The organism is Micromonospora sp. KLBMP9576 (assembly GCF_050941805.1).
Classification (GTDB): Bacteria; Actinomycetota; Actinomycetes; order Mycobacteriales; family Micromonosporaceae; genus Micromonospora.
This window is the reverse complement of record NZ_CP194567.1, coordinates 2,301,531-2,415,630: the sequence shown is the minus strand read 5'-3', so window position 1 is coordinate 2,415,630 and position 114,100 is coordinate 2,301,531. Positions and strand designations below refer to the sequence as shown.

108 protein-coding genes (2 of these 108 only partly in view) are annotated in these 114,100 nt (G+C 73.6%); 23 read left to right on the top strand and 85 right to left on the bottom strand.

Going from position 1 to position 114,100, the window contains the following annotated elements:
• The 5 genes in view from carB to pyrR are tightly spaced (at most 58 nt apart) and all read right to left on the bottom strand, a layout consistent with a single transcriptional unit that may run on beyond the window.
• On the bottom strand, positions 1–2,533 hold the 5' portion of the coding sequence (gene carB / locus ACQ452_RS10810; protein WP_433392781.1) for a carbamoyl-phosphate synthase large subunit. It extends 875 nt beyond the left edge of the window; only the first 2,533 of its 3,408 coding nucleotides appear in the window; the start codon lies at positions 2,531–2,533; its stop codon lies off the left edge, out of view.
• The gene (carA, locus tag ACQ452_RS10805) at positions 2,526–3,689 is read right to left on the bottom strand and encodes a glutamine-hydrolyzing carbamoyl-phosphate synthase small subunit (protein ID WP_433392779.1); all 1,164 of its coding nucleotides are present in this window, start codon (positions 3,687–3,689) and stop codon (positions 2,526–2,528) included. The genes carB and carA overlap by 8 nt, the downstream gene beginning before the upstream one ends.
• A gap of 58 nt (positions 3,690–3,747) precedes the next feature.
• Complete coding sequence (locus tag ACQ452_RS10800) at positions 3,748–5,079, bottom strand: dihydroorotase (protein ID WP_433392777.1); 1,332 nt, start codon at positions 5,077–5,079, stop codon at positions 3,748–3,750.
• Positions 5,076–6,002, bottom strand: coding sequence for an aspartate carbamoyltransferase catalytic subunit (locus tag ACQ452_RS10795; RefSeq protein WP_433392775.1), 927 nt, complete (start codon positions 6,000–6,002; stop codon positions 5,076–5,078). Before ACQ452_RS10795 ends, ACQ452_RS10800 begins: the two co-directional genes overlap by 4 nt.
• Before the next feature lie 58 nt (positions 6,003–6,060).
• Positions 6,061–6,642 carry a bifunctional pyr operon transcriptional regulator/uracil phosphoribosyltransferase PyrR gene (gene pyrR, locus ACQ452_RS10790; protein ID WP_433392773.1) on the bottom strand — a complete coding sequence of 194 codons (582 nt, stop codon included), beginning with the start codon at positions 6,640–6,642 and terminating at the stop codon, positions 6,061–6,063.
• A 282-nt stretch (positions 6,643–6,924) separates the two neighbouring features.
• Here pyrR and bldD point away from each other — a divergent pair, with 282 nt between their 5' ends.
• Positions 6,925–7,413, top strand: coding sequence for a transcriptional regulator BldD (gene bldD / locus ACQ452_RS10785; protein WP_013285505.1), 489 nt, complete (start codon positions 6,925–6,927; stop codon positions 7,411–7,413).
• Positions 7,414–7,550: 137 nt separating this feature from the next.
• Here the strand turns inward: bldD and nusB are convergent, their stop codons facing one another.
• The 35 genes from nusB to ACQ452_RS10610 form a co-directional block, all read right to left on the bottom strand.
• Complete coding sequence (gene nusB / locus ACQ452_RS10780) at positions 7,551–7,961, bottom strand: transcription antitermination factor NusB (protein WP_433394089.1); 411 nt, start codon at positions 7,959–7,961, stop codon at positions 7,551–7,553.
• A gap of 23 nt (positions 7,962–7,984) precedes the next feature.
• Positions 7,985–8,542, bottom strand: a complete 558-nt coding sequence (gene efp, locus ACQ452_RS10775; protein WP_433392771.1) for an elongation factor P — start codon at positions 8,540–8,542, stop codon at positions 7,985–7,987.
• Between the two features lie 587 nt (positions 8,543–9,129).
• Positions 9,130–9,615: a type II 3-dehydroquinate dehydratase gene (gene aroQ, locus ACQ452_RS10770; RefSeq protein WP_433392769.1), complete on the bottom strand. Its 486-nt coding sequence runs from the start codon at positions 9,613–9,615 to the stop codon at positions 9,130–9,132.
• Positions 9,612–10,688 carry a 3-dehydroquinate synthase gene (aroB, locus tag ACQ452_RS10765; protein ID WP_433392767.1) on the bottom strand — a complete coding sequence of 359 codons (1,077 nt, stop codon included), beginning with the start codon at positions 10,686–10,688 and terminating at the stop codon, positions 9,612–9,614. Before aroB ends, aroQ begins: the two co-directional genes overlap by 4 nt.
• 10 nt (positions 10,689–10,698) lie before the next feature.
• Positions 10,699–11,199, bottom strand: a complete 501-nt coding sequence (locus ACQ452_RS10760; protein ID WP_433392766.1) for a shikimate kinase — start codon at positions 11,197–11,199, stop codon at positions 10,699–10,701.
• 46 nt (positions 11,200–11,245) lie between these two features.
• On the bottom strand, positions 11,246–12,424 hold the full coding sequence (gene aroC, locus ACQ452_RS10755) for a chorismate synthase (protein ID WP_433392764.1): 1,179 nt from the start codon (positions 12,422–12,424) through the stop codon (positions 11,246–11,248).
• 78 nt (positions 12,425–12,502) lie between these two features.
• Positions 12,503–13,423: a glycosyltransferase family 2 protein gene (locus ACQ452_RS10750; RefSeq protein WP_433392762.1), complete on the bottom strand. Its 921-nt coding sequence runs from the start codon at positions 13,421–13,423 to the stop codon at positions 12,503–12,505.
• Entirely contained in the window at positions 13,420–14,034 is a 615-nt protein-coding gene (locus ACQ452_RS10745) for a glycosyltransferase (RefSeq protein WP_433394087.1), read from the bottom strand. Before ACQ452_RS10745 ends, ACQ452_RS10750 begins: the two co-directional genes overlap by 4 nt.
• Before the next feature lie 74 nt (positions 14,035–14,108).
• Positions 14,109–14,591 carry a UDP-N-acetylglucosamine--LPS N-acetylglucosamine transferase gene (locus tag ACQ452_RS10740; RefSeq protein WP_433392760.1) on the bottom strand — a complete coding sequence of 161 codons (483 nt, stop codon included), beginning with the start codon at positions 14,589–14,591 and terminating at the stop codon, positions 14,109–14,111.
• Between the two features lie 102 nt (positions 14,592–14,693).
• Positions 14,694–15,956, bottom strand: coding sequence for a hypothetical protein (locus ACQ452_RS10735; RefSeq protein WP_433392758.1), 1,263 nt, complete (start codon positions 15,954–15,956; stop codon positions 14,694–14,696).
• Entirely contained in the window at positions 15,953–16,855 is a 903-nt protein-coding gene (locus ACQ452_RS10730) for a sulfotransferase domain-containing protein (protein ID WP_433392756.1), read from the bottom strand. Before ACQ452_RS10730 ends, ACQ452_RS10735 begins: the two co-directional genes overlap by 4 nt.
• A gap of 8 nt (positions 16,856–16,863) precedes the next feature.
• Complete coding sequence (locus ACQ452_RS10725; protein WP_433392755.1) at positions 16,864–18,483, bottom strand: lipopolysaccharide biosynthesis protein; 1,620 nt, start codon at positions 18,481–18,483, stop codon at positions 16,864–16,866.
• Positions 18,480–19,742 carry an O-antigen ligase family protein gene (locus ACQ452_RS10720; RefSeq protein WP_433394086.1) on the bottom strand — a complete coding sequence of 421 codons (1,263 nt, stop codon included), beginning with the start codon at positions 19,740–19,742 and terminating at the stop codon, positions 18,480–18,482. The genes ACQ452_RS10725 and ACQ452_RS10720 overlap by 4 nt, the downstream gene beginning before the upstream one ends.
• 95 nt (positions 19,743–19,837) lie before the next feature.
• Positions 19,838–21,469, bottom strand: coding sequence for a lipopolysaccharide biosynthesis protein (locus ACQ452_RS10715; RefSeq protein ID WP_433392753.1), 1,632 nt, complete (start codon positions 21,467–21,469; stop codon positions 19,838–19,840).
• Positions 21,462–22,013 (bottom strand): acyltransferase, encoded by a 552-nt coding sequence (locus ACQ452_RS10710; protein WP_433392751.1) that lies wholly within the window; start codon positions 22,011–22,013, stop codon positions 21,462–21,464. Before ACQ452_RS10710 ends, ACQ452_RS10715 begins: the two co-directional genes overlap by 8 nt.
• 95 nt (positions 22,014–22,108) lie before the next feature.
• Positions 22,109–24,037: a hypothetical protein gene (locus ACQ452_RS10705; protein ID WP_433392750.1), complete on the bottom strand. Its 1,929-nt coding sequence runs from the start codon at positions 24,035–24,037 to the stop codon at positions 22,109–22,111.
• A 222-nt stretch (positions 24,038–24,259) separates the two neighbouring features.
• Positions 24,260–25,954 (bottom strand): CBM96 family carbohydrate-binding protein, encoded by a 1,695-nt coding sequence (locus tag ACQ452_RS10700; RefSeq protein WP_433392748.1) that lies wholly within the window; start codon positions 25,952–25,954, stop codon positions 24,260–24,262.
• Between the two features lie 153 nt (positions 25,955–26,107).
• On the bottom strand, positions 26,108–26,932 hold the full coding sequence (locus tag ACQ452_RS10695; protein WP_433392746.1) for a shikimate dehydrogenase: 825 nt from the start codon (positions 26,930–26,932) through the stop codon (positions 26,108–26,110).
• A complete protein-coding gene (mltG, locus tag ACQ452_RS10690; protein WP_433392744.1) occupies positions 26,932–28,128 on the bottom strand; it encodes an endolytic transglycosylase MltG in 1,197 nt (398 codons plus the stop codon). The genes ACQ452_RS10695 and mltG overlap by 1 nt, the downstream gene beginning before the upstream one ends.
• Positions 28,125–28,628 carry a Holliday junction resolvase RuvX gene (gene ruvX, locus ACQ452_RS10685; RefSeq protein WP_433392742.1) on the bottom strand — a complete coding sequence of 168 codons (504 nt, stop codon included), beginning with the start codon at positions 28,626–28,628 and terminating at the stop codon, positions 28,125–28,127. The genes mltG and ruvX overlap by 4 nt, the downstream gene beginning before the upstream one ends.
• Positions 28,629–28,659: 31 nt before the next feature.
• Entirely contained in the window at positions 28,660–31,338 is a 2,679-nt protein-coding gene (gene alaS, locus ACQ452_RS10680) for an alanine--tRNA ligase (protein ID WP_433392740.1), read from the bottom strand.
• Complete coding sequence (locus ACQ452_RS10675) at positions 31,335–31,640, bottom strand: hypothetical protein (RefSeq protein WP_433392738.1); 306 nt, start codon at positions 31,638–31,640, stop codon at positions 31,335–31,337. Before ACQ452_RS10675 ends, alaS begins: the two co-directional genes overlap by 4 nt.
• Positions 31,641–31,666: 26 nt before the next feature.
• A complete protein-coding gene (locus ACQ452_RS10670; protein WP_433392736.1) occupies positions 31,667–32,128 on the bottom strand; it encodes a DUF948 domain-containing protein in 462 nt (153 codons plus the stop codon).
• A gap of 147 nt (positions 32,129–32,275) precedes the next feature.
• The gene (locus ACQ452_RS10665) at positions 32,276–32,899 is read right to left on the bottom strand and encodes a hypothetical protein (protein WP_433394084.1); all 624 of its coding nucleotides are present in this window, start codon (positions 32,897–32,899) and stop codon (positions 32,276–32,278) included.
• A gap of 2,315 nt (positions 32,900–35,214) precedes the next feature.
• Positions 35,215–36,720, bottom strand: a complete 1,506-nt coding sequence (locus ACQ452_RS10660) for a replication-associated recombination protein A (RefSeq protein WP_433392734.1) — start codon at positions 36,718–36,720, stop codon at positions 35,215–35,217.
• Between the two features lie 76 nt (positions 36,721–36,796).
• Positions 36,797–37,021, bottom strand: a complete 225-nt coding sequence (locus ACQ452_RS10655; RefSeq protein ID WP_433392732.1) for a hypothetical protein — start codon at positions 37,019–37,021, stop codon at positions 36,797–36,799.
• Between the two features lie 104 nt (positions 37,022–37,125).
• Positions 37,126–38,436: an MFS transporter gene (locus tag ACQ452_RS10650; protein ID WP_433392730.1), complete on the bottom strand. Its 1,311-nt coding sequence runs from the start codon at positions 38,434–38,436 to the stop codon at positions 37,126–37,128.
• The gene (locus ACQ452_RS10645; RefSeq protein ID WP_433392728.1) at positions 38,433–39,047 is read right to left on the bottom strand and encodes a helix-turn-helix domain-containing protein; all 615 of its coding nucleotides are present in this window, start codon (positions 39,045–39,047) and stop codon (positions 38,433–38,435) included. The genes ACQ452_RS10650 and ACQ452_RS10645 overlap by 4 nt, the downstream gene beginning before the upstream one ends.
• 82 nt (positions 39,048–39,129) lie before the next feature.
• Positions 39,130–39,945 (bottom strand): SDR family oxidoreductase, encoded by an 816-nt coding sequence (locus ACQ452_RS10640; protein WP_433392726.1) that lies wholly within the window; start codon positions 39,943–39,945, stop codon positions 39,130–39,132.
• Positions 39,946–40,083: 138 nt separating this feature from the next.
• A complete protein-coding gene (aspS, locus tag ACQ452_RS10635) occupies positions 40,084–41,889 on the bottom strand; it encodes an aspartate--tRNA ligase (protein ID WP_433392724.1) in 1,806 nt (601 codons plus the stop codon).
• Positions 41,890–42,003: 114 nt separating this feature from the next.
• Positions 42,004–43,611 carry an MFS transporter gene (locus ACQ452_RS10630; protein WP_433392722.1) on the bottom strand — a complete coding sequence of 536 codons (1,608 nt, stop codon included), beginning with the start codon at positions 43,609–43,611 and terminating at the stop codon, positions 42,004–42,006.
• Between the two features lie 105 nt (positions 43,612–43,716).
• Positions 43,717–44,766, bottom strand: a complete 1,050-nt coding sequence (locus ACQ452_RS10625; protein ID WP_433392720.1) for a S1 family peptidase — start codon at positions 44,764–44,766, stop codon at positions 43,717–43,719.
• 343 nt (positions 44,767–45,109) lie between these two features.
• Positions 45,110–46,042, bottom strand: a complete 933-nt coding sequence (locus tag ACQ452_RS10620) for an acyl-ACP desaturase (RefSeq protein ID WP_433392718.1) — start codon at positions 46,040–46,042, stop codon at positions 45,110–45,112.
• A 69-nt stretch (positions 46,043–46,111) separates the two neighbouring features.
• Positions 46,112–47,440: a histidine--tRNA ligase gene (hisS, locus tag ACQ452_RS10615; RefSeq protein ID WP_433392717.1), complete on the bottom strand. Its 1,329-nt coding sequence runs from the start codon at positions 47,438–47,440 to the stop codon at positions 46,112–46,114.
• Between the two features lie 125 nt (positions 47,441–47,565).
• Entirely contained in the window at positions 47,566–48,279 is a 714-nt protein-coding gene (locus ACQ452_RS10610) for an MBL fold metallo-hydrolase (RefSeq protein ID WP_433392715.1), read from the bottom strand.
• Between the two features lie 257 nt (positions 48,280–48,536).
• Between ACQ452_RS10610 and ACQ452_RS10605 the strand changes: the two genes are divergently transcribed.
• Positions 48,537–49,409: a peptidylprolyl isomerase gene (locus ACQ452_RS10605; RefSeq protein ID WP_433392713.1), complete on the top strand. Its 873-nt coding sequence runs from the start codon at positions 48,537–48,539 to the stop codon at positions 49,407–49,409.
• 63 nt (positions 49,410–49,472) lie between these two features.
• Positions 49,473–50,300 carry a peptidylprolyl isomerase gene (locus ACQ452_RS10600; RefSeq protein WP_433392712.1) on the top strand — a complete coding sequence of 276 codons (828 nt, stop codon included), beginning with the start codon at positions 49,473–49,475 and terminating at the stop codon, positions 50,298–50,300.
• Positions 50,301–50,384: 84 nt separating this feature from the next.
• Here ACQ452_RS10600 and ACQ452_RS10595 read toward each other — a convergent pair whose 3' ends face one another.
• The 11 genes from ACQ452_RS10595 to ACQ452_RS10545 all read right to left on the bottom strand — a co-directional run bounded on the left by ACQ452_RS10595 (position 50,385) and on the right by ACQ452_RS10545 (position 62,873).
• Complete coding sequence (locus ACQ452_RS10595) at positions 50,385–52,901, bottom strand: RelA/SpoT family protein (protein WP_433392710.1); 2,517 nt, start codon at positions 52,899–52,901, stop codon at positions 50,385–50,387.
• 170 nt (positions 52,902–53,071) lie between these two features.
• Positions 53,072–53,638 carry an adenine phosphoribosyltransferase gene (locus tag ACQ452_RS10590; RefSeq protein WP_433392708.1) on the bottom strand — a complete coding sequence of 189 codons (567 nt, stop codon included), beginning with the start codon at positions 53,636–53,638 and terminating at the stop codon, positions 53,072–53,074.
• A gap of 101 nt (positions 53,639–53,739) precedes the next feature.
• The gene (gene secF / locus ACQ452_RS10585) at positions 53,740–54,936 is read right to left on the bottom strand and encodes a protein translocase subunit SecF (RefSeq protein ID WP_433392706.1); all 1,197 of its coding nucleotides are present in this window, start codon (positions 54,934–54,936) and stop codon (positions 53,740–53,742) included.
• Between the two features lies 1 nt (position 54,937).
• On the bottom strand, positions 54,938–56,848 hold the full coding sequence (gene secD / locus ACQ452_RS10580) for a protein translocase subunit SecD (RefSeq protein WP_433392704.1): 1,911 nt from the start codon (positions 56,846–56,848) through the stop codon (positions 54,938–54,940).
• 259 nt (positions 56,849–57,107) lie between these two features.
• Positions 57,108–57,449, bottom strand: coding sequence for a preprotein translocase subunit YajC (gene yajC, locus ACQ452_RS10575; RefSeq protein WP_433392702.1), 342 nt, complete (start codon positions 57,447–57,449; stop codon positions 57,108–57,110).
• 138 nt (positions 57,450–57,587) lie between these two features.
• A complete protein-coding gene (gene ruvB, locus ACQ452_RS10570) occupies positions 57,588–58,658 on the bottom strand; it encodes a Holliday junction branch migration DNA helicase RuvB (protein WP_433392700.1) in 1,071 nt (356 codons plus the stop codon).
• Positions 58,655–59,257: a Holliday junction branch migration protein RuvA gene (gene ruvA, locus ACQ452_RS10565; RefSeq protein ID WP_433392698.1), complete on the bottom strand. Its 603-nt coding sequence runs from the start codon at positions 59,255–59,257 to the stop codon at positions 58,655–58,657. Before ruvA ends, ruvB begins: the two co-directional genes overlap by 4 nt.
• A complete protein-coding gene (gene ruvC / locus ACQ452_RS10560) occupies positions 59,254–59,781 on the bottom strand; it encodes a crossover junction endodeoxyribonuclease RuvC (RefSeq protein ID WP_433392696.1) in 528 nt (175 codons plus the stop codon). Before ruvC ends, ruvA begins: the two co-directional genes overlap by 4 nt.
• Positions 59,782–59,905: 124 nt before the next feature.
• Entirely contained in the window at positions 59,906–60,514 is a 609-nt protein-coding gene (locus ACQ452_RS10555; RefSeq protein ID WP_433392694.1) for a TetR/AcrR family transcriptional regulator, read from the bottom strand.
• An 11-nt stretch (positions 60,515–60,525) separates the two neighbouring features.
• A complete protein-coding gene (locus tag ACQ452_RS10550; RefSeq protein WP_433392693.1) occupies positions 60,526–62,094 on the bottom strand; it encodes an MFS transporter in 1,569 nt (522 codons plus the stop codon).
• Positions 62,095–62,225: 131 nt separating this feature from the next.
• On the bottom strand, positions 62,226–62,873 hold the full coding sequence (locus tag ACQ452_RS10545; RefSeq protein WP_433392692.1) for a transcriptional regulator: 648 nt from the start codon (positions 62,871–62,873) through the stop codon (positions 62,226–62,228).
• 189 nt (positions 62,874–63,062) lie between these two features.
• On the opposite strand from ACQ452_RS10545, the gene ACQ452_RS10540 reads away from it, so the two are divergent.
• Positions 63,063–63,923: an SPFH domain-containing protein gene (locus tag ACQ452_RS10540; protein WP_433392690.1), complete on the top strand. Its 861-nt coding sequence runs from the start codon at positions 63,063–63,065 to the stop codon at positions 63,921–63,923.
• A gap of 39 nt (positions 63,924–63,962) precedes the next feature.
• Here the strand turns inward: ACQ452_RS10540 and ACQ452_RS10535 are convergent, their stop codons facing one another.
• From ACQ452_RS10535 to ACQ452_RS10520, 4 genes are all read right to left on the bottom strand, one after another.
• Positions 63,963–65,000 (bottom strand): aminotransferase class V-fold PLP-dependent enzyme, encoded by a 1,038-nt coding sequence (locus ACQ452_RS10535; RefSeq protein ID WP_433392688.1) that lies wholly within the window; start codon positions 64,998–65,000, stop codon positions 63,963–63,965.
• Between the two features lie 66 nt (positions 65,001–65,066).
• On the bottom strand, positions 65,067–65,456 hold the full coding sequence (locus ACQ452_RS10530; protein WP_433392686.1) for a hypothetical protein: 390 nt from the start codon (positions 65,454–65,456) through the stop codon (positions 65,067–65,069).
• Positions 65,457–65,503: 47 nt separating this feature from the next.
• Positions 65,504–65,908 (bottom strand): DUF6596 domain-containing protein, encoded by a 405-nt coding sequence (locus tag ACQ452_RS10525; RefSeq protein WP_433392684.1) that lies wholly within the window; start codon positions 65,906–65,908, stop codon positions 65,504–65,506.
• Between the two features lie 57 nt (positions 65,909–65,965).
• Positions 65,966–66,226 (bottom strand): hypothetical protein, encoded by a 261-nt coding sequence (locus ACQ452_RS10520; protein WP_433394083.1) that lies wholly within the window; start codon positions 66,224–66,226, stop codon positions 65,966–65,968.
• Positions 66,227–66,304: 78 nt separating this feature from the next.
• Between ACQ452_RS10520 and ACQ452_RS10515 the strand changes: the two genes are divergently transcribed.
• Positions 66,305–66,730 (top strand): hypothetical protein, encoded by a 426-nt coding sequence (locus ACQ452_RS10515; protein WP_433392682.1) that lies wholly within the window; start codon positions 66,305–66,307, stop codon positions 66,728–66,730.
• A gap of 62 nt (positions 66,731–66,792) precedes the next feature.
• Here the strand turns inward: ACQ452_RS10515 and ACQ452_RS10510 are convergent, their stop codons facing one another.
• Positions 66,793–67,245 carry a hypothetical protein gene (locus tag ACQ452_RS10510; RefSeq protein WP_433392680.1) on the bottom strand — a complete coding sequence of 151 codons (453 nt, stop codon included), beginning with the start codon at positions 67,243–67,245 and terminating at the stop codon, positions 66,793–66,795.
• A gap of 191 nt (positions 67,246–67,436) precedes the next feature.
• Between ACQ452_RS10510 and ACQ452_RS10505 the strand changes: the two genes are divergently transcribed.
• Positions 67,437–68,411, top strand: coding sequence for a DUF5937 family protein (locus ACQ452_RS10505; protein WP_433392679.1), 975 nt, complete (start codon positions 67,437–67,439; stop codon positions 68,409–68,411).
• 74 nt (positions 68,412–68,485) lie between these two features.
• On the opposite strand, the gene dnaE is transcribed toward ACQ452_RS10505, so the two are convergent.
• Positions 68,486–72,016: a DNA polymerase III subunit alpha gene (gene dnaE, locus ACQ452_RS10500; RefSeq protein WP_433392677.1), complete on the bottom strand. Its 3,531-nt coding sequence runs from the start codon at positions 72,014–72,016 to the stop codon at positions 68,486–68,488.
• A gap of 236 nt (positions 72,017–72,252) precedes the next feature.
• On the opposite strand from dnaE, the gene ACQ452_RS10495 reads away from it, so the two are divergent.
• Both ACQ452_RS10495 and ACQ452_RS10490 read left to right on the top strand, forming a co-directional pair.
• Positions 72,253–72,813 (top strand): RNA polymerase sigma factor, encoded by a 561-nt coding sequence (locus ACQ452_RS10495; RefSeq protein ID WP_433392675.1) that lies wholly within the window; start codon positions 72,253–72,255, stop codon positions 72,811–72,813.
• Positions 72,814–72,956: 143 nt separating this feature from the next.
• Complete coding sequence (locus ACQ452_RS10490) at positions 72,957–73,484, top strand: hypothetical protein (protein ID WP_433392673.1); 528 nt, start codon at positions 72,957–72,959, stop codon at positions 73,482–73,484.
• A gap of 36 nt (positions 73,485–73,520) precedes the next feature.
• On the opposite strand, the gene ACQ452_RS10485 is transcribed toward ACQ452_RS10490, so the two are convergent.
• Together ACQ452_RS10485 and ACQ452_RS10480 are read right to left on the bottom strand one after the other, a co-directional pair.
• Positions 73,521–74,204 carry a hypothetical protein gene (locus ACQ452_RS10485; RefSeq protein ID WP_433392671.1) on the bottom strand — a complete coding sequence of 228 codons (684 nt, stop codon included), beginning with the start codon at positions 74,202–74,204 and terminating at the stop codon, positions 73,521–73,523.
• Positions 74,205–74,215: 11 nt separating this feature from the next.
• Positions 74,216–75,103, bottom strand: a complete 888-nt coding sequence (locus ACQ452_RS10480; protein ID WP_433392669.1) for a hypothetical protein — start codon at positions 75,101–75,103, stop codon at positions 74,216–74,218.
• Between the two features lie 441 nt (positions 75,104–75,544).
• On the opposite strand from ACQ452_RS10480, the gene ACQ452_RS10475 reads away from it, so the two are divergent.
• Positions 75,545–75,979 (top strand): Rv0361 family membrane protein, encoded by a 435-nt coding sequence (locus tag ACQ452_RS10475; RefSeq protein ID WP_433392667.1) that lies wholly within the window; start codon positions 75,545–75,547, stop codon positions 75,977–75,979.
• Positions 75,980–76,318: 339 nt separating this feature from the next.
• On the opposite strand, the gene ACQ452_RS10470 is transcribed toward ACQ452_RS10475, so the two are convergent.
• Complete coding sequence (locus tag ACQ452_RS10470) at positions 76,319–77,398, bottom strand: hypothetical protein (RefSeq protein ID WP_433392666.1); 1,080 nt, start codon at positions 77,396–77,398, stop codon at positions 76,319–76,321.
• Positions 77,399–77,706: 308 nt separating this feature from the next.
• Positions 77,707–79,233 carry a serine/threonine-protein kinase gene (locus ACQ452_RS10465; RefSeq protein WP_433392664.1) on the bottom strand — a complete coding sequence of 509 codons (1,527 nt, stop codon included), beginning with the start codon at positions 79,231–79,233 and terminating at the stop codon, positions 77,707–77,709.
• A 188-nt stretch (positions 79,234–79,421) separates the two neighbouring features.
• Between ACQ452_RS10465 and ACQ452_RS10460 the strand changes: the two genes are divergently transcribed.
• From ACQ452_RS10460 to ACQ452_RS10450, 3 genes are all read left to right on the top strand, one after another.
• Entirely contained in the window at positions 79,422–79,970 is a 549-nt protein-coding gene (locus ACQ452_RS10460) for a hypothetical protein (protein WP_433392662.1), read from the top strand.
• A 239-nt stretch (positions 79,971–80,209) separates the two neighbouring features.
• Positions 80,210–80,551, top strand: a complete 342-nt coding sequence (locus tag ACQ452_RS10455; RefSeq protein ID WP_433392660.1) for a PadR family transcriptional regulator — start codon at positions 80,210–80,212, stop codon at positions 80,549–80,551.
• Positions 80,548–81,498, top strand: a complete 951-nt coding sequence (locus ACQ452_RS10450; RefSeq protein ID WP_433392658.1) for a permease prefix domain 1-containing protein — start codon at positions 80,548–80,550, stop codon at positions 81,496–81,498. The genes ACQ452_RS10455 and ACQ452_RS10450 overlap by 4 nt, the downstream gene beginning before the upstream one ends.
• Before the next feature lie 82 nt (positions 81,499–81,580).
• Here ACQ452_RS10450 and ACQ452_RS10445 read toward each other — a convergent pair whose 3' ends face one another.
• Together ACQ452_RS10445 and ACQ452_RS10440 are read right to left on the bottom strand one after the other, a co-directional pair.
• Positions 81,581–81,787 (bottom strand): DUF397 domain-containing protein, encoded by a 207-nt coding sequence (locus ACQ452_RS10445; protein ID WP_433392656.1) that lies wholly within the window; start codon positions 81,785–81,787, stop codon positions 81,581–81,583.
• Positions 81,778–82,578 (bottom strand): helix-turn-helix domain-containing protein, encoded by an 801-nt coding sequence (locus tag ACQ452_RS10440; protein WP_433392654.1) that lies wholly within the window; start codon positions 82,576–82,578, stop codon positions 81,778–81,780. The genes ACQ452_RS10445 and ACQ452_RS10440 overlap by 10 nt, the downstream gene beginning before the upstream one ends.
• Positions 82,579–82,726: 148 nt before the next feature.
• Here ACQ452_RS10440 and ACQ452_RS10435 point away from each other — a divergent pair, with 148 nt between their 5' ends.
• The 5 genes from ACQ452_RS10435 (at position 82,727) to ACQ452_RS10415 (ending at position 87,176) form a co-directional block, all read left to right on the top strand.
• The gene (locus ACQ452_RS10435; protein WP_433392652.1) at positions 82,727–83,134 is read left to right on the top strand and encodes a hypothetical protein; all 408 of its coding nucleotides are present in this window, start codon (positions 82,727–82,729) and stop codon (positions 83,132–83,134) included.
• A gap of 13 nt (positions 83,135–83,147) precedes the next feature.
• Positions 83,148–84,428: a sensor histidine kinase gene (locus ACQ452_RS10430; RefSeq protein ID WP_433392650.1), complete on the top strand. Its 1,281-nt coding sequence runs from the start codon at positions 83,148–83,150 to the stop codon at positions 84,426–84,428.
• Positions 84,425–85,144: a response regulator gene (locus ACQ452_RS10425; protein ID WP_433392648.1), complete on the top strand. Its 720-nt coding sequence runs from the start codon at positions 84,425–84,427 to the stop codon at positions 85,142–85,144. Before ACQ452_RS10430 ends, ACQ452_RS10425 begins: the two co-directional genes overlap by 4 nt.
• Before the next feature lie 80 nt (positions 85,145–85,224).
• Positions 85,225–86,118, top strand: coding sequence for an ABC transporter ATP-binding protein (locus ACQ452_RS10420; RefSeq protein ID WP_433392646.1), 894 nt, complete (start codon positions 85,225–85,227; stop codon positions 86,116–86,118).
• Positions 86,115–87,176 (top strand): ABC transporter permease, encoded by a 1,062-nt coding sequence (locus tag ACQ452_RS10415; RefSeq protein WP_433392645.1) that lies wholly within the window; start codon positions 86,115–86,117, stop codon positions 87,174–87,176. Before ACQ452_RS10420 ends, ACQ452_RS10415 begins: the two co-directional genes overlap by 4 nt.
• Positions 87,177–87,229: 53 nt before the next feature.
• Here the strand turns inward: ACQ452_RS10415 and ACQ452_RS10410 are convergent, their stop codons facing one another.
• The 8 genes from ACQ452_RS10410 to pgsA all read right to left on the bottom strand — a co-directional run bounded on the left by ACQ452_RS10410 (position 87,230) and on the right by pgsA (position 94,337).
• Positions 87,230–87,889, bottom strand: a complete 660-nt coding sequence (locus tag ACQ452_RS10410; RefSeq protein ID WP_433392643.1) for a DUF402 domain-containing protein — start codon at positions 87,887–87,889, stop codon at positions 87,230–87,232.
• Between the two features lie 184 nt (positions 87,890–88,073).
• A complete protein-coding gene (locus ACQ452_RS10405; protein ID WP_433392641.1) occupies positions 88,074–88,823 on the bottom strand; it encodes a YebC/PmpR family DNA-binding transcriptional regulator in 750 nt (249 codons plus the stop codon).
• A gap of 288 nt (positions 88,824–89,111) precedes the next feature.
• A complete protein-coding gene (gene pdxT, locus ACQ452_RS10400; RefSeq protein ID WP_433392640.1) occupies positions 89,112–89,720 on the bottom strand; it encodes a pyridoxal 5'-phosphate synthase glutaminase subunit PdxT in 609 nt (202 codons plus the stop codon).
• Between the two features lie 70 nt (positions 89,721–89,790).
• Positions 89,791–90,708, bottom strand: a complete 918-nt coding sequence (gene pdxS, locus ACQ452_RS10395; RefSeq protein ID WP_433392638.1) for a pyridoxal 5'-phosphate synthase lyase subunit PdxS — start codon at positions 90,706–90,708, stop codon at positions 89,791–89,793.
• A gap of 343 nt (positions 90,709–91,051) precedes the next feature.
• On the bottom strand, positions 91,052–91,546 hold the full coding sequence (locus ACQ452_RS10390; RefSeq protein WP_433392636.1) for a hypothetical protein: 495 nt from the start codon (positions 91,544–91,546) through the stop codon (positions 91,052–91,054).
• A gap of 12 nt (positions 91,547–91,558) precedes the next feature.
• The gene (locus ACQ452_RS10385) at positions 91,559–92,719 is read right to left on the bottom strand and encodes a glycosyltransferase family 4 protein (protein ID WP_433392635.1); all 1,161 of its coding nucleotides are present in this window, start codon (positions 92,717–92,719) and stop codon (positions 91,559–91,561) included.
• A 3-nt stretch (positions 92,720–92,722) separates the two neighbouring features.
• Complete coding sequence (locus tag ACQ452_RS10380) at positions 92,723–93,667, bottom strand: phosphatidylinositol mannoside acyltransferase (RefSeq protein ID WP_433392633.1); 945 nt, start codon at positions 93,665–93,667, stop codon at positions 92,723–92,725.
• A 37-nt stretch (positions 93,668–93,704) separates the two neighbouring features.
• Positions 93,705–94,337, bottom strand: coding sequence for a phosphatidylinositol phosphate synthase (gene pgsA, locus ACQ452_RS10375; protein WP_433392631.1), 633 nt, complete (start codon positions 94,335–94,337; stop codon positions 93,705–93,707).
• Between the two features lie 251 nt (positions 94,338–94,588).
• On the opposite strand from pgsA, the gene ACQ452_RS10370 reads away from it, so the two are divergent.
• The gene (locus ACQ452_RS10370) at positions 94,589–96,748 is read left to right on the top strand and encodes an elongation factor G-like protein EF-G2 (RefSeq protein WP_433392629.1); all 2,160 of its coding nucleotides are present in this window, start codon (positions 94,589–94,591) and stop codon (positions 96,746–96,748) included.
• 16 nt (positions 96,749–96,764) lie between these two features.
• Here ACQ452_RS10370 and ACQ452_RS10365 read toward each other — a convergent pair whose 3' ends face one another.
• Both ACQ452_RS10365 and ACQ452_RS10360 read right to left on the bottom strand, forming a co-directional pair.
• The gene (locus ACQ452_RS10365) at positions 96,765–97,823 is read right to left on the bottom strand and encodes an aldo/keto reductase (protein WP_433392627.1); all 1,059 of its coding nucleotides are present in this window, start codon (positions 97,821–97,823) and stop codon (positions 96,765–96,767) included.
• A gap of 72 nt (positions 97,824–97,895) precedes the next feature.
• The gene (locus ACQ452_RS10360) at positions 97,896–98,408 is read right to left on the bottom strand and encodes an HIT family protein (RefSeq protein ID WP_433394081.1); all 513 of its coding nucleotides are present in this window, start codon (positions 98,406–98,408) and stop codon (positions 97,896–97,898) included.
• Positions 98,409–98,637: 229 nt separating this feature from the next.
• On the opposite strand from ACQ452_RS10360, the gene ACQ452_RS10355 reads away from it, so the two are divergent.
• Positions 98,638–99,375: a D-Ala-D-Ala carboxypeptidase family metallohydrolase gene (locus ACQ452_RS10355; RefSeq protein ID WP_433392625.1), complete on the top strand. Its 738-nt coding sequence runs from the start codon at positions 98,638–98,640 to the stop codon at positions 99,373–99,375.
• Positions 99,376–99,476: 101 nt separating this feature from the next.
• Here the strand turns inward: ACQ452_RS10355 and thrS are convergent, their stop codons facing one another.
• Complete coding sequence (thrS, locus tag ACQ452_RS10350) at positions 99,477–101,483, bottom strand: threonine--tRNA ligase (protein WP_433392623.1); 2,007 nt, start codon at positions 101,481–101,483, stop codon at positions 99,477–99,479.
• Positions 101,484–101,585: 102 nt separating this feature from the next.
• Positions 101,586–102,506, bottom strand: a complete 921-nt coding sequence (locus tag ACQ452_RS10345; protein WP_433392621.1) for an ADP-ribosylglycohydrolase family protein — start codon at positions 102,504–102,506, stop codon at positions 101,586–101,588.
• 73 nt (positions 102,507–102,579) lie between these two features.
• Here ACQ452_RS10345 and ACQ452_RS10340 point away from each other — a divergent pair, with 73 nt between their 5' ends.
• Both ACQ452_RS10340 and ACQ452_RS10335 read left to right on the top strand, forming a co-directional pair.
• Positions 102,580–103,269, top strand: a complete 690-nt coding sequence (locus ACQ452_RS10340) for a response regulator transcription factor (RefSeq protein WP_433392619.1) — start codon at positions 102,580–102,582, stop codon at positions 103,267–103,269.
• A 29-nt stretch (positions 103,270–103,298) separates the two neighbouring features.
• Positions 103,299–104,663, top strand: a complete 1,365-nt coding sequence (locus ACQ452_RS10335; protein WP_433392617.1) for a HAMP domain-containing sensor histidine kinase — start codon at positions 103,299–103,301, stop codon at positions 104,661–104,663.
• A 161-nt stretch (positions 104,664–104,824) separates the two neighbouring features.
• Here the strand turns inward: ACQ452_RS10335 and ACQ452_RS10330 are convergent, their stop codons facing one another.
• Complete coding sequence (locus tag ACQ452_RS10330; RefSeq protein ID WP_433392615.1) at positions 104,825–105,850, bottom strand: adenosine deaminase; 1,026 nt, start codon at positions 105,848–105,850, stop codon at positions 104,825–104,827.
• A complete protein-coding gene (locus ACQ452_RS10325) occupies positions 105,847–106,638 on the bottom strand; it encodes a trans-aconitate 2-methyltransferase (protein WP_433392613.1) in 792 nt (263 codons plus the stop codon). The genes ACQ452_RS10330 and ACQ452_RS10325 overlap by 4 nt, the downstream gene beginning before the upstream one ends.
• A 206-nt stretch (positions 106,639–106,844) precedes the next feature.
• Here ACQ452_RS10325 and ACQ452_RS10320 point away from each other — a divergent pair, with 206 nt between their 5' ends.
• Entirely contained in the window at positions 106,845–107,039 is a 195-nt protein-coding gene (locus tag ACQ452_RS10320; protein ID WP_433392611.1) for a hypothetical protein, read from the top strand.
• A gap of 156 nt (positions 107,040–107,195) precedes the next feature.
• Here the strand turns inward: ACQ452_RS10320 and ACQ452_RS10315 are convergent, their stop codons facing one another.
• From ACQ452_RS10315 to ACQ452_RS10285, 7 genes are all read right to left on the bottom strand, one after another.
• Positions 107,196–107,399 carry a cold-shock protein gene (locus ACQ452_RS10315; RefSeq protein WP_091633263.1) on the bottom strand — a complete coding sequence of 68 codons (204 nt, stop codon included), beginning with the start codon at positions 107,397–107,399 and terminating at the stop codon, positions 107,196–107,198.
• 290 nt (positions 107,400–107,689) lie between these two features.
• Positions 107,690–107,962 carry a DUF4235 domain-containing protein gene (locus ACQ452_RS10310; protein WP_433392609.1) on the bottom strand — a complete coding sequence of 91 codons (273 nt, stop codon included), beginning with the start codon at positions 107,960–107,962 and terminating at the stop codon, positions 107,690–107,692.
• On the bottom strand, positions 107,959–108,309 hold the full coding sequence (locus ACQ452_RS10305) for a DUF3618 domain-containing protein (protein ID WP_433392607.1): 351 nt from the start codon (positions 108,307–108,309) through the stop codon (positions 107,959–107,961). Before ACQ452_RS10305 ends, ACQ452_RS10310 begins: the two co-directional genes overlap by 4 nt.
• Positions 108,306–108,740, bottom strand: coding sequence for a phage holin family protein (locus ACQ452_RS10300; RefSeq protein WP_433392605.1), 435 nt, complete (start codon positions 108,738–108,740; stop codon positions 108,306–108,308). Before ACQ452_RS10300 ends, ACQ452_RS10305 begins: the two co-directional genes overlap by 4 nt.
• Before the next feature lie 323 nt (positions 108,741–109,063).
• Complete coding sequence (locus tag ACQ452_RS10295; RefSeq protein ID WP_433392603.1) at positions 109,064–110,260, bottom strand: mechanosensitive ion channel family protein; 1,197 nt, start codon at positions 110,258–110,260, stop codon at positions 109,064–109,066.
• Between the two features lie 83 nt (positions 110,261–110,343).
• Positions 110,344–111,165 carry a DUF1206 domain-containing protein gene (locus tag ACQ452_RS10290; protein WP_433392601.1) on the bottom strand — a complete coding sequence of 274 codons (822 nt, stop codon included), beginning with the start codon at positions 111,163–111,165 and terminating at the stop codon, positions 110,344–110,346.
• A gap of 60 nt (positions 111,166–111,225) precedes the next feature.
• A complete protein-coding gene (locus ACQ452_RS10285; RefSeq protein ID WP_433392599.1) occupies positions 111,226–111,591 on the bottom strand; it encodes a hypothetical protein in 366 nt (121 codons plus the stop codon).
• Between the two features lie 89 nt (positions 111,592–111,680).
• Here ACQ452_RS10285 and ACQ452_RS10280 point away from each other — a divergent pair, with 89 nt between their 5' ends.
• Entirely contained in the window at positions 111,681–112,916 is a 1,236-nt protein-coding gene (locus ACQ452_RS10280; RefSeq protein WP_433392598.1) for a cysteine desulfurase-like protein, read from the top strand.
• Positions 112,917–113,053: 137 nt separating this feature from the next.
• Here ACQ452_RS10280 and ACQ452_RS10275 read toward each other — a convergent pair whose 3' ends face one another.
• On the bottom strand, positions 113,054–114,100 hold the 3' portion of the coding sequence (locus ACQ452_RS10275; protein WP_433392596.1) for a glycoside hydrolase family 3 protein. Its footprint extends 450 nt past the window's final position; 1,047 of the gene's 1,497 nt are visible here — the last part of the coding sequence; its start codon lies off the right edge, out of view; it ends in the stop codon at positions 113,054–113,056.

The window sequence follows — 114,100 nt, the reverse complement described above, 5'->3', positions numbered from 1 at the left end:
CCACGTGCGAACCGGCCAGGGTGATCGGCGGCAACGCACACGACGAGTCGCCGGAGTGGATGCCGGCCTCCTCGATGTGCTCCATCACCCCGCCGAGGTAGACCTCGCCGTCGGCGTCGCAGAGCGCGTCCACGTCGATCTCGATGGCGTCGTCGAGGAACCGGTCCACCAGCACCGGGTGATCCGGGGAGATCTCGGTGGCCCGACCGATGTAGTCACGCAGCGTGGCATCGTCGTAGACGATCTCCATGCCCCGCCCGCCCAGCACGTACGACGGCCGGACCAGCACCGGGTAGCCGATCTCCTCGGCGATCGCCTTCGCGTCCTCGTACGAGGTGGCCATCCCGTGCGCCGGGGCGCGCAGCCCCGCCCGGGTCAGCACCGCCCCGAACGCGCCCCGCTCCTCGGCCAGGTGGATCGACTCCGGGGACGTGCCGACCACCGGCACGCCCGCGTCCTTCAACCGCTGCGCCAGGCCCAGCGGGGTCTGCCCGCCGAGCTGGACGATCACCCCGACCACGCCCGGCCCGCCGGCCGCCCGGCCCGAGGAGTCCTCGGCGTGCCAGACCTCCAGCACGTCCTCGAAGGTGAGCGGCTCGAAATAGAGCCGGTCGGCGGTGTCGTAGTCGGTGGAGACGGTCTCCGGATTGCAGTTGACCATGACGGTCTCGTAGCCGGCGTCGACACCGGCGGCACCGCCCACCGGCGCGGCACGCAACGCCATCACCGCGTGCACGCAGGAGTAGTCGAACTCGATGCCCTGGCCGATCCGGTTCGGCCCCGAGCCCAGGATCAGCACCTTCGGCCGGGCGGACGGCACGACCTCGCTCTCCTGGTCGTACGTCGAGTAGTGGTACGGCGTGCTCGCCTCGAACTCGGCGGCGCAGGTGTCCACCGTCTTGTAGACCGGGCGCACCCGCAGGCGGTGCCGCAACGTCCGTACGCCGTCCTCGCCGGCCAGCTCCGGGCGCAGCGCGGCCAGCTGCCGGTCCGACAGTCCGGCCCGCTTGGCCCGGCGCAACAGCTCCGCGTCGAGCACCGGGGCGTCCATGATCTCCGCGCGCAACTCGACCAGGGCGGCGATCTGGTCCAGGAACCAGGGGTCGATCCCACCGGACGCCGTGGTGACCTCGGCGATGGACGCGCCGAGGCGCAGCGCCCGCTCGACGGTGTAGAGGCGGCCGTCGTGCGGCGTGCCCAGCGCGGCGAGGGTGGCCTCCTTCGTCACGTCGGCCGGGTCGACACCGGTCGCGGCGGCGACGGCCGCGTCCGGCAGCGTCCAGAAGCCGGCCGCCTTCGTCTCCATCGAACGCATCGCCTTGTTCAGCGCCTCGCCGAAGTTACGGCCCAGGCTCATCGCCTCACCGACGGACTTCATCGTGGTCGTCAGCTCCGCGTCGGCGCCCGGGAACTTCTCGAACGCGAACCGGGGGATCTTCACCACCACGTAGTCCAGGGTCGGCTCGAAGGCCGCCGGGGTCTTCAGGGTGATGTCGTTGGGGATCTCGTCGAGGGTGTAACCGATGGCCAGCTTCGCGGCGATCTTCGCGATCGGGAAACCGGTCGCCTTGGACGCCAACGCCGACGACCGGGACACCCGCGGGTTCATCTCGATCACCACGATCCGCCCGTCGGCCGGGTTGACCGCGAACTGGATGTTGCAGCCGCCCGTGTCCACGCCGACCTCGCGCAGCACCGCGATGCCCAGGTCCCGCAGCCGCTGGTATTCGCGGTCGGTGAGCGTCATGGCCGGGGCGACCGTGACGCTGTCACCGGTGTGCACGCCCATCGGGTCGATGTTCTCGATCGAGCAGACCACCACCACGTTGTCGTTGCGGTCGCGCATCAGCTCGAGTTCGTACTCCTTCCAGCCGAGCACGCTCTCCTCAATGAGGACCTCGTGCACCGGGCTGGCCGACAGGCCGTCGCCCGCGATGCGGGCCAGGTCCGCCGGGGTGTGTGCCATGCCGGAGCCGAGGCCGCCCATGGTGAACGACGGCCGGATCACCACCGGCAGGCCCAGCTCGGCGGCCGTCTGCTCGACCTCCGCCATCGAGTGGCAGACCCGCGAGCGGGGCACCAGGCCCGCCGGGTCGTCGACCCCCAGGCGTACGCCGGCCTTGGCGACGATGTCCTTGAACAGCTGCCGGTCCTCGCCGCGGTTGATCGCCTCGATGTTGGCGCCGATCAGCTCCACGCCGTACTTCTCCAGCACGCCGGCCTCGTGCAGCGCGACGGCGGTGTTCAGCGCCGTCTGCCCGCCGAGGGTGGCCAGGATCGCGTCAGGACGCTCCTTGGCGATCACCAGCTCGACGAACTCCGGGGTGATCGGCTCCACGTACGTGGCGTCGGCGAACTCGGGATCCGTCATGATCGTCGCCGGGTTCGAGTTGACCAGGCTGACCCGGATCCCCTCGCTGCGCAGGACCTGGCAGGCCTGGGTGCCGGAGTAGTCGAACTCGCACGCCTGCCCGATCACGATCGGCCCCGAGCCGATCACCAGGATGTGCGTGAGATCGGTCCGTCTAGGCATGTGTGCGCCCCTCGCTCTGGGTCCGGCCCTCGATCAGCTCGGCGAAACGGTCGAAGAGGTAGTCCGCGTCGTGCGGGCCGGCCGCCGCCTCCGGGTGGTACTGGACGGTGAAGGCGGGCACGTCGCGCGCCCGCAGCCCCTCGACCACGTTGTCATTGAGGCAGACGTGACTGACCTGCACGCCACCGAACTCGGTCTCGATCACCGCATCGGGTACGACCGCGCCGTGGCCCGCGCCCGGAACCTCGACCGCGAAGCCGTGGTTGTGGCTGGTCACCTCGACCTTGCCGGTCACCCGGTCGAGCACCGGCTGGTTGATGCCCCGGTGGCCGTAGCCCAGCTTGTACGTGCCGAAGCCCAGCGCCCGCCCGAGGATCTGGCTGCCGAAGCAGATGCCGAACAGCGGGACCTCGCGGCGCAGCACCTCCCGGGCCAGGGCCACCGGAGCGTCGGCGGTGGCCGGGTCGCCCGGGCCCGGCGAGAGGAAGACCGCGTCCGCGCCGGTGGCAAGCAGGTCGTCGACGGTGGAGCCGGCCGGCAGCACGTGGGTGGTGACCCCGCGGGCGGCGAGCCGGCGCGGGACGTTGCGCTTGATACCCAGGTCCAGCGCGGCGACCGTGAACCGGTGCTCGCCGACGGCCCGCACCACGTACGGCTTGGTGGTGCTGACCTCGGCCGACAGGTCCGCCCCGACCATCTCCGGCACCTGGCGCACCCGGGCCAGCAGCGCCCGGGGGTCGACCTCGACGCTGGAGATGCCGACCCGCATCGCGCCGCGCTCACGCAGGTGCCGGGTCAGCGCCCGGGTGTCGACGCCGCTGATGCCGACCACGCCCTCGGCGGACAGCCGGTCCTCCAGCCCACCGGTGGCCCGCCAGTTCGAGCTGACCCGGGCCGGATCGCGGACCACGTATCCGGCGACCCAGAACCGGTCCGACTCGTCGTCGGCGTCGTTGACGCCGGTGTTGCCGATGTGCGGGGCGGTCTGCACCACCACCTGACGGTGGTAGGAGGGGTCGGTCAGCGTCTCCTGGTAACCGGTCATCCCGGTGTTGAAGACGGCCTCGCCGAAGGTCTCCCCGACGCTGCCGTACGCCTCCCCGTGGAAGGTGCGCCCGTCCTCGAGTACGAGGATCGCGGGTCTGCGCTTGCTCATGCTGTGTTCCCTTCGATCCGGACTGCGGGGCTCCGCTGCGCTGCGTTCCTCGCTCGGATCACTTGAGGGCCTTTCCGTCCAGGACCGTCGGCTCGCCACGCAGGAAGGTCGCCACGATGCGACCCGGCAGCGTCATGCGGGCGTACGGGGTGTTGCGGCTACGGCTGGCCAGCTCCGCGGGCTCGATGGTGCGGCGGACCGCCGGGTCGACCAGGGTCAGGTTGGCCGGCACGCCGGGCGCGGGGTCGAGCCCGTGCCCCGCCAGCCCGGCGATCCGCGCCGGAGCGCGCGACATCCGCTCGGCGATCAGGTCCCACCGCGGGCCGAGCACGTCGAGGGCGATCGACAGCGCCGTCTCCAGGCCGAGCATGCCCGGCCGGGCGTACGCCCACTCGCACTCCTTGTCCTCCACGGCGTGCGGGGCGTGGTCGGTGGCCACGATGTCGATGACGCCCTCGACCAGGGCGGCCCGCAGCGCGGCGACGTCGGTCGCGGTACGCAACGGCGGGTTGACCTTGTAGACCGGGTCGTACGCTCCGGCTGGGCTCCAGTTGTTCGCGAGTGCGGGGCTCGCAAGCTCACTCCTCCCGCTCACGACCTCGTCGGTGAGCAGCAGGTGGTGCGGGGTGACCTCGGCGGTGACCCGGACGCCCCGGGCCTTGGCCTGGCGCAGCACCTCTACGCTGCCGGCGGTGGAGACGTGGCACACGTGCAGGCGGCTGCCGACGTGCTCGGCCAGCAGCACGTCCCGGGCGATGATCGCCTCCTCGGCGACCGCCGGCCAGCCGGTCAGGCCGAGGCGGGTCGAGACCTCGCCCTCGTGCATCTGCGCGCCCTCGGTGAGCCGGGGCTCCTCGGCGTGCTGGGCGATGATCCCGTCGAACGCCTTCACGTACTCCAGTGCCCGGCGCATCAGCATCGGGTCGGCGACGCAGTGCCCGTCGTCGGAGAAGATCCGCACCCGGGCCGCCGAGTCGGCCATCGCGCCCAGCTCCGCGAGGCGCTCACCGGCCAGGCCGACGGTGACCGCCCCGATCGGCTGCACGTCCACCAGGCCGGCCTCCCGGCCGAGGCGCCAGACCTGCTCGACCACCCCGGCGGTGTCGGCCACCGGCGAGGTGTTCGCCATCGCGCAGACCGCCGTGTAGCCGCCGAGCGCCGCCGCCCGGGACCCCGACTCGACGGTCTCGGCGTCCTCGCGGCCCGGCTCGCGCAGGTGGGTGTGCAGGTCGACCAGGCCGGGCAGGGCGACCAGGCCGGTGCCGTCGACGACTGTCGCGTCCGGCGCGTCCAGCCCGGCGCCGACGGCCGCGACGACGCCGTCGCGGATCAGCACGTCGGTCGGTGCCGCGCCGACGACGCTGACGTTGGAGATCAGGTACGAGCTCACCGGTTGTTCCCCCCGAGCAGCAGGTAGAGGACGGCCATCCGCACGGAGACCCCGTTGGTGACCTGTTCGACGATCGTGGAGCGGGGCGAGTCGGCGACCTCGGGCGTGATCTCCATCCCCCGGTTCATCGGGCCGGGGTGCATGACGATCGCGTGCCCGGGCAGCCGGCGCATCCGCGGGCCGTCCAGGCCGTAGCGGCGGGCGTACTCGCGGGCCGAGGGGAAGTAGGAGTCGTTCATCCGCTCCCGCTGCACCCGCAGCATCATCACCACGTCCGATTCCGGCAGCACCGCGTCGAGGTCGTACGAGACGCCTGTGCCGGGCGCGAGCGCCTGCCCGATGTGCACGGGGATCAGCGTCGGCGGCCCGACCAGGGTCACCTTCGCGCCGAGCGTGGAGAGCAGCAGGACGTTCGAGCGGGCCACCCGGCTGTGCAGGACGTCCCCGACCACCGCGACCGACAGGCCGGCCAGCCGCCCCAGCCGGGAACGCATCGTGTACGCGTCGAGCAGCGCCTGGGTCGGGTGCTCGTGGGTGCCGTCGCCGGCGTTGACCACCGAACCGTCGACCCAGTCGGCGAGCCGGTGCGGGGCGCCGGAGGCGGGGTGCCGGACGACCACCGCGTCGGCTCCCATGGCCTGCAGGGTCAGTGCGGTGTCCTTGAGACTCTCGCCCTTGGTCACGCTGGAGCCCTTGGCCGAAAAGTTGATCACGTCGGCGCTGAGCCGCTTCGCCGCCGCCTCGAAGGAGATCCGGGTGCGGGTGGAGTCCTCGTAGAAGAGGTTGACCACGGTACGCCCGCGCAACGCGGGCAGTTTCTTGATCTCCCGGCCGGCGACGGTGGCCATCTCGGCGGCCGTGTCCAGGATCTCGGTGGCGGTGGCGGCGTCCAGGTCGCCGCCGGAGAGCAGGTGCCTGATCATGGGTGCTGTCGCCTCCCGTTCGCGACCGCGGGGCTCCGCCGGGCTGCGCTCCTCGCGCTCACCGGCTCGCCCCGTACAGCTTGACCTCGTCGGTGCCGTCGGTCTCCGCGAGGGTGACCTTCACGCTCTCCGTGAGGGAGGTCGGGATGTTCTTGCCGACGTAGTCGGCGCGGATCGGCAGCTCGCGGTGGCCCCGGTCGACCAGGACGGCGAGCTGGACGGACGCCGGCCGCCCGACGTCGTTGAGCGCGTCGAGCGCGGCCCGCACCGTGCGGCCGGAGAAGAGCACGTCGTCGACGAGGACGACCCGCCTGCCGTCGATGCCGCCGGGCGGCACCTGGGTCGGCCCGACCGCGCGGGTGGCGTGCCGGCGCAGATCGTCGCGGTAGAGTGTGATGTCGAGCACGCCGACCGGGACGGTCACGTCCTCGAAGGTGCTGATCCGCGCCGCGAGCCGCGCCGCGAGCGGGGCGCCCCGGGTCGGGATGCCGAGCAGCACCGTGTTCTCGGCGCCCTGGGTCTTCTCCAGGATCTGGTGGGCGATGCGGTCGACCACGCGCTGGACGTCGGCGCTGGCGAGGATCACCTTCACCGAGGGTTGTCGCGACGGCGGTGACGAGGCAGCCGGTGGGTAGGCCACGGCGGACCTCCTTCCCCGCCTCACTGGACGGGTCGTTAAAGGACGTCGGATGCCGGCAGCGGGCCGCGAACGGCCCGGACCGGGGCTTCCGCAACGTTACCAGTGGTCACGGCATCGGCCACCGCCGGCCACTGACCCCCTGGTCAGCTCCACGAAATGCGGACAACTCCCCCGATGATCCAACGGTAAGGTCACGACCACTTGACCAGTTGTGCCAATCCCCGTACCGTCACGCTCCGTAGCGATCGCTGGGAGAACCCCGAGCAACACTGGGAGTGTTTAATGCCCTCTGAATACGCAAAGTCTCTGGGCGCCCGCCTGCGCTCCATCCGCCAGCAGCAGGGCCTGTCCCTGCAGGGCGTGGAGGAGAAGTCGAACGGGCGGTGGAAGGCGGTGGTGGTCGGCTCCTACGAGCGCGGGGACCGCGCCGTCACGGTGTCGCGCCTGGCCGAGCTGGCCGACTTCTACCGCGTTCCCGTCTCGGAGCTGCTGCCCGACGGCAGTGGGGTTCGCCACGAGCCGACCAGCAAGATCGTCCTCGACCTGGAGCGGCTGTACGACGAGGCCTCCGAGGACCTGGCCTACGTCGCGCGGTACGCGCGTGCCATCCAGCAGCAGCGCGGCGACTACAACGGTCGGGTGCTCTCCATCCGCGCCGACGACCTGCGCGCGCTCGCGATCGTCTACGACGCCTCGCCGTCCGGCCTGATCGAGCGGCTCACCGAGCACGGGGTGCTGGTCGCCGACCCGCGGGCGTTCTTCGCCAGCTGACCGCGACGCGTAAGGGCCCGTGCCGGATCCCCGGCACGGGCCCTTACGCGTACCACGTGACACGTTCCTCGCCCGCCGGCTGCGACGCGCGCCGCCGCGCCCGCCGTCACGCCCTGCTGTGACCTGGGCCGCGCCCGTCAGCGGCTGGCGTACTCGGCGATGCGGCCGAGAATGCCGTTGAGGAAGCGCGGTGAGTCGTCGGTGGACATCTGCCGGGCCAGTTCCACGGCCTCGCTGATGGCCACCGCGTCGTCGATCTCGTCGATGTAGAGCAGCTCGTAGACCGCGATCCGGGCGAGATTGCGGTCTACCGCCGGCATCCGGTCCAGCGTCCACCCCTCGGCGTAGCTGGCGATCACCTCGTCGATCCGGTCGAGATGCGCGGCGACACCCTCGACGAGACTGACCGCGTAGTCCAGGTGCTCGGGCCGAGGCTTCTCGATCCGTTCGATGTAGCCGGCGAGCACCTCGACCGGCGGTCGGTTGCGCAGGTCAGCCTCGAAGAGCACGTCCAGCGCCCGCTTGCGCGCCTTGCGGCGCGCCGGCATCTGCTGTTTGGGGCCCTCAGCCATCAGGCGCGGCCGAGGTAACGGCCGTCGCGGGTGTCGACCTTGATCTTTTCGCCGGTGGTGATGAAGAGCGGCACCTGCACGGTCGCGTCGGTCTCGACGGTGGCCGGCTTGTTGCCGCCGGTGGACCGGTCGCCCTGCAGGCCCGGCTCGGTGTAGGTGACTTCCAGCACGACGCTGGTCGGCAGCTCGATGTAGAGCGGCACATCCTCGTGGGTGGCCACGGTCGCCTCGGCCTCCGGCAGCAGGTAGTTCGCCGCGTCGCCGACGGTGGCTGCCGGCACGGTGATCTGGTCGAACGTCTCCAGATCCATGAAGACGTAGTCCTCACCGTCGGCGTAGAGGTATTGCATGGTGCGCTTGTCCACGGTCGCGGTCTCGACCTTGGTGCCCGCGTTGAAGGTCTTGTCGACCACCTTGCCGGACAGCACGTTCTTCAGGGTGGTGCGCACGAACGCACCGCCCTTACCGGGCTTGACGTGCTGGAACTCCACGACGGCCCACAGCTCGCCGTCGAGGTTGAGTACCAGGCCGTTCTTCAGGTCGTTGGTGGTGGCCATTTCCTGCCTTGATCATCAATTGGCGGACAGACCTGGCAAGTCTACTCGTTGCGTCGAATGCCGCTGCCCGCGCTGCCCGCCGCCGTCCCCGCCGCCCCGCCGCCGCACCCCGCGCACCCCCGCCGCACCGCGCACCCCCGCTGGCGCCGCGCCCCCTGGCCGAACGGCCCGCCGCAGCGCCGCCGGGCGCCTGGCGGCGCTGCGGCGAATGCCGACGGAACCGCGCCGGAAGGGGCACCGGGCGCCGGCGGCCAACGCGTCACTCTTCGTGTCCGGCGCGGCTCCTCCAGAGAAGCCCGCCGCGCCCCCTTTGCTCTGCACCTGCGGGCGCACCACTCACTTTCAGTGACAATCCCCTCGCCGGCACGGTTCCACCGCTCGAATAAGTCCCCTGGTCAGGCCACTGGTCAGGCCACTGGTGCGGATCAGGGTGCAGAGCAAAGGGGCGCAGAGGTGGGGTCCGGGAGCCGCACGCTCGGTGACAGTGAGCAACGAAGCGTTAATTCACTCACCGTCACGATAATGGGCGACGGCACCGGCGGTCCCCCGGCCGACCCGCCGCCCACCAGGAGGTGGGGCACGACGCTTCAGCGGTGCGGGCCCGCCAGATGGTGCGGGGTCGCCAGGTGTTGTGAGGTCGCCGGATGTTGTGAGGTCGCCAGGTGTTGCAGGGCCAGCCGGTAGCCGTCGACGCCGAGGCCGCAGATCACCCCGGTCGCCACCGCCGACACCACGGAGCGGTGCCGGAACTCCTCCCGGGCGTGGATGTTGGAGATGTGCACCTCGACCAGCGGCCCGCGCAGCATGGCGCAGGCGTCCCGGACGGCGTACGAGTAGTGCGACCAGGCGGCGGGGTTGAGCACCACGGCGGCACCCTCGTCGGCCGCAGCGTGCAGCCAGCCCAGCAGCTCGTGCTCGGCGTCGGTCTGCCGGACCGTCACGTCCAGGCCCAGTTCCCGGCCGGTCGCCTCGCAGAGCGCCACGAGGTCCGCGTAGCTGGTCGCCCCGTAGACATCCGGCTGTCGGGTGCCGAGCCGGCCGAGGTTCGGGCCGTTGAGGACGTACACCCTCACGCCGCCACCTCCCGGTAGGCCGCCGCCAGCAACCCGTCGTCCGGGCCCTCGAGGATGGCCGGCCGCGCCAGCCCGTCCAGCACCACGAACCGCAGCCGGTTGCCGCGGGCCTTCTTGTCCACCCGCATGGTGGCGAGCAGTGCCGGCCAGGCCCCGGCCGGATAGCTGGTGGGCAGGCCGAGCGCGGCCACGGCCGAGCGGTGCCGCTCGGCGGTGGCGGCGTCCAGCCGGCCGGCCAGCCGGGCCAGCTCAGCGGCGTAGACGAGGCCGACGGAGACGGCGTGGCCGTGCCGCCAGCGGTAACCCTCGGCCTTCTCGATGGCGTGGGCCAGGGTGTGACCGTAGTTGAGCACCTCCCGCAGGCCCGACTCGCGCAGGTCACCCGAGACCACATCGGACTTCACCCGGATCGCCCGCTCGATCAGCTCACGGGCCACCGCGCCGCTCGGATCGGTGGCCGCCACCGGGTCCCGTTCCACCAGGTCGAGGATCACCGGATCGGCGATGAAGCCGCACTTGACCACCTCGGCCAGGCCGGCGGCGAGATCGACCGGCGGGAGGCTGTCCAGCGTCGCCAGGTCGGCGAGGACACCGACCGGGGGATGGAACGCCCCGACCAGGTTCTTGCCGGTGACGGTGTTGATCCCGGTCTTGCCGCCCACCGCGGCGTCGACCATGCCCAGCAGCGAGGTCGCCACCGGCACCCAGCGCACACCGCGCAGCCAACAGGCCGCCACGAAGCCGGCCAGGTCGGTCACCGCGCCGCCGCCGACCCCCACCACCGCGTCGGTACGGGTGAAGCCGGCCTCGCCCAGCCGGTCCCAGCAGGTCGCCGCCACGTCGATGTGCTTACCCGCCTCGGCGTCCGGCACCTCGATCAGCAGCGGCGCGACACCAGCCGCGCGCAGCCGCGCGCCGATCGCGTCGGCCAGCCCATCGAGCGGGGGCGCGTGCAGCACCGCCACCCGGGTCGCGTCGGGCAGCAACCCCGGCAGTGCGTCGAGCAGCTCGCGTCCCACCAGCACGTCGTACGGGCGCTCGCCGCCGACCGGGATCCGGGTCACCTCGTCCATCGCCGGCAGCCTAGTCCAGCCGCTCGGCGATCTCGGCCGCGATCTCCGCCGGCGCCCGCCCGTCGGTGGCGACCGTGGCGGTGGCGACCTCGGCGTAGAGCGGGCGGCGCTGGTCCAGCAGGTACTTCAGCGTCGCCCGGGGGTTGATCGCCAGCAGCGGACGGCCCGCGCCGAGCCCGACCCGTTTCACCGCCTCGGGCAGCTCGATGGAGAGGTACACCACCCGGTGCCCGACCAGGGCGGCCCGGTTCTCCTCGGCGAGGACCGCGCCGCCGCCGAGGGCGAGCACGCCGGCGCAGGAGGCGAGCCCCGCCGCCACGGCCGCGCGCTCCAGCGTACGGAAGTGGTCCTCGCCGTCGTCGATGAAGATCTCGGGGATCGGCTTGCCGGCCAGCCGCACGATGTCCAGATCGGTGTCGCGGAACTCCACGCCGAGCAGCCCCGCCAGCGCCAGCCCGACGGTGGTCTTGCCGGAGCCGGGTGCCCCGACCAGTACGCAGACCGGCGCCATCAGCGGCACCGCCGCCCGGTCTCGTGCCCAGCCCGTCGGCGGGCGTTCACCGGATCACCAGCGCGTCGAGGTAACCGGCCAGGTTGCGGCGGATCTCCGCGACCGAGTCGCCGCCGAACTTCTCGGTGGCGGCCTCGGCGAGCACCAGCGCCACCATCGCCTCGGCGACCACGGCAGCGGCGGGCACCGCGCAGACGTCCGAGCGCTGGTTGATGGCGGTGGCCGGCTCGCCCGTGGTGACGTCCACCGTCGCCAGGGCCCGGTTCAGCGACGAGATCGGCTTCATCGCGGCCTTCACCCGCAACGGCTCGCCGGTGGTGATGCCACCCTCCAGCCCGCCGGCCCGGTCGGTGACCCGGCGTACGCCGGCGGCGGTGGGGATGATCTCGTCGTGCGCCTCGGAGCCGCGCGAGCGCGCCTGCTGCCAGCCGTCCCCGATCTCCACGCCCTTGATGGCCTGGATCGACATCAGCGCTGCGGCGAGCCGGGCGTCGAGTTTGCGGTCCCACTGCACGTGGCTGCCCAGGCCCGGCGGCACCCCGTACGCCAGCACCTCGACCACGCCGCCCAGGGTGTCGGCCGCCTTCTTCGCGGCGTCGACCTCGGCGACCATCCGGGCGCTGGCCTCGGCGTCGAGGCAGCGCAGCGGGTCGGCGTCGATGCGTGCGGCGTCGGCGGGCGTCGCCCGCAGCCCGGGCTTGACGGCGACCGGGCCCAGCTCCACCACGTGCGAGACGATCTCGATGCCGAGGCCCTGCCGGAGCAGCGCCTTGGCGACCGTGCCGACGGCCACCCGGGCGGCGGTCTCCCGCGCGCTGGCGCGCTCCAGGATCGGCCGGGCGTCGGTGTGGCCGTACTTCTGCATGCCGGCCAGGTCGGCGTGGCCCGGCCGGGGGCGGGTGAGCGGGGCGTTGCGCGCCTGGCTGGCCAGCTCGTCGGCGTCGACCGGGTCGGCGGCCATGACGGTGCGCCACTTCGGCCACTCGGAGTTGCCGACGCGGATCGCGACCGGGCTGCCGAGCGTGACCCCGTGCCGGAGCCCGCCGATCATTTCGATCTCGTCCTGCTCGAACGCCATCCGCGCGCCCCGGCCGTAGCCGAGCCGGCGTCGGGCCAGCTCACCGGCGATATCCCCGGTGGTGACCTCGATGCCGGCGGGTACGCCCTCCAGCATCGCGACGAGGGCGGGACCGTGCGATTCCCCTGCAGTCAACCAGCGCAACACAGCGGTCAGTCTGTCACGCCCGGTGCCCGCCGCCGTGCGGGCCCGCCGCGTCCCGCCCTGCGGACGCCCCCGCCCGCCTCAGATGCCGCGGCCCCGCTTGTGCAGGGTGCGCAGCACCGCGTCGGCGCGGACCATCCGCCCGGCCACCGCGAGGGCCAGGTACGCGCGCGGCTCCCGCGGATTGCGCCGCAGGGTGCGCCGGGCCCAGCGCAGCGCGCCCCGCCGGTCACCGGAGGCGGCCCGGGCGAAGGCGATCTGCCCGCTCACCCGCGCCTCGCCGGCCGGCTGGGTGCCGAACTCGGGATAGCGCTCCAGCAGCCACTGCAACGCCTCGGAGATGGTGTCCCAGCGCTGCGCGAAGTAGGACCGCTTGTGCCAGCGCACCAGCACGTACGGGGTGCGCAGGTTGACCAGCGGGGCGCTGCGGGCGGCGCGGAGCAGGAACTCGTAGTCCTCCGCGTAGCTGCCCGGGATCTCCTCGTCGACCAGCCCGAACCCGTCGCGCAGCGCGGCGGCGCGGATCAGGAACGTCGACGGGTGCAGCTCCGTCATCCGGTCCCGCAGCAGGTCGGCCAGGGTGACGGAGTCCTTCGGCAGCGCCCGGTCGACGGTGTGCCCGTCGTAGCTGACCCGGATGCCGCAGCTCACGAACTCCGCGTCCGGGCGGGCGCTGAGCGCCTCGACCTGGGCCCGCAGCTTGCCGGGCAGCCACTCGTCGTCGTCGTCGCAGAACGCGACCAGCTCGCCGGTGGCGGCCAGGATGCCGCAGTTGCGGGCGCCGGCCAGGCCGGGGGCGCGCTCGTTGCGGATCACCCGGACCAGCCGGTCCGGACGGGAGAGCCCGGCCAGCGAAAGGTCCGGTTCGGACTGGTCGTACACCACCACCACCTCGATCGGGCCGGGGTGGTCCTGGTCGAGGATGGCCCGCACGGCGGCCCGGAGCAGCTCCGGGCGGTCCCGGGTGGGCACCACCGCGCTCACGCTCGGGTGTTCGGTCATCGCCGCTCTCCGTTCCGGGCCGGCCGTATCCACGGCCGCCACCTCGTCCGCTGCCGTCGTCGGGTCGACGCGGCCACCAGGTCCTCCACGATCCGCCCCACCTGCTCCACCGCCGCGCGCCGCGCCTCGGACGCGGCGGGGTCGGCCGCGACGGCGAACCGGGACGGGTCGGCGAGGCCGGCGGTGAGGGCGTCGAACAGCGCCTCCCGGGTCTCGGCCAGCGCCACCATGCCGGCCGCGCCCAGCCGACGGGCGAACAACTGCTGGTGGTCGTCGACGTGTTCGCCCCGGGCCGGATCGCGGGGCACGACGATCGGCAGGTGACCGTGCCGGCGGGCCTCCAGGATGGTGGCCGGCCCGCCGTGGCAGACCACCAGGTCGGCCTCCGCCATCGCGGCCTGGAGTTCGTCGTGGCCGAGGAAGGCCACCGCCCCGGGTACCCCGGGGGCCCGGGTGTGCCCGTGCTGGACGGTGAGCCCGACGCCCTCGGCGACGGCGGGGTGCCACCGCTCCAGCCAGCCGGTCAGCCGGTCGAACGGGTGTTTGTCGGTGCCGACGGCGACCAGCACCCGGGCCCGGGCGACGTGGTCGGGCTGGCGGGGCCGGGGCACCCGGTTGGCGGGCGCCGGCCGGACGCGGTCGGGGGCGACCCGCTGGGCGGGGGTGGTTCCGGTGCTCTCGGCGTTCACAGCAGGGTCCCCACGACCGTGGCCTCCGGGTACTGCCGGCGCTGCTCGTCCCACTGCACGAGCATCGCGGAGAGGAACGGCCGGCAGAGCCGGGCGGTCATGGTCGGGGTGTCGATGCGGTCGTACACCTCGATGTAGATGGTCGGTACGCGCCGCAGCCGGGCCAGCACCACGAACGGTACGGCCACCCCGGCACCGGTGGTCACCACCGCGGCGACCCGGCGCGAGCGCAGCACCCGCCAGGCGAGGACGGTGTTGCGCAGCAGGTTCGGCACGTTGCGGGTGGTCGGGTGGTGCGCCGCGACGAGTTCCTCGCCGGCGAGCAGCGAGACCGCCTCGGGTGTGTCGAAGGTGACCCAGCAGCGCCGCCAGCGTTCGTACCACGGGCGCAGGGCGAGCAGTTGGGCCAGGTGGCCGCCGCTGGAGCCCACCAGGAGCAGGATCCCGGCCTCGCCGGCGTCCTCGGTTGTCGTTTCCACGCGACTCCCCACAAGTTCGCTTGGCTGTTCGGTGGTCGCCGCCGGCGAAGCAGATCACACGTCCCCCGGCGGCGGACCCCGGGCTCCGGCGAATTCGGCCGATCAGCCGCTATGTCGTTTCTCGACGACGTCCAGCAGCGCGGGATGCAGCGCGGCGTTCCAGCCCGCGCCCGCATCGGCCAGCCGCCAGGTGCGCAGCCACATCTCCAGCAGGTAGGCGTCGGCCACCAACTCCCGGGCGGCCGGCCCGAGCCCGAGCCCGGCGCCGTGGCGCTCGAGGTCGGCGTCGACGGCCCGCGCCGCCGCCGCGGCCGGCTCGCCGCGCAGCACCAGGGCCCGCTGGAACGCGTCGTGCGCCAGGTCGAAGCCCACCGGCACGTCCGGGCCGCTGTGCTCCCAGTCCCAGGCGACGAGGCGGCCGGCGTGCACGCCGAGGTTCCAGGGCACCCAGTCGCCGTGCCAGTGCCCGAACTCGACGGCCGTGCCGCCGTGCCGGTCGGTCAGGGCGGCCACGGCGGCGACCGCCCGGTGCCCGTCCGGCGTGCCGGCGGCGGCGCGGGCGGCCTCGGCGGCGAGCCGGCGCGCGAACGACGACCCGGCGAGGGGGCGCGGCGGTGCCGGCGGGCGACCCCGGCGGGACACCGCGAGCTGCGCCGCCAACCGCGGCGGATCGTCGACCGGCACCCCCCGCACGGCCGGCGGCAGCGGCTCGACCAGCGCGACGACCCGCCCCGCCTCGGTCGACTCGGCGAGCAGCCGGGGTGCCGCCGGGTGCTCGGGCGCACCGGTCACCGCCGGCAGGTCGCGCAGCGCCGCCGCCTCGGCGGTCACCAGCGCCCGGGTGGCCGGGTTCCAGCCGATCTTCGCGTAGCCGAGGGGCCGCCCGTCGGGGGCGAACAGCTGGAGGGTGGGCTTGTGGTTCGGGTCCGGGGGGCGCACCCCGCAGGCCGCGTGGACCGCCGCCTCGCCGAGCGCGGCACCCAACCGGCCGGCCAGCAGCGCCTCGTCGGCCCCGACGCCCTCGGGCAGCGACACCGTCAGCCGGGGAAACGGGGCCAGGTCGACCACGCCGACGCGGGCCAGCACGCCGAGTGCGGCCCGCACCGCCCGCACCTTCGGCGGGCGCAACGCGTTGTACGCCAGCAGCGCGGCGGCCGTGGCCCGGGGTGCGCCCAGCGGCAGCAGGAACCGCGCCCGCGCCAGCGAGGGGACCACCGCGTACCGGGCGACGGCACGGTGCCCGGGCGGCGGCGCGACACCGACGCTCAGGGCGATCCGCTCGTCGCCGAACACCGCCCGGGTGACCCAGCCCAGCCCGTCGGTACGCGACCGGGGGTCGGCGGGGGCGGCGACGCGCGCCGTCACGGTGCCCGGTCCGGCCAGTCGAGCGCCAACCCCAGCCGCTGCCGCAGGGCGTCGTTGTACGGGCGGTAGTAGTCGGTCAGCTCGGTGCGCACCGCCGGCTCCAGCGGCGACGAGCGGCGGTCGTTGTAGACCTTGAAGTCGGGCAGGTCGTGCGGGGGCAGGCCGAGGAAGTCCAGCGTCCGGCGGTAGGTCGTCCGGGCGTCGCGGTAGAGGTCCTCGCTGGGCAGGAAGAGGATCCGCTCCCGGTCGAACCGCTCCAGCCACGGCTCGAGGTGCTCCAGGTAGCGGCCCCGGGCCCGGTAGGTGTACCAGTCGTACGGCTCGCTGAAGTACTCCGGTTCGGCGATCAGCCGCTCCCGCTCCCCCGCCGTGCGCTCCGCCTCGGCGGCGAGGGCCGCGGCGAAGTCGAGCGGCTCGATGCCGTGCGTGCGCCGCTCCTTCCAGTGCGAGTACGCCCGCTCCACCGGGTCGCGCAGCAGCACGATCAGCCGCACCGACGGCATCAGCTCGGCGACCCGCTGCGCCGCGAGGGGGTGGAACATGTAGAGCGGCGCGGCCTCGCCGACGCGTACCGGCCCGCTGTGCCGTTTCTCCAGCGCCTCCCGCTGCCGCTGCGTGGGGAAGTGCGACCGGTACCAGGCCTCGCCGCGCTGCCAGTGCTCCTCGAAGTAGTGCGCGGACTTGGTGTTCCACGCCGGGAAGAGCCGGGGCACCAGCGGATGCTGGATGAGGTAGTTCCACAGCGAGGTGGTGCCGCCCCGCTTGGTGCCGATGATGAGGAAGTCCGGCAGCGGCCGACGGTCGCTGGTGCGCACCCCGTACTCGACGAGTGACTCCCGTACCCGGTCTGTCACCTGGGCCGGCACGAGCTGCTTCACCCGGTCTCGGATGGACGGCACGACGGACCTCACCTACCTTTCGATTCCTCCGCGGCGGGGCCGGCCGCGGCCGGGGCCGCCTCCGGCCGCCCGCGGACCTGCATCATGGTCACCCGGATGCGGCGCCGCACCCGGGGCAACGTCAACAAGCCGACGCAGCCGACGACCAGCACGGCCACGGCCACGGCCAGGCCGCCGATCCCCCGCCCGCCGGCCAGCACCCCGACCGCCGCCGCGGCGCCGACCCCGGCGACGGTGGCCGCCCCGGCGCGCAGCATCGCCGCGTCGACAAGTGGTTGGCCGACCACGGCCCGGGCGCAGCCGACCGACGTGAGGTTCTCGGTGACGATGCCGAGCGCCCAGGCCAGCGCCGCCCCGGTCGCGCCGTGCGCCGGGATCAGCCACAGGCCGAGGGAGACGGTGACGAGCAGCCCGGCCAGCGTGGCGACCAGGTGCAGCCCGCTGCGCCCGCCCATCAGCAGCAGGCTCTGCACGTTGCCGACCCCGGTGTTCACCAGCATGGCCACCGCGAGCACGGCCATGGCGGGGGCACCGGCGGTGAACTCGGGCCCGAAGATCTGGAGGAAGGCCAGCCCGAAGACGGCGAGCAGCAGGTAGACCGGCCAGGACAGCACCAGCCCCCAGGTGGTCAACTGCCGGTGCACGGCCGCCGCCGCCGCCCGCTCGCCGCGTCCCAGCAGCCGCGAGAGCTGCGGCGACACCGCCACCCGCAACCCCTGCATGGCCAGTTGACCGGCGAGGATGTAGCGCCCGACGCCGCCGAACACGCCGGCGTCGGCCGGGCCGGCGAGCACCGACGTGAGCAGCACGCCCACCCACATGTTGCCGGCGTCGATGGCGGCGGACGCGGCCCTCGGCAGCGCGAAACGCCAGAACGCCGACCAGTCGCCGGGACGGGGACGCAGGACCGCGCCCCGGCCGACGCCGAGCGGCCCGGCCACCAGCGTCAGGCAGGCCAGCAGGGCGAGCGCCGCCGGCACCAGCCAGCCGGTCAGGCCCGCCAGCAGGCCCCCGCCGGCCAGGGCCGCCGCGCCGACCAGCGCCGGCCGGGCCACCGGCAGCAGGAAGAACTGCACCCCGACGTACGCCCGGATCGGGCGCACGCAGCGGAGCGCGGCGAGCAGCAACGTCATCGCCACCACCACCGGCACCGCGGCGAAGCTGACCGTCAACAGGGCCGCGCCGTCGACGCCGGAGCCGCCGAGCAGGCGTGGGGCGAGCGCGTCGGCGGCGAGCAGCCCGCCGACGGCGACGGCGACCGCCGCCAGCAGCGGCGGCAGCAGCGCCACCGGCAGCATCCGCGCGGCGTCGCCCCGGGCGCCGAGGCGCCGGCGGGGCAGCGCCCACATCAGCCCGGTCTCCGCGCCGAGGGTGCACACGGCGGTGGCGACGGTGACCACCCCGATCGCGGCGAAGAAGGCCCCGGAGCCGACGGTGCCGTAGCCGCGGGTGATGACGACCGCGAGCAGGAAACCGAAGAGCCCGCTGGTGGCCGCCCCGACCAGCCCGGCGACGCCGCTGCGCACGCTGCGCCGGGTCTCCGTGTCGTCGGCGGGCGGCACGGTCCCGGCGGTGGGCGGTGCGACGGCGGGGTGCTGCCCGGACGGGGGTCGGATGGCGGCGGTCACCCGGACACCGCCTGCGGGCGGAGGGCCGGGGGGAAGTGGGGGCGGGCCGACGTCTCCCGCTCGGTCAACGCCATCGCGAAGGCGACCGCGAAGAAGGCGACCGCGAGGTTCTGGTTGGCCATGCCGTAGAAGGGGATCTGCACCAGGCAGACGACCGGCACCACGGCCAGCCACTGTCCGGCGGCGGAGGTGGCCCGGGCGCAGATCAGCGCGGCGACCACGAACCAGGCGAGGAAACACAGCAGCGCGGGGACGCCGTGGCTGAACAGCACCATCCACAACTGCCCCTGGGTGCCGATCGGTGCCTCGGCGCTGACGGTGTCCACGTTCACCGGGGCACCGTAGCCGAGCCACGGAGACTCCCTCACCCGCCGGATGACCTCGACATAGAGGGAGAGCCGGTCGGTGTTGGTGTCGCTGGACTCGACCCGGTTGCCGATCAGGTCGGTGATCGGGATGAACAGGGTCGTCAGGCCGCCGATGACCACCACCCCGACGATCGACGCGGCGACCCGGACGTTGCCGCGCAGGGCGGCCCGCACGCCGAGCACGGCCAGCCCCGCGCCGAGGCTGAGGAACATCGCCCGGTTGAGCGTGAGGAACGCCGGCGCCAACGACAGCGGCAGCGACGCCAGCACCGCCCAGCGCAGCGCGCCGTGCCGGCGCAGCATGGTGAAGGCCACCACGCAGGGCAGCGTCATCGCGTACGCGCTGCCGTAGTTGTTGGTGTACGCGAACGGCGCCGCCGGCCGGTAGATCGGGTTCAGCGACCGCTCGCTGTATTCCGCGGTGGTGAGGTGGACCATGTCCTTGATGAACGGGGTGTTGGCGACCCCGCCCGGCAGCAGCATCTCCACCGGGGTGGTCAGCGCGAAGCGGGGCACCAGCACGCCCAGCCAGCCGAGCGCGACCAGCCCGAACCAGAAGGCGCACAGCGGCACCAGCACGGCGACCTGGTCGGGGCGTTCCCGGGCGACCGCGTAGACGTAGACGCCGACGACCAGCGCGGTGAGGTAGAAGGCGAGCCGCAGCGCGAACGTCAGCACCGAGGCCGGCGTCTGCAACTGGGTGGCGCTGACCACCACCACGGCCAGGAACAGCAGCCAGATCCCGGCGGCCGGGGGCAGCGGCACCCGCCCCCGGATGACCAGCAGCGCGAACAGCAGCGCCCCGAGCAGCGGCCAGCCGAGGTAGAACGCCCCGGCCAGCCACCACAGGGGGACCATGCCGAACATCAGGACCAGCGGCCAGAGCGGCAGCCGTGGCGGTGGCGGCGGCTGCGGCGCTCGGGCGACGCCGCCACCGGGCCCGCCGCCCGGGTCGGTCGTCGCCGGGGCGCGGGTGACCGGCACGCTCAGCCCCGGCCGCTGTGGGTCAACACGAAGCCGAGCGGGGTGACCCCGGCGGCGCGCAGCCGCTCGACGAGGCGACGCAGGTCGCCCTGCCGGGTGCGGTCCTGCTCGACCACCACGACAGCGGTGCCCTGCCGGGCGACGGCGACCCCGCGCTCGTCGGACTCGGCCGGCGGGGCGTTGAACAGCACCAGGCGGTGGTCGGCGCCCTGTCGCCAGGTGCCGAACCGGACGTTGCCCGCGCCCACGGCCACCGGGTCGCTGCTCGACGCCTTGCTCGTCTCGGCCGCCACCGCGGAGGTGACCCGGGGCAGGGTCAGGGTGGCGTCCGGGTCGGTCGACGCACGGGCGCCGATCGGGTGCGCGATCGGGTGCGGAGACGGACGGCGGGCCGCCACCGGCTCCGGCGTCCCGGCGCTCTTGCCGTCCGGCACGGTCCCCGCCGTACGGGGCTTCGGCACGAGCGGGCGGGACGGGTCCGCCGTGGCGGGCAGCCGCTCCCGGTCGGCGAGCACGGTGGTGCGCAACCGCTCGGCGCGACCGCTGTCGTCGGCGACGAAGACCTCCCGGCCGGCCGCCGCCAGTGCCACCGCCAGCCCGGCGGTGATGGCCGTGGGATCCTCCTCGCGGGCGGTCAGCAGGGCCACCCGGGCGGGCTGCCGGACCCGCTCGGCGATCGCCATCGCCACGTACCGGATGTCGGCGTCGACCGCCTCCTTGCCCCCGCGCCACCGGCGGCTGCGGACCGTGCCGAGCAGCGGCAGGCCGGTGGCGTCGCGGCTGTCGGCGACGGACCGGATCCGCCGGTCCATCGACTCCCAGGCGTACGCGAGGACCACGCCGAGCAGGGTCCCGCCGAGCAGGCCGGCGAGCAGGTAGAGCGGGCGGTTGCCGGCGGCGGAGGCCAGCGCCCGCTCGGCGCTCTGGGTGACCCAGCCCGGGTTGACGTCGACGGCGGCGATCTCGGTCCGCGCGGCGTTGAGCTGGGTGAGCTGGTTGTTGATCCCGGTCAGTTCGGTCACCGCGGCGTCGACGCTGCCCGGGCGGGCGCTGTTGACGCGCTTCTGGAGGGCCACCTGCTGGGCGGCGACCTTGGCGATGCTCTCGTCGTACGAGCGCAGCATCTCCTCGCGCTGCTTCTCGTACATCGACCGGCGCACCTCGATGTAGGCCTGGGCGGCGAGGTTGACGCCCTCGACCGCCTGCTCGGCGCTGGGGGCCTGGTAGACGAAGCGCAGGATCTGCCCGCCGGTGGGCACCTCGACCTCCAGGGCGTCGCGCACCTCGCGCGGATCCAGCCCCTCCGAGTCGGCCAGCCGCTGCACCACGTCGGTGCCCGTGGCGATGCCGCTCTCGACGTTCATGTTCACCGCCCGGTCGGCGTTGGCGCCGCTGGGCGTGAACGCGTCGGTGACGACGGGACGCACGGCCACGACCGCGCTGGCGGTCACGGGGGCGGGCCCGAGCAGCACGTAGCCCACCGCGGCCAGCAGGCCGACCGCGGCGACGGCCCCGACCAGCCGGATCCGGTGCAGCGGGACGCGGAGCAGGTCGGTCAGCGTGACCGTGCGGCCCGCTGTGCCGCCGCCGGCGGGCACGTCGCTGGGCCAGGATCCCGGGGCTGCGTCAGTCATGGAACTTCTTCACCGTCTGTTGTGGGTTTCCGGCGACCACGACCCGCGGCGCCACGTCCGTACGCACCACCGTGGCAGCGCCCACGACACTGTCCCGGCCGATCCGCACACCCTTCATCACCAGGGCGTGCGCCCCGATCCACACGTTGTCCTCGACCGTGATCGGGGCGCGGGTCGCCGGCACGGGCGGGTCGTGCCGCCGCTCGGGCGACAGGTTGTGGAAGTCGTTGTCCAGCAGTTCGCAGTCCGACAGCAGGCACCGGTCGCCGATCGTCACCGTCGTCCAGGTGCCGATCCAGGTGGCGTTGAGCAGGCAGTCGGCGCCGACGCGCACCTCGCCGGGGCCGGCGAAGCGGACCAGCTTGTTGATCCGGGTGCGGTCGCCGATGCTCACCCGCACGCCCCGGCGCAGCCGGATCCGGCCGCGGATCTCCACGCCCTCGCCCAGCGTCAACCTGGGATAACGCAGCGTGTACCAACCGCGCTTGACCGCGAAGACGACCCGCACCGCGAGCCCTCTGCGATTGCCACCCGCGCCGACCAACGACCCTCCCCACGTGGTACGGGCCGGCGACGGCTGATCCGTCGCCGGCCCGTAAGTGAACAATCTACCGATGTTCCGTCACGAACAGTCGACGGTCACTGGACGGAGAAGAACGTCGACGGCGTGGACCACGTCACGCCGGCGGCCGGCGGGACCACCGTCGCCGCCGCACCGGCGACCGCCGGGACGGCCGTCGGGTCGAACGGCACGCTGCGCAGGGTGCCGTCGGTCGCGCCGTACACGACCCGGCCGGCGACCCAGGCCATGCCCCGCACGGTCGACCAGGTGACCCCGGCGGTGGGCAGGGTGAACTCGGTCGCGCCGAGGTAGTTGCCGTCGATCTCGAAGTAGCGGTAGTAGAGCGCGTTGGCGCCCGTGCGGGTGTAGTAGAGGCGGCCGTCGAGGTAGAAGGCGCCGGTCAGCAGCGCCGGGTTGTACCAGTCGTTGTAGCCGGACGCCTCCCACGGCGCGCCGATCGCGGCGCCGTTGAACAGCGAGATGTCGATCCGGCTGCCGGTGGGGGTGCCGGCCACGGTGTGCGACCAGTAGATCCGGTCGGCCACCCGCCAGGTCGCGCCGGCCGCCGTGTACTGGGGCTGGCTGACCGTGGTCGGGGTGCCCAGGCTGGCGCCGTCGAACGGCACCTTCGCCAGCGTGCCCGCGCCCGTGCCGACGTACAGGTTGCCGGCGGTCTCGGTCGGCGCGTTCTTCGGGGTGATGGTGCGCCCGCCGGCCAGCGGGAACATCCCCAGCCGGCCGTGGTACTCGTTGCCCATGCCGTCGGAGTTGTGGCCGAAGTAGAGGCCGTCGCTGCCGCGCCAAAGAACCGGCACCGAGGAGCCCCAGTTGCTGGTGCCGGCCGGCATCGACGCGCTGCCGCTGCGGCGTGGGTTCCAGTTGACCGGCATGCCGGTGGCGGGGGTGACCGCCGCGATGCCGAGCCGGTCGACCGCGCCGTTGCCGGCCGCGTCGCTGGCGTTGGGGTTGTTCAGCCACCGGAAGTGCCCGCCGAGGTAGATGACGTTGTCGGCGACCTCGACGGAGGTGATGGTGTCGTTGCCGGTGTAGTCGGCCCAGGTGGCGAGCTGCCCGGCGCCCCGGGCCGCGGTCTCGAAGCGCACAAGCGCGTCGCAGTACGCGGCCGGCCAGCCGGCGCCGCCGTTGGTGCCGACGACGAACCAGGTGCCGTCGGCACCGAACTTCACGTCCTGCACGTAGTGCACGAAGGTCGTCGGGTCCGCGCACGGCGCGACGAACTTCTCGGTGCTCCAGTCCAGCACCGTCGGGGTGCCCGAGAGGTCGACCAGCGCCATCTGGTTGCGCGGCAGGCCGTTGACGAGCGTGAAGTTGCCGCCGACGACCAGGGTGCCGCCGTCCGGGGAGACGTCGAGGGTCCAGGCGTACGGGGTGGTCCCGCGGCGACCGACGGTGGCGTCGACGACGAAGGTCGGGTCGATGGCGCCGGTGGTGGCGTTGAGCCGGCCGAGCCCGACGTGCGCGGTGCCGTTGAGCCAGTTGAACGCGCCGGCCACGTAGAGCCAGTTGCCGTGCAGCGCCAGGTCGCGGACGGTCCCGCCGTCGGAGCGGCCGACCCAGCTGTCGACGATCTCGCCCGTGGCGGGGTCGAGCGCCACGAGGTTCTTACGGGCGACGCCGTTGACGGTCTTGAAGGTGCCGCCGACGATCAGGGTGCCGCCGGGCCCGGCGACCATCGTGTTGACCGCGCCGTCGAGCACCGGCAGGAAGGTCGTCGAGATCGTGCCGCTGGTCCGGTCGTATCCGAAGAGGTAACGCCGGGTGGTCCAGGCCGCGCTGGCGGTCTGCCGGATCTGGGTGAAGCTGCCGCCGACGTAGACCGTGGAGCCGACCTGCGCGAAGGCGCGGGTCTCGCCGTCCTTGGCGTGCGGGGTGGCGTCGGCCGGGTTGGCCGAGACCAGGGTCGCCGATTCGGGGGCCGGCACCACGGCAGCGGAGGTGCCGGTGGGGACGGCCAGCACGGCGGCGGCGGTCACGAGTGCGACCACCGCCGCGCGGGTGCGGAGTCCGGCGGATCGCCGAGGGAGCGGGATGTCGGGCACGCTGACGCCTCCATGTCGGGAGAGAACCCGCGTAGCGTGCCTGTTGGAACCGTGTTGGCGATATCCGCCGATTGGTCGGTCACCGGATCAGCAACACGACACCACGCCCGGCAAGTCGGATGTCCGACTCGCCCGTCTCACCGTGCGTCAGCCTGCGGGCGCGTACGGTCAGCGGGCGCCCCCGGTGGGTTGGCGCAGGTAGCTGTCACGCCCGGCGCGGGCGAAGCCCGCCACCGACGCGGCGTCATGGTTCATGGTCATGTCGCAGGTGCTCGACCGGCTGGTCATCCCCGGGGAGTTGAAGTAGATCGCGGCCTTGATCTTCGGGTGCGCCTTCAGCGCCGCCGGGAACTCCTCGAACCAGCGCCGCTTCGCGTCCGGGTCGGCGGCGTCGAAGTTGGTGCCGAACTCCGCGAGCATGCGTGGCTTGCCGGCGCCCACGCCGTTCTCGTCCAGCCAGCGGTAGAAGTTGCCGATCGTGGTGGCCGGGCTCTTCCAGACCTTGCTGCCATTGCAGACGTGGAAGTTGTACGGGTCGTAGCCCACCCAGTCGACGTAGCGGTCACCGGGATAGAGGCCGGCGTACCGGTCGTGGTGGCCCGACCAGCCCATCATCGTCCAGACCCAGACCGCGTTGTCGGCGCCCGCCGCGGCGAAGCGGTCGTGCACGTGCCGCCAGGCGCGGACGAAGTCGGCGTCGCTGCCCTTGGCCGGCTCGTCCTCCGGCTCGTGGTCGAAGCCCATGAACACCGGCACGCCGGTGTCGCGGATCCGGCCGGCGACCGCGTCGATCGTGGCGTCGTACCGGCCACTGTAGACGTCCTGCCAGCTCAGCACCGTGCCGGAGGAGAAGATGCGCGACTCCCAGGCGAAGAACATCAGCCGCCCCTCGCTCATCTGCTTGCGCTGGTAGGCGTCGGGGAAGGCGCCGTTGCTGCCGGCGTTGGAGAAGTCGTGGTAGCGGTGCACCACGTCGAACTTCCGCCCGACCTGCGCCTCCACCTCGGCGACGGCGCCGCCGTGGTCCCAGCCCTCGGCCGCGTTGGTCGGGGAGTACATCCCCCACCATGCGCCGCAGGAGGGCACCAGGTGCGCCGACACCTCGCCGCACCGGCCGGTACCGGTCGACGGGCTCGCCGACGGGCTCGGGGTGGCGCGGGTGGGGTTGGGCGTCGGCCGCGGCGCGGGGCTCGGCGGGGCCGTCCGGCTCGGCGACGGCGCGGCGCTCGTCACCACCGGCGTGGGCCGGGCGGCGACGTCGTAGCGGATCTCCAGGCGGGGGCGCAGGTCCGGGTTGCGGTTCTCCGTCGACGCCCAGTAGACCCTGGTCTCCAGGCCCGTCTGCGCCAGCGAGACCGTCCAGGTGCCGTTGCCCTTCACCAGGGCCGAGACGTCCCACTCGTTGAAGCCCGGCGCCACCTGCGAGACGGTGTCCAGGACCGCCCCCGGCAGCGCCAGGGCCGGCCGCGCCGCGGCGGCGTCCACGACGGAGGCGTGCGCGGTGACCGTCGCCGGGGACTTCTGCCACGCGTGCAGCCGCAGCGTGGCCCGCACATTGACCGCCGTCGCCGGCAGGGTGCTCACCGCGAACCGGACGATCGCCTCCCGGGAGCCCCGGGGGTTGCCGTCGCAGCGCACCGCGCAGGTCGCCAGCGTCGTCTTCGCCCCGTTGTCGCCGTCCTGCGCCACAGTGGTCGCCGTGGTGTCCGCGCTCGCCCGGATGGAGAGGTCGTCGGCGGCCAGCAGCGGCATCGTGGTGGCCACGATGCCGGCCACCACCGTGGCGCCGGCCACGCCGATGATGACGGCCTTGCGCCGTGGGCCGGGGTGTCGGGTGAGGCGGTGCAGTCCGTGCCTGCTCAAGGAGCACTCCCTGCGTCTCGGGCGGTGACGTTCAGCAGCGTAACCATGACCACGACGGGCCGTGGGGACGACAGCCGGACCTAAGCGCGTCTTAACCGTCGCCTAAGGATGCCCTGGACGCCCACAGGGGACACTTCCGTCCGGACCGGACGGTCAGCGGGCGCACGCGGCGGCGAGGGCGGCGGCCATCGCGGCCCGGGGCGCGACGACCCCCGTGAAGTGCTCGAACTGGCCCACCGCCTGGGCCAGGAGCAGGTCGAGCCCGGAGACGATCCGGCAGCCCGCCGCCCGCGCCGACGCGGCCAGGGGCGTCGGCCACGGGTCGTAGAGCGCGTCGAAGCACACGGTGCCCGCCCGCCAGGGCGCCGTCGCGGCGAGCGGGTCGGCGACCCCCTTCGGCACGGTCGAGATCACCACGTCGGCGGCGAGGTGGGCGCCCGCGTCGTCCCACGCCGACGCCCGCACCGGCACGCCGGCGGCGCGGGCCACCGGGCGCAGCTGCTCGACCGCCGCCGGGCGGCGGGCCAGCACGGTCACCTCCCGGGCGTCGAGCCGGCCCGCCGCGGCCACCGCCGCGCGCGCGGTGCCGCCCGCGCCCAGCACGCTCACCGTCGCCCCGGGCCGCACCCCGGCGCCGGTGAGCACCTCGACCATGCCGGCCACGTCGGTGTTGTCGGCGTACCAGGAGCCGTCCGGGCGGCGTACCAGCGTGTTGGCCGCGCCGACGGCGGCGGCGACCGGCGAGACCTCGGCGGCCACCGCGAGCGCCGCCTCCTTGCCGGGCATGGTCACCGACAGCCCGGCCCACTCCGGGCCCAGTCCGGCGACCACGTCCGGCAGCTCCGCCGCCGCGCACTCGATCCGGGTGTACGACCACCCGGTGAGCCCCGCCGCCGCGTAGCCGGCGTGGTGGATCACCGGGGAGAGGGAGTGCGCGATCGGTTTGCCGAGCACCCCCGCCCGCCGCACGGCCGTCATCAGATGACGCCGTTCTCCCGGGCCTTGACCTTGTTCCGCTCGTGCTGCTCGACAGTCTCGGCGAACTCGGAGTGCCCCTCCTTGTCGATCGCCACGAAGAAGAGCCACTTGCCGGGCGGCGGGTCCATCGCGCCCTCCATGGCCTGCTTGCCCGGGTTGTTGATCGGGGTGGGGATCATGCCCCGCAGCTTGCGGCTGTACGGGTTCTTGGTGTCGAGCAGCTCTTTCTCGCTCATCTCGGCGGAGGTCTTGGTGTCCTTGCCGATGAGTTCGAGGTAGTAGTTGACCGTGACGTCCATTTCCAGGCAGTTGCACGGGAACTCACCGTAGGCCCGGTTGTAGGCGACCCGGGCGACCTTGCCCAGGTCGTCCTTGTTGCCCGCCTCGGCCTGGGCCAGGGACGCGACGATCAGCGCCTCGTACGGGCTGATGCCGCCGCGCTCCTTCTGCACCCGGTCGGCGAACTGCATCTCGCCGCTGACGGTGAGGAAGTTCTCCACCATCTGCTCGATGATGGTCTCGGCGGTCGCCTTCGGCGGGATCTCGTAGGTGTCCGGGTAGAGGAAGCCCTCGATCGCCGGCTTGGTCTTCTTGCCGTCCGTGCGCTTGAACCACCAGTCCGGCACGCCCCGCGCGATCGGGTCCTTCGCCGCCGCCTCGAAGTCCTTCACCGGGATCTTGGTCTTCTCGGAGAGCAGCTTGTAGACGTTCTTGGCCGTCCGGCCCTCCGGGATGGTGACCCCGTTGACGATCTTGTTCTTCAGGTCGAGCATGGCGGCGACGGCGCTCTCGCCACTCATCTGCTTGCGCAGCTTGTAGGTGCCCGGCTGGATGTTCGTGCTGCGGGCGTTCGCCTCGGCGGCCTCGATGAACGCCTTGGCGCTCTTCACCACGTCGGCGGCGACCAACGCGGTGGCCATGTCGGCGAGCAACGCGCCCTGCTTGATCTCGACGGTCACCTCGCCGGTGCCCGCGCCGTCGTAGTCGGGGGTGACGAAGTAGGCCTGGATCCGGTCGAAGCCGTAGAAGGCACCGCCACCGATCCCGCCGAGCAGGGCCAGGGTGAGCAGCAGGGCCAGGGCTGTCCGGCCCCGGCCGCCACCGCCGCCCTTGCGCTTGCGCACAGCGCCGCGCCGGTGCTTGCCCTTCTCCCCCCGGTCCTGCTCGTCGAACCCGAGGTCCAGATCGTCGATCATCGCGTCCGCCTCCGCTGCGCTTCCAGCCAGCTCTGCAGAATCTCCACCGCGGCGGCCTGGTCGACCACCGCCCGTTGCCGTTTCCCCCGGACACCGCGCTCGGCAAGCCTACGAGAAGCCACGACCGTGGACATCCTCTCGTCGGTGAGCGCCACCGGAACGGGCGCTATTGCCGCGGCCAGTCGGTCAGCGTACGCCTTCACGTGTACGGCCGCCGGGCCGTGCCTGCCGGCGAGATTGACCGGAAGACCGACGACGACCTCCACCGCCTCGTGCTCGGCGACAAGCGCCACGAGCGCGGCGATGTCGGCCGGCACCGCGTCCGGAGCCGCGTCGAGGTCGCGGGCGAGGGTCACCAACGGGGTGGCCAGCACGCCGTGCGGGTCCGAGCGGGAAACCCCCACCCGGACCTGACCGACGTCCACCCCGATCCGGACACCACGGAACAACTCGTTCACGCTCGGTAGCTCCCCCTGGAACGGCGAACCAGGACGGACCATGCGGGTCCGTCCTGGTCGCTGCGGTCACGCGTCACGCCTCGGCGATCGCCTTCTCAACCGTACTCAGCAGCTTCGGGGCCTCGTCGGCCGGCAGGCCACCGCCCTGGGCCAGGTCGGGGCTCCCCCCGCCACGCCCGGAGAAGGCCGCCTTGACCAGGTCCGACGCGGCCAGTCCCCGGCTGCGGGCCGCCGGGTTCACCGCGACCACCAGCGACGCCTTGCCTCCTGCCCGGGCCGCCACCGCGACGACCGCCGGCCGCGCCGGGTCGATGCGGCCACGGATCTCCTGGGCGAGGGTCCGCACGTCGTTGCCGGCCGCGCCCTCCGGTGCCTCGGTGCCCACGTACGCGACTCCGCGCACGTCCTTCGCCTGCGCCGCGAGCGCCGACGCCCCACCGAGCACCAGCTGGGCGCGCAGCTTCTCCAGCTCCTTCTCGGCGTCGCGAAGCTGCGTCACCGTCTGCTCGACCCGGTCGGCGACCTGGTCGCTGGGCACCCGGTACAGCTCGGCGAGGCGCGACACCAGCAGGTGCTCGCGGGCCAGGAAGTTGAAGGCGTCCATGCCGACCAGCGCCTCGACCCGACGCACCCCGGAACCGATCGACGACTCGGAGAGGATCTTCACCAGGCCGAGCTGGCCGGAGCGGGCGACGTGGGTGCCGCCGCACAGCTCCCGGGCGTAGTCACCGACCTCGACGACCCGCACCTCCTCGCCGTACTTCTCGCCGAACAGCGCCATCGCCCCGATGCGCCGCGCCTCCTCCAGCGAGGTGATGAAGGCGTGCACCTCCAGGTCGGCGAGGAGCACCTCGTTGACCTGCTGCTCGACGTCGCGCAGCACGCTCGGCGCCACCCCCGCCGGGGTGTTGAAGTCGAAGCGCAGCCGGCCCGGGGCGTTCAGCGACCCGGCCTGGGTGGCGGACTCGCCGAGGAAGTTGCGCATCGTCTGGTGCACCAGGTGCGTCGCCGTGTGCGAGCGGGAGATGGCCCGCCGGCGGGTGGTGTCGATCTCGGCGTAGCCGGTCTCGCCCGCCCGCACCTCGCCGCGCAGCACCCGGGCACGGTGCACGATCAGGCCGGGCACCGGCTGCTGCACGTCGAACACCTCGACCTGGCCGCCGCCCACGGTGATCACGCCGAGGTCGGGCTGCTGCCCGCCGCCCTCGGCGTAGAACGGGGTGGCGTCGAGCACCAGCTCGATCGTGTCGCCCTCGACCGCCGCCTGGCGGGGGCCGTCCGCGCCGAGCACCGCCCGCACCGTCGACTCCCGGGACACCTCGCCGTACCCGGTGAACAGCACGGGGCCGCCCGAGTCGAGCACCGACCGGTACGCCGACAGGTCGGTGTGCCCGGTCTTGCGCGCCCGCGCGTCGGCCTTGGCGCGGGAGCGCTGGTCGGCCATCAGCCGGCGGAAGCCCTCGGCGTCGACCGCGAGGCCCTGCTCGGCGGCGATCTCCAGGGTCAAATCGATCGGGAAGCCGTACGTGTCGTGCAGCTGGAACGCCTTCTCGCCGCTGAGCGCCGGCTTGCCGGCGGTCCGGGTCTCGACGATCGCCGTGTCCAGGATCGTGGTACCGGCGCGCAGGGTGGACAGGAAGGCGTCCTCCTCCGCGTACGCGTACTGCGAGATCCGGTCGAAGTCGGCGGCCAGCTCCGGGTACGACGGGGACATGCAGTCCCGGGCCACCGGCAGCAGCTCGGGCAGCGCCCGGTCCTGCCAGCCGAGCAGCCGCACCGACCGGATCGCCCGGCGCATGATGCGGCGCAGCACGTAGCCGCGCCCCTCGTTGCTCGGGGTGACCCCGTCGCCGATCAGCATCAGCGCGGTACGCACGTGGTCGGCGATCACCCGCAGCCGCACGTCGTCCGGGTGCGACTCGCTGGCGACCTGGCCCGAGTGGGCGCCGTAGCGCTTGCCGGTCAGCTCGGCCGCCCGGTCGAGAATCGGCCGGACCTCGTCGATCTCGTAGAGGTTGTCGACACCCTGCAGGATGGAGGCCATCCGCTCCAGGCCCATGCCGGTGTCGATGTTCTTCGCCGGCAGGTCCCCGACGATGCGGAACTGCTCCTTGCTGATGACGTCCGCGATCTCGTACTGCATGAAGACGAGGTTCCAGAACTCCATGTAGCGGTCCTCGTCGACCGCCGGCCCGCCCTCCCGACCGTAGGACGGGCCCCGGTCGTAGAAGAGCTCGGAGCAGGGCCCGGCCGGCCCGGGAATGCCCATCGACCAGTAGTTGTCCGCCTTGCCCCGGCGCACGATCCGCGCCGCCGGCACGCCCACCGAACGCCAGATCTCGTATGCCTCGTCGTCGTCGAGGTAGACCGTCGGCCAGACCCGCTCCGGGTCGAGGCCGTAGCCGCCGTCGGCGACCGACTTGGTGACCAGGTCCCAGGCGAGCGGGATCGCCTCGCCCTTGAAGTAGTCACCGAAGGAGAAGTTGCCGTTCATCTGGAAGAACGTGCCGTGCCGGCTGGTCTTGCCGACCTCGTCGATGTCGGGCGTGCGGATGCACTTCTGCACACTGACGGCCCGCCGGTACGGCGCGCTCTGCTGCCCCAGGAAGTAGGGGACGAACTGCACCATGCCGGCGTTGACGAACAGGAGGTTCGGGTCGCTGATGGCGGGCAGCGGAGCGGACGGCACCACGGTGTGCCCGTTCGCCTCGAAGTGGGCGAGGTACCGCCGCCTGATCTCCGCCGTCTTCATCGCTGGTGTTCCTCCGGAAAGATCTCTCGGTCGCCGATGCGCGGGTCCTCCCGCAGCTCGGCGAACTGGTCGTCGAACGCCTCACCCCGGGCGAACGCCTCGTGGATCTCCTGCTCGCGTTCGACCATCGCGACCCGGACGTCCTGCACGAAGCTGCGCAGCGACTCCGCCAGGCCGCCGGCGGATTCGGTCACCGTGCTGGCGATGCCGGCCGGGGTGTACGCCTGGGCGGTGCGGGTGGCCTTGCGGACCACCACCACGCCCACGGCCAGCCCGATGCCGAGCCAGAACAACCGCCTCATTACGAGTTCCTCCTGGTCGTGCCGGGTCAGTTGGTGCCGCGCTTGGCGGCCCGCCGCTGCTGCTTGATGGTGTCGCGCACCTCACGCTCGGTCTCGGCGTGCCGGCGGGTCGAGGCGGCCTTGCGGACGCCGTAGCCGAAGGCGGCCACCTTGACCAGCGGGTTGGCGGCGGCGGCGGAGACGACGGTCGCCAGGTTCGCGACGTTGGCGGTGACGTTCTGCGCGTGGCTGGTCATCGTGTCGACCTTGGCGAGCTGGAGGTTGACCCCGTCCAGGGAGGTCTGCACCTGCTCCAGGGCCGTGTTGACGTTCTTCACCGTGGTGTTCACGTCGCCGAGCAGCGGCGCGGTCCGGTCGTTGAGATCGTTGATCATCCGGGTGGTGGCGTCCACGGTGTGCCGCAGCCGCAGGATGGGCAGCGTCAGGATCAACACCAGCATCGCGAACGCGATCGCCGCGATCAGCGCCGCGACCTCGAAAAAGCCCACGCCTGTCCTCCTCAAGCAGAGTTCCGGGAACCCGACGTCCCCGCAACGCGCGGCCGCCCCGCCCGCACCGCCGCTCGGTGACCGAGGGGCGACGGGGGCTGGCGGATCCGCCAGCCCCAGACCCTACCGTCCGTGATGGAAACCGGCTCAGGACGGTGAGGGTGTCGGTGTCGCGAGCGGATCCTCGGTGAGCGTCGGGAAGGGATCCTCACCCGTGAGGGACGGATCGATGCTGGGCTGGGGGCGGGTCCGCTCGTCGTCGATCGCGTTGCGGATCTTCACCGACACCAACGAGCCGGAGCACTCCTCGGCGGCGGTCTCCGGGTCGGGCGACGGCACCACGGCCGGTTGCCCGTCGACCGGCGGCGGCACGCACGCGGGCTCGCGCACCCAGAGATCGAGGGTGAGCTCGTCCTGGCGCCAGCACGTGTAACGCCCCTTCGCGGGCTGCTCGGGGCAGCGGGTCACCTGCCACGGCCGCCAGCCGCCGTCGGTCAGCGCCCGCTCGTAGACCGACGCGGTCTCCTCCGGAGATCGCTCGGACGTGGCGGTGCGTTCCCGCAGCCGGCAGTCGAGCAGGCACCACCGGCTGCCGCTGACGTCGTCGACGGTCTTGACCGCCGCCCAGCCCGGCACGTCCAGCTCGTCGAGGGTGTCGAAGACGGGGTCACGACTGAGCGTACGGATGCCGAAGTAGAGCGGGATGGCGCCGAGCAGCACGATGCTGACCAGGGCGAGGACGCCCATCCGCAGCCGCCGCCGCTCACGCATCCGGCGGCGCAGGTCGGAGCGCGCGCCGCGCAGCCCGCCGGGGCCGGGCTCGTCGTCGTCCGGCGACTGGGGCTCCGTGGCCCGGCGCAGCGCCGCCGCGTCGGCCGGTTCGACGGGCGGTACGACCGCCGCGGCGGCCCGCGCCACCACCGGCTCGCCGGCGCCGGCCGGCGGCACCGGTGCGACACCCGACGTGTCCGGTCGCCCGGGCTCACGGTGTGGCGGGAGGGCCCGCCCGGCCGCACGGTCCTCGGGACCGGGGCGGGGCGCCGGGGCGGCGGCCCGCGCGATTCCGGTCGGCCCGATGGGGCCGGTGCGGGGGCCGGCGTTGGTGGCCGGCCCGGGCCGGTCCCCGGGCGGGCGGGCGGCACCCGCGCCGGGCCTGGACGGGCCGGGCGCGGACGTGCCGGGACGGACCGGGCCGGGCGGGAGCTGATCGGGCCGCACCGGGCCGGCCGGGGCGGGACCGGGCCGGCGCGGCCCGGTCGGAGCGCCCGGGCCGGCGGCGTCGGGGGGCGGCACCGCGGCAGCGCCGGGGCCCCGGCCGGGGCCGCCCGGACCGCCGTCGGGACGCGCGGCGCCCCGGACGGGACCCGCCGGACCACCGTCAGGACGCGCGGCACCCCGGACGGGACCCGCCGGACCGGTGCCGGGGCGCTCGTCGTCCCGGGTGGGTGCGGCCGAGGTCGCGTCGGGTCGGGCCCGGCCGGTCGGGGCCGGGGCGCCCGCCGGCGTGGGGCGGGCGGCGCCCCGGGCCGGCGCGGGGCCGGGGTGGGGGTGGGGGCGGTCGGCTGCCCGGGGCCCTCCGGTGCCCGCCCGGCCGGCCGGCTGCCCGGCCTCGGTGTCGTCGGAGGATCGCGGCGACGCGCCGGGCCGCGCCCGGCCGACGGGAATGCCGCCGGTCTCGGTGCCGCGCTGCTCGGGCGGGGGCGGCACCGGCGACGGACCACTCGTGCCGGGCGGCGGTCCCGCCCGCTTGACCGTCGGCAGGGCGGGATCGGTGTGGTGGGTGCGGCCGGCCTGCCGCAACCAGTCGGCCGGGCGCTCCGGTCGGTCGGCGCGGGGATCAGCGGGCTGGCGACGCCGCCCCGCTTCGCCGTCGGCCGGACGCGGCGCGGCCGGCGCGTCGGGCAGCGGCGGGGCGTTGCCGGAGCGCGGCACGGCGGGGGTGGTGCCCGGGCGCGGCACGGCGGGGGTGGTGCCCGGGCGCGGCACGGCGGGGGTGGTGCCCGGGCGCGGCACGGCGGGGGTGGTGGTGCCGGGGCGCGGCTGCGGCGACGTGTCCGGCTCGGCGGCGCGGCGTCGGCCGGTCGGGGCGCCGGGGCGCCGGGCGCCCTCCGTCCCGTCGCCGCCCGACGCCGGTGGGGCGACCGCCGGCAGGGGGCCGGTGCCGTCAGCCGGCGCGGGGGCAGCGGCGTCGGCCGCGCCCCGCCGCAGGCGCGCGGAGCGGGGATCGCGTCCGTCGGACGGGGCCGCCCGCAGCTCGCCGCTCGACGGCTCGGGGGCCCCGGTGGGCGGGACGCTGGCCCGGCCCGCGCCGCCCGGTCGTCCGGGGGCACCCGCGGCGGGCGGGACACCCGGCACCGCCCGGCCGTCGGGGCGCCGGCCCGTCGCCGGCCCGCCCGGACGCGGCGCGTCGAGGGGCGGGGGCATCGGCGCACCCGACTGCGGGCCGGTGGGCCCGCCGGTGTGGGGACGGACGGGAGTTGCGGGCTGCGGACCGGTCACGCCGGACTGCGGGCCGGTCGGGAAACCTGCCCGCGGGCCGGGAGCGAAGCCGGCCGGTGGGTTCGGGGGCGAGCCGGCCTGCGGACCCGTCGGGGCTCCCGCGGTGGGGCGGGGCCGCCGGTCCGGGCCGTCCGGGGCGGGTTGCGGCCGGGTCGCGCCCGGGGGCCGGGAGCCGGGCTGCGGCGTGGGGCCGGCGCCGGGGGCCGGGGGGCCGACCGGCCCGGGTGCCTCCGGCGCACCGGGCCAGGGCCCGTCCACGGGGCGGGAGCGCGGGGGCGCCGCCTCACCACGGCGGACCGGGGGCGCGGCGGCCGGGCCGGGGCCGCCCGGGGGCGGCCCGGCCGGGCCCGGCGGTGTCGGTGCGCCCGGGCGCTGCCCCGGAGCCGGTGCGGCCTGAGCCCCGTCCGGCCCCAGCTCGTTGCGCTGCTGCTTGGCCGAGCGCAGGTCGTCGATCCAGCCGAACTCCTCGCCGCTGACCGGCTCCTCGGGCTCGGCCTCGGCCTTGCCCCGCCCCCAGCGACGCCCCTTGGCGCGGGGGTCGCGCCGCTCGTCGGGGCCGTCCTCCGGTCGCTCCGAACCACGCGATCTCACTGGTGACCCTCCCCGGCGGCGTCGCCGCCCTCTCGCGTCGCGCCGGCGCCGCCCGCGTCCGGCTGTCGGCGGCCGTCGCCCACCGATCCGCTCGCGACCGCCACCGGCGCCTGCGCGGCCGGGGCGGGCAGCCCTCGGACGATGCGACGCAGCAGCGGCAGCCGGGTGCCGACCGAGCGCTCGGCGCCGTGCTGGCTGGGCCGGTAGTAGTCGGTGCCGACGAGGTCGTCGGGAGCGTACTGCTGGGTGACCACACCACGGTGGTCGTCGTGCGGGTAGCGGTAACCGGTGCCGTGCCCCAGCCCCTTGGCGCCCGCGTAGTGCGCGTCGCGCAGCCCGCGCGGCACCGCCCCGCCCCGGCCGGCCCGCACGTCGGCGATCGCCGCGCCGATCGCGGCGGTGGCCGAGTTGGACTTCGGCGCGGTGGCCAGGTGGATCACCGCCTGGGCGAGGTTGAGCTGGACCTCGGGCAGGCCGACGTACTCGACGGCGTGGGCGGTGGCGGTGGCCACGCTCAGCGCGCTCGGGTCTGCCATGCCGACGTCCTCGCTGGCGAAGATGACCAGGCGGCGGGCGATGAACCGGGCGTCCTCGCCGGCCACCAGCATCCGGGCCAGCCAGTGCAGCGCCGCGTCCACGTCCGAGCCACGCATGCTCTTGATGAAGGCGCTGGTCACGTCGTAGTGGGCGTCGCCGTCCCGGTCGTAGCGCACCGCCGCCACGTCGACCGCCTGCTCGGCGGTGGCGAGGTCGATCCGCGCCGCGCCCAGGGCCATGGCGGAGGCCGCCGCCGCCTCCAGCGCCGTGAGTGCCTTGCGTACGTCGCCGGCCGCGAGGCGGACGAGATGGTCCTCGGCCTCGGTCTCGAGACTGAGCGTGCCGCCGAGGCCGCGCTCGTCGGCGACCGCGCGGCGCAGCAGGGCGCGCACCGCCGCGTCGTCCAGCGGCTGGAGGGTGAGCAGCACGCACCTCGACAGCAGGGGTGAGATCACCGAGAAGTACGGGTTCTCGGTGGTCGCCGCGAGCAGCGTGACCGTGCGGTCCTCGACGGCGGCGAGCAGCGAGTCCTGCTGAGTCTTGCTGAACCGGTGCACCTCGTCGATGAAGAGCACCGTCTGCGGGCCGCCGGAGCGCCGCTGGCGGCGGGCGGTCTCGATCACCGCGCGCACGTCCTTGACCCCGGCGGTGAGGGCCGACATGGCGACGAAGCGGCGGTCGGTGGCCCGGGCCACCAGGTGCGCGATCGTCGTCTTGCCGCTGCCGGGCGGGCCCCAGAGGATGACCGACATCGGCGCGGTGGCCGAGACGAGCTGGCGCAGCGGGGCACCCGGCGCGAGCAGGTGCTCCTGCCCGACCAGCTCGTCGAGGCTGCGCGGGCGCATCCGGACCGGCAGCGGCGAATCCTCCCCCACCGCCGTGAACCCGTCCACGCCGGCGGAGCCCGCGGGCGCGGGGTGCGCTCCGGCGGGTTCGCCAAGGGAGAAGAGGGCGTCGGACTCCATCACGGGAACAGTACCGGGCCCGACCGACGGCGCCGGAAGCGCGCCGCCGGGTCGGGCCCGGTATGATCGTTAGCGGTCAGCCGCGGCCGGGACGACGGCCCCGGTACCACCGGCCGCCGCCACCGCCGCCACCGCCGCCGCGTGGGCCGCGGCCCACGCCCGCCAGGTAGAGCGAGAGCAGCAGCAGGCCGATGAGCACGAGGGTGTTCCAGTTGAACAGGTCCGGCGCGCCGAAGTCGGTCTTCAACAGATCGAGCAGCAGGGCGAAACCGAAAACGATCGCCGCGAGAATGGCGAGCATGGCGTTCCTCCGGTGGGGGTTCCCAGTGGGTCGGCCAGTGCTGTACCCAATCGGTCCATTCGCCAATCTCCACGGTGGATCGGCCCACCGGCCGCCGGGGCCGGTCAGTCACCCTGCGCGGGTGCGGAAACGGACGCCGGCGCGGGAGCGGGAGCGGCGGCCGGATCCGGGCCGGCGCCGGTGCGGCGGCCGGCCCGCCAGGCCGGCAGGTAGCAGGGGGCGGCGACGGCCAGCACCGCCGCGCCGACGACCATCGCGGTGCTGATGCTGGTCGCCTGGGCCAGCATCGTGAGCGCCACCCCGCCGATCGCGCCCGCCGGCTGGGCCATCATCGAGTTCAGCGAGATCACGCTGGTCCGGTACGGGCCGTCGACCTGCCGGTGCAACAACCCCATGTGCAGCGGGTTCGACGCGCCGTGCACGGTGTAGCAGGCGAGATAGGCGACGAGCACGCCGACCGGCCCGGCGAAGAGCCCCATGCCGACGACGGTGAGGCCCTGCAGGATCCGCAGCAGCGCCGCCCCGGCAGCGGCACCGGGCCAGCGCAGCAGCAGCGGGGTGAGCGCGGCGCCGGCCGCCGAGGCGAGCCAGGCGGCCGAGCCGGCCGGCCCCAGCAGCGCGGCGGCCCGGTCGGCGTCGCCGACCACCTCGGCGAGGCGCAGGGGCAGCAGGGACTCGAAGGTGACCATGCCGAAGCCCCAGAACAGCTCGACGGCGACCAGCGCGAGCAGCACCCGCGAGCGGCGCAGCAGCCCGACCGCCCGCCCGATCATCCGTGGCGCCTCGGCGACCGACGCCCGCAGCGCCCCGGCGCCCGTCGCCGGCCGGACCTCCACCAGCAGCACCAGCAGGGCGACCAGGGCCGCCGCCTGGCAGCCGAAGGCGGCCAGCACCGGCACGGTGAGCGCGCTGACCGACCCGATGGGGCCGAGCGCGACCAGGCCGCCACCGATCAGCGCCCCGGCACTGATCGCGACGCCGATGACGGTGCCGGCGTGGCCGAGGCCCGGCTCGTACCGCGCCTGCGGGTCGGCCGCGAGGGTGGCGTCGACGTACCAGGACTCCAGCGGGCCGCTGTCGAGCGCCCGGAAGACGCCCTGCAACGCCCAGACGAGGAAGAACAGCGCGAACGAGTCGGCCACGGCGAAGAGCGCGAGCGAGGCGAGGTTGACCAGCCAGGCCACGATCAGGACCGGGCGGCGCCCGAGGGCGTCGGCGAAGCCGCCGGTGGGCAGCTCCAGCGCGAGGACGAGCAGGCCCTGGGCGGTGAAGACGAGGCCGATCTGGGTCAGCGTCAGCCCGCGCTCCTGCATCAGCAGGATCATCACCGGGACCATCAGGCCCATGGGCAGCCAGCGCAGGCCGTGCAGCACCAGGAAGCGCCGCCGGACCTGACGTACGGACAGCGCGCTCACCGCGTCTGCCCCGGCAGCGGATAGGCGGCGAGGAACACCTGCACCGGCCGCGCCTGGGGATCACCGGTGCCGGCCTCGGTCTCGGCTTCGGTCTCGTGGCGGTAGCGCTCCATCAGCTCCCACACCTCCGCCTCGAGCTGTTTGAGCCGGGCCGGCGGGATCGTCATGAGGACGTCGCTCATGCCGAGGGCGTCCCGCCAGGCGGGGGACCATTCGTGCTGGGTGGCGAACCACCGCTCGGCGCTCTCCGCCAGCTGCCGCACCTGGTCGCCCTGGATCCACTCGATCGCGGCCCGGGCGTCCGGGTCGTCGTCGAAGTCGGTGGGCTCCCAGCTGCTGAGGTCGTGCGCGGCGCGCCACCACCGCTGCCGGCCGCTGGCCGGCTGCGCGACCTCGGTGACCAGTCCCACCTCGGCGAGCTGGCGCAGGTGGTAGCTGGTGGCGCCGGTGTTGGTGTCGAGGAGCCCGGCGAGGGTGGTGGCCGTGGCCGGGCTCCTGGCCCGCAGGGCGCCGAGCAGCCGCAGCCGCAGCGGGTGCGCCAGGACCCGGACCTGCCGGTGGTCGAGCCGGACCTTGCGCACCGCGGGTTCCGCGGCCTCGTGGTTCGTCATGAAGGCACGATATCCGTGCACACTTCCTATGCACAATACTTGTGCGTAGGAAGTGTGCGGGGGTCGACGCGGGTCGGTCAGGTCACGGTGCGAGCAGCTCGCGGATGCCGCGCAGCCGGATCGGCAGCAGGGCGGCGGCGCGGGACGAGTCGAGGCGCACCTGGGCGGGGCGGACGAGACCCGAGGCGGCGAGCGTGGGGGTCTTCAGGCCGGCGGGGTCGATGCCGAACCGCGCCGCCACCAGCCGCCCCATCGCGGCCCGGCTCACCGCGTCCGGGCCGCCCACGTTCAGCGGGCCGGCGTACCGGTGGCACGCCAGGTGCAGCACGGCGGCGGCCAGGTCGGCCACGTGCACCGGGCAGCGGAGCTCGTCGGTGAACAGGGTGGCCCGACCGGCGAGGGCGTCCAGGCAGAGCCGGATCTGCTTGCTCCGCTCGTCGCCCACGATCAACGACGTGCGCACCAGCGCGGCGCCCGGGTCGATCGCGCGTACGGCGGTCTCCGCCGCCGCCTTCGCCGCCCCGTACGCGAAGACCGGCTCCGGCTCGTCGTCGTCGGCGTACGGCTCGGGGCGCCCGGCGTGCACCGCGTCGCTGGACACGTGCACCAGCCGCGCCCCCGCCTCGGCCGAGGCGTACGCGACGTGGGCCGCCCCGTCGGCGGTCACCGCCCACTGCCCGTACCGGTAGGGGGTGCCCACCACGGCGTCGGGACGCAACCGGGCGACCAGCGCGCGCACGGCGGCCCGGTCCGTCACGTCGAGCCGGTACGCCTCGACGCCCGGCACCTCGATCCGGCCCGAGTGGTACGTCCCGGCCACCCGCTCCCCCGCCGCGACCGCCTGCCGGCAGACCTCGCCGCCGAGGTACCCACTGGCCCCCACCACGAGCAGTGTCATCCGCTCTCCTCACGCCGTGCGCTCAAGGTGCCCGGCACCCGGTCGGCCACGCGCCTCGAACGACCAGGAGGTCCGCGTCGGGCCGTCGGACGGACCAGGACGCGGACCTCGTGATCACGATGCGGGTCGGGTCGGGGATCAGGTGGGGTCAGCCACCGGGGCGGCCGGTCCGGCCGTGCCGGTGTGCGGCGCCGCCGCCGGCTTCGGCTTGGCGTCGATGCCGGCCTCCGCGCGCTGCTGTGCGGTGATCGGCGTCGGCGCGCCGGTCAGCGGGTCGAAGCCGCCCCGGGTCTTCGGGAAGGCGATGACCTCGCGGATCGAGTCCGCGCCCGCGAGCAGCATGCAGACCCGGTCCCAGCCGAAGGCGATGCCGCCGTGCGGCGGGGCGCCGTACTTGAACGCCTCCAGCAGGAAGCCGAACTTGTCCTGCGCCTCCTCGGCGGTGATGCCGAGCAGGTCGAAGACCCGCTTCTGCACGTCGCCGCGGTGGATACGGATCGAGCCGCCACCGATCTCGTTGCCGTTGCAGACGATGTCGTACGCGTACGCCAGCGCCCGGTCCGGCGCCTGCTCGAACCGGTCCACCCAGTCGCCGTTCGGCGAGGTGAACGGGTGGTGCACGGCCGTCCAGCCGCCCTCGTCGGTGCGCTCGAACATCGGCGCGTCGACGACCCAGCAGAACGCCCACGCGCTCTCGTCGATCAGGCCGGCCCGCCTGGCGATCTCGACGCGGGCCGCGCCGAGCAGTTCCTGTGCCTCCCGGGCATGGGCACCGGCGGCGAAGAAGACCGCGTCGCCCGGCTTCGCGCCGACCGCGTCGGCGAGCCCGCCCAGGTGCTCGGCGGAGAGGTTCTTCGCCACCGGCCCGCGCGCCTCGCCGCTCTCGGCGTCGAGCACCACGTATGCCAGGCCGCGCGCGCCGCGCGCCTTCGCCCAGTCCTGCCAGCCGTCCAGCTCCTTGCGGCTCTGCGCCGCGCCGCCCGGCATGACCACCGCACCGACGTAGCCGCCCGCGTCGATGGCCCCGGCGAAGACCCGGAACTGCGTGCCGCGCAGGTAGTCGGTCAGCTCGGTCAGCTCGACGCCGTAGCGCAGGTCGGGCTTGTCGGAGCCGTAGCGGGCCAGCGCGTCGTGCCAGGTGATGCGCGGGATCGGCCGGGAGATCTCGTGCCCGGCCAGGTCCTTCCACAGCGTCGAGACGATCGCCTCGCCGAGGTCGATGACGTCGTCCTCGGTGACGAAGGACATCTCGATGTCGAGCTGGGTGAACTCCGGCTGCCGGTCGGCGCGGAAGTCCTCGTCGCGGTAGCAGCGGGCGATCTGGTAGTAGCGCTCCATGCCGCCGACCATCAGCAGCTGCTTGAAGAGCTGCGGCGACTGCGGCAGCGCGTACCAGCTGCCGGGCTGCAGGCGCACCGGCACCAGGAAGTCGCGGGCGCCCTCCGGGGTGGAGCGGGTCAACGTCGGGGTCTCGATCTCCAGGAAGTCCCGCTCGTGCAGCACCGCGCGGGCGAGCTGGTTGGCCCGCGAGCGCAGCCGCATCGCCTTCGCCGGGCCGCTGCGGCGCAGGTCGAGGTAGCGGTAGCGCAGCCGGATGTCGTCGCCGGCCTCGACCTGGTCGTCGACCGGCAGGGGCAGCGGCGCGGCCTCGGAGAGCACCTCCAGCTCGGCGGCGGTCACCTCGATCTCACCGGTCGGCAGCTCCGGGTTCTCGTTGCCCGCCGGGCGGCGGGTCACCTCGCCGGTCACCCGCACGCAGAACTCGTTGCGCAGCGCGTGCGCGTCCTCCTCGCGGAACACCACCTGGACCACGCCGGAGGCGTCGCGCAGGTCGACGAAGATCACGCCGCCGTGGTCGCGCCGGCGGGCCACCCACCCGGCGAGCGTCACCGTGGTGCCGGCGTCCGTCGCGCGCAGGCTGCCGGCGTCATGGGTACGGATCACGGCTTGCGTCTCCTCATCTGCGGTACACCCTTACCCCTGGCATTCTGTCAGCCTCGCCGGGCGCGGGTCCGCACCACCCGTCGACCGTCGGTCAGCCGCCGCTGACCGGCCGGGTCAGTCGCGCGGGTCGGCGGGTAGCAGGTGACGCACCACGACCTCGCCGACGGTCAGCGCGCGGGCGCGCTCCTCGATGCCCCGGTCGGCGCCGGTGAACCGCCCACCGTGCTGGCGCAGGTGCTCCTCCCACGACGGCACCTGGTAGACCTCGACGAAGCCGTCCTCCCGTTCCCCCGTGCGGTACAGCCGCCAGCGCATCGCCCCCGTACGCCGCCGCGACCGTCCCACCAGCCGCATCGCCGCGACGAACTCCGCCTGCCGGGGCGGTGGCACCGTGTAGGAGACGGTCACCAGCACCGGCCCGGCCCACGGGTGCGCGGGCAGCGTCAGGTGCGGCTCGGGCCACCAGATCGCCGGGTCCCGGTCGAGCCCCCGGGTGTCGCGCAGCGGCCAGAGCGGCACGGTCGCCGCGCCGGCCGCCATCGCCCCGGCCGCCACGGCGAGCGCTGCCACGAGGCCGGCCACCTCGCCGAGCGCGCCCCAGGCGAGGGCGCCGAGCGCCTGCCCGCCGGCGAAGACCATCTGGTAGACCGAGAGGCCCCGGGCGCGTACCCAGCCGGGCAGGAAGAGCTGCATCGCGGCGTTGACGCTGGACAGCACGGTCATCCAGGCCATGCCGGCGGGCACCAGGGCCAGCGCGACCGGGACCGTCCCCGGCGCCAGCGCGAGCACCACCAGGACGGCGGCGTAGACCAGGCCGGCCGACAGCAGGAGCTGGCTGGTGGTGAGCGCCAGCCGGATCCGGGGCAGCACGAGGGCGCCGGCCACCGCGCCGACGCCGAGCGCGGCGAGCAGCACGCCGTAGCCGCCGGCGCCCAGGTGCAGGCGGCGGCTCGCGACCAGGGGCAGCAGCGCCCACAGCGCGCTGCCGGGCACCACGAACAGCGCCGCGCGCAGCAGGATCCGGCGGACCACGGGCGAGTTGCGCACGTACCGGCCGCCGGCGCGCAGCGCGGCCGTGAACCGCTCGGGCAGGTCGTCGCCGTCGGGCCGCGCCGGTCGCCAGCGCAGCAGGACCAGCGCGAAGAGGGCGAACGACGCCGCGTTGACGGCGAATACGGTGGCGACGCCGGCCCGGGCGACCAGCACGCCGGCCACGGCCGGCCCGACGGCGCGGGCCAGGTTCACGCTGATCGACCCGAGCGCCGAGGCGGAGAAGAGCTGGGACCGGGGCACCAGTTCGGGGATGAGCGCCTGCCAGGCCGGCAGGGTCAGCGCCTGGCCGACGCCGAGCGCGAAGGTGAGGGTGAGCAGCAGCGCCGGCGGCATCCGGTCGGCGGCGGTGAGGCCGGTCAGCAGCACGCCGACGGTGGCCAGGAAGCACTGCACGCCGATCAGCAGCCGGCGGCGGTCGAGGGTGTCGGCCAGCGCGCCGGCGGGCAGGGCGAGCAGCAGCACGGGCAGCATGCTGGCGGTCTGCACCAGCGACACCAGGGTCGAGGCGTTGGCCTGGTCGACGAGCAGCCACTGGGCGCCGACGGTCTGCATCCAGGTGCCCACGTTGCTGGCCAGCACCGCCAGCCACAGGCTACGGAAGGCGGCGAGCCGCAGCGGCGCCCAGGCCGACGCGGCGGTCTCGGCGGGCGGGGGCGTGGGGGCGTTCACCGCCCGGGTGTACCCCGGTCGGCCCGCACCACTCCGGTGAACCGGTCCCGGGCAGGCGGACGGGCCGCCGGGTTCACCCGGCGGCCCGTCCTGTGGTGCGGTCGATCAGAAGATGCTGACGCCGTAGCGGCTCAGCGCCTCACCGACGGGCTGGAAGAAGGTGGTGCCGCCGGTGCGGCAGTTGCCACTGCCGCCGGAGGTCAGGCCCAGGGCGATGGTGCCGCTGAACAGCGAGCCGCCGCTGTCGCCCGGCTCGGCGCAGACGTTGGTGCGGATCAGGCCGGAGACCGAGCCCTCGGCGTAGTTCACCGTGGCGTTGAGCGCGCTGACCGAGCCGGAGCGCAGGCCGGTGGTGCTGCCGGAGCGCTGCACCGACTGGCCGACGTAGGCGTTGCCGGCGGCGGTGATGTCCCGGAAGCTGCCGTTGTAGAGGGAGACGTTGCCGGCGGCGTTGGCGGAGTTGTTGTGCCGCACGATGCCGTAGTCGTTGCCCGGGAAGCTGGTGCCGGTACGGGTGCCGAGCAGGCTGGTCTGCCCGGAGTTGCTGTACCAGCTCGACGAGATGTTGGTGCAGTGCCCGGCGGTCAGGAAGTAGTAGGTGCTGCCGCTGCGCACGTTGAAGCCCAGCGAGCAGCGACCGCCGCCACCGGCGTAGATGGCCTGGCCGCCGGAGATGCGGGTGCTGAGCACGCCGGCCTCGGCCTCGATGCGGATCGCGCCGTTCATCTTCGCGGCGGCGGCCTTGACGCGCTCCAGCTTGGCGCCGGTGACCGTGCTGTCGACGGAGACGACGACCTGGTTGGTGGCGGGGTCGGTCCACCACGCGGTGCCGGGGATCTTGGCGGAGCGGTCCAGCTCCGAGGTGGCCCGGGCCAGTTCGCTGGCGCCGCGGGCGACGACCTTCGGCGTGGCGCCGGCGGCGCTGACCTGCCGGGCGGCGAGGGCGTCGGTAACGGTGACGACCATCTTGCCGTTGGCGTCGGCGTACGTGCCGGCGGAGCGGTCGCCGAGGCGCTCGGCCAGGCCGGCGGCGGCGTCGGGCGAGACGAACGAGGGTGCGGCCTGGGCGGGCGCGCCGATCAGCGAGCCGGCGACCATGGCGCCGGCCGCGGCGATGACGGCGGCACGGCGGAGCGAGGACCTCGTGGGTCGCATACAACAACCTCCAGGGAGGGGGGTGACGGGCCTCCGTCGGGGCGACAGGGGGCCGGGGTCAGCCCGGCCGATCTGGGGGAACCGGTCGAGCTGAGTGAAGTATTCACATACTTGAGTAGGTATGCAAGACCCGGCTTTGTCCTTTTCGCCCCCGCCGACGCGGGAGCCCGCCCGAACCCCGGGAAACGACGCACGTCTATGCGCTTGATCCCCGCCCCGACCCTGCGGCGGGCACGGTCCCGCCACGGGCGCCCCGCCCCGCCGCCGGCGCGCCGCGGCACGCCGCGTTCCGCCCGCCCGGATCCGCCCCGCGCGACGCCGGCCACCGGGGCCGGCCCTGCGGTCAGCGGGCGGCCAGGCGGGCCGCGCGGGCGTCCCGCTTCTCCTCGAAGCGGGCCGCGGCGCGCTCCAACTCGTCGAGGTGGGCCGCGATCTCGTCGCGGGCGGCCTCGCCGTCGGCGTCGAGCCCGGTCACGCTGAAGACGTCCCACTGGCGCAGCACCGGGGCCACCACCTCGTCGCGGTGCTGGCGCAGGTCGTAGATGCCGGCGAGGGCGATCGCCACGGACTTGCGGGTGAAGCCGTCGATGCCGTTGCCCGGCATCTGGAAGTCGGCCAGCACGTCGGCGACGGCCCGCATCGTCTGCCCGGGCGCCACCTCGAGGGCCGCGCCCAGCAGGTTGCGGTAGAAGATCATGTGCAGGTTCTCGTCGGACGCGACCCGGGCCAGCAGCGCCTCACAGACGGGGTCGCCGGCCGCCCGACCGGTGTTGCGGTGCGAGATCCGGGTGGCCAGTTCCTGGAACGACACGTACGCGAGCGAGTGCAGCATCTCCTCGTCGTGCGCGTTGCGGTACCCGGCGGACATGTGCGTCATCCGGGCCCGCTCCAGCGCCACCGGGTCGACCGCCCGGGTGACGCTGAGATAGTCGCGGATGGCGGTGCCGTGCCGCCCCTCCTCGGCCGTCCACCGGTGCACCCAGGTGCCCCAGGCGCCGTCCCGGCCGAACAGGCTGGCGATCTGGTGGTGGTACGACGGCAGGTTGTCCTCGGTCAGCAGGTTCACGATCAGCGCGGTGCGGGCCACGTCGGGGATCGTCGAGTCACTCGGTGCCCACGCCTCGCCGCCCAGCGGCCCGTCGAAGGTGCGCCCCTCGCTCCACGGCACGTACTCGTGCGGGAACCACTCCTTGGCGATGGCCAGGTGCCGGTCGAGGTTCTTCTCCACGACGGGTTCCAGCTCGAGGAGCAGGGCGGTCTGGCTGAGTGCGGTCACGACGATCTCCCTACGGTGGCGTAACTTACGCCACCGTAGGTCCGATCGCCCGTACGCGCCAGTAGCGACTCAGCCCACCAGCGGCCTGAGGTCGGCCACCGGCGGCGTCCACTCCCCCGCCGCCGCGGCGGCCTGCGCGCCGGAGCGGATGTCCTTCACCTCGTCGGCCGCGCCGTCGGCCCCGGGGAACCAGACGTACGGGATGCCCCGCCGCTCGGCGTAGCGGATCTGCTTGCCGAACTTCGCCGCGCTCGGCGACACCTCGGTCGGCACGCCCCGGCGGCGCAGCGCCTCGGCGACCCGGTTACTGGCCGCCCGTCCCTCCTCGCTGGTCACCGCGACCAGGACGCAGGTCGGCACGTCCCGCGACACCGTCAGCGCCCCCGCGCCGAAGAGCAGCCCGAGCAGCCGGGTCACCCCGATCGAGATGCCCACCCCGGGGAAGCGGGCGGCGCCGGCGCTGGCCAGGTTGTCGTACCGCCCGCCGGAGCAGATCGAGCCGAACCGCTCGTAGCCGACGAGCTGCGTCTCGTAGACGGTGCCGGTGTAGTAGTCCAGGCCGCGGGCGATGCGCAGGTCGGCCACGCAGAGCCCCGGGGAGTGCGCGGCGGCGGTCTCCACCACCCGGAGCAACTCCTCGGTCCCCTCGTCGAGCAGCGGGTCGCTGACGCCCAGGGCGCGTACGGCGTCCGCGAAGGAGGCGTCCGGGGCGGAGATCCCGGCCAGCGCCAGGACGGCCTTGGCCTGCGCCTGGCTGGCCCCGGCGGTCTGCGCCAGCAGCTCGGTCACCTTCGCCGGGCCGATCTTGTCGAGCTTGTCCACCGCCCGCAGCGTCGCCTCCGCGTCGGCGAGCCCGATCCCCCGGTAGAAGCCCTCACAGATCTTGCGGTTGTTGACCTGGATGCGCACCGGCGGGATCGGCAACGAGCGCAGCGCGTCGCCGACGACCAGCGGCATCTCCGCCTCGTGGTGCGGTGCGAGGGTGTCCCGGTCGACGATGTCGATGTCGGCCTGGAGGAACTCGCGGTAGCGCCCCTCCTGCGGCCGCTCGCCGCGCCACACCTTCTGGATCTGGTAGCGGCGGAACGGGAACTGCAGCTTGCCGGCGTTCTCCAGCACGTAGCGGGCGAACGGCACGGTGAGGTCGAAGTGCAGGCCGAGCGCGTCGTCGCCGGCCGGGCCGTCCGCGTCGGCCTGCAACCGCCGGATCAGGTAGACCTCCTTCGAGGTTTCCCCCTTGCGCAGGAGCTGGTCCAGCGGCTCCACCGCGCGGGTCTCCAGCGGGGCGAAACCGTACAGCTCGAACGTGTCGCGGATCCGGTCCAGGACGTACTGCTCGATCATCCGCTGCGCGGGCGTCCACTCCGGGAAGCCGGAGATGGGCGTGGGCTTGCTCATGATGCTCCGTTCACAGACCCGCGCGGCCCGCGCGGGCGAAGGCTGGTTGCGGCCGGCCAACCGGCCGCCGGCGGGAAACTGGGTGCGACGGCCACCGGCCGCGGGCTGACGTCGGGTGCGGCCGGCTACAGGCCGCGCGCGGGAGCGGGTCGCGCGCCGCCACCCGCCACCTCGACGAGGTACGGGTTGCTCGCGCGCTCGCGGCCGATTGTGGTCGCGGGGCCGTGCCCGGGCAGCACGACGGTGTCGTCGGCCAACGGGAGGATCTTGTCCCGCAGGCTGCCGAGCATGCGCGTCATGCTGCCGCCGGGCAGGTCGGTGCGGCCGATGGAGCCGGCGAACAGGACGTCGCCGGAGAGGCAGAGCTGCTCGGCCTCCCACGGCGAGCCGGCGGCCGGCAACCGGAAGAGCACCGACCCGCCGGTGTGGCCCGGCGCGTGGTCCACCGCGATCTCCAGCCCGGCGAGGGTCAGCGTGGCGCCGTCGGCCAGCTCCGCGACGTCCTCCGGCTCGGTGTACGGCAGCCGCCCGCCGAACAGCGCCGCGAGATCCGCCGACAGCCCCTTGGCCGGGTCGGCGAGCATCTCCCGGTCACCCGGGTGCACGTACGCGGTGATGCCGCGGGCGCCGCAGACCGGCGCCACCGAGAAGGTGTGGTCGAGGTGGCCGTGGGTGAGCAGGACGGCAGCCGGATGCAGCCGATGCTCGGCCAGCAGGGCGTCGAGCCGGTCGAGCACCCCGATGCCGGGATCGACCACCACGCACTGCTCCCCCGGCGCGGCGGCGACCACGTAACAATTGGTGCCGAAGGCGTCCGCGGGAAAGCCGGCCACGAGCACGTCCGCTCCCCTTTCCGTCGAGCTTGCTGCCTGTCACGCAGCCTATCGGGCGACGCGAACCGGTTGCGCCGCGTCCGTCCCGCCGGCCCCACCGGGCACAGGGCTCACGTTCCGACGAACCCCGGCCCGACCTCGTACACCACTTTTCCAGTCGGTGGCCGTACACTCTGGCGGGCGTGTGGCGTGGCGCACCTGCCGCAGCACGGCGACGACGTCCGACCACCGGTGACGACCAGGGTAGAGGAAGGGGAGCACGGGTGGCTTCCAGCAGGGACCGGCAGCGCAAACTGGCGCGTGCGAAGCTCGACCGGCAACTCGGCCGCCGGGCGGCCGCCGTCCGCCGGCGCCGGCAGATCCGGGCCGGCGTGGGCGCCGCCATCGTCCTCGTGCTGATCGTGGCCGGCTCGGCGTGGGCGCTGGGCGCCTTCGACGACGACCCGCAGGACAACACGGCCACCGCGGACGTCTGCCTGTGGACGCCGCAGGACGCCACCGCGAACACCAACCTCAAGGACGTCGGCACCCCGGCCACCGAGGGCCTGCCCACCGAGGGCGTGCGCCCCATGACGGTCACCACCAACCAGGGCGCGCCGATCACCGTCGAGCTCGACCTCGCCGGTGCCCCGTGCGCGGCGGCGAGCATCGCGCACCTGTCCAGCCGGTCGTTCTACGACAACACCAAGTGCCACGAGATCACCGCCGAGGGCGCGGTGCGCTGCGGCGACCCCAGCGGCACCGGACTCGGCGGCCCCAGCTACTCGTTCTACGACGAGAACGTCCCCGCCGTGGCGTCGGCGAGCCCGGCGGCCGGCCAGCCCGCGACCTACCCGAAGGGCACGGTCGCGATGATCGCCAACCCGCCGGGCGCCAACGGCAGCCAGTTCCTGATGTTCTTCAAGGACTTCAGCACGGCCGACCCGAAGTACCCGATCGTCGGCCGGGTCACGGGTGGGCTCGACGTGGTGGAGAAGATCGGTGCCGGGCCGACCGTGGACAATGGGACGGGGGCCAAGGTCAAGCCCAAGGCCGACGACGTCGTCGTGCAGAGCCTGACCGTCGGTGAGCCCGCGACGCAGGCGAGCACGGCGCCCGCCTCGGGCGCTCCGGCGGCCAGCCCGAGCGCCGGCTGACCAGCCGCCCCACCAGACTCAGCGGCACCGACCGCCCCACAGACAGCCCAGGAGGATCCAGGCGTGACGTCCACCAGAGAGCGGCAGCGCGCGGCGGCGCGTGCCCGGCTCGAGAAGGAGATGGCCGAGCGCGCGGCGAAGGCCCGCAAGCGCCGGCAGACCCAGGCGATCGTGGGGGCGGCCTCGGTCCTGGTGCTCGTCGTCGCCGGCACGGTCTGGCTCGCCACCACCCTCGGCGACGACGACAAGACCGACACCGCCGGCCCGGCGGCCGGTGCCGTGCAGTGCGCCTGGACAGAGATCCCCGCCGACCAGCGCACCCCGCAGATCAAGGACGTCGGGCTGCCGGCCCCGCAGCAGGCGAACACGGGCCTGCAGACGATGACGATCGACACGAACCTGGGCCCGATCACCGCCACGGTCGACCGTGCGGCGGTGCCCTGCACCGCGGGCAGCTTCACGCACCTGGCCGAGAAGAACTTCTTCGACAACACCAAGTGCCACCGGATGGTGACCGAGGGCATCAAGGTGCTCCAGTGCGGCGATCCGAGCGCCACGGGCAAGGGCTGGCGGCAGACCGACGGCACCGGTGGACCGAGCTACCGACTCGCCGAGGAGAACCTGCCGACCGACAAGCGGCCCCCCTACCCGGAGGGCGTGATCGCGATGGCCAACTCCGGCCAGCCGGGCAGCACGGGCAGCCAGTTCTTCATCGTCTACGGCGACTCGCCGCTCGACCCGAACTACACGGTCCTGGGCACCGTCACGGGCGGCATGGACATCGTCAAGCAGGTCGCGGCGGCGGGCGACGACAAGGCGTTCGCGCAGCAGGCCGGTGGCGGCCACCCCAAGAAGGAAGTCACCATCAAGAAGCTCACGATGAGTTCCTGACCGGGCCGACGCCCCCGAGCACCCAGACGAGGCGCCCGCCGGCACTGCCGGCGGGCGCCTCGTCCCGTGTGCGTGTGGTGGGCGTCAGGCCCCGGAGGTGACCCGGTAGGCGTCGAAGACGCCGTCGACCTTGCGGACCGCGGCCAGCAGGTGGCCCAGGTGCTTCGGATCGGCCATCTCGAAGCTGAACCGGCTCACCGCCACCCGGTCGCGGGTGGTGGTGACCGTCGCGGAGAGGATGTTGACCCGCTCCTCGGAGAGCACCCGGGTCACGTCGGCGAGCAACTTGTGCCGGTCCAGCGCCTCCACCTGGATGGCGACCAGGAACGTCGACGCGGAGGTGAGCTTCCAGCTCACCTCGACGACCCGCTCGACCTGCGCGCGCAGGTCCTCGGCGTTGGCGCAGTCGTCGCGGTGCACGCTGACCCCACCGGAGCGGGTCACGAACCCGAAGACCGAATCCGGGGGTACGGGCGTGCAGCAGCGCGCCAGCTTGATCCACACGTCGCTGACCCCGCGCACCACCACACCGGGATCGGCGCTGCTCTGCCGGCTGCGCGGCGGCCGGGTGGCGACGGCGGTCTCGGCGATGTCCTCCGCCGCGCCCTCCTCGCCGCCGTACGTGGCCATCAGCTTCTGCACCACCGACTGCGCGGAGACCTGGCTGTCGCCGACGGCGGCGTACAGCGAGGCCACGTCGGCCAGGTGCAGGTCGCGGGCGATCGCCATCAGCGCGTCGGAGGTCAGCATCCGCTGCAACGGCATGCCCTGCTTGCGCATCGCCTTGACGATCGCGTCCTTGCCGGCCTCGATCGCCTCCTCGCGGCGCTCCTTGTTGAAGTACTGCCGGATCTTCGTGCGCGCCCGAGGGCTCTTGACGAAGCCCAGCCAGTCCTGTGTCGGGGCGGCCGTCTCGGACTTCGACGTGAAGATCTCGATCACGTCGCCGTTGGACAGCGTCGACTCCAGCGGCACCAGCTTGCCGTTGACCCGTGCCCCGATGCACTTGTGCCCCACCTCGGTGTGCACCGCGTACGCGAAGTCCACGGGCGTCGAGCCGGTCGGCAGCGGGATGACGTCACCCTTCGGGGTGAAGACGTACACCTCCTGGCTGGACAGGTCGAAGCGCAGCGCGTCGAGGAACTCGCTCGGGTCGGCCGCCTCCCGCTGCCAGTCCAGCAGCTGACGCAGCCAGGTCATCTCGTCGATGTGCGCGGGCGGCCCGACGATCTGGGTGCCCTTGTGCTCCTTGTATTTCCAGTGCGCGGCGATGCCGAACTCCGCGGTGCGGTGCATCGCGTACGTGCGGATCTGCATCTCCACCGGCTTGCCGGTGGGCCCGATGACAGTCGTGTGCAACGACTGGTACATGTTGAACTTGGGCATGGCGATGTAGTCCTTGAACCGGCCCGGCACCGGCTGCCAGTTGGCGTGGATGACCCCCAGCGCCGCGTAGCAGTCCCGCACCGTGTCGACCAGGATCCGCACGCCGACCAGGTCGTAGATGTCGTTGAAGTCGCGCCCCCGCACGATCATCTTCTGGTAGATCGAGTAGAGGTGCTTCGGGCGCCCGGTGGTCTCCGCCTTGATCTTGGCGGCCTTAAGGTCGGTCTGCACCTTCTGGGTGACCTGGCGCAGCAGCGCCTCGCGCTGCGGCTGGTGCTCCCCGATGAGGCGGTTGATCTCCTCGTAGCGCTTCGGGAAGAGCGTGCCGAAGGCGAGATCCTCCAGCTCCCACTTGATCGTGTTCATACCGAGCCGGTGGGCCAGCGGGGCCAGGATCTCCAGCGTCTCCTTGGCCTTCTGCTCCTGCTTCGGACGCGGCAGGAAGGTCAGGGTACGCATGTTGTGCAGCCGGTCGGCCAGCTTGATCACCAGCACCCGCGGGTCCTTGGCCATCGCGACGACCATCTTGCGGATCGTCTCGGCCTTGGCCGCGTCGCCCAGCTTGACCTTGTCGAGCTTCGTCACCCCGTCGACCAGCAGCGCCACCTCGCCGCCGAAGTCGGCCCGCATCTGGTCGAGGGTGTATTCCGTGTCCTCGATGGTGTCGTGCAGCAGCGCGGCCACCAGGGTGGTGGTGTCCATCCCCAGGTTGGCCAGGATCGTCGCCACGGCCAGCGGGTGGGTGATGTAGGGGTCGCCCGACTTGCGGTACTGCCCCGAGTGCCAGCGCGCCGCGGTGTCGAACGCGCGCTGCAACAGCCGCGCGTCGGCCTTGGGGTGGGCATCCCGGTGGGTCGAGATCAGCGGCTCCAGCACCTCGCTGACCTGCGAGGACTGCCACGGCGCGTTGAACCGCGCCAACCGCGCCCGGACCCGGCGGCCGGTGGGCGCCGTGGAGAGCGCGAAGCCGGCGCTCGGCGCGGGATCGTCTCCGTCGTCGACGGCGCCGTCGCCGGAGAACGGCAGCACGACCCCCTCGACCGGCGTGGCCGCGTTGTCCGCCGCCGCGCGCGTCACCTCGGGGCGTACGGGCTCGGCCGGGCCGGGGCCCGCCTCCCGCACCGGCGCGTCACCGTGCCGTGCGGTCGCCGAGCCGTCCGCGTCGCCTGTCGGGTGCACCGTGCCCTCCACCGGAGGGGCGACATCGTGGGACACCGGCCTCCTCACCGCTCGCCGGGAAAACACCGACCGTGGGGCGGCCGGCCTGGTCTCACGCCACCCGGGCGGCTCCCGCCCGGTCAGCAAAGGGCAATCCTACCCGCACACACCGTGCCCCGCCGCTCCGCCGGACGGTCCCCCCGGCCCCGTCCGGGACGGCGGCGCGGTCACACGGTCAGCAGGGCATGGACCGGACGCGGGGCCAGCCGCTTCCGGCCGCCGAGGAAGCCGAGCTCCAGCAGGACGGTGAAGCCGGCCACGGTCCCGCCGGCCCGCTCCACCAGGTCCAGCGTCGCCTCGGCGGTCCCACCGGTGGCCAGCACGTCGTCGACCACCAGCACCCGGTGCCCGGCGGTGAAGGCGTCCTCGTGCACCTCCAGCGTGGCCTCGCCGTACTCCAGGGCGTAGGAGGCCGAGTAGGCCGGGCGGGGCAGCTTGCCGGCCTTGCGCACCGGCACCACACCGAGCCCCGTCGCGTACGCGATGGCCGCCGCGACCACGAACCCCCGCGCCTCGATGCCGACGACGACGTCGAACGACTCCCGCCCGTGGTACGCGACGATCCCGTCGATCACCTCACGGAACGCGTCGCCGTCGGCGAACAACGGCATCAGGTCCTTGAACATGACACCGGGCTTGGGGAAGTCGGGCACGTCGAGCACCCGGCTGGCGACCAGCGCGGCCGTGTCCGGGCCGCTGTCTCCCCGTACGCCGGTGCTGTGGATCTCCGTCACGGCAGTTCCGCTCCCCTTCACGACGACGGCGTCCTGCATGCTGCTCGCACAGCATGAAGGACGCCGTCGCATCGGTTCCTACCGGGTCTGCCCGGCCCGGCTCAGCGCCGCTTGGCACCGCCGGGGCGGTTGCCGCCGCCACCTGCCGGCCGGCCGCCGCGGGCGCCGGTCGCCCGCTTGCCGGCCGGTCGGGCGCCCACCTTCGGCGCGACGCCGGCCAGCGCCGCCGACTCCGGGTCGACCGGCTCGTCGTCGGGCTCGGCGGCGCGCGGCGCGACACCCTTCGGGGCCACCTCGCCCCGGCCGACCGCGCCCCGGCGGGCCAGCACCCGCTTGTTGTGCGCCTGGATCCGCGGGTCGTAGTTCTTGAGCGCGACCAGCAGTGGCGTGGCCAGCAGGATCGAGGTCAGGAACGCCACCGCCATACCGACGAAGAGCACCAGGCCGAGGTCCTTGAGGGTGCCCGCGCCGAGCAGGCCGGCACCGATGAAGAGCAGACCACCGACCGGCAGCAGCGCGACCACCGAGGTGTTCAGCGACCGCATGAGGCTCTGGTTGATCGCCAGGTTGGCAGCCTCGCCGTACGTCTGGTTGTTGTTGGCGGTGATTCCCCGGGTGTTCTCCTGCACCTTGTCGAAGACCACCACCACGTCGTAGAGCGCGAAGCCCAGGATCGTGAGGAAGCCGATGACCGTCGACGGCGTCACCTCGAAGCCGACCAGCGAGTAGACGCCGGCGGTGAGGACCAGGTTCATGACCAGCGACGAGACCGCGGCGACGGCCATCCGCCACTCGAAGCGCAGGATCAGGTAGACCATCACCACCGCAATGAAGATGACCAGACCGAGCAGCGCCCGCGAGGTGACCTGGCTGCCCCACGCCTCGCTGACCTGGTTGCCGCTGATGGTCGCCGCGTCGATGCCGAACTCGCTGGCCATCTCCGTCTTGACGTCGTTGGCCTGCTCCGCGCTGAGCTGCGTGGTCCGCACCTCGTAGAAGTTGCCGCTGGTGCCGCCCACCTCCTGCGTGGTGACCACCTCGGCGCCGCCGCCGGCCGCCGCGAGCGCGTCCTCGACCTTGATCTCGGTCTGCTCCAGGGTGCCGACGCTCGCCGGGATCTGGAAGGAGTTGCCGCCGGCGAACTCGATGCCGAGGCTGAAGCCGCGCAGCCCGAAGCTGAGCAGCGCCAGCAGGATCAGCCCGAGCGCGACGCCGAACCAGAGCTTGCGCCGGCCGATGATGTCGAGGCCGGCCTCACCGCGGTAGAGGCGGCTCGCGAGACCACTCTTGGCAGCCATCTCAGGCCTCCTTGACGCGCGGGTTGCGGGGCTTGGTCGGCTCGGCCGTTCGGGGTGGGAGCGCCCGGCCGAGGCCACTGACCTGTGGCGACAGGAAGGCGGAGGTGCGGGCGAACATCGTCATGATCGGATGCCGGAAGAGGAAGACCACGACCAGGTCCAGCACGGTGGCCAGGCCCAGGGCGAAGGCGAAGCCCTTCACCGTGCCGACCGAGACCACGTAGAGCACCACCGCGGACATCAGCGTGATGGCGTTGGCCGAGATGATCGTGCGGCGGGCCCGGGTCCAGGCACGCGGCACGGCGCTACGAGGGCTTCGCCCCTCCCGGATCTCGTCCTTGAGCCGTTCGAAGTAGATGACGAACGAGTCCGCCGCCACACCGAGCGAGACGATCATGCCGGCGATGCCGGCGAGGGTGAGGGTGAAGCCGATCTGCCGGCCGAGCACCACCAGCGCGCCGAAGACCAGCAGCGCCGAGAGGATCAGGCTCAGGAAGATCACCGAGCCGAGCAGGCGGTAGTAGAAGAACGAGTAGATGATGACCAGCAGCATGCCGATGCCCGCCGCGAGCAGACCGGCCCGCAGGTGGCTGGCGCCCAGGGTGGCGGTGACGTTCTGCTGCTCCTGCGCCTCGAAGGTCACCGGGAGCGCGCCGTAGCGAAGCTGGCCGGCGAGGGTGTTGGCGTCCCGCTGGGTGAAGTTGCCGGTGATCTGCGAGTTGCCCGTCAGCACGCCCTGGATCTCGGGCGAGGAGACGATCTCGTTGTCGAGCACGACCGCCACGCGGCACTTGCCGTCCTGGCCGAGCGCGGTGGCGTCGCAGGCCTGCGCCTCGTTGTTGAACGCCTCGCGGGTCAGGTTGGTCCACTTCTCCTGGCCCTTGCTGGAGAAGTCCAGGCTGACCACCCAGGAGCTGGTCTGGTCGAGCACGCCGCTGGCGTCGTCCACGTCGGTGCCGAGCACCTTCGCCTGGTCGAGCAGGTATTTCGCGGCGCCGTCCTCGCAGGCCACCACCTGCTGGTCGGGGGCGGAGATCGACGCCGGCGGGCGCTTGTCGAGCTGGGCGCAACTGATCTGCGGCACGTTGAACTGCACGTTCGCCGGCAGCACCGCGACCTCGCGCGGATCGAGGGCGGCGAACGGCTTGAGCTTCTCCGCCAGCGACGGGTCGGCAGCCAGGTCGGCCGGGGCCTGCAGACCGCTCGCGGCGGCCCACGCGGCCGCGCCGACCTTCTGCTCGACGGCCTTGCGCTGCTGCTCGACGCTCTGCGGCACGGGCTGCGCGCTCGCGCTCGGCGCCGGGGTCGCGGCGGCGGAGGACGGGGCGGCGCTCGGCGAGGCGGACGCGCTGGCGCTCGGTGCCGGGGCCATCCCACCCTGACCGCCGCTCGGCGACGCGGTCGCCTTCGGGGCGGCGCTGCCCGAGGGGGCGGCGCTGCCCGACGGGGCCGGGGTCGCGCTGCCCGACGGGGCGGGCGTGGCGGGCGCCGGGGCGGCGGCGGCACCGCTGCCGTCGGCGGCCTTGAGCACCTTGCGGAAGCGCAGCTCGGCGGCGCTGCCCACCTCGGTGATGTCCCGGTTCTCACCGGGCAGGGAGATCACGATGTTGCGGTTGCCCTCGGTGACCACCTCGGCCTCGGCGACGCCGAAGGCGTTCACCCGGCTCTCGATGATCTGGCGAGCCTCTTCGAGGTTCTCCGCCGTCGGGGCCTCGCCGTTGACGGTGTTGGTCGCCTCCAGCGTCAGCCGCGTGCCACCGACGAGGTCCAGGCCGAGTTTTGGCTCGAGCCGGTCCTTCAGACCGCCGCTGGCGCCGCCCGCGAAGAACACCATGAGATAAAGGACCACGAAGATGAGCCCGAGCACGGCCAACTGCCGCCCGGGGCGCATCTGTCCCTGAGGTGGTGCCACGGCTTACCTGTCTCCCTGTACGGTCGCGCCGCTGGTGCGGCGGGGGTCGGCCGGTCCGGCCGGCGGTTCCGACGGCCCGGTGTCGGAGGCGGGCATCCCGGGTTCCGGAGCCTCGGCGCGGGGCGCCGAGCGGAACGCGGGCGGGCCGGCCTCCGGCACCGGGCCCAACTATCCAGTTTTCCCGTCGCCTCCGCTGCCCCGTCGGGCGCGACGTTCACCGGAATTCCGGCGACCGCCACCCGTCGGGGGCGGGGGCGTCTCACTCCTTGACGACGTCCGCGTCCTCGGCGACCGGCTCGGCGGGACGCTCCGCCTGGCTGACCACCCGGGCGATCGCCGGGCGGGCGTAGCGGGTCTGCACGCCGGGAGCGACCTCGAGCAGGACGGTGTCGTCGTCCACGCCGGTGACCGTGCCGTAGAGCCCACCGATGGTGACCACCTCGTCGCCGGGGGCGAGGGCGGACTGCATCGACTCCGCCTCGCGACGGCGCTTCTGCTGGGGCCGGATCATCATGAAGTACATGACGCCGAAGAGCAGAGCGATCATGAGGATCGGCGTCAGGCTGCCGGCACCCCCGCCGCCCTCTGCTGCGTAAAGCACGGTGAAAGACCTTCCCATTGGCTTCCGTCCCGGCGCGGGCGCGCCGGAGCGGAGGCGGATTCTCACGTCCTGTACAGACCGGCGCGAGTCTAATCCCTGCACCTGGGAACGCCGAATGCGGCACAGATCACGGTCGCATCACGGCTGATCGGCGTCCACCGAGAACAGATCGGGCACGGGAGGGGCATCCGCACCAAATGTACCATTCGGGGGCGTACGGCCCAGGTGCCGCCAGGCGGCCGCCGTGGCGACCCGCCCGCGCGGCGTACGGGCCAGCAGCCCGGCCCGCACGAGGAAGGGCTCGCAGACCTCCTCGACCGTGTCTGGCTGCTCCCCCACCGCCACGGCCAGCGTCGACAGGCCGACCGGCCCGCCCCGGAAGGAGTCGACCAGCGCCGTCAGCACCGCCCGGTCCAGCCGGTCCAGGCCCAGCGCGTCGACGTCGTACACCTTCAACGCGGCCCGGGCGGTCTCCAGGGTGACCACACCGTCGGCGCGGACCTCGGCGAAATCGCGGACCCGGCGCAGCAGACGGTTGGCGATCCGGGGCGTGCCCCGGGACCGGCCGGCGACCTCGACGGCGCCGTCGTCGGTGATCGGCACGCCGAGGATCCGGGCGGAGCGGCGCAGCAACACCTCCAGGTCGGCCGGCGAATAGAAGTCGAGGTGCGCCACGAAGCCGAACCGGTCGCGCATCGGCCCGGTGAGCAGGCCGGAGCGGGTGGTCGCGCCGACCAGGGTGAACGGCTCGACGTCCAGCGGGATGGCGGTCGCGCCCGGCCCCTTGCCCACGACCACGTCGACCCGGAAGTCCTCCATCGCGCTGTAGAGCAGCTCCTCGGCCGGCTTGGCGATCCGGTGGATCTCGTCGATGAAGAGCACGTCGCCCTCGGCGAGGCCGGTCAGGATCGCCGCCAGGTCGCCCGAGCGCTCGATCGCCGGCCCGCTGGTGATGCGCAGGCCGGCACCCAGCTCGGCGGCGACGATGTTGGCCAGCGTCGTCTTGCCGAGACCGGGCGGCCCCGACAGCAGGATGTGGTCGGGCGGCGAACCGCGCCGCATCGCGCCCTGCAACAGCAGGTCGAGCTGGTCGCGGACCCGGTGCTGGGCGATGAACTCGGCCAGCCGCTTCGGCCGGACGCTGGCCTCCGCGTCCAGGTCGGCGTCGTGGACGTACGCGGAGACCAGACCCCCGTCGGGGCCGCTCACCGGGTGCGGCCCAGCAGCCGGATGGCCTGCTTGAGCAGCACCGGCACGGGCGGGACCTCGCCGTCGACGCTCTCCGCCACCACGGCCACCGCCTGGTCGGCCTGACCGGCCGTCCAGCCCAGCCCGACGAGCGCCTGCCGCACCTGCTCGGGCCAGGCGCCGCCGGTCACCCCGGCGGCGCCGTCGGCGCCGACCGCCACCGGGCCGACGCGGTCGCGCAGCTCCAGGACCAGGCGCTCGGCGCCCTTCTTGCCGATGCCGGGCACCCGGGTCAGGGCGGCCGTGTCGGCGCCCGCGATCGCCCGGCGCATCGCGTCGGGGGTGTGCACGGCGAGCGCGGCCTGGGCCAGCCGGGGGCCGACGCCGCTGGCGGTCTGGAGCAGCTCGAAGAGCTGCTTGGCGTCATCGTCGGGGAAGCCGTAGAGGGTGAGCGAATCCTCCCGGACGACCAGGCTGGTCGCCAGCCGGGCGGGCTGGCCCACCCGCAGGTCCGCGAGGGTGCCCGGGGCGCACTGCACCGCCAGGCCCACCCCGCCGACCTCCACCACGGCGTGGTCCGGACCGGTCGCGGTCACCACCCCGCGCACACTGGCGATCATCTGGTTCCTCCTCGTCGTACCCGCTCGGCCGCCTCGGCCAGTTTGGACCGCGTCCCGCCGCGCCACACGTGACAGATGGCCAGGGCCAGGGCGTCGGCGGCGTCGGCCGGCTTCGGCGGCTCGGCCAGCCGCAGCAGCCGGGTGACCATGGCGGTGATCTGTGCCTTGTCGGCCTTGCCGGAGCCGGTCACGGCCGCCTTCACCTCGCTGGGGGTGTAGGTCTGCACGGGCAGCCCGGCGCGGGCGCCGGCGAGCACGGCGATCCCGCTGGCCTGGGCGGTGCCCATCACCGTGCGGACGTTGTGCTGGCTGAAGACCCGCTCCACGGCGACGCTGTCCGGCCGGTGCTCGGCGACCAGGTCGGTGAGGGCGCGGTCCAGATGCAGCAGGCGTGTCGGCAACTCGTCGCCGGGATCGGTGTGGACGACGTAGTAGGCGATCAGCGTGCAGGGCCGACCCGGCACGCCCTCGACCACGCCGACCCCGCACCGGGTCAGCCCCGGGTCGACGCCGAGCACGCGCACGCCGCCTCCTCCCCAACGCCAGCAGTACGTGTGTTCGACACCCTACCGAGCCCGGCCGCGCCCCACCGCCGGGGACACGCCGGCCCGCCGACACGCCCGCAACCGCGGTGGCCGGGCCGGGTGCTCAGCGGGGGCGCAGGCCGTCGAGGACGGCGTCGACGAGCCGCTCGGGCAGGGTCGCCTCGTCGAGGCCGGGGTGCCAGCGCAGCATCCGCTGCACCAGCATCGGACCGGTCAGCATCGCCATGGCGACCTCGACGTCGAGATCCGCGCGCAGCTCGCCGGAGCGCACCCCGCGCCGCAGCACCTCGCGCATCAGCTCGCGCCGGGGCTCGATGATGCTCTGGTAGAGCTGGTACTGCTCAGGGGTGCGGTTGACCTCCGGCACCAGGCAGGGCATGATCCGCGCCGCCCGGGAGTCGATGTGGTGACCGACCGCGCCGACCAGCAGGAGCAGGTCGTCGCGGACCGAGGCGCCGGTGGGCTGCGGCGGGCTGCCCTTGAGCGTCCGCAGGGCGTCGTGCAGCAGCGCTCCCTTGCCCGGCCAGCGGCGGTAGATGGTCGCCTTGCCGACCCCGGCGCGGGCGGCGATCGCCTCGATCGAGATCGCCTCGGTCGTGCTGCCCTCGGCGAGCAGGTCGAGGGTCGCCTCGATGATCGCCTCGTCCGCGCGGACGCTCCTCGGCCGCCCGGGCGGCCGAGGAGCGTCGGCGGTGGAAGTCATGTCGGACATTGTTCCCGAAGTCAGGCGGTCCCGGCCAACTCGGGTTCCCCCACCTGCTCCGGCGCGCCCGCCCCGGCGGCGGGACGGCCGGGCATCCAGCGCAGCACCACGAGGATGCCGAGGACGGCGACCGCGGCGGCGAGGCCCGCCGCCCAGTGCATCGCGGCCAGGAACGCCTCGTCGGCGACCGCGATCAGCTGCGGCGCCGCCGGCCCGAGCCGATCCGCGGCGGCGTACGCGCCGGAGATGGACTCGCCGGCCGCCTCGCGCGCCCCGGCGGGCAGGTCCCGCAGGGCGGGCTCGACGTCGGCGCGGTAGACCGCCGAGAGCACCGAACCGAGCACCGCCACACCGAGGGCGCCGGCCACCTGCCGGACCGTGTTGCTGACCGCCGAGCCGACGCCGGCCTTCTCCCGGGGCAGCGCGGACATGATGGACTCCGTGGCCGGGGGCATGATGTTGGCCATCCCGGTGCCCTGGAGGAAGAGGATGACCAGCACCACCCAGATCGGGGTGGTGGCGTCGACGAGGGCGAACGCGCCGAGCGCGACCACGGTCAGCGTCAGCCCGACCGTCGCGACGGCCCGGCCGCCGTAGCGGCGGACCATCGCCGCGCTGCTCGGGGCGAAGACGAGCTGCGCCGCGGCGAAGGGCAGGTAGAGCAGGCCGGTCTGCAACGGGCTGAGGCCGCGCACCAGTTGCAGGTAGAACGAGCTGAAGAACATCACGCCCATCGCGGCGAAGAAGACCAGCCCGACGATGGCGACCGGGGCGGCGAAGCGGGGCACCCGGAACAGCCGCACGTCCAGCGACGGGTGGTCGGTGCGGCGCTCGTACGCGACGAACCAGGCGAGCACCGCCAGGCCGCCGAGGATCGCGACCCAGACCAGCGGGCGGGCGAAGCCGTGCTCGCCGCCGTCGATGATGCCGTACGTCAGCGCGACGAGCCCGACCACCGACAACAGCACGCCGACGACGTCGACGCGCCCCGGGCTCGGGTCCCGCGACTCGGGCACCAGCAGCGCCACCAGCACCACGCCGAGCGCCACCACCGGCACGTTGATCAGGAAGACCGAGCCCCACCAGTAGTGCTCCAGCAGCGCGCCGCCGAGGATCGGGCCGATGGCCACGGCCAGGCCGACGGCGCTGGCCCAGACGCCGATCGCCCGGCCCCGCTCGCGGGGGTCGAAGACGTTGGAGATGATCGAGAGCGTGACCGGCATGATGGCCGCGCCGCCGACCCCCATCAGCGCGCGGGCCGCGACGAGCTGCGCCGGGCTCTGCGCGTACGCCGACAGCAGCGACGCCAGCCCGAAGAGCACCAGGCCGACCAGCAGGATGCGTTTGCGCCCGGCCCGGTCACCGAGGATGCCGAAGGTGAACAGCAGCCCGGCGAAGACCAGCGTGTAGGAGTTGATCGACCATTCCAGCTCGCCCTGGGTCGCGCCGAGGCCGTGCACCGGGTCGGCGAGTGTCCGCAGCGCGACGTTGAGGATCGTGTTGTCCAGGACGACCACGAGCAGGCTGATCACCAGCACCCCGAGGATCGCCCACCTCCTGGGGTGGCCCGTGTTCTCGTACGGTGGCATCTTCGCGTTCTCCCCCGACTCCCCGTTCCGATACGGGTCAGACTCGTAATTAGCCGCCAGCGTAGGCGCGACATTATCGATACGGAACCGATCCGTATCGTGTGTGACGGCCGTCACGAGTCGGGCGGCGGTCAGTGCGCCGGGCCGGCACGACCGGGACGGGGCGCGGCGCAGGCCGCCACGGCGGCGGGGAGCGTGGACAGCCGGGCCGCCGGCGCACCGACCGGCTCGATCCAGCCGGGCCCGGCGCCGTACACCCGGGTCGTCGGGAAGTCGCGGGCGAAGCGGACCAGGCGGTACGCGCGGCCGGTGACCGGCGTCTGTGCCCAGAGCACGACGATGCGGGGGCGGACGCGACGGGCGGCGCTGGCGAGAGCCGTCCACGGCAGGGCCGGCCCGAACAGCAGGCTGCCCCGGGACCGCTCGCGCAGCGCGGCGGCCAACGCGTGCAGCCCGAGGCCGTGCGTCTCCTGCTCGGCGCCGGCGAGCAGGACGCCACCGGTGGGCAGGGGCCGGCCCGGCACGCGCCGGAACGCGTCCAGGCCGACGCGGACGCCCTCGGCGAGGGCATGCTCCACGGCGACCCCGATGGCGGTGTGTCCGGGCAGCGCGGCCAGCATCGGCACGCAGACCTGCTCCCACAGCGCCGCCGCGCCCCACACGTCGGCGACCTCTCCGACGAGCAGGGCGACCCGGCTGCTGTCGAGGTCCTCGGCGGCCAGCGAGATCTGCTTACGGGCGGCCTCGACGGCCCCGGCCGGCATGGGATCTGTCAGCACCAAGACGATTCTCCCGGTAGGCGTTCACTACCAGGGTGCTTCGTCCGCCGGGCGGCGGGTGGATGCGCCTCGCGCGAAAACCACGCTCCGTATCACGTGCGGGCCGGCGGTGCCCGCGCCCGCCAGCCGCGCGCCGCCTTGACCGGGGCTCCTAGGGTGGTGGCCCCCTCCGCGAAAGGTGCCGAGCGCATGCCCTTCGGCTTCATTGTTATGATCATCTTCGTCGTGGGTCTGGCGATCTCCGGCCTGCTCGCGCTCGCCACCGCGAACCGGGCGACGAAGCGGACCGCCGCCCTGGCGGCGCTCGGGTGCCTCGTCGGCGCCGTCGTGTTCGCCGTCGGCGCCAGCGCCCACTCCGTGCCGATCCGCTCGGTCGGCATCGTCACCAGCTTCAACAAGCCCACCGGCAAGGTCACCGGCTCGGGCCTGAAGTGGGTGGCTCCCTGGCAGAAGGTCGGCGAGTGGGACGCGGGCCGGCAGAAGTACGACCACATCGGCGGCGACAACTGCGTCCGGGTCCGCACCGGCACGCTCGCCGACGCCTGCGTCGAGGTGCTCGTGGAGTGGCAGGTCAAGCCGGAGAACGCGCCGAAGCAGTTCATGGACTACAAGGGCGACTTCGTCAGCTTCCGGGGCCAGCGGGTGGGCGTGCAGCTCGACAGCGCCGTCAACGACGCCTTCTCGACGTACAACCCGCTGGAGAAGATCGACGGGGCCACCGGCAACCTCAACGTGGAACTGAAGCCCTTCGCCGAGAGCATCAAGGCCAGCGCCGAGACGCGGCTCGCCAGCGACGTCGACATCCTGTCGGTGACGATCACCCGGGTCAACCATGACGACAAGACCGAGGGCAACATCAAGGCCTTCCAGGACAAGCTCGCCCAGACCCGCAACCTGGAGCAGGACCGCAAGAACGCCGCCATCCAGAAGCAGATCACCGAGACCAACGCCAAGGTCGACAAGGTGTCGCGGTGCCTGGAGATCGCCGAGCGCAACGGCAGCAGCCCCGGGCTCTGCATCAACCCGGGAATCATCACCGGCGCCAAGTGACGACCGGCCCGCGTCGACCCCGCCCGGACGCGCCCCGGCTCAGCCGGTGAGCGCGTCCAGGGCGAGGTCGACGTCGTCCTGGGTCGAGTAGATGTGGAAGGACGCCCGGATCCGGCCGGCACGCACCGCCGCCCGCACGCCGGCCCGCTCCAGCCGCGCCGCCGCGTCGGGCACCTCCACGGTGACGATCGCGCTGTCGCCCGGCGGCCGGCCCAGCCCGGCGAGGAACCGGTTGGCCAGGGCGACGTCGTGGGCGTGCACGGCCGGCACGCCGATCTCGGCCACCAGTTCCAGGGCGGGGGCCGTGCCGACCCAGCTGAACCAGGCCGGCGAGATGTCGAACCGGCGGGCGTCGGCGGCGAGGCGCAGCGGCGGGCCGTAGTAGGAGGCGTGCGGGTCCGCACCGGCGTACCAGCCGGCGGCGTCGGGACGCATCCGCTCGCGCAGCGAAGGGGCGAGGTAGGCGAACGCCGAGCCGCGCGGCGCCATCAGCCACTTGTACGCCCCGACCGTCACCACGTCGGCGAGGCCCGCGTCGAACGGCAGCCAGCCACACGCCTGGGTGGCGTCGACCGCGACGAAGGCGCCGTGCGCCCGGGCCGCCGCGACGATCTCGTCGTACGCGGCGACCGCGCCGTCGGCCGACTGCACCAGACTGAACGCGACCAGGTCGGTGTCGGCGTCGATCGCGTCGACCAGCCCGGCCGCCGGCACGGTGCGTACCCGCACGCCCCGCTCGACCTGCGCCAGCCAGGGAAAGAGGTTGGAGGTGAACTCGATCTCGGGCACCACGACGGTCGCCCCGGCGGGCAGCGCGGCGGCGACCGGGGCCAGCAACTGCGACACGGTGCTGCCCACCGTGACGTCGGCGACCGGCACCCCGACCAGGCCGGCGAAGGCGACCCGGGAACGCTCGGTGGACTCGCCCCAGCCCTCCCACGAGATGCGCCCGACCCGCCAGTCGGCCAACGCCGCCTGCACGGCGTCCCACGCCGGCTCGGGCGGCAACCCGTAGGACGCGGTGTTCAGCCAACCCGGCTGCGGCTGCCACAGCTTCTGCGCCTGTGCGATATCCACCCCGTCGACGCTAGTCACCCGCGCCGCTCACCGGGACGGCCAATTCCGCGCTCGCGGACCGGCCGGTCAACGGAGCCGGTCGGCGCGGGCCAGCAGGTACCTTCGTTCGACCTGGTTCCGCGTCAGGGTGGCCGCCTCGCGGTAGAGCGTCGCCGCGCCGGCCGGGTCGCCCGCCGTCTCGCGCAGGTGGGCGCGCACCGCGCGTTCCCGTTGCCGGGTCAGCGGTTCCCGGTCGAGTCGGAACCGCCGGTTGAGGTCGTCGAGCAGGGCCAGTCCCCGGACCGGCCCGTACGCGCGGGCCACCGCCACCACCCGGCTCAGCCGCACCGGCGCGGTGGGGTTGAGCCGTTCGAGCCACAGGTACAGCGCGGCGATCTGCGGCCAGTCGGTGCCCTCCGGCGACGCGGCGGCGGCGTGCACGGCCGCGATCGCCGCCTGCAACTGGTACGGGCCCACCTCGCGCCGGTGCCAGACGCCGTCGATCAGGTCGGTGCCCTCGCGGATCAGGGGGCGGCGCGCAGCATCCGGGTCAGCCGGATCGCCTCACGGGTCAGGTCGACGCGGGCGAGTTCGGCACCGGCGGAGGCCGTGTAGCCCTCGTTGAACACCAGGTAGAGCACCTGCGTCACGGCGGCCGTCCGGGCGTCCCGGTCGGCGTCGGTGGGCGGGGTGAGGCGGGCGCCGGCGCGGACCAGTTGCTGTTTGGCGCGGCTGATCCGGGTGCCCATCGTGGCTTCGGTCGTCCCGTGGGCGTGCGCGATCTCGGCGGTCGTCAGGCCGCCCACCGCGCGCAGGGTGAGCGCGACCTGGGAGGTGGTGCTCAGCGCCGGGTGGCAGCAGAGCAGCAGGAGGGTGAGGCTGTCGTCGGTCTCCGACGGTGGGTGTGCCCGCCGGGCCGGCTCCCGCATCGCTCCCGCATCGCCAGCGTCCGAGCGGAGCAGGTCGACCCGTGCCGATCATGCGGATCAGCCAGCTTCGCGGGTTCGGCACGCCGCCGTCGACCGACCGGCCACGCCCCTCCTCCTGCACGGCGCTCGAAGTGGCCGCGCCGCAACGCACCGAGCACCGGCGCCGGGCCGCGTCCCGTCCCTGGGAGCACCCCGTCGACCGGGCCCGGGACCACCGGGTGGCCGGTAGCGCCCGATGCGGATCAGCCAGCTTCGCGGGTTCTCCGGCACGCCGTCGACCGGCCACGCCCGGCTGGCGGTGAGCAGCGCCTCCTGCACGGCGTCCTCGGCGACGTCGAAGTGGCCGAAGCGCCGCACCAACGCACGTACCGGTGACAGCCCACCAAGGAGGACGAGATGTCTGAGACCCACCAGCCGAGCGCCGAACTGAAGGCCCTGGACCGCCTGGTCGGCACCTGGACGGTCAGCGGCGGCGCCGAGGGGACCGTGACCTACGAGTGGATGGAAGGCGGATACTTCCTGCTCCAGCGCGTCACGCTCACCCAGTTCGGCCAGCCCGTCACCGGCCTGGAGTTGATCGGAAACCTGCGCCCCTTCGGCGAGCCGCCGAGCGCGGACGTGGTGTCGCGGTTCTACGACTCGACCGGCAACACCCTCGACTACGTCTACGAACTGACCGGTGACACCCTGACCATCTGGGGTGGAGCGAAAGGCAGCCCGGCCTATTACCGGGGCACGTTCGGTGCCGGCGACACCACGGTCACCGGCGAGTGGGTCTACCCGGGTGGGGGTGGCTACCCCTCCACCATGACCCGGGTCTGACGCGGCAGCCGGGCCGTGACACTTCACGCGGTTTCCGTTACCCGGTGGCCGCGCCTTTCCGATCAGAGATTGGGGTTGTAGGACCAGGGCGTGCTCGAGCCACTACTGGGTGACTCGTCTCCCCAGAAATTCACCTTCACGGCCCTGAGCTGTTTCGCGTATCCCACCTCCCAGTAAAAATCCTGACAGGGCCTTTCGTACTGGTAGATCTTCGCTCTTGCGGGCGCCGTCTCCCAGGTGATCTCGCCGGTGGTCGGGTTCCTCAACTGCACCGTGACCGCCGCGGTCGCCTCGTTGGTGTTGTCGGGGTTGCCATCGCACAACGTGAAGTCAATTCCGCTCATGCGATGCTTTCCCTCCCAGTGGCCATACCACCAGATGACGCTCACCCCGCCCGCGCTGCCCTCCTTGGGCCACTTCTCGTCGGCGGCCATTGCTGCCTGAGGAAGGGAAGACAGTCCCATCAGCGCGGACACCAACCCAATGGCGAGGAGCCCGCTGATCCTCTTCTTCATGCTTGCCCTTGCCGGTTCGGCAGGCAAACTTTGCGCTCGTCGCGGTAAAGCCCTCAGCATCGTGATCCTCCTTGCACAGACACGGTCCGGTGGCAGTTCCGCCGGACAGCTCCACCATGCAGTGGGTCGCGACGGCCGTCGAACGATTCGAGCCTGCTCGAATCGAGCGCAGTCGACGTAGAGTCACAGCCATGATTCGGCTGAAGTTCGGGGTCGAGACGTTGAGCCACACCCGGCTGTCGGTCTCCCCGGCCATCGAGGCGGTGGAGTGGCTGAAGTTGACGGCGACGACCCGGCGGCATCCAGTGTTCGGCGCTCCCGGCCCCGGCGCCCGCGCCGCCCTGCGGCATCCCGACGTGGAGTTGCTCGTCGCTCTGCTGACCGCGGGCAGCAGTTCCTACATGCCGGATCTGTTGACGCCGCAGCCGCGCCCCGGGCCGGCGGACAAGATCCTGGACGCGCAACTGGCCGAGATCGAGGCGAGCCCGCAGGAGGACGTCGACGCCCAGGTCCTCAGGGCGGTTCCGACGCATGCCGGCCCTCGCCTGCCTACCCGCATCCGCCGGCTCGCCGAGTCGGGGCGGCTACCCCGGCGGCTCGCCGCCGGCATTGCGAGGTTCTGGCACGACACGCTCCGTGACGACTGGCCGTCGTTGCGCACTGTCCTGGACCGGGACATCGCCGAACGGTCGGGGGTGGCGGCCCGGCACGGCATCGGCCAGGTGCTCGACGGGCTCCATCCCGCAGTGCACTGGATCCGCGATTCCCTGAGGATCGATACGCACCACGAGCATGCCGTCGACCTGTCGGATCATGGTTTCGTCCTGACCCCCACCGCGCTGAGTTGGCCGACCCTCATGTTCCAGGTCGACCAGGCATCGCAGACGACGGTGTACTACCCGGCGGGACGCCTCGGCACCGTCGACCGCCGCGGCCCGGTCGCGCTCCCCGACGTGCTCGGCGTCACCCGCGCGCTCCTGCTGACCGACCTCGGGGTCGCCCGGTCGACCGCGGAACTGGCTACCCGACACGGGGTGGCCGCCAGCACGGTCTCCTATCACCTGGGTGCCCTGCACCGCGCCAGGCTGGTCAGCAGACACCAGCACGGTCGCCACGTGTTATACCAGCGCACCGAGCGGGCGGGTTCACTGATCGACAGCGCGTGAGGGCGCGCAGCCGTCGCGGACGGCCGGTGAAGTCGACCGCGTCGACGACGCGTACGGCCGGCGCTGCCGCGGGGTCAGGTGACGTTGGCGGGGCCGAGGACGCTCTTCAGGTCGCCCATCAGCGCGGTGGTCGCGGCCACCCGGAACGGCCCCAGCCGCAGGGTGGTGCTCCGGGTGCCGTTGAGCAGCTTGACGTGCACCTCCGTGTCGCCCGGGTGCAGCACCAGGGTCTCCTTGAGCCGCTCCACCAGCGGCGCGGTGCACCTGTGCACCGGGATGGTCAGGGTGACCGGTTTGCTCCCCGGGCTGCTGCTGACGTCCGGCATGGACATGTCCATCGCCATGATCCGGGGCGTGTCGTCGCGCCGGTCCACCCGGCCCTTGACGACGACGATGGCGTCCTCGGCGATGTACTGCCCGATCACCTCGTACGTGTTGGGGAAGAAGAGGGTCTCCACGCCGCCGGCCAGGTCCTCCAGGGTGGCCGACGCCCAGGCCCGGCCCTGCTTGGTGACCCGCCGCTGCACCCCCGAGAGGATGCCGGCGAGAGTGACCACGGCCCCGTCCGGGACGGTGCCCTCCTCCGACAGGGCGGCGATGGTGGTGTCCGCCGCCGCGCCGAGGACGTGCTCCAGGCCGAAGAGCGGGTGGTCGGAGACGTACAGGCCGAGCATCTCGCGTTCGAAGGCGAGCTTGTCGCGCTTGTCCCACTCGCCGTCGCCGATCACCGGCATGACCGTGGTGCTGTTGGTGTCGGAGTCGCCGAAGCCGGCACCGAAGAGGTCGTACTGGCCGACGGCCTCCTTGCGCTTGACGTCGGCGTACGCGTCGATCGCCTCCGCGTGCACCACGAGCAGTGCCTTGCGGGAGTGCTTGAGCGAGTCGAACGCCCCGGCCTTGATCAGCGATTCGATCGTCTTCTTGTTGCAGACCACCGCGTCGACCTTCGACAGGAAGTCGTAGAAGTCGGCGTACTCGCCCTTCTCGTCCCGGCAACGCATGATCGCGGCCACGACGTTGGCGCCGACGTTGCGTACCGCGCCCAGGCCGAACCGGATCTCCTTGCCGACCGGGGTGAACGGCCCGGCGGAGGTGTTCACGTCCGGGGGCAGCACCTGGATGCGCATCCGGCGGCACTCCGCGAGGTAGAGCGCCATCTTGTCCTTGTCGTCGCCGACGGAGGTGAGCAGCGCCGCCATGTACTCGGCCGGGTAGTGCGCCTTCAGGTACGCGGTCCAGTACGACACCAACCCGTACGCGGCCGAGTGCGCCTTGTTGAAGGCGTACCCGGCGAACGGGACCAGCACGTCCCAGACCTTCTGGATGGCCTCGTCGGAGTAGCCGCGCTCGCGGCAGCCGTCCCGGAACGGGACGAACTCCTTGTCGAGGATCTCCTTCTTCTTCTTGCCCATCGCCCGGCGCAGCAGGTCGGCCTGGCCGAGGGTGTAGCCGGCGAGGATCTGCGCGGCGCGCTGCACCTGCTCCTGGTAGACGATCAGGCCGTGGGTGGGCGCGAGGATCTCCCGCAGCGGCTCCTCCAGCTCCGGATGGATCGGGGTGATCTCCTGGAGGCCGTTCTTGCGCAGCGCGTAGTTGGTGTGCGAATCCACGCCCATCGGGCCGGGCCGGTACAGGGCGAGGACGGCCGAGATGTCCTCGAAGTTGTCCGGCTTCATCATCCGCAGCAGGGAGCGCATCGGCCCGCCGTCGAGCTGGAAGACGCCCAGGGTGTCGCCCCGACCCAACAGCTCGTACGCGGGTTTGTCGTCCAGCGGCAGCGCCAGCAGGTCGAGCTTGCGACCGTGGTTGAGCTCGATGTTCTTGACCGCGTCGTCGATGATCGTCAGGTTGCGCAGGCCGAGGAAGTCCATCTTCAACAGCCCGAGTGACTCGCACGTCGGGTAGTCGAACTGGGTGATGATGACCCCGTCGGAGTCCCGGCGCATCAGCGGGATGTGGTCGATGATCGGCTCGGCGGACATGATGACGCCGGCGGCGTGCACACCGGTCTGCCGGATCAGCCCCTCGATGCCCCGGGCCGTGTCGATGACCTTCTTGACGTCCGACTCGGCCTCGTACATGCCCCGCAGCTCGCCGGCCTCGGCGTACCGGGGGTGCTTGGGATCGAAGATCCCCTCCAGGGGGATGTCCTTGCCCATCACGGCCGGGGGCATCGCCTTGGTGATCCGGTCGCCGACCGCGTACGGGTAGCCGAGCACCCGGGCCGAGTCCTTGATGGCGGCCTTCGCCTTGATCGTACCGAAGGTGGCGATCTGAGCGACCTTGTCCTCGCCCCACTTGTCGGTGACGTACTTGATCACCTCGCCGCGGCGGCGCTCGTCGAAGTCGATGTCGACGTCCGGCATCGAGACGCGCTCGGGGTTGAGGAACCGCTCGAAGATCAGGCCGTGCTGGATGGGGTCGAGGTCGGTGATGCCCAGCGCGTACGCGACCAGGGAGCCGGCGGCCGAGCCACGGCCGGGCCCCACGGAGATGCCCTGGTTCTTCGCCCACTGGATGAAGTCGGCGACCACGAGGAAGTACGACGGGAAACCCATCTGGGTGATGACGCCCAGCTCGTACTCGGCCTGCCTGACGTGCGTGTCGGGGATCCCGCCGGGGTAGCGGCGGTCCAGCCCGGCGAACGTCTCCTTGCGGAACCAGGACCCCTCGGTCTCGCCGTCCGGGACGGGGAAGCGCGGCATCAGGTTGTGGAACTCGAACATCCCGGCGGGGTCGACCTTCTCGGCCACCAGCAGGGTGTTGCGGCAGCCCTCCAGCCAGAGGTCGGAGTTGTCGATGGCGCGCATCTCGTCGGCGGACTTGATGTAGTAGCCGCTGCCGTCGAACCGGAACCGGTTGGGGTCGGCCACGTTCGCCGCCGTCTGCACGCAGAGCAGCACGTCGTGCGCCTCGGCCTGGGCCTCGTGGGTGTAGTGCGAGTCGTTGGTGACCACCGGCGGGATGTCCAGCTTGCGGGAGATGTCGTGCAGCTCCTGGCGGACCCGGCTCTCGATGCTGATGCCGTGGTCCATGATCTCCAGGAAGTAGTTCTCCTTGCCGAAGATCTCCTGGTATCGCGCCGCGGCCTTGAGCGCCTCGTCGTACTGGCCCAGGCGCAGGCGGGTCTGCACCTCGCCGGAGGGGCAGCCGGTGGTGGCCATCAACCCGTCGGCGCTGGCGGCGAGCAGCTCCGCGTCCATCCGCGGCCACTTGACGAAGAAGCCCTCGGTGTACGACCGGCTGGTGAGCGCGAAGAGGTTCTTCAGGCCTGTCTTGTTCTTCGCCCAGATGGTCATGTGGGTGTAGCCGCCGCTGCCGGAGACGTCGTCGCTCTTCTGCTCCGGCCGGCCCCAGCGCACCCGCTTCTTGTGGAACCGCGACTCGGGCGCCACGTACGCCTCGATGCCGAGGATCGGGGTGACGCCGGCGGCCATCGCCTGCTTGTAGAAGTCGTTCGCGCCGTGCATGTTGCCGTGGTCGGTCATCGCCACCGCCGGCATGCCCTGCCGCTTGACCTCGGCGAAGAGGTCCTTCAGCCGGGCCGCCCCGTCGAGCATCGAGTATTCCGTGTGCACGTGCAGATGCGCGAACGAATCGCCCATGCTGGCGCCCCCCGGGTCGGATCATGGGATGGTCGAGGTCGGTCGGCCCACCCTATCGCCGCCGCCGGAGCCGGCTGAAGACGGCGCGCGGGGCGGCACCGGCGGGGGTGTTGTGGGTCTCCCCGGCGACCCCCGGCGACGACGGTGCCGGTCGGTTACCGGACTCGCGGCGGCCCGCCCGGCGGCGCCGGCCGTAACCTGGTCGCACGGTATCCGGCGAGCATGGGACGACCCTGATGCCCCTCCCGGACGGTGTCGAGGAGTTGGCCGAGTCGGCGGCGCGCGGCGACGCGGCGGCGCTCGACGCGCTGCTCGTCGCGGTCCGCCCGGAGGTGCTGCGCCTCTGTGCCCGCCTGCTGCCGCACCGGGAGGACGCCGAGGAGGCGTGCCAGGACGCGCTGCTCGCGCTGGCCCGGGGCATCGGCCGATTCGAGGGCCGCTCGTCGTTGCACACCTGGCTGTACCGGCTGACGGCCAACCGGGCGCGCTCCACCTACCGGGTGCTGCGCCGGCGCTGGCGGGTGGAGGCCGGGGGCGTGCCGCTGCCGGAGCCGGTGGACCCGCGCCGGACCAGCGTGGTCGCCGGCACCCGGCTGGACCTGCTCGACGCGCTCGACGCGGTCCGCCCCGAACTCGCCGAGGCGGTCACCCTGCGCGACGTCCTGGGCCTGAGCTACCGGGAGATCGCCGCCCTGCTCGGCCTGCCGGAGGGGACCGTCAAGTCCCGCATCCACGAGGCCCGCCGGCAGTTGCGGCTGCGGCTGTCCGGCGATCCCGCCGACGAGAGGCGGCGGTGACGGTGGCGGCCCGGCCGGCAACCCGCCGTGCTCCGCCCGCCGGGCTCCGGCCGGGCCCGGCCCCGCACGCGCCGCTCCCCGCCCCCGGATCCGCCGCCGCTCGGGCGGGCACCGCACGGCTCGCCGCCGTCGCGGCGGTCGCCGTGAGCGTGGCCCTGCCGCTCGCGGCGTGCGCGGGCGGGGAGACGTCCGTCGCGCCCCTGCCCGTACAGCCGCCGGCGGCGGCCTCCCGCTCCCCCGGCCCGCCGCCCGCCTCCGCACCGCCCGCCTCCGCACCGCCCGCGCGCCCGAGCACGCCCGGCCCGTCGGCGGTCGTGCCGCCGGCCCGACGCCCCCCGCCGGCCGGGGCGCCGACGACCACCGCCGGGCGTACGCCGCCAGCGACCCGGTCGCCGAGCGGGCCGCCCAGCACCTGCCACGGGGCGGTGCGCCACGACGTGGTGCTGGCCGAGACCGAACTGGCGTTGCTGCGCTCGCTCTGCTTCGCCACCGGCGGGGTGTTGCGGATCATCGGAATCGGCCCGGGCGAGGTGGGCGTGGACCGCGAGGAGCTGGTCTCGCGCACCTACGAGGCCGGGGTGGTGGACATCCGGTTCGTCCGTCCCGGCACGGTGGCCGTGCTGATCCCGCAGGGCGGCACGACGCACACCGTCACGGTGGTGGTCCGGTAGGCCCGCGCACGTGGGCCGGCGGTCCCGGCGTACGCGCTAGCGTTCGAGCCGTCGGATGAGCAGCCTGTCCAGCGCCTCGCCGTACGGGGTCGGGTCGATGTCGCCCTCGAACACGATGGCCAGCTCGTCGGCGCCCAACTCCGGGGACACGCAGTAGTTGACCATGCCGCCGTTGGACGCGACCAGCAGCAGCCGCGTCGAGGCGATGTCCTGCTCCTCGTCCCAGTCGGCGAGGCCGTCGGGCTCGCCGGCCTGCTCGGCGATGGTCTGCATGTGCCGCGGGTGCACCGGCCCGAACGCGGTGTGCCCACCGGAGGTGAAGCCGGCGTGGACCTCCCGCAGGAAGACCCGCAGCGGCTCGGGGAAGTGCTGCCAGAACTGCGGCTGCACGAACCCCGCCGGGTCGCGCCCCAGCCAGGACAGCAGGTGGCCGTCGGGGTGCCGGGCCAGATAGAGCAGCGCGGGCTCGCCGTCGGCGAGGCACGGCCGGGCGTCGACGAAGCGGCTCCGCAACCCCGCCGCGAACCGGGGCAGGGCGTCAAGCAGCGCCGGGTTCCACAGGTCGAGAGCCAGCGCGAGGCGGGCCCCGGCATCGGCCGCCGCGGCGATCGGCTGCCACTGCGGTGGCAGTTGCCGCGGCCCGGTCGGGGCCGCCTCGACGGGCGTCAACCGCACGCCCGGCACGGTCTCCGCGATGGCGGCGAGGTCCGGCTGCGACACCACGTGCCCCCTCAAGCCTGGCTGCGAAGCAGCTTGTTGATCGTATCCTGCAACACCTTGACCACATCGTCCTCGAGTTGCATCTGGGTCGTCCGCCATGCCGGGTCCGCACTGCTCATGCCCGCGACGCTGCGGGAGGACTTCGACCAGTTGGACTTGTACGACAGCCATTGCAGGTTCACCCGCGCGTTGACCACCTGGTACATGTTCTGCGGACTCAGCCGCAGGAAACCGGGCAGGTGGATGATCTGGGCCAGCGGGATGATGTGGTCGGGTGAGACCGCCGACAGGCCCCCGGCGTTCCTGCCGACGGTGTATCCGGTCGAGGCCGGGTACGCGAGGTCCCGCGAGCCGATCCCGGGCCGGGGATCACCGCGCAGGGGGACGTTGCGGAACGTCGGCGGACTGAGTTCGCGCAGCACGTCGTAGAGCGGGCGGACGGGTGAGTTGCGGTCGACGCGCCAGGGCTTGCCGCGCGCCGGTGGAGGTGGCGGGCGCCAGCCCGCCGGCACCCGGGCGGCGGCGTCCTTGATGTCCTTCAGGTCCGCGGCCCGGGGCGGGGTCAGCGCGGGCGAGCCGGCCCGCGTGTCCTCGAGCGTCCGCATGGCCTCCAGGCAGGCGTTGAGCCGGGACTTCGCCTGGGCCTGCGCGGCGTTCAGCTGCTGGGCCTCGAGGTTGTAGGCGTTGTAGGCGAGCTGCTGGCGCGGCAGGATGAACGTGTGCGGCCGCGCGTTGTGGGCCTTGATCCTCGCCTGGACCGCCAGCGCGGTGGCGACCTGCTCGGCGCACAGGTTGACCCCGCTCGCGTGCGCGGCGGTGCCGGGCACCGCCAGGAACACGCCGGTGAGGACGAGGACGAGCAGTTGCGCCCATCGACGTCTCGGTGTCGCTCTGACCATCAGCTCGCACCCTCTTCCGACCATCAGCTCGAACCCTCTGTGGTAGATGCGTGACCATGCGTATTCGAATATAGAGGCTTGCCACTACATTGAGGAGCGACGCCGAGCACCGGATGTCACTCGATCGCCGCTGAGTCGCGGCGCCTGCCTGATCGGCCTTGCGCCAAGGGGGGTCGCACGTTGTCAGAAGAGCCAGACCGGCCGATGCCGGCACCGGGCCAGCCGCCGCGCCCCGGCTCCGCCCCGGGCGCACAGCCACCCGGTCAGCCGTCGCCCCTGAGCCAGCCGCCACCGCCGTCACCGGCACCACCGCCACCGCCACCGCCACCGCCACCGCCACCGCTGATTGTCGGTGCGCCGGTCTTCGGAGCGCCCCAGGGCGCGATCGCCCCCGCTTCCGCCGCCGGTCGCCGGCCCCGGAGGATCTGGATCATCGGGGCGGTGGCCGCCGGCCTGCTGATCCTCACCGTCTGCGGCGTCGGCCTCTACGCGGTGGGACGGGTCACCGGCGTCTTGGGCCCGTCCGCCGCCACCGACGAGACCCGGATCCGCAAGCTGGTCGAGGACTTCGCCGTCGCCGTGGACAGCGACGACCAGCCGGGCATCCTCAACCTGCTCTGCGCCGAGGAGGCCGAGGAACTCATGGCGGACGACGACTTCGACCCGTCCCAGGCGCCGCCCGCCGAGGTGCCGTCACCCAGGCCGGTGACGGTGGCCGACATCCGCGTCGACGGCGGCACCGCGAGCGCCACCGTCACCCGCCCGTCGCAGCCGGACGTCACCCTGCACTTCCGCAAGGAGAACGGCGCCTGGAAGGTCTGCGCCCCGGCGGGTGATCCGCCCGGGCCGAGCGCGTCCGCCTCCCCGACCGGCTGACGAGTCCCTGCCCTGAGTGGCGGCGCGGGGCATACGGGTGAGATACCGCCTTTGGTGGTCGGCCGTCGCGTCGTCCTAGCCGCTTCCGGTCGGCCGTCCACCCGCTGAACGCCCCGGGGAGGGTCTTCGGGACCGTACCGTTCGGGCGGGTCCCGCCACGGCGGACCCACCCGCTCAGCACGCAGCAGCGCGACCCTGCCCGGCGCGGCGGGAGGTACGCATCTGCGGCCCGGTCGACTACTGCTCGACCGGGCCGCAGATCCGTTGCTGAAGGGCGGGCCGCAAGCCCAAGCACGTGCTACCCGGCCTTGGGGCCGCTATGGGAGGGGGCGATCCGGGTCAGCCGGCGGTGTAGTAGATCCTGCTCCGGATCGCGCGGTGGTCGGAGTAGTCCCGGTCCTCGCGATCTGTCGTGGTGACCGCTTTGTCGGCGGCGTCGCCCTCGTCGAAAGTGATGGTCCGCCCGGCGTCGGTCCGGGGCAGGGCGCCGCCGGGCAGCTTGGCGAACAGGAAATCGATCCGCCGAAGTCGGTTCTCGCCCGCGATGGTCCAGTTGCGGTCGTAGGTGCAGTTGGTGATGTCGGCGGGGTTCGCCCTGCGGCAGGCGTCGTAGATTGCGTCGCGCCAGCCCAGGGCTCCGCCGCGGTCACCGTTGACCTTGTTGTACCAGGGAGTGAAGACCTTGCCGGCGCTCTGGTCGTGGTTGTTCAGGTCGCCGCCCCAGACACTGAGGTTGGTGGCTCCCAGCGTGGCGGTCTCGGCACCCGACTCGGTGATGTTGTGGTCGATGCACTTGTCGCCCGTCGTCATCGTCGGGAAGTGCACGGTGGAGACGCTGACATGCTTCTTGGCGATCGTGTCGTAGAACCGGATGCCGAGGGCCGCCGAGCGGTCCTTCGTCTCGTTGACGCACTTGGTGCCGTTCCAGTAGTTGGCGCGCCAGCGGGTCTGGTTGACCACCGTGAACCGGCCGGGCCGGTAGATGATGCCGGTCGTCTGCTTCGCCTTCGGCGCGCCGCAGGCCACAGGGTCAACGGTGGGGTTGGCGACGGCGGCGATGCCGCGGAAGCTCCCCTTCAGTTCCTTCTCCATCCGTGCGGCCAGATTGTCGATCTGTTCCTGGCCGCTGATCTGCTGTACCAGGTAGATGTCGGGGCTCAGCGAGTAGGTCTTCATATACATGACCAGGTCGAGCCAGTCACCATGGCATTTGTCGTCCGCCCTTGGCAGGTTCTCCACATTGTTGGCGTAGAACTGGATGAACGCCGGGTTGTTGTTGATCACGCCGTAGTCAACGGCGGCGGCCGGGCCTGCCGGGAACGCCAACTGGCTACCGATCAGGACAACGGCCGAAGCCACCGCCGTTGCGGCCCGCCGGCGCCAGCGAGGTCGTGTCGTTGCGGGTTGTGCTCGTCGCACGCGGATCCTCCTTGTGTCGAGTTCGCTCGCCTGGACTATTGATGGGCGCCATGAAGGAGTCAATACGGCCATCGAAAGTGAGCGCGGAATGTACTCACAATGTTCGGCGGGGCCGGTATCTTTCTTTTCCGGCCCCGCCGTAGCGGCACGGACGGCGATGACAGGCTCAACCGGCGCAGACCCGGGCGAGAAACCGCCACGGGATACGACGAACTCGCGGCCCGCTTCCCGGCCATCCTCGACCTGGTCGAAACCTCGACCGACTACCCGCCGCCCCCGACCACCGCGATCACGATCACGGCCAGAAGCTAGCCCACCCGCACCCCGGCCAGCAGGACGTCGACGAAGTCGGCTCCGCCGTCGGCCGGGGGTGTGACCTGCGCGTAGATCAGGCCGGCCCGCCCGGGTGCGAGCCCGGCGGCCTCGACGATCTCCGGCCGGCCCCGCTCGCAGGTGAACCGGGCCACCACCCAGTCCACGCCGGCCTGCCGGGTGCGGCGTACCGGCGCGGCGGCGCACTCGGCGTGCGGGCGCTCGGCGACGAACCCGACCGGGCCGGTGCGGGCGGCGATGGTGGCCGACAGCCCGACGAACGCGCCCGGCAGGGTCGGGTCGGCCGCCCACCGGCGCGGGTCCGGCGACATCACCAGGGCCGGCTCCAGCCGGCCGTCGGGGCCGTACCGGCCGGCCCAGCCGCTGCCGGCGGCCCGCCATCCGGGCGGCAGCCGCACCGTCAACGGCCCGCTCGTCCAGGTCCCGGCGTCCCGCCGGGCCTGCGGGCCGTCCCCGGCCGTGGCGCCGAGCGCGACGAGGGCCAGCGCACCCAGCGCCAGCACGCCGAGCCGCCGCCGGCCGGCTGCACCCCCGCGCCCGACCCTCAGCCGCGCCGCGGCGGCGGCCGGCGCCGCGGCACCCCGCAGCGGTGACGGTGACGATGGCCGACCGGGCGAGCCGGGCGACGGCTGCCGGCCGGGCGGCGCGGGGGCGGGCCCGTCGGCCGGGGCCACGGCACGCCGCAGCGCCGCGTGGAAGGCGTCGGCGTCCGGGTAGCGGTCGGCGGGCCGGCGCGCGGTGGCCCGGCGCAGGACCGCGTCCACCTCCGGCGGCACCTCCCGTCGCGGCCCGACCGCGTCGGCCCCGACCGCGTCAGTCCCGGCGCGACCGGGCCCGGCACGACCGGTCGCGCTTCCCTGCGCCGCGCCGCCGGCCTGCCACGCGCCGACCAGCCGCAGGCCGAGCCGGCCCAGGCCGTACACGTCGGCGCGGGGGTCGACGACGGCGAGCGGGTCGTCCTGTTCCGGGGCCATGTAGCCGGGGGTGCCGGCCCGGGCGGTGAGGCCGGAGGCGGCGGCGAGCGACTTGGCCAGCCCGAGGTCGGCGATCAGCACCCGCTCGCCGGCCGGGCCGGTGCGGAACAGGACGTTGCCGGGGGTCAGGTCGCGGTGCACCACGCCGTGGCGGTGCAGGACGGCGACGCCCGAGGCGATCTCGGCCAGCAGGTCCAGGGCCTCGGGCACGGGCAGCGGGCCACCCGCCAGGCGCTCGCGCAGGCTGCCGCCGTCGGCCCAGGCCATGACCGAGTACGGGCGCCCGTCGGCCAACTCGCCGGCGGCGTGTACGCGGATCAGCCGCTCGTCGTCGAGCCGGCGCAGCAGGCGGGCCTCGTCGAGGAACCGCTCCCGCACCCGCAGGTCGTGGTGCCAGTTCTCGGCCAGCACCTTGATCGCCACCCGGGAGTCGAGCAGCGGGTCGTGGCCCAGCCAGACCGTGGCGAACGACCCTGTGCCCAGCAGCCGTTCGATCCGGTAGGGCCCGATCCGCTCCGGACTGGTCACACCGCACCACCCCCGACCCCGGCGTCGCGCCTCGACAGTAGACGGCCCGCCGGATCCACCGCAGCCCTCGACGCCGCCGCCGCCGAGCCGGGCCGGTCGGGCGTGCGTCGGGAACCCGACGAACCGATCGGGTCGGCGCGGAGACCAAGAGGACAGGAAACGTCGTACTCCCCGAGGAGGAGATCCACGTGCACCGTCTCTCGTACCGTCTCGTCGCCGCCCTGCTCACGGCCGGGCTCGCGCCGATCACTGTGGCGGCCCCGGCCGCCGCCGCCGTCCCCCGGCCCGCCGCCGAGGTCGAAGTCATCAGCGTCCGGGGCGCCGGGCCGTTCCGGATCGGCACCAGCCTGGCGCGGCTGTCGGCGGCCGGCCTGATCGACTGGGTCGCCCCCGACTGCGACGGCGTGGTCCGCACCGGCGTCACCGGGGCCTGGGCGGGCACGGTCCTGCTGGCCTTCCGCGACGGTCGGCTGGTGGAGGTGGGCACCGCCACCGCGCCGCCCCGTACGCCCGCCGGCGCGACCGTGGGCATGTCCTTCGCGCGGTTGGAGGAGATCTACGGCCCGCGGGGCTCGCTGATCAGCAACGACGCGGGTGACGCCTCGGCGTACCTCGTGCGCGTCGGCGACCGGGTGGAGCTGTTCACCGGCCACCCGATCCGGCCCGGGGCCGGCTACCTCCAGGTCGGGCCGGCGTCCTTCGTCGAACTCGGCTTCCGGCAGGGCCCGTCCTGCTGAGAGACGACACCCGGTGAGGAGATCTTGGTGCGCAGTGGCCCCTCCAGGGGCCGTTCCGCGCCAAGATCTCGAGCCGGCCCAGCCCAGGCCGGCCCAGCCCAGACCGGCTCCGAGCGGCCCGGCCCCACCAGGCCGGACCGCCAGCAGAGACCGCCCGGTCAGGCGCTCGACAATGTTGTCGGCGGCCACGTTGTTATGGGGATGGACAATGGTGTGTGGCGCACAGTATCGTGTGACCCATGGTTAGCGACGAGATCCTGCGAACACACCTCCAGGAGTTGCGCCGGGGCACCGTGGTGGTGGCGAGTCTCGTCGCGCTACGCCGCCCCGGCTACGGCTACGCGCTGCTGCAACGCCTCTCCGAGCACGGCTTTCCGGTCGACGCCAACACGCTCTACCCGCTGCTTCGGCGGCTGGAGGAGCAGGGGCTGCTGACCAGCGAGTGGAACACCGAGGAAAGCCGGCCGCGCAAGTTCTACCGGACCAGCGAGGAGGGCGAGTCAGTGCTGAGCCGGCTCCTCACCGACCTCGCCGCAGTACAGACCTCCCTGACCGGGCTGATCGAAGGAGCCGACCGATGACCACCCTGACCGACCGATACCTCGCCGCCACCCTGCGCTCGGTGCCGGTCGCCCGCCGCGAGGGGATCGACACCGAGCTGCGCGCCTCGATCGAGGACATGGTCGAGGGCCGCACGGCCGGCGGGCAGGACGCCGGCACCGCCGAGCGGGAGGTGCTCACCGAGCTGGGCGACCCGGCACAGCTCGCCGCCCGCTACGCCGACCGCCGGTTGCAGCTCATCGGCCCGACCTACTACCTGGCCTGGGAGCGGCTGCTGAAGCTGCTGCTCAGCTTCGTGCCGGCGACCGTCGGCACGCTGGTCGGTCTGGTCGCCGCGGCCGACGGCGGCACCGTCGGCGCGGGGATCGGCCAGGGCATCAGCGCCGCCATCCAGGTGGCGGTCCAGATCGGCTTCTGGGTCACCCTCGTCTTCGCGATCCTGGAACGCACCAACACCCCCCTGGGCCTGCCCGGGTGGAGCGTCGACCAGCTTCCCGAGGGCCCCGTCGACCGGCAGATCACCCTGTCCGACGTCACCGCCTCGATCGCCTTCCTGGCGCTCTTCGCCATCTACCTGCCGTTCCAGCACTACCGGTCGTTCGTGCCGGCCGACGGTGACGGCAACCTGCCGATCCTCGACCCGGCGCTGTGGAGCTTCTGGCTGCCGTTCCTGATCGCGGTCCTGGTGGCCACGATCGGCCTGGAGATCGCCAAGTACCGGGCCGGGCGCTGGACCTGGCCGCTGGTCGCGGTGAACGCGCTGCTCGACCTGGCCTTCGCGGTGCCGGTCGTCTGGCTGATGTCGACCGACCGGCTGCTCAACCCGGACTTCGTGGCCCGCTTCGAGTGGCTCGGCGAGGGCGACAACCTGAAGTCCATCACGACTGTCGTGGTCGTCGGCACCGCGCTGGTGACGCTCTGGGACATCATCGAGAGCGCCGTGAAGACCCGCCGCCACAGCGCCTGACCTGCACCGACGGCCCGGCACGCCACCGCGTGCCGGGCCGTCGCACGGCTCAGGGGCGCGGCGCGCCGGTCGTGGCCGCCGGCTAGCCGCCGGGGCGCAGCGCCCCGGCGGTGGCCGCGGCGAGGAAGCCGTTCCAGGCCGCGGGGCCGAAGGCCAGCACCGCTCCCCCACGATCCTTGCTGTCGCGTACGCCCACCACGTCGGCCAGGTTGGTCGCCACCTCCACGCAGGTGGACCCACCATTGTCGCTGCGGGTGGACTTGCGCCACACCGCGCCGGTCAGTTCCATGACTCCGCCACCTCCGCGACGAGCTCCCGGGACGCCCGGCGGGGCAGTGCCTCGCCCCGCAGGTTCTCCCACCTGCGTTGAAGGCTATCAACGTCTTCCGAGCGGTCGCTCACGTGCGCGCGCAGCGGGGTGTCCACGTGCGCCACCTCCCCGCCCTCCGGGGTGCGGGCCAGGATGAACGCGCCGGCCAGCCCGGCGTGCATGCCGGCGTCGGCGGGCACCACGTGCAGGTCGACGTGCGGCGACGCGGTGACCGCGAGCAGGTGGGCGAACTGCCCGGCCATCACCCGCCGGTCGCCGAGCTGCCGGCGCAGCACCAGCTCGTCGACGACGAAGACCACCTCGGGCGGGCTCTCCCGGGTCAGCACCGCCTGCCGCGCCAGCCGCGAGGTCACCCGCTGCTCGATCTCCGTCTCGCGCAGCATGCCGCCGCCCGCGAGCACCGCCCGCGCGTACGCCTCGGTCTGGAGCAGGCCGGGGATCAGGGACGGCTCGAACCAGCGGATCAGCGTCGCCTCCGCCTCCACCGAGATCCACTCCCGGAGCCAGGGCGGCGCGGCCTCGGCCCGGACGAGGGTCAGCAGCCGCTCGAAGAAACCGCCGGACTCCAGCGCGGCGTCGACCCGGCCGACGAAGTCCTGCGACGGGGTGCGGCGGCCGATCTCCACCATCCCGACCAGCGACGACGAGTAGTTGATCCGCTGGGACAGCTCCTCCTGGCTCAGCCCCCGGTCCCGCCGCGCCCGGCGCAGCTCGCCGCCGAGGAACTCCAGCGTCGACAGCTCACCCATCACACCTCCACCACAGCCCGGCCGGTCGCCGCCACCGCCCGCCACCCGCACCGCCCCGACCCCACCGCCGGCCGGTGGCCCGCCGACGCCTTCCGACGGTAGTCGGCCGGGCAGCAGAGTGTGAACAGGCGCGACGGAGGAGATCGAGATGGGCACACATTCGGATTCCGTACCCCCGCGGGTGCGGCGGCACGTCGCCGCGCGGCCGGCCTGGCGCTGCCGGATCTGCGCGGCCCCCTGGCCCTGCCAGCCGGCGAAGCTGGCGCTGCGCGTCGAGTACGCGCACGACCCGGTCGGGCTGTCGGTCTACCTCTGCGTGCTGCTGCACGAGGCCGCCGCCGACTGGCTGCGGCTGCGCCCCCGCCCGCCGGACCCGGCGGAGCTGTTCGCCCGCTTCGTCGGCTGGGCCCGGCCGGCCGAGGCCGCCGCCGCGCGCGGGCGGATCGACCGGCTGCTCGACCGGACGCACGCGAGCACGCCCGGCACCCGCACCCGCCGGCGGGCCGGGCCGCCCCCTCCGGGCCGGGCTCCCGACCGGCGCCGACCGGCGGGATGACATCCTCACCAGGGTGAACATCGCGACGGACGACGACTGGCGGCGGCCGGGGCCCACCGGCCGGCAACGCCAGCTCGACGTCTACACCGGGCTGGCCGCGACCGCCCTGGCGCTGTTCAGCCTGACGCTGGCCCGCAGCACCGGGGCGTTCCTGCTCGGGCCGCCGCCGTCCGGGCCGGAGCAGGTCTTCTGGACCGTCGCGGTGACCCTGCCGCTGATGTGGCGACGCCGGCACCCCGCCACCGTCACGCTTGTGGTGTCGGTGGCGTTCGTCGCCGCCCAGACCCGCTCCGCCCCCGAGACCCAGCTCTCCTCGTGGGCGCTCTTCGCCGCCCTGTACACGCTGGGCGCGTGGGGCCGGGACCGGCGGCTGTCCCGGCGGCTGCGCCTCGGCGTCATCGCCGTCATGTTCCTGTGGCTCGGGGTCTACTACGTGATCACCTACGCCAGCATCCCGGCCGAGGCGTTCGCCCACGCGGTCGGGCCGGTGCATCCCACGCTCGCCGCGATGGTCAACGGTGTGCTGGTCAACATCCTGTACTTCGGTTTCGCGTACTTCTTCGGGGAGACCGCGTGGCTGGCGGTGCGCCGCCAGCACGAACTGTCCGCCCAGGCCGAGGAGCTGCGCCGCTCGCAGGCCGAGGTCCGCGAGCACGCGGTGGTGGGCGAGCGGGTCCGCATCGCCCGCGAGCTGCACGACGTGGTCGCCCACCACGTGTCGGTGATGGGGGTGCAGGCGTCGGCGGCCCGCCGCGTCCTCGACAAGGACCCGGTCAAGGCCCGCGCGGCGCTGAGCGCGATCGAGGAGACCGCCCGCAGCGCCGTCGACGAGCTGCGCCGGATGCTCGGCCTGCTGCGCGCCCCCGCCGGCGGGCCGGACCGCGCGGACCAGCCCGACCCGGCCGGCGTCGACCAGATCACGGCCGTGCTCGACCGGGCCCGCAACGCGGGCCTGCGGGCCACCCTGGGGGTGTACGGGGACCCGACGCCGCTGCCGGACTCGGTCTCGCAGGCCGCGTACCGGGTGGTCCAGGAGGCCGTGACGAACACGCTCAGGCACGCCGACGGCGCGACCGCGCTCGACGTGCGGATCCGCTACCTGGCCCACGACATGGAGGTCGAAGTGACCGATGACGGACGGGCCACCCGCCCACCGAACACCGACGGGCTCGGTCTGGTCGGCATGCGGGAGCGGGTCGCCACCCACGACGGCGCGCTGGAGGTGGGCCCGCGGGCTGGTGGCGGCTGGCGGGTGCGGGCCCGGTTCCCGCTGCCGGCGGGGCGGCCGGCGTGAGCGCCGGGCACGAGGCGCCCGGGGCCGGCCGGCCGATCCGGGTGCTGCTCGCCGACGACCAGCACCTCGTCCGCGCCGGCTTCCGGGTCATCCTCGAGGTGGAGGACGACATCGAGGTCGTCGGGGAGGCCGCCGACGGGGAACGAGCCGCCAGCATGGCCCGGGCGCTGCGCCCCGACGTGGTGCTGATGGACGTGGAGATGCCCGGTACGGACGGGCTGGAGGCCACCCGGCGGATCACCGCCGAGCGGGACGGGCCGGGCGGGCCGGCCGTGCTGATCCTCACCACGTTCGACCGCGACGACTACCTGTTCGCCGCGCTGCGCGCCGGGGCCAGCGGCTTCCTGCTCAAGAACGGCACCCCGGAGTCCCTGATCGAGGCCATCCGGGTGCTGGCCCGCGGCGACGGCCTGCTCGCCCCCGAACTCACCCGGCGGGTCATCGCCACCTTCGCCCGCCCCGGCGATCCCGCCACGGGCGGCGGCCCGGGCACCACCCCCGAGGAGGCGCTGCGGGACCTCACGCCCCGCGAGCGGGAGGTCCTGGTCCTGGTCGCGGGCGGCGCCAGCAACGCCGAGATCGCCGCCGAGCTGCACCTGGGCGAGGCGACGGTGAAGACGCACGTCAGCCGGGTGCTCGCCAAGCTGGGCCTGCGCGACCGGGTGCAGGCGGTGGTGTTCGCGTACGAGCAGGGCGTCGTGCGCCCGGGCGGTTGAGCGCCCTCCACCGCGAGGGGGACGGCGTGCTCGCCCTCGGGGCGGACGGCGGGCGGCGGCCGACGATCTAGCGTGAATCCGTGACCAATGTGCTCCGCCTCGACGGCGTCGACCGCAGCTTCGGCGACCGTCAGGTGCTCGACAACGTGTCCTTCGACGTGGTGGCCGGCCGGATGACCGGCTTCGTGGGCGGCAACGGCGCCGGCAAGACCACCACCATGCGCATCATCCTCGGGGTGCTCACCCCGGACGCCGGCGAGGTCACCTGGCAGGGTGCGCCGCTGACCCGCGAGGCCCGCCAGAGCTTCGGCTACATGCCCGAGGAGCGCGGCCTCTACCCGAAGATGAGCCCCCGGGAACAGGTGGCCTACCTGGGCCGGCTGCACGGGATGACCGCCGCCGCCGCGCGCCGCAACACCGACGCCCTGCTGGAGCGGGTCGGGCTCGCCGAGCGCGGCGACGACCTGCTGGAGACGCTGTCGCTGGGCAACCAGCAGCGCGCGCAGATCGCCGCCGCCCTCGTGCACGACCCCGAGGTGCTGGTGCTCGACGAGCCGTTCTCCGGGCTCGACCCGATGGCCGTGGACACGGTCGTGGCGGTCCTGCGGGAACGGGCCGCCACGGGCGCTCCGGTGCTCTTCTCCAGCCATCAGCTCGACGTCGTCGAGCGGCTCTGCGACGACCTCGTCATCATCAGCGGCGGTGTGATCCGGGCCGCCGGCAGTCGCGACGAGCTACGCGCCACCTACACGGTGCCCCGCTACGAGCTGGTGGTGCAGGCCGACGCCGGCTGGCTGCGGGACCAGCCGGGGGTGACCCTGGTCGACCTGGACGGCGCCCGCGCCGTGTTCGACCTCGCGCCCGGCACGGACGAGCAGCCGGTGCTGCACGCCGCGCTGGCGCGCGGCCCGGTCCGCACGTTCCGCCCGGTCAGCCCGTCGCTCACCGAGATCTTCCGAGAGGTCGCCCAGTGAACACCGTCCAGGCCACCCGGCTCGTCGCCGCCCGGCAGATCCGGGTCACCCTGCGCGACCGGACCTTCCTGTTCAGCACCCTGTTCTTCCTGCTGATCGCCGCCGCCGCGACCATCCTGCCGCCGATGCTCGCCGGCGGCCCGTCCAGCGTGGCGGTCACCGAGGCGGCGGCCGGCCCGCTGCGCGCGGCGGGGCTACAGGTGCGTACGGTCCCCGACGACCGCGCCGCCGAGCAGGCCGTACGCGACGGCGACGCCGACGCCGCGGTGGTCGCCGGCCCGACGGTGCTGGCCATGGACGAGGCCCCCGACGACGTGGTGACGGCGTTGAGCACGCAGCCCGCGCTGCGGCTGCTGGACCCCGACGCGGTGGACCCGGTGCTGGCGTTCCTGGTGCCGTTCGTCTTCGCGTTCGTCTTCTTCATCACGTCGCAGACCTTCGGTCTGCAGATCGCGCAGAGCGTCGTCGAGGAGAAGCAGACCCGGATCGTGGAGATCCTGGTGGCCGCGGTGCCGGTGCGGGCGCTGCTCGCCGGCAAGATCATCGCCGGTACGGCGCTGGCCTTCGGGCAGATCGCCCTGATCGCCCTCGTCGCCGTGGTCGGCATGCAGTTCGGCGACAGCGGCGGGCTGGTCTCGCTGCTGGGCCCGGCGATCGGCTGGTTCCTGCCGTTCTTCCTGATCGGCTTCGTGCTGATCGCGGCCATGTGGGCGGCGGCCGGGGCGCTGGTCAACCGCCAGGAGGACATCGCGGCCGTCTCGACGCCCGTGCAGCTCGCGGTCATGCTGCCGTTCTTCGCGGTGGTCTTCCTCAACGACAACGCCACGGCCATGAAGGTGCTGTCCTACGTGCCCTTCTCCTCGCCGACGGCGATGCCGCTGCGACTGTTCAACGGGGACGCGGCCGGCTGGGAGCCGCTGGTGTCGCTGGCCCTGCTGCTGGTCGCCACCGCCGCGTTCGTGCTCGCCGGGGCCCGCGTGTACGAGGGCTCACTGCTGCGTACCAACGGCCGCACCTCGGTCCGGGCGGCGTGGCGCTCACGCGAGACGGCGGGCTGACCGACGTCGCGCCCGGCCCGCGCCACGCGTGCCGGGCGCCGTCGCCCGGGCGCTCAGCGGGCCGGCGGGACGCTGTCCCAGCCGGGCGGCAGAGCCGGCACCGGCCAGGCCGGATCCGGGTGCCAGGCCGCCCAGGACGCGTCCCACCAGCGCTCCCCGGCGTCGAGCAGGGCGGCGATCCGGTCGCCCTCGGCCCGGATGGCGTCGGCCATCCCCGGATAGCGCCCCTCCGCCAGGCGCTGGGCCAACAGCTCCACGTCCTTGAATACGTAGCGGTCGTCGTCGACGCCCCACCAGAGGTCCAGCTCGTGGTCGAGGGTGTCCACCCCGATCGGCGTACGCCGCACCGGCTCCTGGAGGTTGAAGTACCACCCGGCGAAGGAGCGCCGCGGCCCGGTCCAGAAGACGTCCACGGAGTGCGCCTCGCCCGGGCGGTGCAGCATCAGCTTGCCGTGCCCCGTCCACGCCCGGTGCCCGGCGACCTGCCACGGGTGCCGCCCGCAGGGGAAGCTGCCGGTCTCGGGGAAGCCGAACTCCGCACCCGGCGGCAGGTAGAGCACCAGCAGGTCCGGTGAGTCCTCGACGCAGATCGTCGGGTAGCCGAACCACACCTCGTCGCGCAGGATCTCGCGCCGGACGACCACCTCGCCGGGCGCGAACCGACGGCCCCCGCCCGCCCCGCCGCATCGCCCGACCCCGACCGGAGGACCCATTCCCGCAGCCTAGCGGGCGCGCCGCGGCCTGCCCGCCGTCTCCGTCGAGATCGGTCACGTGTCGCACCGGGTGCGCCGCGTCCCTACGATGTGGACCGGCGCGACCGGATCCCTCGATCCGGCCACGGTTGCCGGTTCCCCGCCCGCCGCGTTCGGCGACGGGGAACCGGGCGGCAGCCGTCGGTCAGCCGACGGCTTCCATGACCTCGTCGCTGACGTCGAAGTTCGCGAAGACGTTCTGCACGTCGTCGCAGTCCTCCAGGACGTCGATCAGCTTGAAGATCTTGCGGGCGCCGTCCTCGTCGAGGGGGACGTTCATGCTCGGGATCAGCGACGACTCGGCCGACTCGTACTCGATGCCGGCGTCCTGCAGGGCGGTGCGGACCGCGACCAGGTCGGTCGGCTCGGAGACCACCTCGAACGCCTCGCCCAGGTCGTTGACCTCCTCGGCGCCGGCGTCGAGGACCGCCATCATCACGTCGTCCTCGTTGGTGCCGGCCTTGGGGACGATCACGACGCCCTTACGGGAGAACATGTACGACACCGAACCCGCGTCGGCGAGCGAGCCGCCGTTACGGGTCAGCGCGGTGCGCACCTCGGTCGCCGCGCGGTTGCGGTTGTCGGTGAGACACTCGATCAGCATCGCCACGCCGTTGGGGCCGTAGCCCTCGTACATGATGGTCTGCCAGTCGGCGCCGCCGGCCTCCAGGCCGGAGCCGCGCTTGACGGCACGGTCGATGTTGTCGTTGGGGACCGAGTTCTTCTTCGCCTTCTGGATGGCGTCGTAGAGCGTCGGGTTGCCGGACGGGTCGCCACCGCCGGTCCGCGCGGCGACCTCGACGTTCTTGATCAGCTTGGCGAACATCTTGCCGCGCTTGGCGTCGATGACCGCCTTCTTGTGCTTGGTCGTCGCCCACTTTGAGTGGCCGGACATCTGCTACCTCCGTTGCTACCCGCCGTCTGCATCGACCGACCACGCACGCCCCGCTCCCGCCGGCGCACTCGGTGGTGCCGGTCAGCCCTGCGGGAAGCCGTGACGGGCAGCTGGCCCCGCCGAATCTCGGCAATCCTACCGACGACCGGCGGATCGCCGTGCACCGCGCCGCGCGCGGCCGTCCCGTCCCGTCCGGCCGGAGCGGGACGGGCGGGCCGGGACGGGGACAGGACCCCGGCCGCTCAGCGGGCGACGTCGTGGCCGCCCAGCGGGCGACGTCGTGGCCGCTCAGCGGGCGGTGCGGACCAGCTCCACGAAGTACGCGTGCACCCGCGCGTCGCCGGTCAGCTCCGGGTGGAACGAGGTGGCCAGCAGGTTGCCCTGGCGCACCGCCACGACCCGGCCGGCGGCCGGGCCCTCGGTCACCGTGCCGAGCACCTCGACGCCGTCGCCGACCCGCTCGACCCACGGCGCCCGGATGAACACCGCGTGCAGCGGCCCGCCCTCGACGCCGGTGATCCCCACCGGCGCCTCGAACGAATCGACCTGCCGGCCGAACGCGTTGCGCCGCACCGTCATCTCGATGCCGGCGAAGCCGCGCTGGTCGGGGCGGCCGTCGAGGACGTCCGTGGCCAGCATGATCATGCCGGCGCAGGAGCCGTAGACCGGCATCCCGCCGGCGATGCGCTTGTCGATCGGCTCGCGCAGCTCGAAGATGTCGGCGAGCTTGCTGATCGTGGTGGACTCGCCGCCGGGGATGACCAGGCCGTCGACCGCGTCCAGCTCCTGGGGGCGGCGTACCGGGCGGGCGTCCGCGCCGGCCGCCGCGAGCGCGGCGACGTGCTCGCGCACGTCGCCCTGGAGGGCGAGCACGCCGATCACGGGTGCGTCGCTCATGTCGCCGTTCCTCTCGTCGACCTGCCGCGTGGGCCCCTCCGCCAGCCGAGGCGTGCGGAGGGGCGCTTCCTCACCAGCCGCGCTCGGCCAGGCGGTGCGGCTGGGGGATGTCGTCGACGTTGATGCCGACCATGGCCTCGCCCAGGCCCCGGGAGACCTTCGCCAGCACGTCCGGGTCGTCGTGGAAGGTGGTGGCCTTCACGATCGCGGCGGCACGCTGCTCCGGGTTGCCCGACTTGAAGATGCCGGAACCGACGAAGACGCCCTCGGCGCCGAGCTGCATCATCATCGCGGCGTCGGCCGGGGTGGCGATGCCACCGGCGGTGAACAGCACCACCGGCAGCTTGCCGCTCTCGGCGACCTCCTTGACCAGCTCGTACGGCGCCTGGAGCTCCTTGGCGGCCACGTACAGCTCGTCGGTGGGCAGCGAGGAGAGCCGGCGGATCTCCTGGCGGATCTTGCGCATGTGGGTGGTGGCGTTGGAGACGTCACCGGTGCCGGCCTCGCCCTTGGAGCGGATCATGGCCGCGCCCTCGGTGATCCGGCGCAGGGCCTCGCCGAGGTTGGTCGCCCCGCAGACGAAGGGGACGGTGAAGGCCCACTTGTCGATGTGGTTGGCGTAGTCGGCGGGGGTCAGCACCTCGGACTCGTCGACGTAGTCGACGCCGAGCGACTGGAGGATGCGGGCCTCCACGAAGTGGCCGATGCGGGCCTTGGCCATGACCGGGATGGAGACGGTGTTGATGATGCTGTCGATCATGTCCGGGTCGCTCATCCGCGACACGCCGCCCTGGGCGCGGATGTCGGCGGGCACCCGCTCGAGCGCCATCACGGCGACGGCGCCGGCGTCCTCGGCGATCTTGGCCTGCTCGGCGTTGACCACGTCCATGATCACACCGCCCTTGAGCATCTCAGCCATGCCGCGCTTGACGCGGGCGGTGCCGGTGACGGGGCTGGTGCTGGCGTTCGGGGCAGTGGTGTCGGGCACAGGTCATCGCTCCTCGGACGTGCTCAGGGGGTGGCTACCGGAATGCTACGACGGTCCCAACGCCGAGCCGACAGCCAATCAGACCCATGGTGGCCTGCACTGTGGCAGTCGTCACCGCCCGCCGCCCTGTCCCCCGCCCGCCTCGGCCGCACGGGCGCGACGCCCGTCCCGCAACGGGACGGCTCCGGTGATCAGGACCCCATGGACCGCAAAGCGGCCGGATGACGTCCATGGGGTCCTGATCACGACGCGCCCGGCTCGTGGTCGCGCTGGGCTCGTGGTCGCGCTCGGCTCGTGGTCGCGCTCGGCTCGTGGTCGCGGCCAGCTCGTGGTTGCGCGCCGGTCAGCCGGTCGGGACGTCGGCCGGGACCGCGAGGGTGGGGTCGTCGATGTCGAAGTAGCGCGGCCACGGGCGACGGCGTCCCATCCGCAACAGGCGCACCAGCGGGCGGCCACGCGCCGCCCGGGCGTCCCGGACCAGGTCCGTGTGCACCTGCCGGGCCAGGGCGAGCCGCCGGCTGGCGGCGATCACCGCCTCGCAGTCCGGATCCGCCGCGTCCAGCTCCACCACCCGCAGTTGCCGGGTCAGGTCGTTCTCGGCGGCCTCCCGCTCGTCCGGCTCGGCGTCCAACGCGATGCGCGCCGCCGCGTACAACTCGACGCCGTAGCGGCGCTCGGCCAGGACCGCGGCGGCCGCCGCCCGGCGCAGCAGGTGGGCCTCCAGGGCGCGGGCCGCCAGCTCCGCGCGGGCGTGCAACCGGCCGACCCGTCCGGCGGTCCAGACGAGGTACGCCGCGACCAGCCCGACGACCAGGGCCGCGAGCACCACCCACCACATGCGCGACATCGTCTAGTCCAGCCCCACCCATTCGGTGTCCATGACCCGCCCGTCGGTGGCCTCGATCGCCGCCGCATACACCTCCAGCACCCGGCGGGCGACCACCGGCCAGTCGAAACCGGCCACCACCTGGTCACCACAGGCCGTCAGCGCCGCCCGGCCGGCGGGATCGTCGAGCAGCCCGGCCAGGGCGGTCCGCAGCGCCGCCGCATCCCCGGTCGGGAAGAGCCGGCCGGCCCGGCCGCCGTCGAGCACCCGGCGGAACGCGTCGAGGTCGCTGGCGACGACCGTCGTGCCCGCCGCGAGCGCCTCGGTGAGGATCATGCCGAACGACTCGCCCCCGGTGTTCGGCGCCACGTAGAGGTGCACGCTGCGCAGCATCCGCGCCTTGTCCTCCTCGCTGACCAGCCCGAGGAAGGTCACCTGGTCACGCAGGTCGGCCGGGAAGCGCCCGAACAGGTCATCCGCGTCGCCGGGGCCCGCCACCAGCAGCCGCAGGCCGGGACGCTGCCGGGCCAGCTCCACGAAGGCGTCACGCAGGATCGGGAAGCCCTTGCGGGCCTCCGTGAACCGGCCGAGGAAACCGATCGCACCGCCCGCGCCCGGCGCGCACTCCCCCGGCCAGTGCGGCAGGGGCCGCGCGTGGGTGAACTTGGCGACGGCCACCCCGTTGGGGATCTCCACCGCGCCGCCGTCCATGTGCTCGACCTGCACCTTGCGCGCCAGCGCGCTGACCGCGATCCGGGCGGTGATCCGCTCCAGCACGATCTGCAACACCCCCTGCGCGGCGGCCAGCGCCCGCGACCGGGTCATCGCCGTGTGGAAGGTCGCCACCACCGGGCCCCGCGCGGAGAGCACGGCCAGCAACGACAGGCTCAGCGTCAGCGGCTCGTGCACGTGCAGCACGTCGAACTCGCCCCGGATGATCCACCGCCGCACCCGCGCCGTGGAGACCGGACCGAAGGCGATGCGGGCCACCGAGCCGTTGTACGGCAGCGGCAGGGCCCGCCCCGCCGGCACCACGTACGGCGGCAGCGGCGAGTCCTCGTCGGCCGGGGCGAGCACGCTCACCTCGTGCCCCAGCCCGAGCAGCGCCTCGGCGAGGTCCATGACGTGGTTCTGCACCCCACCGGGCACGTCGAAGGAGTACGGGCACACGATGCCGATGCGCACGCCTCAACGCCTCTCGTCGGAGATCCCGGCAGCCGGGGAGGGCGGGGCCGCGCCACCGCCCGTGCCGTGCTGGTCCAGCCACATCCGCTGCAACATGTGCCAGTCTTCCGGATGCCGGGCGATGCCCGCCGCCAGACCGTCGGCGATCCGCTGGGTCAGCGACCTGACCCGCTGGTCGAGCGGGCCCTCCTCGGGGCCGGGCAGCGGCAGGGGCCCCTCGAGCGACGCGCACGCCGCGTCCGGTTCGTACCACATCGAGGCGACGTAGAGGGGTGCTCCCGTGCGCAGCGCGAGCAGGGCCGGGCCGGGGGGCATCCGGGTGCGGTGGCCGAAGAAGTCGACCTCCACGCCCCGCGCGGAGAGGTCGCGGTCGGCGAGCAGCGGCACCACGGTGCCGGCCCGGACCCGGTCGACGAGCACGTCGAACGCGTTGCGCTCACCGCCGTGGGTGGGCAGGATCTCCATGCCCAGGCTCCGGCGAAAGGCGAGGAACCGCTGGTAGACGCCCTCGGGTCGGAGCCGCTCGGCGACTGTGGTGATCGGCCAGCCGGTCGCCGCGACCCACGCCCCGGCGGCGTCCCAGTTGCCCGCATGCGGCAGCGCCACCACCGCGCCCCGGCCGGCGGCCACGTCGGCGGCGAGCTTCTCCTCGCCGTCGAGCCGGAAGCCGGCCAGGATCTGCGGGCGGCTGAGCGCCGGCAGCCGGAACGCCTCCAGCCAGTACCGGGCGTACGAGCGCAGGCCCCGGCGGACCAGCTCGTCCAGCTCGGCCTCCGGCAGGTCGGGGCCGACCACCCGGCGCAGGTTCGCGCGCAGTCGGGCCGTACCCTCGCCGCCGCGGCGGTGGGCGCGGTCGGCGCCCACCCGGAACGCCGCGGCGGTCACGGGCCGGGGCAGCGCGCGGATCACGCGCCACCCGGCGACGTAGCCGAGCTCGGTGAGGTTCACCGGCGCCGGCTCCCCGGCCGACCGGTGGGTGTCGCGCTCACCCCTGCCCGCCCGGGGTGTGCACCCGCTGGGCCTGGCGGTACACGTGGGCCATCCGCTGGCCGACCGTGAAGATCGACACGGCGGCGAGCAGCCAGAGTGCGATCTCCAACGCCGGATCGACGCCGAAGCCGGTGAGCATCCCGCCGACGCCGACGATGAGCAGCCGCTCGGTGCGCTCGGCGATGCCCACGTTGCAGGTCATGCCGAGCCCCTCGGCGCGGGCCTTGACGTAGGAGACCAGCCCGCCGGCGGCCAGGCAGAGCAGCGCGGCGGCCACACCCGAATAGTTGTGCTGGGTGGCCAGCCAGTATGCCACCGCGCCGAACACCGCGCTGTCGGCGACCCGGTCCATGCTCGAATCGAGGAACGCACCGAACTTCGTGGCGCCGCCGCTCATCCGGGCCATCGTCCCGTCGAGCAGGTCCGTGAGCGCGAAGAAGGTGACTATCAGGGCCCCGGCGACCAGATGACCGCGGGCACCGAAGCCGAGTGCGCCGACGAGCACCCCGAGGGTGCCCGCCACGGTGACCGCGTTGGGAGTTACGCCCGCTCGAAGCAGGCGGCGTGCGACCGGCTCGACGACACGGGTCATCCCCGCGCGGGCCGACACTTGGAAGATCTTCGCCATGGCGGTCCCCACGATAACGGTCCGCGTAGCCGCGGCGGCACGGCCGGTCAGGCGGCGCGCGGGCGAAGTCTTGTGCCGGCCCCCGGAGCGGGTGTGAGATCGGGCCAGCGACGTGAGCCAGCTCACCCGTCCGCCCGTTGACTACCCGCGACCCGGCACGGCACCGGAGGATGGCGCCGCGGAACCCGCCCGGGCCGCTTCCCGTCGTGCGCGGCGGTCGCCACCAACCACGGCTGAGGGAGGTGCGCCCCATGGCGCAGCGAAACCAGGAGAAGGGCACCGCCGGCGACGCGCCGGTGGTGACCGAGCCCGGCAGGATCCGCAACGTGGTGCTCGTCGGGCACTCCGGGGCGGGCAAGACGACCCTCGTCGAGGCCCTGCTCGCGGCGAGCGGCACGATCAGCCGGGCCGGCGACATCGCCACCGGCACGACCGTCTGCGACCACGACCCGGCAGCCGTACGCCAGCAGCGCTCGGTGAGCCTGGCCTGCGCGCCGCTGCTGCACGACGGCATCAAGGTCAACCTGCTCGACACCCCCGGCTACGCCGACTTCGTCGGCGAGCTGCGGGCAGGGCTGCGCGCCGCCGACGCGGCGCTTTTCGTGGTCTCCGCCGTGGACGGGATGGACGCCGCCACCGCCGCCCTGTGGGAGGAGTGCGCGGCAGTGGACATGCCCCGGGCGGTCGCCGTGGCCCGGCTCGACCACCCGCGCGCCGACTTCGACGAGGCGGTGGCACTCTGCCAGCGGGTCTTCGGCGACAACGTGATGCCGCTCTACCTGCCGATGCTCGGCGACGACGGGGTCTCCACCGCCGGCCTGCTCGGCCTCATCACCCGCCGGGTCTTCGACTACACCGCCGGCCTGCCCGCGCAGGTACGCGAGCCGGACCCGGAGCACCTGCCCGCCATCGCCGAGTCCCGCAACGAGCTGATCGAGGGGATCATCGCCGAGAGCGAGGACGAGTCCCTGATGGACCGCTACCTCGCCGGCGAGGAGATCGGCACCGACGTGCTCGTCGACGACCTGGAGCAGGCCGTCGCCCGCGGCCACTTCTATCCGGTGGTGCCGGTCTGCGCCGGGACCGGCGTGGGGCTCGACGCGCTGCTGGAGGTGCTCACCGCCGGCTTCCCCTCGCCGCTGGAGCACGAACTGCCGGCGGTCGCCGGGGTGGACGGCTCCCCCCGCCCGCCGCTGACCTGCGACCCGGACGGCCCGCTGGTCGCCGAGGTGGTCAAGACGACGGTCGACCGGCACCTCGGGCGGGTCTCCCTGGTCCGGGTCTTCTCCGGCACGCTGCGGCCCGAGCAGACGGTGCACGTCTGCGGCCACGGACTGGCCGACCGGGGCCACCCCGACCACGACGCCGACGAACGCGTGGGGCACCTGCACACCCCGCTGGGCGCAAGCCTGCGCGAGGTGGGCGCCTGCGTGGCCGGCGACATCTGCGCGATCACCCGGTCGGGCAGCGCGGAGACCGGCGACACCATCTCGGCCAAGGACGACCCGCTGCTCATCGCCCCCTGGGAGATGCCCGAGCCGCTGCTGCCGGTGGCCGTCGCGGCCCGCAGCCGCGCCGACGAGGACGCCCTCGCGCGCAACCTGACCCGCCTGGTCGCCGGCGACCCCACCATGCGCCTGGAGCGCAACCCGCAGACGCACCAGCTCGTGCTCTGGTGCATGGGCGAGGCGCACGCCGACGTGGTGCTGGAACGGCTGCGCGCCGGCGGGGTGGAGCTGGACACCGAGCCGGTACGGGTCGCGCTGCGCGAGACGCTGACGGTCGCGGCACGGGGGCACGGCCGGCACGTCAAGCAGTCCGGCGGCCACGGCCAGTACGCCGTCTGCGACATCGAGGTCGAGCCGCTGCCGCCCGGCACCGGCTTCGAGTTCGCCGACCGGGTCGTCGGCGGGGCGGTGCCGCACCAGTACGTGTCCTCCGTCGAGAAGGGCGTACGCGCCCAGCTGGAACGCGGCCTGGTACGCGGGTATCCGGTGGTGGACCTGCGGGTGACCCTCGTCGACGGCAAGGCGCACGGCGTCGACTCCTCCGACGCGGCCTTCCAGACCGCCGGCGCGCTGGCGCTGCGCGACGCCGCCGGGAAGGGCCAGCCGGCGCTGCTGGAACCGGTCGACGAGGTGGTCATCCGGGTGCCCGATTCCGCGGTGGGCACGGTGCTGGGCGACCTTCCCGGGCGGCGGGGCCGGGTGCTCGGCACCGAGGCCGACCCCGACGCCGAGGGGCGCAGCCTGGTCCGCGCCGAGGTGCCGGCCACCGAGTTGCTCCGCTACGCGGTCGAACTGCGCTCGATGACGGCGGGCGCCGGCACGTTCCGCCGCCACTTCGTCCGCTACGACCCGATGCCCGCCCACCTGGCCGACCAGGTCCGCCAGGAACATCCCCGGCCCTGACCGGCGGGGCGCGCCGTCAGGGCCGGATGGTGGGGTGCGTCGGGCCCGGCGGGTAGCGGCGGTCGGCGTCGCGCAGGGCCGCCGAGCGCAGCGCCGCCAACTGGCGCTCCACCTCGGCGAACTGGTCGTGCGGCAGCGGGCCCCGGCGCAGCGCCCCGGCGTTCTCCCGCACCTGGGCCACGGTGCGGCAGCCGGGGATCGGGACCGTGCGGTCGCTGCGCGCCCAGAGCCACCCGAGCGCGCCCTGGGCGAGGGTGCGCCCGTCGGCGGTCAACGCCGCCCGCGCGGCGGCGACGCGGCGCAGCCACTCCGGCGCCGGCCGGCCGCCGCGGAACCACTCCGACCAGCCGGGTGCGACCCCCCGCACGTCGTCGTGGGGCAGCGTGGAGCCGGCCGTGTACTTGCCGGAGAGCAGCCCCATCCCCAGCGGCCCCCGGTTGACGCTGGCCAGGTCGTACTTGTCGCAGACGGCGAGCAGCTCGGGGGCGTCGCGCAGCACCGACAGGGTGTGCTGCACGGCGGTGGCGTGCCGGGCGCCCCGGCCGTACGCGGCGGCCCGCTCGGGGCGGTCGGTGCTCCAGCCGTACGACCGGATCAGCCCCTCGGCGACCAGGTCCTCGAGGGTGCCGACGAGGGCCTCGGCCCGGGGCACCGGCAGGTCCGCGAGGTGTAGCTGGTACAGGTCGACGCGGTCGGTGCCCAGCCGGCTCAGCGACTGCGTGACGGCCCGCCGCAGGTACGCCGGGGAGGCGTCCTCGCCGGTGGCCTGGCGGGTGGTCTCGTCGAAGGTGTAGCCCCACTTGGTGGCGATCACAGCCTCGTCGCGCCGGCCGGCGAGGGCCCGGCCGAGCACCCGTTCCCCGTGCCCGGCCCCGTACGTGTCGGCGGTGTCGAAGAGCGTCACCCCGAGGTCGAGCGCGTGCCGGATCGCCCGCATCGACTCGTCGTCGTCGACGGCGCCCCAGCCCAGCGGCCGGACACCCTCGGCCCAGGGGCCGCCGATCGCCGAGCATCCCATGCCGAGGGCGCTGACCTCGATGCCGCTGCGGCCCAGCACCCGCGTCGTCACTGCCATCGCCAGATGGTGTCACCTCGCGCCCGCGTCCGGGGCGGGAAAGTTCACCGCCGGTGCGGGGCGGCGGGTCGGTCAGGTCGGCCAGGCCCGGGTGAAGAGGTCGCGGGTGTCGGTGAGCAGTTGCGGCAGGACCTTCGTCCGCCCGATGACGGGCATGAAGTTGGCGTCGCCACCCCAGCGGGGCACCACGTGCTGGTGCAGGTGCGCGGCGATCCCCGCGCCGGCCACGCCGCCCTGGTTCATGCCCAGGTTGAACCCGTGCGCGTTGCTGACCTTGCGCACCACCCGCATGGCGGTCTGGGTGAACGCCGCCAGCTCGGTGGTCTCGGGCAGATCCAGCTCCGTGTAGTCGGCCACGTGCCGGTAGGGGCAGACCAGCAGGTGTCCGGGGTTGTAGGGGTAGAGGTTGAGCACGGCGAACACGTGCTCGCCCCGGGCCACCAGCAGGCTCTCCTGCGGTGGCAGCCCCGGTGCCCGGCAGAACGGGCAACCGGCGGGCCGCTCGTAGCCGCCCTCGGGCCGGTCCTCCCCGGAGATGTAGGTCATCCGGTGCGGAGTCCAGAGCCGCTCCAGGCCGTCGGCCATGCCGCTGTCCATGTGCCGTTCCACCCCTGTCACGCCACCGATCCTACGTTCCCGGCGGCCGGTGTCCCCACGCCGTCCGGCGGTGGGCGGCCGGCGCCCCGGCTTCGGCCGTCCCGCCGGCCGGCCGCGTCCCGAAGCACGGACAGAAGGGCGGAGGTTCTTGACGAATTGATGAACGAGGATGAAAATTCTAAACCTCATCAATCAAGATATGTCGATCGGAGTCACCGTGAGAACCGTATTCCGCCGGCTCGGCAGGGCGCTCGCCGCCTGCACCCTCGCCGCAGTCGCCAGCCTCGTCGGGGTGGCGGCCACGAGCAGCGCGGCGCAGGCCGACGGCTGCTACACGTGGGGACGCCCGCTGACGCAGGGGATGACCGGCGAGGACGTCCGGCAGCTCCAGATCCGGCTCGCCGGCTACCCGGGATACGGCGGGGTGCTCGGCCTCGACGGCTCGTTCGGCCCGGCCACCCGCTCCGCCGTGATCCGCTTCCAGCAGGCCTACGGCCTGGGCGCGGACGGCGTCGCCGGCGCACAGACCTTCAACAAGCTCTACGCGTTGCAGGACGACGACTGCACCCCGGTCAACTTCGCCTACGCCGAGCTGAACAACTGCAACAGCACCTGGGCCGGCGGCGCGGTCGCGGCGGGCACCGCCCGGTTCAACGCGTTGGTGTCGATGTGGAAGCTCCAGGCCATGCGCCACGCCCTGGGCGGCGCGTCGATCCAGATCAGCAGCGGCTTCCGCAGCGTCTCCTGCAACAACGCGGTCGGCGGCGCCAGCAACAGCCGACACCTCTACGGCGACGGCGTCGACCTGGTCGGGTCGCCCTCCTTCTGCCGGCTCGCCCAGCAGGCCCGCTACCACGGCTTCGGCAACATTCTCGGCCCCGGCTACCCCGGGCACAACGACCACACCCACGTCGGGGCGACCGGCGGCTGGTCCGCCCCGAGCTGCGGCATCTGACACCCGACGGCCCGTCCACGAAGGCCCCCCGCGCGGCGGGGGGCCTTCGGTGCGTCGCGGGTCAGGCGCTCGGCGGGCGGCTCAACCCCCGCCGGGAGGCGTCAGGCCTCGACGGCCGACGGACCGACGTTCGTCCGGGAGCTCACCACGTCCAGCACGTGGGCCACCGCGTCGGCGACCGGCACGCCGTTGCGCTGCGAGCCGTCGCGGTAGCGGAAGGAGACCGTGCCGGCGGCCACGTCGTCGTCGCCGGCGATCACCATGAACGGGATCTTCTGCTGCTGCGCGTTGCGGATCTTCTTCTGCATCCGGTCGTCGCCCGCGTCGACCTGGGCGCGGATGCCCTCGGCGCGCAGCGCGGCGACGAAGCCGTGCAGGTAGTCGGTGTGGTCCTCACGGATCGGGATGCCGACCACCTGCACCGGGGCCAGCCAGGCCGGGAACGCGCCCGCGTAGTGCTCGGTGAGCACCCCGAAGAAGCGCTCGATCGAGCCGAAGAGCGCTCGGTGGATCATCACGGGCCGCTGCCGGCTGCCGTCGGCGGCCTGGTATTCCAGCCCGAAGCGCTCCGGCAGGTTGAAGTCGACCTGGATGGTGGACATCTGCCAGGTCCGGCCGATGGCGTCCTTGGCCTGCACCGAGATCTTCGGCCCGTAGAAGGCCGCGCCCCCCGGGTCGGGGACCAGGTCCAGGCCGGACTCCTCGGCGGCCGAGCGCAGCGCCTCGGTGGCCCGCTCCCAGTTCTCGTCGGTGCCCACCGACTTCTCCGGGTTGCGGGTGGACAGCTCCAGGTAGAAGTCGTCCAGGCCGTAGTCGCGCAGCAGGTCGAGCACGAAGACGAGCAGGGACTTCAGCTCGCCCGCCATCTGCTCCTCGGTGCAGAAGATGTGCGCGTCGTCCTGGGTCATGCCGCGCACCCGGGTCAGGCCGTGCACCACGCCGGACTTCTCGTACCGGTAGACCGTGCCGAACTCGAACATCCGCAGCGGCAGCTCCCGGTAGGAGCGCCCCCGGGACCGGAAGATCAGGTCGTGCATCGGGCAGTTCATCGGCTTGAGGTAGTACTTGGCGCCGTCCACCTCCATGGGCGGGAACATGCCGTCGGCGTACCAGTCCAGGTGCCCGGAGACCTCGTACAGGTTGCCCTTGGTGATGTGCGGGGTGTTGACGAACTCGTAGCCGGCCTGCTCGTGCTTGATCCGCGAGTAGTTCTCCATCTCCCGGCGGATGATGCCGCCCTTGGGGTGGAAGACCGCCAGGCCCGAACCCAGCTCGTCGGGGAAGCTGAACAGGTCCAGGTCGACGCCGAGCTTGCGGTGGTCGCGCCGGGCGGCCTCCTCCAGCAGCTTCAGGTACGCCTTCAGCTCGTCACGGGTCGGCCAGGCGGTGCCGTAGACCCGCTGGAGCTGCGGGTTCTTCTCCGAACCGCGCCAGTACGCGGCGGCCGAGCGCATCAGCTTGAACGCCCCGATGAGCCGGGTGTTCGGCAGGTGCGGGCCGCGACACAGGTCCGACCAGCAGACCTTGTCCTCCTTCGCGGCGAGGTTGTCGTAGATGGTCAGCTCGCCACCGCCGACCTCCATCACCTCGGTGGTGTCCAGCCCCTCGCCCTTGACGTCGATGAGCTCCAGCTTGAACGGCTCGGCGGCCAGCTCGGCCTTCGCCTCGTCCAGGCTGCCGAAGCGCCGGCGGCGGAACCGCTGGCCCGACTTGATGATCTCCTGCATCCGCTTCTCGAGCTTGCCGAGGTCGTCCGGCTGGAACGGCTTGTCGACGGCGAAGTCGTAGTAGAAGCCGTTCTCGATGGGCGGGCCGATGCCGAGCCTGGCCTCCGGGAAGATGTCCTGCACAGCCTGGGCGAGCACGTGCGCGCACGAGTGCCGCAGCACGTTGAGCCCGTCCGGCGAGCTGAGACTGACCGGCTCGACCTCGGTGTCGACCGGCGGGGCCCAGTCCAGGTCGCGCAGCTCGCCCTGCGGGTCGCGGACCACCACGATCGCCTTCGGGCCGGACGCGGGCAGACCGGCCGCGGCCACCGCGTCGGCCGCCGTGGTCCCGGCGGCGACGACGACGGGGTCGGCCACGGCGGGGGTACGGGGTGCGGACACGGTGACTCCTCCAGCAGACGGCACGGATGACGCCGAACGTTCGGCTCCTGCGATGCTATCGGTCGCCCCCGCCGGCACGGTCGCCGACGCCACCGCCCGCGATCAGCCGAGCCAGGCCGGCAGCGGCTCCCGGGCGGCCAGCCAGTCGGCCGGCACCCCGCCCGGGGTGCCGACGCCGGTGTGCGCGGCCACCACCGACCCGACGATCGCCGCGGTGGTGTCGACGTCCCCGCCCGCCTCGACGCAGGCACGGATCGCCGCCGGGTAGTCGTCCAGGTGCACGGCGGCCACCCAGCAGGTGAAGGCGACGGTGTCCTGGGCCGTGACCCGGGAGCCGTTGCCGAGCACCTCGGCGGCCTCGGTGACCGACCGGTCGAGCAGGCCGGCCGCCCGGCGTACGCCCCGGTGCACCTCGGTCACCGGGTCGAGCGCGGCGCCCACGCCGGCCAGCAACCGGTCCGGGGCGGGCCGCTGGCCGTCGAGGCGGGCGCGGGCCGCCAGCGACGCGGCGACCGCCACCGCGACCGCCCCGGCGACGCCCTCCGGGTGCGCGTGGGTCACCTCGGCCGACGCCCGGGCCTGCGCCGCCGCCCGGCCGGTGGAGTCGGCGAACCAGGCGCCCAGCGGGCCGACGCGCATCGCCGCGCCGTTGCCGCACGAGCCCTGCCCGTCGAAGGCGGCGGCCGCCGCCACCGGCCACGGCGTGCCGGTGCGGATCAGTCGCAGGATCGTCACGGCTCCCGGCCCGTATCCCCGGTAGGGCTCGCAGCGCTCGGCGAAGGCCGCGGCGAGGGCGTCACGGTCGATCCGGCCGGCGTCGACGAGGGCGGCGACCACCGAGCAGGCCATCTCGGTGTCGTCGGTCCACTGCCACGGAGGTGGGGGCGGTTTCCCGGCGGCCAGGTCGGCCGGGTGCCGGCCGGGAACGAAGAACTGCGAGCCGAGCGCGTCGCCGACCGACAGGCCGGCGAGCGAGTCGCGGGCGAGCGCGAGGCGGGTGTCGGGAAAGAGCGTGAAGGACATCGTCGTACCAGCTTGCCCCGTTGCCGCAGATGCCGCAACGCGACCAACTTGCCACCGCGGGTACGGTCTTGCTGTGGCCACCGTGCTCCTGGTCGAAGACGATCACGTCGTGCGCGGCGCGATGCTGCGCTCCCTCGCCGACCGGGGGCACGCCGTGCACGCCGTGGGCACCGCGCTGGACGCCCTGCGCCGGGTGGCGGCCGAGACCCCCGACCTCGTGGTGCTCGACCTCGGTCTGCCCGACCTCGACGGCTCCGACGCGCTGCGGATGCTGCGCGGCATCACCGACGTGCCGATCATCATCGCCACCGCCCGCGACGACGAGCAGTCCATGGTCCGGCTGCTGCGCGCCGGCGCCGACGACTACATGGTCAAGCCGTTCACCGGCGCGCACCTGGACGCGCGGATCACCACCGTGCTGCGCCGGGCCGGGCGGGCCAGCCGCACGGTGCAGCCGGCCGTGCACAGCGTCGGCGGGCTACGGGTCGACGTCGGGGCCCGCAGCGCCCACCTCGACGGCGAGCCGCTGGCGCTGACCCGCAAGGAATTCGACCTGCTGGCGTATCTCGCCGCACGACCGGGCCGGGTAGTGTCCCGCCGGGAACTTCTGGAGGAGGTATGGCGGCAGCCATCGGTCGGCGAGGACCAGACCATCGACGTTCACCTCTACTGGCTACGCCGCAAAATGGGCGAGTCCGCGGCGAAGTCGCGCTACCTGCGCACCGTGCGGGGGGTCGGCTTCCGGCTGGTGGCGCCGGACTGAGGCCGACGCTGGCCCTGCTCACCGCCGGCGTGTGCGCCCTGGTCGCGCTCGCGTTCCTCGTCCCGCTCGCCGTGAGCCTCGGCGACCGGGCGCGCGAGGAGGCCCTCGCGGACGCCGCCCGGCGCAGCGCCCTGGTGACCGGCGCGCTCACCGTCAGCACCGACGCCGCTGTGGTGCGGCGGGCCGTGGCGGCCAGCGGCGACGACCCGGCCACCCGGCCGGTGGTGCACGGGCTCGGGGCGGACGAGCCGGCGGCCCGGGCCGACCCGGCGAGCCTGGCGCGGGCGCGCGCCGAGCGGCGCTCCCTGGTCGTCGACGTCGATGGCGGGCTGCTCCGGCTGGACCCGGTGGTGCTCGGTGACCGCACGGCCGTGGTCGAGGTCTTCGTGCCCGACTCGGCGCTGGGCGGTGGCGGCCGGTGGCTGTCGCTGCTCGGGGTGGCCGCCGCCCTGGTCGGCGCGGCGGTGCTGGTGGTGGACCGCGCCGCCGCCCGCGCCGTCGACTCGGCCCGGAGCCTGGTCCGGGCGGCGCTCGCGATCGGCGACGGCGACCAGGGGGTACGCGTCGACCCGAGCGGCCCCCGGGAACTGGCCGAGGCGGGGCACGCCTTCAACCGGATGGCGGACCGGCTGGACGCGGCCCGTACCGACGAGCGGGAGCTGGTCGCCGACCTGTCGCACCGGCTGCGTACCCCGTTGACGGTGCTGCGGCTCGACGCGGAGGCGTTGGAGTCCGACGACACCAGCGTGGGCTCGTTCAGCGAGGCGGAGCTGGACCGGCGGCGCGGCATCCGGCGGATCCGGCAGGCGATCGTCACCCTGGAGGGCGAGATCGACGTGCTGATCAAGACCACCCGCAAGACGGTCGCGCACGAGGCCGGGCCGGCGATGTGCGACGTCAGCGAGGTGGTCCGCGACCGGATGGTGTTCTGGGCCGCGCTGGCCGGCGACCAGAACCGCCCGCACCGGGTCAGCGGCGCCCAGCTACGCATTCCGGCGCCGGTGCCCCGGGCCGAGCTGGCCGCCGCGCTGGACGCGGTGATCGGCAACGTCTTCCGCTACACCCCGCAGGGCACGGCGTTCGAGGTGGCGGTCTCCCGCCGCGACGGGTACGTGGCCATCCGGATCGACGACGCCGGCCCCGGGATCGCCAATCCGGACCGGGCGCTGCGCCGCGGGGCCAGCGACCAGGGCTCCACCGGGCTGGGGCTGGACATCGCCAGGCGGGTGGCGCTACAGGCGAGCGGTTCGGTCAGCATCGACCGGGCCCGGCTCGGCGGGGCGAGCGTGGTGATGCTGCTCGCCGACCCGGAGGCGACGCCCCGGCAGGTCAGCCGGTTCGGTCTGGTCGGCCGGGCTGTGGGGCGGCGCAAGTCTTCCTTAGATCGGGATTAACCACCCCGTCGCCCGGTGCCGGCGCTGGCAGGATCTGAGCCGAACCCAGCACTTCCACCGGTCACCGCCTCGGGCACCCACCCACGGCCGGTGGAACCCGGCGCGCGGCGGGAGACCGGTCCCCCACACCTACTCCCGCCGCGCGCCCCCCACCCACCCGTTCAGCGCAGCGCCGTGGCCAGGTGGGCGTCGATCTCGGCGGTGATCCGCTGCTTGGCCCCGGGTCGCAGGAACGAGGCGGTCACCGCGTCGCGCGCCAGCCCCGCCAGCCCCTGCGCGCCCGTGTCGAGCAGCCGGGCCGCCACGGCGTACTCGTCGTTGAGGGTGGTGCCGAACATCGGCGGGTCGTCGGAGTTGATGGTGACCAGCACGCCGGCCTCGACCAACTGCCGAAGCGGGTGCTCCTCGATGCGGGCGACCGCCCGGGTGCGCACGTTGGACGTCGGGCAGACCTCCAGCGGGATCCGGCGCTCGGCGAGATAGGCCAGCAGATCCGGGTCCCGGGCGGCGGAGATGCCGTGCCCGATCCGCTCCGCGCCGAGTTCGCGCAGCGCGTCCCAGACGGTCTGCGGGCCGGTGGTCTCGCCGGCGTGCGGCACCGAACGCAGCCCGGCCGCCCGCGCCCGGTCGAAGTACGGCTTGAACTGCGGCCGGGGCACCCCGATCTCCGGGCCGCCGAGGCCGAAGCTGACCAGGCCGTCCGGGCGCTGCTCCAGCGAGATCCGCAGCGTCTCCTCGGCGGCGGCCAGGCCGGCCTCGCCGGGGATGTCGAAGCACCAGCGCAGTTCGATGCCGAAGTCCGCCTCGGCCCGCTTGCGGGCGTCCTCGATCGCCTCGCAGAACGCGGGCGCGGGGATCCCCCGGTGCACGTGCGAGTAGGGCGTGACGGTCAGCTCGGCGTAGCGGACCTGCTGGCGGGCCAGCTCGCGGGCGACCTCGTGGGTGAGCAGCCAGACGTCGTCGGGGTCGCGGACGAGGTCCACGACGCTCAGGTAGACCTCGATGAAGTGCGCGAAGTCGCGGAAGGCGAAGTAGTCGGCGAGCGCGGCCGGGTCGGCGGGCACGGGGCTGCGCCCCTCGTGGCGGGCGGCCAGCTCGGCGACGATCCGCGGCGAGGCGGAGCCGACGTGGTGCACGTGCAGCTCCACCTTGGGCAGTCCGGCGATGAAGGTTTGCAGGTCGGTCACTGGTTCTCCTCTGCGCGGGCGCCGGTGCGGGCGACGAAGAAGACGCGGCGGAACGGGAAGTGCACCTGGTCGTGCCGCACCGGGTACGCCTCGGCGAGGCGTACGCCCAGCTCGGCCCGGAAGTCGGACCAGCCGGCGGCGTCGAGGGCCGCCCGGACCGGCCGCAGCGCGGTGCCCTCCAGCCAGCCCAGCACGGGGTGCTCCGCGTCGGGGCGGGCCGGTAACAGGTGCACGTACAGAGTCTCCCAGGCGTCGACCGCGCAGCCGGCACCGGTCATCAGCTCGGCGTAGCCGACGGCGGTGTCGTCGGCGGGGGGCCGGCGCAGCAGCGGGGCGACGTCGGCGCGCCACGCCGGGCGGTCGGCCACCTCGCGCAGCGCCCGGTGCGAGGGCGCGTCGAAGTTGCCCGGCACCTGCACGGCCAACCAGGCCCCGGGGGGCAGCTCGCGGGCCCAGCGGGTGAGCAGCTCCCGGTGGCCGGGCACCCACTGGAGCACGGCGTTGCTGACCACCACGTCGACGTCGGGTTCCGGGTGCCAGTGCCGCACGTCGCCCACCGCGAAGGTGACCCCGGCCGCGGTGGCGTCCGCGATCATCTCCGGGGACGAGTCGAGGCCGGCGACCCGGCTGCCCGGCCAGCGTGCGGCGAGGAGGGCGGTCAGGTTGCCGGGGCCGCAGCCGAGGTCGACCACGGCGCGTGGCCGGTCGGCCGGGACCCGGGCGAGCAGGTCGTGAAAGGGTCGGGCCCGTTCGTCGCCGTAGCGCCGGTACGCCGTCGGATCCCACATGGCAGCCTCCCAAACCGTACGTCCGTCTTGTTGCAAGGTACGGCCCGTCGCGCGGCCGGGCAACCCGATCACTAGGCTCGGTCCATGCAACAGCGCACCCGCCTCCGGCCCGGGGCAGCGCGCCGGGACGCTCGGGCCAACCCCGCGGGTGCAGCACCGGCGCCGGGCCGGGTCACCGAAACGGGGATCGACGGAGGGAATTCGCGATGAAGGGCTGGCTGCCGCTCACCCTCGGGTTGCTCGCCGTGGTCGGCGGTGCGCTGTGGACGGTGCAGGGCCTCGGCTACGTCGAGGGCAGCGTGATGACCGACCGACGGATCTGGGCCCTCATCGGGCCCCTCGTCGTCCTGATCGGACTGATCGCGCTCTGGTTCGGGCTGCGGGCCCGCCGCCGCCGCTGAACGCCCGCGCCGATCGGCCGCCCGGTGCCGCACCGGCCGACCGATCGGTGTCGCCGAAAGCGCGGAAAGCCCCGCATCCCGGACGGGATACGGGGCTTGTCGATGATCCGGGACGCCGGATCATCGCAGTGGCCGGCGGCTGCCGACCGGCACTGCTCAGACGGGGCGGACCTGCTCGGCCTGCGGACCCTTCTGACCCTGGGCGATCTCGAACTCCACCCGCTGATTCTCCTCCAGCGTGCGGTAGCCGCTGGACTGGATGGCCGAGAAGTGGACGAAGACGTCAGCACCTCCGCCGTCGACGGTGATGAAGCCGAAGCCCTTGTCTGCGTTGAACCACTTCACGGTTCCCTGCGCCATGTGAATCTCCTTCTAAAACTGGCGGCCGAGCACGCCGTGCGGCCGATTGGCCGTTTTCGAGCAGCGGCGCCTGAGGCGGCCCCCGGTAAAGGAAACCTCTCTCGACCCACGCCGTCTCGCAACAGCGTGGACCAGCAAACCACGTAGCGAAAACTCTGCACAGAGTACCGGACGAAATTCCTCGACATGTGCCCTGAAGGCTGCCGAAGATCCGCTGGGTGGGCCCTTGCCAGCAAGCGAAAGTCCCCGCACACCGGGCGGCGTACGGGGACCTTTCGTCGTCATTGTGGTCAGTCCGGCCAGCTGCCGGTCATCCGGCGTACGCCCACCGCACCGCCCCGGTCGACGGCGGCCCGGACGACCGAGAAGATGGCGCCCTGCAACGCCGCCGCCGCCAGGATCTCGCCCCAGCCACGGTCCTCGTCGGTGGCGTCGGGCGCTTCGCCGTCGCCCGCCGTCATCTTCCACACCTGCCGGAAGATCGCCCCCGCCACCGCGCCGGCGGCGAGGCCCATCAGCACCCCCACCGGCTTGTACGCGCTCTTGCCGATCCCCCTGCTCACCGCTGCCTCCCACGAACGATCATCAGCACGATCACGGCGGCCACCGCGCCGGCCGCCAGGGCCACGAACGGCGTCGGGTTGCGCCGTACGACCGCGCCGCCCTCCTGCGCCTGCCCCCGCGCGAGCTGCGCCTTCTGCGCCGCCTGCTCACGCACCCGGGCCACGGTCTGCGCCGCCTGGCCACGCATGCGTTCCTTCGCCTGCTCGGCCGAGGAACGCAGCCGCGCCTTGACGTCGGCCTTGGCCGCCAACGCCTCCACCGTCTCCCCCAGCTCGACCCGGGTCCGCCGGATCTCCTCCCGCAGCGCCTCGGTGTCGCCGGTGCCCCGGCCGTTGCCAGTCGTCATGCCCGCCCCCTGTCCTTCACGGCTGCGGTGACCGTGTCCACGTCCGCCCGGACGCTGCGTACCGCGGCTTCCGGCACCGGCGGGACCGCCTGGCTGACCTGCTTCTTGCCCACCAGGGCGAGGACGCCGGCCAGCGCGAAGAGCACCACCGCCACGATCAGGGCCGCCGCCCAGGCCGGGAGCACCAGGTCGAGCAGCAGGATCGCGGTGGCGACCAGGGCGCCCAGGCCGAAGAGCGCCAGCGCCCCGCCCCCGCCGAAGAGACCGATGCCGATACCGGCGTGCTTACCCTTCTCGGTCAACTCCGCCCGGGCCAGGGCAAGTTCGTCACGGACCAGACGGGAGACCTGCTCCGTGGCCCGCTGCACCAGTTCGGCGGTGGACGGCTCGCTCCCGTTGGGGGATGAGCGGGCATTCGCCACGTCAGCCATGCTGTCCTCCTTTCATCATTCCCGCGCTGTATGCCCGGAGTCGCCGCTCGCCAATCCTTCGCGCGGCGGCCGGAGGGCCCGGATTCGTCGCGTCCCCCGGGCCGGCGGCCGGCGCGGAAGAAGGTACAGAGGCGTCGCACCGCAGGTCCCCACGAAACGCCGGACCAAACCTCCGAGCCGGCGCAGGGCGTACGCGCGGGCACCGGAGGGCGCGATCCACCCACCCCTCCAACCGTCCCCACCCCGCACAGGTCACGACCCCGCCCACCGCCGCGGCGTTCGCCCGACTTCCGCCGAGCCACGTCCCGCTGTCGGAACCGGGGTCAGCGGCGGGACTCGGCGGGCTCGTCGGGGCCGACGAATGCCTCGTTGCGGGCCTCGCCGTCGTCGCTGCCGCCGAAGACCCGGGCGTCGTCGGGCACCTCGGTGTCGGTACGCCCACCCGCCGGCCGGCGCGGACGCACCCACTGCCACGCCAGGTTGCTCTCCGCGTCACCGATCTCGGTGCGCATCCGGGGCAGGGCGGCCGGCAGGTGGTCCCGGATCCAGGCGACCAGGTTCTCACGGACCAGGCAACGCAGGTCGAACAGGCTGCCGGCGTCGGCGGCGCTGACCAGGGCCCGGATCTTGACCGTCCCGCCTGTGGCGTCGGTCACCTGCAGTACGCAGACCCGGCCGTCCCACAGCTCGGTGTTCTCCACCAGCCGGCGCAGTTCCTCCCGCATCGCCTGCACCGGCACCGCCCAGTCGACGTCGAACTCGGCGGTGCCGAGCACCGCCGCCTCGGTGCGGGTCCAGTTCTGGAACGGCTTCGTGGTGAAGTACGAGGTGGGCAGGATCAGCCGCCGGTCGTCCCAGATCTGCACGACCACATAGCTGAGCGTCAGCTCCTCGATCCGGCCCCACTCCCCCTCGACCACCACCACGTCGTCGAGGCGGACCGCGTCGCTGAAGGCGAGCTGGAGGCCGGCGAAGACGTTGCTCAGCAGGCTCTGCGCGGCCAGCGCCGCCACCACACCGGCCACACCGGCACTGGTCAGCACGCCGGCACCGATGCCGCGCACGGCCGGGAAGGTCATCAGCATCACGCCGACCGCCAGCACCACGATCACCGCGATCGTCAGGCGACGCAGCATCACCACCTGGGTACGCACCCGCCGCGCGTGCCGGTTGTCCGGCACGTCCATCCGGAACCGGGCCAGCGCGGTGTCCTCCGCCACGACGAGCAGCGAGGCGACCAGCCAGGCGACGCTGCCGATGACGCCCAGCACGAGCAGGTGCAGCAGCACCTGTCGCCACTGCTCACCGACCGCGTAGCCGGTGCTGAACCGCACCGCGAACTGGACGGCGAGAACGGTGGCGGCGACCTGGATCGAGCGGTGGGCGTGGTCGGTGAGCTCGGCCAGCAGCAGCGAGCGCCCGCCGACGCGCCGGATCACGCGGTGCACGACCCCCACCGCGAACAGGGCGATCGCCGCCGCGGCGAGCGTGGCGACGACCGTCCCGAGGTAGCTCTGCACAGGTTCTTTCCTCTTCCTGACGCCGGGCACCCGTTCTCGGGCAAAGGCCCAATGATGCCCGGCGTCACCGGAATCGACCAGGCTCAGACCTTGCGGTACCGGGACTGGAGGAAGCAGAACACGCCGAAGGCGGCGATACCGAGCGCCACCAGGATGAGCAGCAGCTGGCCGTAGGCCTGCTCGCGCAGCGTGTGCAGCGCCGCGTCCAGACCGCGCGCCTTCTCCGGGTCGTAGTTGACGGCGGCCACGATGATCAGCAGACCGGAGATGGCGTACGCGGTGCCCTTGGAGATGTAACCGGCCATGCCGAGCCGGCGGGTGAGCTGGCGGGTCTTGGCGTTCATCTCACCGGTCTTGAGGTGCTTCTCGAAGCGCTTGATCAGGCCGTAGATCACCAGGCCGACGCCGATCGCGGCGAGACCGAGCCCGACCAGACCGACCAGCCACCGGCCGCCGGAGGACTCCATGGCCTTGCCGGTCAGCGCCTCCTGCTGGTCGGCGCTGTTGGAGCTGGCGTCCTTGAAGACCTTGAAGGCCGTCCAGGCGAAGTAGAGGTAGACCAGGGTCCGGCCGGCGGAGGCGACCCGCTCCATGACCCTTTCCTTACCGCGCTCGGCGCGGTGCCCGACGGCCGCCTCCAGCCCCTGCCAGATCGCCATGGCGAGCAGGCCGACGGCGATCGTCACGACGAGGAACTTGCCCAGCGGCTGGGCGGCGATGGTGCGCAGGGCCCCGGACTGGTCGCCGTCGTCGGAGGGCTTGCCGAACGCGATCTGCAGCGCCAGCCAGGCGAACAGGAGGTGCACGATGCCGTAGCCGATGAAGCCGACTCGGGCGAGCAGTTCGAGCCACCTGCTGTTCGCTGTGCGGGAGGCGGTGGCTTCGGCGTTCCGGGTAAGTGACATGCCGCCACAATCACCGAATACGAAGATTTCCAAACGTCGGCCACCGCCGCCCGCGGGCCACTAGCTGCCGGGATTCCTCGAAACCCGGATCTTGACCTCCTGGTCGGTGACGCTGTCCAGCGTCACCGCGAAGCCGCCGACCTCGGTGGCCTGCTGGCCGGTCGTGAGCGAAAGCTGCTCGCCGGCGACCTCGACGGTCACCTGGTCGCCCTGCGCGCCGACCAGCTTGGCCTCCACGCCGAGGATGGTGGCGCTGGCGTCCACGCCCCGGTCGAAGGTGACCGTGCAGGCGTCCAGGCCGCAGTCGGTGCTGGCGCCCTCGGAGCTGCAACCGGCGAGCACGGCGACGCCGAGCGCCAGGCCGGTGAGCAGGCCGGCGGCCCGGCGGGTGGGGGTCAGCGGGGAGGCAACACGTCGGTTCGTCACCCCGACAAGGGTACGAGACGCAGGCCACCCCGGCAGCGTGCGATCGTCCGCGCAGGTGGGACGCCCGTCGCGGGGTTAGGGTCCCGGTCATGCCGTTCGACATCGCCCGCACCCGGGCCACCTACCCCGCCCTCGCCGAGGGCTTCGTCCACCTCGACGGCGCCGGGGGCACCCAGACCGCCGGCCCGGTGATCGACGCGGTCACCGCAGCCATGCGCGCGGCGGTGGGCAACCGCAGCGCGGCCTTCGCGCCCGGGCGGCGGTCGCTGGAGATGGTGGCCGCCGCCCGCTCGGCCGTGGCCGACCTGCTCGGCGCCGAGCCCGCCGGGGTGGTGCTCGGGCCCAGCGCCACCGCCCTGACGTACACGCTGGCGCGGACCCTCGGCGCCGGCTGGCGGCCCGGCGACGAGGTGGTGCTCTCCCGGCTCGACCACGACGCCAACGTGCGCCCCTGGGTGCAGGCCGCCGAGGCGGCCGGCGCGACGGTGCGCTGGGCCGAGTTCGACCGGGACACCGCGGAGCTGCCGGCGGCCCGCTACGCGGAGCTGGTCGGCGAGCGGACCCGGCTGGTCGCGGTGACCGCGGGCAGCAACGCGACCGGCACGGTCCCGGACGTGGCGGCGATCGCCGCCATCGCGCACGCGGCCGGCGCGCTGGTCTGCGTGGACGGGGTGCACTCGGTGCCGCACGGGCCCACCGACCTCGCCGCGTCGGGCGCCGACTTCCTGGTCACCAGCGCCTACAAGTGGTCGGGGCCGCACCTGGCCGCGATGGCGGCCGACCCGGCGGCGTGGGAGCGGCTGCGCCCGGCGAAGCTGCTGCCGTCGGCCGACACGGTGCCGGAGCGCTTCGAGTACGGCACCCCGAGCTTCCCCCTGCTGGCCGGCGTCGCCGCCGCCGTGGACCACCTGGCCGGGCTGGACCCCACGGCCACGGGAAGCCGGCGCGAGCGCCTGCTCGCCGGGCTGACGGCGGCGCGCGCGTACGAGGAGTCGCTGCTGGAGCGGCTGCTCGCCGGCCTGGCCGCGCTGCCCGGGGTCAGGGTCCTCGGCTCCCCCGCGCGGCGCTGCCCGACGGTGTCCTTCCGGCTGGCCACGCTCACCCCGCAGGAGACCCAGGAGAAGCTCGGCGCGGCCGGCTTCTGCCTCTCGGCTGGCGACTACTACGCCTACGAGTACTTCCAGGCGATGGGGCTGCGCGACAGCGGCGGTGCGGTACGCGCCAGCCTGTACCACTACAACACCGTCGACGAGGTCGACCGGCTGCTCGACGAGGTGGACCGGCTCGCCGGCGGCCCGGGGCGCGACGGCCGGGTCACCGGCTGACCGTGCGCCGGGGGCACCCGGCGGGCCGGGGCGCGCACCACCGCGGCCGGCGGGGCCGCAGGCGGGCACCCCCGGCCGGCGATCCGCAGACGGGCGCCACCCCGGCCGGCTGGGGCCGCGGGCGGCGGACGGGCCGGTCAGCGCCCGGTCAGCAACCCGACGGCGGCCCGCGCGGCGGCCCGGGTGGCACCGTGGGTGGCGACGTGCACCGCCCCCGTGACCAGCGCGGGCACGCCCAACTCGACCACGACCGCGTCCGGGCGGGCGGCCAGCGCGCGGGCCACCGCCGCCCGCATCCAGTCGTGCCGGTGCAGGTCGCGCACCACCAGCACGACGCACCGGCCGCCCGCCCCGGCCGTCGGGTCGGCGGGCACGTCGGCCTCGGTGTACCGGACGGTGGTGGTGCCGGCCAGCAGGCCGGCGAGCGGGTCGGCGAGGCCCCACGGGGTCTCCCGGCCGATCGCGATGTTGCGCGGCGGCTCGAACTCGACCACGTGCGCGGGGCCGGTCAGTGGCAGCGCGCCGACGCCGCCGTGCGCGGCGGTGACCCGCAGCGCCCGGCGGGCGGCGGCCAGCCCGACCGTCGAACCGTCGGCGCTCGGGCGGTGCCGGTGCGGTCGCTCGGCCCGTGCGGCGACCGACCAGGCGGCGAGCTGACCGACCCGTTTGGCCGCCTCGGCGAGGCGTTCCTCCGGCAGGTCGCCGGCGACGACCGCGGCGACGATGGCGTCGCGCAGCAGCCGGGCCGAGCCCTCGTCGGCGTGCTCACCGCCGACGCAGATCGCGTCGGCGCCGGCGGCCAGGGCGCGCACCGTCGCGCCCGCGAAGCCGTACCGGTCGGCGACCGCCCGCATCTCCACCGCGTCGGTGACCACGACGCCGCAGAAGCCCAGCTCGTCGCGGAGCAGCCCGCCCAGGATCCGGTCGCTGAGGGTCGCCGGCAGCTCCGGGTCCAGCGCCGGCACCAGCAGGTGACCGGTCATCACCGCCTGCACCCCGGCGGCCACGGCGGCCCGGAACGGGGCCAGCTCCACGGCGTCGAGGCGAGCCCGGTCGGCGGCGATGACGGGCAGGTCGTGGTGCGAGTCGACGCGGGTGTCGCCGTGCCCGGGAAAGTGCTTCGCGCAGGCGGCGACCCCGCCGGCCTGCAGGCCCCGCACCCAGGCGGCGGTGTGCCGGGCGAC

Bases quoted from the DNA above. Each gene is read 5' to 3' on its own strand.
- efp (WP_433392771.1), bottom strand. From the start codon at position 8,542: ATGGCCACCACCAACGACCTGAAGAACGGCCTGGTACTCAACCTCGAC.
- ACQ452_RS10555 (WP_433392694.1), bottom strand. From the start codon at position 60,514: ATGTCCGACATGACTTCCACCGCCGACGCTCCTCGGCCGCCCGGGCGG.
- ACQ452_RS10300 (WP_433392605.1), bottom strand. From the start codon at position 108,740: ATGGCTGACGTGGCGAATGCCCGCTCATCCCCCAACGGGAGCGAGCCG.
- mltG (WP_433392744.1), bottom strand. From the start codon at position 28,128: ATGATCGACGATCTGGACCTCGGGTTCGACGAGCAGGACCGGGGGGAG.
- ACQ452_RS10645 (WP_433392728.1), bottom strand. From the start codon at position 39,047: ATGACGAACCACGAGGCCGCGGAACCCGCGGTGCGCAAGGTCCGGCTC.
- ACQ452_RS10655 (WP_433392732.1), bottom strand. From the start codon at position 37,021: ATGCTCGCCATTCTCGCGGCGATCGTTTTCGGTTTCGCCCTGCTGCTC.
- ACQ452_RS10695 (WP_433392746.1), bottom strand. From the start codon at position 26,932: ATGACGGCCGTGCGGCGGGCGGGGGTGCTCGGCAAACCGATCGCGCAC.
- ACQ452_RS10525 (WP_433392684.1), bottom strand. From the start codon at position 65,908: ATGCGGGAGCCGGCCCGGCGGGCACACCCACCGTCGGAGACCGACGAC.
- alaS (WP_433392740.1), bottom strand. From the start codon at position 31,338: ATGAAGACGGCGGAGATCAGGCGGCGGTACCTCGCCCACTTCGAGGCG.
- nusB (WP_433394089.1), bottom strand. From the start codon at position 7,961: ATGCCGGCGCGCCGCAAGGCGCGCAAGCGGGCGCTGGACGTGCTCTTC.
- ACQ452_RS10440 (WP_433392654.1), bottom strand. From the start codon at position 82,578: ATGGGTGAGCTGTCGACGCTGGAGTTCCTCGGCGGCGAGCTGCGCCGG.
- carA (WP_433392779.1), bottom strand. From the start codon at position 3,689: ATGAGCAAGCGCAGACCCGCGATCCTCGTACTCGAGGACGGGCGCACC.
- dnaE (WP_433392677.1), bottom strand. From the start codon at position 72,016: ATGGGCGATTCGTTCGCGCATCTGCACGTGCACACGGAATACTCGATG.
- ACQ452_RS10715 (WP_433392753.1), bottom strand. From the start codon at position 21,469: ATGACTGACGCAGCCCCGGGATCCTGGCCCAGCGACGTGCCCGCCGGC.
- ruvA (WP_433392698.1), bottom strand. From the start codon at position 59,257: ATGATCGCCAGTGTGCGCGGGGTGGTGACCGCGACCGGTCCGGACCAC.
- pdxT (WP_433392640.1), bottom strand. From the start codon at position 89,720: ATGAGCGACGCACCCGTGATCGGCGTGCTCGCCCTCCAGGGCGACGTG.
- ACQ452_RS10390 (WP_433392636.1), bottom strand. From the start codon at position 91,546: ATGTGGTGGGTGGTGCTCGCGGCCCTGGTCGTCGGGCTGGTCGCGGCG.
- secF (WP_433392706.1), bottom strand. From the start codon at position 54,936: ATGGCTGCCAAGAGTGGTCTCGCGAGCCGCCTCTACCGCGGTGAGGCC.
- ACQ452_RS10540 (WP_433392690.1), top strand. From the start codon at position 63,063: ATGCCCTTCGGCTTCATTGTTATGATCATCTTCGTCGTGGGTCTGGCG.
- ACQ452_RS10750 (WP_433392762.1), bottom strand. From the start codon at position 13,423: ATGACCGAACACCCGAGCGTGAGCGCGGTGGTGCCCACCCGGGACCGC.
- ACQ452_RS10435 (WP_433392652.1), top strand. From the start codon at position 82,727: ATGGGCACACATTCGGATTCCGTACCCCCGCGGGTGCGGCGGCACGTC.
- bldD (WP_013285505.1), top strand. From the start codon at position 6,925: ATGCCCTCTGAATACGCAAAGTCTCTGGGCGCCCGCCTGCGCTCCATC.
- ACQ452_RS10515 (WP_433392682.1), top strand. From the start codon at position 66,305: ATGTCTGAGACCCACCAGCCGAGCGCCGAACTGAAGGCCCTGGACCGC.
- ACQ452_RS10660 (WP_433392734.1), bottom strand. From the start codon at position 36,720: ATGGAGTCCGACGCCCTCTTCTCCCTTGGCGAACCCGCCGGAGCGCAC.
- ACQ452_RS10345 (WP_433392621.1), bottom strand. From the start codon at position 102,506: ATGTCCTTCACGCTCTTTCCCGACACCCGCCTCGCGCTCGCCCGCGAC.
- ACQ452_RS10320 (WP_433392611.1), top strand. From the start codon at position 106,845: ATGAAGGGCTGGCTGCCGCTCACCCTCGGGTTGCTCGCCGTGGTCGGC.
- ACQ452_RS10280 (WP_433392598.1), top strand. From the start codon at position 111,681: ATGCCGTTCGACATCGCCCGCACCCGGGCCACCTACCCCGCCCTCGCC.
- ACQ452_RS10495 (WP_433392675.1), top strand. From the start codon at position 72,253: ATGCCCCTCCCGGACGGTGTCGAGGAGTTGGCCGAGTCGGCGGCGCGC.
- pgsA (WP_433392631.1), bottom strand. From the start codon at position 94,337: ATGGCGAAGATCTTCCAAGTGTCGGCCCGCGCGGGGATGACCCGTGTC.
- hisS (WP_433392717.1), bottom strand. From the start codon at position 47,440: ATGAGCAAGCCCACGCCCATCTCCGGCTTCCCGGAGTGGACGCCCGCG.
- ACQ452_RS10325 (WP_433392613.1), bottom strand. From the start codon at position 106,638: ATGTGGGATCCGACGGCGTACCGGCGCTACGGCGACGAACGGGCCCGA.
- ACQ452_RS10410 (WP_433392643.1), bottom strand. From the start codon at position 87,889: ATGGGTCCTCCGGTCGGGGTCGGGCGATGCGGCGGGGCGGGCGGGGGC.
- ACQ452_RS10480 (WP_433392669.1), bottom strand. From the start codon at position 75,103: ATGGTCAGAGCGACACCGAGACGTCGATGGGCGCAACTGCTCGTCCTC.
- ACQ452_RS10290 (WP_433392601.1), bottom strand. From the start codon at position 111,165: ATGTCACTTACCCGGAACGCCGAAGCCACCGCCTCCCGCACAGCGAAC.
- aroB (WP_433392767.1), bottom strand. From the start codon at position 10,688: ATGGACGAGGTGACCCGGATCCCGGTCGGCGGCGAGCGCCCGTACGAC.
- ACQ452_RS10370 (WP_433392629.1), top strand. From the start codon at position 94,589: ATGGCGCAGCGAAACCAGGAGAAGGGCACCGCCGGCGACGCGCCGGTG.
- ACQ452_RS10365 (WP_433392627.1), bottom strand. From the start codon at position 97,823: ATGGCAGTGACGACGCGGGTGCTGGGCCGCAGCGGCATCGAGGTCAGC.
- ACQ452_RS10315 (WP_091633263.1), bottom strand. From the start codon at position 107,399: ATGGCGCAGGGAACCGTGAAGTGGTTCAACGCAGACAAGGGCTTCGGC.
- ACQ452_RS10305 (WP_433392607.1), bottom strand. From the start codon at position 108,309: ATGACGACTGGCAACGGCCGGGGCACCGGCGACACCGAGGCGCTGCGG.
- ACQ452_RS10455 (WP_433392660.1), top strand. From the start codon at position 80,210: ATGGTTAGCGACGAGATCCTGCGAACACACCTCCAGGAGTTGCGCCGG.
- ACQ452_RS10550 (WP_433392693.1), bottom strand. From the start codon at position 62,094: ATGCCACCGTACGAGAACACGGGCCACCCCAGGAGGTGGGCGATCCTC.
- ACQ452_RS10505 (WP_433392679.1), top strand. From the start codon at position 67,437: ATGATTCGGCTGAAGTTCGGGGTCGAGACGTTGAGCCACACCCGGCTG.
- ACQ452_RS10665 (WP_433394084.1), bottom strand. From the start codon at position 32,899: ATGCGTGAGCGGCGGCGGCTGCGGATGGGCGTCCTCGCCCTGGTCAGC.
- ACQ452_RS10510 (WP_433392680.1), bottom strand. From the start codon at position 67,245: ATGAAGAAGAGGATCAGCGGGCTCCTCGCCATTGGGTTGGTGTCCGCG.
- ACQ452_RS10760 (WP_433392766.1), bottom strand. From the start codon at position 11,199: ATGGCGCCGGTCTGCGTACTGGTCGGGGCACCCGGCTCCGGCAAGACC.
- ruvX (WP_433392742.1), bottom strand. From the start codon at position 28,628: ATGGTCCGTCCTGGTTCGCCGTTCCAGGGGGAGCTACCGAGCGTGAAC.
- ACQ452_RS10450 (WP_433392658.1), top strand. From the start codon at position 80,548: ATGACCACCCTGACCGACCGATACCTCGCCGCCACCCTGCGCTCGGTG.
- ACQ452_RS10795 (WP_433392775.1), bottom strand. From the start codon at position 6,002: ATGATCAGGCACCTGCTCTCCGGCGGCGACCTGGACGCCGCCACCGCC.
- ACQ452_RS10675 (WP_433392738.1), bottom strand. From the start codon at position 31,640: ATGAGGCGGTTGTTCTGGCTCGGCATCGGGCTGGCCGTGGGCGTGGTG.
- ACQ452_RS10405 (WP_433392641.1), bottom strand. From the start codon at position 88,823: ATGTCCGGCCACTCAAAGTGGGCGACGACCAAGCACAAGAAGGCGGTC.
- ACQ452_RS10360 (WP_433394081.1), bottom strand. From the start codon at position 98,408: ATGGCCGACGGCCTGGAGCGGCTCTGGACTCCGCACCGGATGACCTAC.
- ACQ452_RS10625 (WP_433392720.1), bottom strand. From the start codon at position 44,766: ATGCGACCCACGAGGTCCTCGCTCCGCCGTGCCGCCGTCATCGCCGCG.
- ACQ452_RS10640 (WP_433392726.1), bottom strand. From the start codon at position 39,945: ATGACACTGCTCGTGGTGGGGGCCAGTGGGTACCTCGGCGGCGAGGTC.
- ACQ452_RS10445 (WP_433392656.1), bottom strand. From the start codon at position 81,787: ATGGAACTGACCGGCGCGGTGTGGCGCAAGTCCACCCGCAGCGACAAT.